Below are 108120 nucleotides of genomic sequence, written 5' to 3' on the forward strand. Positions count from 1 at the left end.
CGACCCCGAACCCCGGAAAATCAGGGCAGAACGACCAACGACCGCCGAATCAGCGCTCAAGTGGCACGAGTCAGGTCTGAGGGTGAAGCCTCAGGGCCTTGAATGAAGAGATCTACTGCACGATCAATATCGATGCTTGGGACTGTGATCCAGCTTAGAAGTGCACGTTGCTCGGTCCCTGTCAGTGGAGGTTGCTTGTCCAGTCGGTGCTTCCAATAGCTGTAGAGCACCTCTGGGAATGAATCGACGCGGGAAACCCTGTGTGCCACATTTCGTATCCAGCGCGCTCTCGTCGCGGCAGGAGCGTTTAAGGTGAAGGGGTCTGCCCAGGTGGATTCCTCGGGTTCGGTGTAGTAGGCGAACTGTGCCGAGTGCAGATCGATATACGCTTCGATCGAGCCGGGCAGCTCTGTTGATACTTGAAGCCATCCAGTACGTAACGCGCTTCTCGTGCTCACCATGAGTGCATCTGTCACGTTGTTGGCGGTAAAGATCCCGGCCCAAAAGCTCCTCGATTGTGGCGTATCAGCGATCTCGTTCAACTTGACGGCGATCTTGCGGTCAAACCATTCGTTATCCCAGTGCTGAATGTGTGCCGCATATCGCGCGAGCATCATCGGACTCGGATCTCTCACATCCTTGTCTTGGGCCTCTAAGAACTCGCTGAATGCCAGCAAATATGCCGGGTCGATGGATTCTTTCTTCTGCTCATGCATTGTTCGGAAGACGGTTTCCAAGAATGCGTTGGCGACGACTCCGCGAGCGGTTGAGTTTGCTTCGTTCGGGTCTCGAGGTTCGATGTCGCTATCGCCTTCAAGCAACGTGAGACGCCATAGACCGAACAGGAGCTTGCAACGTTCGTCTGGCTGTTCGAGGTCCTCCTCTTGTGTCGCAGTTGGGCGCATCAAGGTGTATGCGACGTTCTGGGCGATCGCTGAGGTTTGTTGTCTAGGAAGTTTCCTCAGCTGGGTCAGCAGTGGTTCAGCTTCCCAGTCTGCGCCTGGGCGTGTGAGGATGAGTAGCACGACGGCCCATGCACTGTACGAATAGAGGCCTTGCCTGAAAAACTCAGCGAGAAGCTCACCAGCGCTAAAGGGTTCATTCTCGAAGAAATCGTTCAGCTCGAGACTGAGTGTGTCTTGCTCAAATATGTCGTCAAGATCCGGGTCGCTCTTCAGGCTATTGGCAACCTCTGCTGGCGTCATGCCGCGGAAACGCCCTTCAGCTTCACTGGGGGTCTCGACTCGGGCAAAGGTCACTGGTGTTGCGTCGAGATTGGGTTCCTCGCGTGGCGAGAACTCGGGATGCTCCTGCTTCATCTCCCGAAGAAGCTGATGTGCCGGGTCGTCCTCTTTTACCTGCCGAGTCAGCCAGTCAACCGCATTGAATCGTTCAGAGTCGCTGACCTCGATCCCGCCTGGAGCTGCACTTGTTTCCTGAATGTGGTTCAGAAGTTCCGCACGGATCTCGGCGGATGCGTGAGGGTACATTTCCTTGAGTAGCCGGAACACTTCTGGTTTGTGAGAACGACTCAGGATCAAACCTTGGCTGATCATTCGGCCGATGAGGGAGTCTGCTTCGGATGGTCGTGATTCTGTGAGCGCATCGATCCCGAGCCGCTGTGCTAATTCAGAAGAACTATCCAGCAGATTGTTTGCGCGTTCTGGTCGGCCATGACGCACGTATTCCCTGAGAAGGTCGCGTGCGACGTCGACCAGAAGCACGCCGTGTTCATCACGACTTATAAGGAACCGTTCATTGCCATCAACTGTATATCGGCGGGTGGAGAATCGATTTCTGAAGTTGGTACCGTCGAAGAATGCGGTCGTGGTCTCCACGTGTGCGATAAGGCTGAGCACTAAGGAAAGGAGCTGGTCTGGATCTCTGAGGCTCTGCAGAAGCTGAGGCCATACCTTTCGGATCGATGAAGGATGCCAGGGAAACACGAACTCGGTCGTCAGGAAGTCAGGTCGACCGAGTATGCCGCGATGAGAGGTGAATTCGAGCCGGGCAGTTAGGAGCTGGTGCAGGAGCACCTCTGCGGCCTCCGGATCGACCTCGGCAAGTTTCTGAATCAGCAGCGAAAGCTGAGAGTCGTCGCTGTCTGAACGGGCGGCAGTAAGCAGAATCAAGAGCTTCCTCAGGTGATCATGCGGCTGGTAGCCCTCATACAGTTGACGAAATACGTCGAACCATAGCTGTTGAGACATCTGCCCGCGGTGCTTCGCAAGGATCTCCAGCATGCTTTCTCCGCGGTCCACAGAGATCGACCTTGTCACCCAGGCACTCCACATGGCTTGAGTTCGAGCAGTTTGCTCATTTGCAGGTTCGAAGATTACATCCAAAATGCCGATTGCCTCAGCATGTCGCATCCACTCAGTCGGGTCAGCCCGACCCACAAAGTGACGAGAATACTCCTCATCGCTTAGCAGCCACGAAAGCTCCGGGTCTGGAGTAGTTCGGTCGGACGGTCCCTTATCGATCAGTGCCACAATTGCGTCATAGCGGTCTTCGCTTGTAGAGGTAACCCGCTCGCGCCAGTTCGTGAAGAAAGTTTGGAGTCGAGCGTGCCCATTTGACCCTTCCGCTTTCGGATACAGAACGGGCGAGACGTCGAGGCGCTGCCACTTCGCAGTCATTTCGTCTTTGTAGTCCTCGCGCATGAATGCGAATCGGGTTCCCCCGTCAGTGGGCAACGCGCGTGCAAGGTACCGCATAACGACGTCATCTGCGCTGTATCCAACAAATACGGTGACGTACTCTTCGAGCATTCGAGTAAGGAACTGCGTAGCCCAACCTTCGGTGATGTAGGCCTGGCCAAAATCTTGATCAGTCAACACCATACGCTGAAAGTGCGTTGGATCGATCGGCCCATGCAAGTGCACCAAGCCGCTGAAGTCGTTGCCTAGCGGCAATGCCGGCGCATGGTGGACAGACAATTCCACTTCTGCTCGACGCGCGGCCTCCTCGAAGAGTAAGTCAAAGTTGGTTGTGACGATTCGAGGTTTGTTGCCGTTAACCGTTGCGAGGGCGATTAGATCCTCGTGATAGGTGTTCGGCTCAGTTATGGGCCTGAGTCTTGCACTCACTCGAGCATGCGCGTCTCCATGAAGATCATTCAAGCGCCCCATGATTTCATCGAAGTGGATGGAAGGATCTGGTTTCTCGGGCACCCAATCCGAGTGACCCATGTCATTTGCGATGTCGGCCGCAAGGCCCAGAAAACCTGGCAGGTTTGAAGGCGACGCGGAAGAGACCCCAGCTCCAACAAAGAACACAAGTTTGTCGGAACTTAACGCGCGATCAAGCTCCTGCGGTAGCGAGATTCCGCCTGCCTGCCACGCTCTAGTCAAGATTCTCCTTCTGCTTCTGCTCATTCGCCTGTTGAGAGTTCTACTGCCTCTGGTCTGGAGGTGTCTCCAGCCAAAATGTATGCCGCAAGGCTCAGCGTATCGCTGGCACAGTTGCGATGTGAGCTTTGTCGCCGCAGCCTGCTATCCGGGAGTCGCCGCGTGCGGGTTGAATGCGGTGAACTTGGCGGGCTTACCACCAGCCTGGAGCCACCAGCAATCGAAGCCGATGCTCCGGCCTTCATCGGCGGCAAAGATAAGCGTGTTCAGGTTGATGCCGCTCTTCTACTCACGAGTGGTGTTTGATTTCCTGCCCCATTCGCTCATCTAACGGTTGATAGCGGCACACGACCTCTGGTATCAAGCCGGTTCCCGCCCGAACGTATCCTCTGCATCGGAGGCGTAGGCTCTGCCGCCTAACCCGTAACTCGCGAACAAAAAGCGCTGTTCTCAGCTCACCAGTGCAGGGCTTCGGTCGGAAGGTCACACTTCGCTTGCATGAGATGCAGTAACCGAACCCTGCCCATATCCTTCGAACTCCTGACGCGGGCGGTATTCGGATGAGGCGACACAGTGCGAAGCCGGCGCATCGGCCCGATGTGGAAGCTCCAGTTCGTCTACCGCTCGTGCAGATGACCGTGCAGTCAGACGGGGCGATGATCGTACTCGTTGACGGTGAGACGTACGCGCCGCCGCCGTATGCTCCAGCCTGGCGCAGGGAGGCGTTCTCGGCAGTGCTCGAAGCTATCACCACGAGCCTGGGCACAGCGGTCAAGGTCACCGTCACCGAGTACGACGGCGCAAGATTCACTGATATCGTGATGCCGTCGCGCGCCCCAACCGCACATCCAGTCGCTCCCGTGTCTGATCCGGTGCCGGTCATGCAAGCGCCTCCGGTGCCGGTGCAGGGGCACGGGTTTATCGCTGGCGAGGATGTCGCGATCGCGCCGATCATCGGCTACGGCAGCGCCGCCCCAGACGGGCAGGTCAACGCGGTCGTGGCGCAGGATCAGATACCGGCAAATGTGCAGGAGATGTTGCTGATTGGGCGCGTCTCGGGCACCATGCAACTCGTTCGGGCGACGCCATGAACCGGCAAGTCGGCGGGTACGGGCACGAACTCACCAACTTCGCGATGGCCGGCCTCGCCGCCCTGTTCGCGCTCGCACTCGTGCTGCGTGCCGCTGGCACCATCACCGCATGGGCGACCGGGCTCCCCGCACCGGAGGCTGGGATCGCGGCAGGTGGCGGAGTGCTCTTCACTCCCGGCGACCCTGGTACGCCGCTCGGCGCGCCAGGGCTGAACCCTGTCGTATACTGGCTCGTCGCGGCCGTAATCCTCGGGATGCTCGCAGGCGTCGGAATATGGGCGTGGACGATGGTGCGTCGCGGCCAGAAGAAGCGAGAGGCCGATCCTCGCCGGATCGTCGGTATCGCGACCCGTGCAGACATCGAGGCGCAAGCGTCAGAGAAAGCACTCATGCGACGCGCATCAAATCTTCGCCCCTCGCTCGCATCCCCCGGCCCTCCCGATGTTGGCTACCGGCTCGGCAGCGCCCACGGCAAACCCGTGTGGGCATCGGTCGAAGACTCAATGCTCGTGCTCGGCCCGCCCCGTTCTGGAAAGGGTTTGCACCTCGCGATCAACATGATCCTTGATGCGCCGGGCGCGGTGGTGACCACATCGACTCGGCCCGATAACGTGACCGCGACGCTTGAGGCGCGCAGGAGAGGCGACCGTCCGGTGGCGGTGTTCGATCCGCAGCGCCTCGCCGATGGTATTCCTGCGGGAATGAGATGGTCGCCGGTGCGGGGCTGCACCGATCCTCTCACTGCGATGATCCGCGCCACCGGCCTCGCCTCGGCGACCGGGCTGGCTTCTGGCGATACCGAGAATGGTGGCTTCTGGGAGGCGAAGACTCGGGTGGCGTTGCAGTCGCTGCTGCACGCTGCCGCGCTCGATGAGAGGCCCACTTCTGAGTTGTTCAGGTGGACGCTCGATCCTGCCGCTGCTGCTGAGGCCGTCACGATCCTTGAGAGCACCCCGAGTGCGGCGTCGGGGTGGGCTGACGCACTCGGTGGCGTGATCGACGCTGACCCGAGAACACGCGACAGCATTTGGCAAGGTGTCGCGCTCAGTCTCGCAGCGCTAGCCGACCCCCGAGTGCTGGATACCGTCTCACCCAGCCCTGGGGAAGAGTTCAACCCAGCGCAGTTCCTCGCTGATCGGGGCACCCTGTATCTGCTTGCGACCGGCGCCGGGGCTGGCGCGTCAGCGTCGCTCGTCGCTGCGCTTGTGGAAGACATCGTGGAGACCGCCCGCCGTCAGGCGGCGGTCTCTGCTGGTGCCCGGCTCGACCCTCCGCTCGCGCTGGTGCTCGATGAGATCGCGAACATCGCCGCGTTGCCGTCGCTTCCGACGCTCATGGCTGAGGGCGGTGGCACCGGCATTACGACCGTGCCGATCCTGCAATCGCTCGCGCAGGCGCGCGAGAAATGGGGTGACAACTCCGCGAACGCGATCTGGGATGCGTCGATCGTGAAAGTGATCCTCGGCGGCGCGTCGAATACGCGCGATCTGCAAGACCTCTCCGCCCTGCTGGGTGAACGCGACGAGCACACCGATTCGATCACGATGGGCGCGTTCGGTGAGCGTTCCTCGCAGCGGTCGATCCGCAGGGTACCGATCATGCCGCCAGAGAAGCTGCGCATGATCCCGTTCGGCACGGGCGTGATGCTGCTGCGTGCCGCACCCCCGATCATCACCGATCTACGGCCTTGGACAGCCCGTAACGATGCGGCGCAGCTTCGCTCGGATCGGGCGCGGCTCGAATCCGCGTTGAGAGGCGGTGCTTCCGATGGCGAGGCGTAGACGGCAGCCGCCACCAGACCAGCTTGAGCTCGACCTCTGGGGCCTGGATGAAACAACCGCTGACGCACAGATTGCCGAAGCTGGCACAAGAGAAGCAGGTGAGAGCAATGACGCACTACACGCACCGGATCAGGGCACATTGGGAGAGATACGCCCCGAACCACATGAAGACTTTGGCGGCTTCGAGCGAGGAGCTGGAGACACTCTTTTCGGAGATTGGAACCGAAGTGCTGGGCGAAGTGAGTTCGCTGAGCGAGGACATGGCGCGCGTGATGCTGGCGGAAATGCCCGAAGCGAGGGAGGATTATCTTACCCAGGTCGCACTGCTGACCACGGCACGGAAGATAGCGGAGGAGATCGCCATGACTCATCAACTCGCATGGATGAGCGATCCCTCGCTGACGCTGACCGAGGCTCGGCAGGAGTGGGAGGACACCCGGCCGATGGACGAGGGGCTGATGATGATCGTCGATCGGATTCAGGACAGCCCGTACCCGATCTACGCGACCGAGGAACTGGAAGAGATAGCTCAGGAGTGGGCGATCCCGATGTGGTTCTTCGAGGGCCTGATCGGAGCGGAGAACCCCTATCGTTACCTGGAGGAGCATCAGGGGATCATGGAAGAAGGGGCGAACATTCGCTTCCTCCGCGAAGTCCAGTAGCCGAGACCACCGAGCCAGCACCGCCTCACCCGACTGCTCCCCGGTTTGTGCCGGGCACGGTCGAGGCTCGCCCGCCGAGCGGAGCAAAGAGCCGCTACCACGCAAACATCGCTGCGATCCGGCTATTGCGGCAGCTTGAAGCGGAGCAACGGCCGGCCACGGAGGCTGAGCAGTCGGTGCTCGCGCGCTGGTCGAGCTGGGGTGCGGTTGCAGACGTTTTCGATACGTCGAAACCGGAGTGGGAGAACGAGCGCGCCGAGCTGCGTGAACTGCTCAGTGAGGACGAGTGGCGGGCTGCGGCTCGCACGACGATGAACGCGCACTATACCGACCCCGATGTCGTGCGTGAGATATGGCGGGCGCTCGGAGACCTCGGTTTCTCGGGCGGTCGCGTGCTCGAACCCGGTAGCGGCTCCGGTACTTTCATCGGTCTCGCACCCGAAGGTGCCCATGCGACTGGCGTGGAGCTTGACCCGATGACGGCAGCGATCAGCCGCGCACTCTACCCCCACGCGGATATTCGCACCGAGTCGTTCGCGGACTCCCGGTTTCCCGAGGGCACATTCGACGTCGCGGTGGGCAACGTGCCCTACGGGAAGATCCAGCTGCATGACCGGGTGTACAACGCCTCTGAATACGCGATCCACAATCACTTCATTATCAAGTCGCTGAGGCTCTTGCGGCCCGGTGGGCTGATGGCGGTACTTACTTCCTTTTACACGCTCGACGCGAGAAACCCTGGCCCACGCCGGGAAATGAACGCGGTCGCTGACCTCATCGGCGCGGTCAGGATGCCGAGCGGCGCGCACCGCAGGATCGCGGGCACCGAGATCGTCACCGACCTGCTACTGTTCCGTCGCCGCGCAGACGGTGAACCACCGCGCGACCTCACATGGGAGACGGTGACGCAGCTCGACTTCGACGGGAAACCGTTAAACCTGAACCGCTACTTTGACGAGCGCCCGGAGATGGCGCTCGGTGACATCGGGATGCAGCACGGCCTCTATTCGGCACTCACCCTCGTCGTGAAAGGCGACCACGAGCACGCCGCCGAGCACCTGCGGAACGCACTCGACCAGCTGACATTCCAGGCACGTCGAGAGGGGTTGACACTGACCGAGGCCGCACCGGAGGTCGAGGCGCGGCGCGCGGCATTCGTGCCATCGGAGCCCGGCAGATGGGATGGGTCAATCGTGCCGCACGACAATGGCAGCTTCGGCGTGGTCGCCGCAGGCGCAATCGTACCGTTCGCCGTACCGAAGTCAGCGGCACGAGAGCTACGAGCGCTACTCAGTTTGCGGGATCAAGCGTCGACACTGCTCACGATGGAGGCGCACTCGCTCGATGACACCCCTGAACTCGATCAGGCACGCGAGCAACTACGCCGCTCCTACCAGAAGTATGTAGGCGTCTATGGGTCGCTGAATCGCTACAAGCTGCGCAGTACGGGGCGCTTCGATGAGGACGGCAACCCGAAGTATGCGCGCACGGTGCCGACCCCGATCAGGCTGCTGCGCAGCGACCCGTTCGGGCCGCTCGTGCTCGCGCTCGAGAACTTCGAGGAAACCACTCAAGAGGCAACTCCGGCGACGTTGCTGAGCGAGCGGGTCGTGGTGCCTCGACCTGAGATTCAAGGGGTGGAGACCCCTGCGGACGCGGTGGCGGTGAGTCTCGACCGTACCGGCGGGATCGACCTGATCTTGATCGCTGATCTGCTCGGCATGAGCGAGCACGAGGCTCGCGGCGCGCTCGACGGCCTGGTGTTCACCGATCCGGTGACCGATGAACTGATTCATGCCCCGGCGTACCTTTCGGGTGACATCTACGAAAAGCTCGACGCTGCCCGTCAGCGTGCAGAGCGTGATCCCGAGTTCGCGGTGAACATCACCGCGCTGGAACAAGTGAAACCCGAACCTCTCGGCGCTGAAGACATCACGCCGAGGATCGGAGCGGTGTGGATCAGCGCGCAGATTCACCAGCAGTTCCTCACCGAGCTTCTGCAGGCCCGTGATGTCGTGGTCGAGAACCCGGTGCCAGGTATGTGGCAGGTGAAGGGCGGCAGGCACGGTATCCGCTCAACCTCTGAATGGGGCACCGAGCGTCGCTCCGCGCCCGTTCTGCTTGAAGCGCTCGCTGAGCAACGGCCCATCCTCGTCTACGACACCGAAAAGGACGTAGAGGGCAAAGAACGGCAGGTACTCAACCCAACTGAGACAGCAGCTGCGCAGGAGAAGGCGAACCAGCTGCAGGAGCGGTTCGCTGAATGGGTGTGGGAAGACCCCGAGCGCGCCCGCACCCTGGTAGACGGCTACAACCGCAGGTTCGCGTGCATCGCGCTCCGCGATTACACGAGCGCAGCCGACTATCTCACATTCCCAGGGCTTGCTGCGAACACGATCACGCTGCGCCCGCACCAGCGCGCAGCGGTAGCCCGGATGGTCGCAGAACCGTCCGTCGGTCTCTTCCATGAGGTCGGTGCCGGGAAGACCGCTGAGATGGTGTGCGGCGCGATGGAGATGCGACGTATGGGCCTCATCAACAAGCCCGTGGTCTCGGTGCCGAATCATATGTTGGAGCAGTTCTCGCGTGAGTGGTTGCAGTTATATCCGAACGCGAAGATTCTCACAGCGTCGAGCCAGGATGTGACGCGGGATCGACGGCGCGCGTTCGTCGCGCGAGCGGCGGCGAACGAGTGGGATGCGATCATCATGACGCACTCTGCGTTCGAGCGCGTGCCGCTGCGGGTGGATACTGAGCGCGAGTATCGTGACCGGCAACTCGACGGTCTCCGCGCCGCGCTTGAGGGTGCCGACAAGGATGATCGAATCAGTGTGAAGCGGATGCAGCGCGCCCTCACGATGGCCGAGGAACGCCTCAAGAAGCTCGCTGACAAACCGCGCGATTCGGGCATCAACTTCGAGGACACCGGTATCGACTACGTCATTGTGGACGAGGCGCATCTGTTTAAGAACCTCGCCACTCCTTCGAACATTCGAGATGCCGCTATCACGGGCTCCGAGCGCGCTTCTGATCTGCATATGAAGCTTGAGTATCTCCGTTCGACGGGGAGGAAAAGGATTGTGACCGCTGCGACGGCGACACCGATCTCGAACTCCATCACCGAGGCGTATGTGATGCAGCGCTACCTGCGCCCAGATCTGTTCTATGCTGCCGGGATCGGTGAGAGCTTCGACGCATGGGCGGCGACTTTTGGCGAGACGGTCACGCAGATGGAGATGTCTCCTACGGGAGCATCGTTCAGGATGAAAACGCGCTTCGCGAAGTTTCAGAATGTGCCGGAGATGCTCAGGATGTGGAGCACATTCGCTGATGTGAAGGCCGCCGAGGATCTGAAGCTCCCCGTTCCCGATATTCGCATTCGCGACGATGGCAACCGTGCCCCGCTGACCAGAGGCGTAGCCCCATCGTCCGAACTGGTGGCGTTCGTGAAGACCCTCGGTGAACGTGCCGAGATGATCGCCTCGGGCAGTGTTGACCCGCGCGAGGACAACATGCTCTCGGTCACCAGCGACGGCAGGAAAGCTGCACTCGATATGCGGCTGATCGTATCTGACGATCCCTCCGGCCCTACCAAGGTCGACGTCGCGGCCGACATGATCTTCCGTACTTGGGAAAACACCCGAGATACCGAGTACCTCGATACGGTGACCGGCGAGCCATCGCCGATCAAAGGTGCGATGCAGTTGGTGTTCTCCGACCTCTCGACACCGAACAAGGAACGGTGGAATGTGTACGAGGAACTGCGCACCCAACTCATCTACCGTGGGATGCCTGCCGAGGGTATCCGGTTCATTCACGAGGCCCGCAACGACCTCGAGAAAGGTCGCCTGTTCGCGGCTGCCCGCGCCGGGCACATCTCTGTACTTCTCGGTTCCACCGAACGCATGGGCGTCGGCACCAACGTTCAAGCACGGGCCATCGCGCTGTATCACCTTGACTGCCCTTGGCGACCCTCTGACATTGCCCAGCGCGAGGGTCGGATTCTGCGGCAGGGCAACCAGAATGAGGAAGTCGCGATCGTTAGGCTCGTCACAGAGCGTTCTTTCGACTCGTATATGTGGCAGGGCGTTGAGCGTAAAGCGAAGTTCATTTCGCAGGTGATGCGCGGCAGGCTGGATGTGCGCGAGATCGAAGAAATCGACTCCGCCTCGCTCACCGCTGCCGAGGCGAAAGCCATCTCGTCCGGCAACCCGCTGTTGCTCGATCAGGCTAATCTTCAGAGTGAAGTTACCCGGCTGCGACGGCTCGAACGGGCGCACCAGAACAACGAGCGGATGCTTGAATACACCCGTTCCCAGGCAGTTCAAGACGCTGCCCGTGCTGCCGATGACATCGAGGGGATACGGGCAGCGATCCCGAACATGATCGACACCACGGCCGAGAAGTTCCGCATCACGATCCAAGGCCGCTTCTACGATTCGCGTAGCGATGCCGGCCACGCGCTCATGGGGTGGGCAAGGCAAGCGAACATGCAGTACGCGGGGCGTCACCAAGTACAGGACTACGGCGTGATCGGGCGGATCGGTGGCTTCGACATCAGCTGCGAGCTCGTGCCCGAAATGGCCGGAGACGTGCTCGTGCGTACCAGCTTGCACGGAGTTCCGAGGGGATCGTTTACAGTCACCCGAGACTCGTTCCTGCAAGGCGGTGTCGGCCTAATCCAGCGGATCGAGAATCGTATGGCCGCACTCCCGAAGCTGCTGACCGAAGCCGAACAGGATCTAGCGCGGGCCGAACAGACCCGGCAGGATGCCGAGCAACGACTCGGGCAGCCGTTCAAGCACGCCCTCGCACTCTCTGCGGCTGAGGCCGACCTCGAAAAGGTTGAGAAGAAGATCGCCGTTATGCAGCGGCAAACCCCGGAGGAACCCACCCCTGAGCCTGAGCGGGTCTCGGCTTCGCCGCCTCGCCCAGAACTCACGGTTGAGGCGGTGCGCGCGTATCAGCCTCGGGGCGGTGTGCGCTCTGAACCCGACCAGCAGCGACCCCATACTCCAGCTGCTGCTCCCAGTGCGTTCGACCCGATGCCGCTGAGACCGTCTGGGTTGCAGATCGGGCGGTAACCGCTTCTCGGGGTGGCGACCTCACCTGCTTGTTGCCGCGCGGAGGCGCGGCGCGACATCCAAGGAGCACCACCATGAACGACAGCAGCGAACCGGCCCCCACATCTGAGCCGATCGAAACCCTCGATGCGATCATCGGGTTCTTCGCAACCGAGCCTAAGCCCAGCAGAACCCGCGACGGCGTACCCAAAATCTATGCCCGCTACGGCACCGAGCGATTCGTTCACGACCTAGAGACCGGCGGCACGATCAAGGAAGAACCGACCTTTCACGCGCTCACCGCATACTGGGGTGCTGCCGAGACAATCCTCGCTCAGTACCGCAAGGGCGACTCGTTCATCGCGCAGGGCGTGGTGCGCGTCAGCAAGCAGACTGGCAAGGAACGCTTCGAGGTCAAGCAGATCGGCCACAACACCCGACGCACCCGCTACACGGTCGACCGCAGCCCCCGCGCCGAACAGCGTGCGACAGAGCACACCGCGATGAGGCAGGCACTCAGCGCCGCGCAGGAGCACTCGACGGCAGTCAGCGCACATCCTGAGCCGCACCGCACCACACACGTGAGCGCGGCATCAGTCGGCGTGAGTCGATGAGCGAGGGCATCATGGATACGAGTGAACTTCCTCCCGACGTGGAGGCGCCCGAGTCAGAATCATCGGCATCGACATCACGAGAGTTCCCGCGTCTCGGCACTCCGGTGAACGCGGGAGGCAGAGTGAGCGCACCGCCGCGACCGATCAACTGGAACCTACTCACCAGCGAACAAGCCGAGATCGAGTGGCTCGAACTCAACAGCTGGGTGTCCTGGCTGAAACTCTCCTACGGTCTCACACCGGCAGTGCTGCCCCCGCTGTGGCACCGGCACCCCGAGCTGGTATGGGAACTCTCGGCGCTGCATTGTCATTGGCTCGGCGCCTACGATCCTGAACAGCACGCCAGCGGCCCGATCACCTGGCACCGCGACTTCACCGAAGCGCGGATGCGCCTGCGCGAATGGGTGCAAGCCTCCGGCACCCGCATCGACCGCGACCGCCCCACACGGCAAACCACTTGGCCGGGCGACACCCCGTACCCTGCGGCGGCGGAGGCCCCCATCGTTGACCGAGACGCCGACTTCGTAGAGTTCGTCAAAGCCGATGTGGCTTCGCGCCGTGCCGACGAAGACGCTTACTTCCTTCTCGTGGCTGAGCATGAAGCACGCCGCAATGCCGCAAGCGGTGATTGAGATGGTGCGCAGCTACCAGCGAAAGACTCCAGCCCTTTCCGCAGGCCGGGAGGTCAAGGTGCGCTGCGAAGACCGCGAGACCGTGGATGTGCCGTTGCTTGCGGAGGTACTCATCAGGATCGCACTCCGTTCGACATCAGCGTCTGCTGATCAGAATGAATCCGCCAAGCAGCATATCGGAAATGCCGGTCTCTCCCGGTTCTTCCAAGACGCCCTCGCGGTGAAGCAGTAGCATCGTAGACAGATACTCAAGCAAGACGTGGCACCCCTTGCGACACGGCCCCGGCGATTGCCCGGAGTGCAGTGTTCTTTCTCTCTTGCGAATCTGACCGCCACGTCACGCAGCAGCGAGTCATGCTCGGTGCTGCCTGACGAAAGGCAATCGCAATGACTCTCCTAGGTCTCCCTGCCGGTCTCGACCTCGACTCGCTCCGCAAGCTCGCTACCCAAGCAGCCAAAGCCAAACCGCAGCCCGCCCCCGGTGATGGCACCCCGCTCGCGGTGTCATACCTGCGAGTCTCGACCAAGGATCAAGCCACCCGCAACGGCCTCGAAGAAGGTCTCTCGATCCCTGCACAACGCGAAGCCGCCGAGAAGAAAGCCGCCTCGCTCGGGGCAGTGATCGTCAAAGAGTTCATCGAGCCAGGCGAATCGGCGAAGACCGCAAACCGTAAAGCGCTGCAGGAGATGCTGGAATATGTGGCGGTGAACCCCGTGCAGTTCTGCATTATCAACAAGGTCGATCGCATGGCAAGGAACCGCCTTGATGATGCCGTGATCCATGCAACGCTACGCGGGCGCAGCATCCAGCTAGTGTCGGTCACTGAGAACATCGACGAGTCGCCGTCGGGGATGCTAATGCACGGCATCCTTGCCACGATCGCGGAGTTCTATTCGCTGAACCTCGCGCAGGAGGTGGTGAAGGGCCTCCGGCAGAAAGCAGTCATGGGTGGCACTCCCGGTCGTGCCCCGCTCGGCTACCTCAACGTGCGAACCACCGAGAACGGTGCCGAGATTCGCGAGGTCACCACTGATCCCGACAGATTCGACCTTGTGAAGTTTGCGTTCGAGAGCTACGCGAATGGCGACTGGACACTCTCGATGCTCACCGAGGAAGTGAATCGGCGCGGCCTGACCACGAGACCGACACCGAAGCATCCTGAGAAGCCCCTCACCACAACGATGCTGCACAAGGTACTCACGAACCCGTATTACAAGGGCCTCGTCACGTTTCAGGGCGCAGTCTACGAGGGCAGCCACGACGTGATGGTCACACCCGAGGTCTGGTCGAAAGTGCAGCAGATTCTCGACCGCAACAACCAGCGAGGTCAGCGACCGCAGAAGCACGACCACTACCTCAAAGGCGCGCTCTACTGCTCCTGTGGGGCAAAGCTCATGCTTGAACGTCCGCAGGGAAACACGGGCGAACGGTACGACTACTTCTCCTGCTCAGGTCGCCGTCGCAAAACCACGAGTTGCACGCGAAGTGCGATCCTGGTGGAGCGGATCGAACTGAAAGTCGAGCAGGCATACGCCACGAAGTCACTCACCGAAGACCAAGCTGCCGGGGTTGGGAAGATTCTGCACGAGGTGTTCGACAGGCTCGAAGGCGGGGCCAGCGACGAGCGCGCGGCACTCACCGAGCAGAAGGCTCGCCTCGAGTCCGAACGGTTGAAGCTCGTGCAGGCGCACTACGCCGATGCGATCCCGGTCGATCTGTTGAAGAGCGAGCAAGACCGAATCCAGAACGCACTCGGCGCGATCCAGACCAGGCTCGACAGCCTGCATTCCCGCTACGCGGACGCCCGTGAAGGCCTCGAAGACATGCTCGCCGTGCTCACCGATCTGCAAGGGTTGTACCTGCGTTGCGAACCCGCTGAACGCCGGTTCCTGAACCAAGCCTTGTTCACGCGCATCATCGTGGACGAGAACGAGAACGTCGAGCTGCAGCCCCAGGCCGGTGTCGACACCGTGACTTCGCAGAGAATCAACACCTACAGCGCAGGCCCGGTAGCAACAACGAAAATGCCCCGCATTCAAGCGGGGCAAGTTTCGACTTTCGAACTTTTGGTGGAGCCTGGGAGAATCGAACTCCCGACATCCTGCTTGCAAAGCAGGCGCTCTACCAACTGAGCTAAGGCCCCCCGAAAGCACCGGAGTGCCAGGGAGATTTCTTGTGGATCTCTCGTGGGGCTACGAGGACTTGAACCTCGGACCTCTTCGTTATCAGCGAAGCGCTCTAACCGCCTGAGCTATAGCCCCGTTTTTTTGACCAGAGTAGAGATTACCCTACGAAGCCCTGGTCGGACGAATCCACCTTACTTGTTGGTGAACCCGAGCATGATGCCGCCCGTGATGCGCACGGCGAGGTTGTACAGCGCCGCGCCGATCGCACCGAGGGCGGTGATGACGATGACGTTGAGAATGGCGACCACGATCGAGAAGCCCATCACCTGCGGCAGCGACGCGAAGTCGAAGAGATCGAAGTTCGACGCCCCGGCGATGTCTTTCAGCAGCGTGTTGATGGAGTCGAACACGCCCGTCTGGTTGAGCACCGACCAGACCAGGAACGACGCCACGATGATGATGATGCCGAGGATGATCGCGAGGAGGAAGGAGATCTTCAGCACCGACCAGAAGTCGATGTAGACCAGCTTCAGCCGAACCTGCTTCGTCGTGGCGACTCTTGCCGTTTTCTTCGCGAATTTGTCGCCAAGATTACTCATCCGTCGTTACATCCTCTCCAGGCGCCTCCGCGTCACCGGTACTCTCGTCGAGCTCGGCTTCCAGGTTGCGTTCCGTGTTCTTGGCCACTGCGATGATGCGGTCGTCGTCCGCGAAGCGGGCGAAGACAACGCCCATCGTGTCGCGTCCCTTGGCCGGGACTTCGGCCACGGCAGAGCGTACCACCTTGCCGCTGGCAAGAACCACAAGGACCTCGTCGTCCTCGCCCACGATGAGCGAGCCGATCAGGTCGCCGCGCGACTCGGCGAGCTTGGCGACCTTGATGCCGAGTCCACCACGCCCCTGCACCCGGTACTCGTCGACCGAGGTGCGCTTGGCGTAGCCGCCCTCGGTGACGATGAACACGAATCCTTCGTCGGAGACGACGGATGCGCCCTGCAGCCGGTCGTCGCCGCGGAACTTCATGCCGATCACACCGGAGGTCGCGCGGCCCATCGGGCGCAGCGCCTCGTCGGACGCCGTGAACCGGATGGACATGCCCTTCTTCGACACCAGCAGCACGTCGCTGTCCTCCTCCACGAGGAGGGCGGAGACGAGCTCGTCCTCGTCGCGCAGGTTGATCGCGATGATGCCGCCCGACCGGTTCGTGTCGTACTCGGTGAGCGCGGTCTTCTTCAGCAGACCGTTCTTCGTGGCCAGCACGAGGTACTTCGCCACCTGGTAGTCGCGGATGTCGAGGATCTGCGTGATCTGCTCGTCGGGTGCGAGCGCCAGCAGGTTCGCGACGTGCTGACCCTTCGCGTCCCGCCCCGCCTCCTGCAGTTCGTACGCCTTGGCACGGTAGACGCGCCCGGTGTTGGTGAAGAACAGCAGCCAGTGGTGCGTGGTGGTGACGAAGAAGTGCTCCACGACGTCATCCGCCCGCAGCTGCGCACCCTTCACACCCTTGCCGCCGCGATGCTGGGAGCGGTAGTTGTCGCTGCGGGTGCGCTTGACGTAGCCACCGCGCGTCACGGTGACCACCATCTCCTCCTCGGGGATGAGGTCTTCGACGTTCATGTCGCCGTCGAAACCGAACATGATCTCGGTGCGCCGGTCGTCGCCGAACTTGTCGACGATCTCGGTGAGCTCCTCGGTGATGATCTCGCGCTGACGTGCCGGCGAGCCGAGGATGACGTTGTACTCGTCGATCTTCAGCTGCAGCTCGTCGGCCTCGTCCTGGATCTTCTGGCGCTCGAGGGCGGCCAGACGACGCAGCTGCAGCTCGAGGATCGCGCGGGCCTGCAGCTCGTCGATCGTGAGCAGGTCCATCAGGCCGTCGCGCGCCTCCTCGACCGTGGGCGAGCGGCGGATGAGGGCGATCACCTCGTCGAGCGCCTCCAGCGCCTTGAGGTAGCCGCGCAGGATGTGCATGCGCGCCTCGGCCTCGCGCAGCCGGAACTGGGTGCGCCGCACGATGACGTCGATCTGGTGCGCGACCCACTCGGTGATGAAGCCGTCGAGCGGGAGGGTGCGCGGGATGCCGTCGACGATCGCCAGCATGTTCGCGCCGAAGTTCTCCTGCAGCGAGGTGTGCTTGTAGAGGTTGTTCAGCACCACCTTCGCCACGGCGTCGCGCTTCAGCACGATCACGAGGCGTTGACCGGTGCGGCCCGAGGTCTCGTCGCGGATGTCGGCGATGCCGGCGAGCTTGCCGTCCTTCACCAGGTCGGCGATCTTGATGGCCAGGTTGTCGGGGTTCACCTGGTAGGGCAGCTCGGTGACCACGAGGCAGGTGCGGCCCTGCAGCTCCTCGACGTTGACGACGGCGCGCATCGTGATCGACCCACGGCCGGTGCGGTAGGCGTCGTGGATGCCCTTCACGCCGAGGATCTGGGCGCCGGTCGGGAAGTCGGGCCCCTTGATGCGCTGCATGAGCGCCTCGAGCAGCTCCTCGCGCTCGGCCTCGGGGTGCTCGAGGTACCAGATGGCGCCCGCGGCCACCTCACGGAGGTTGTGCGGCGGGATGTTCGTGGCCATGCCGACCGCGATGCCCACCGACCCGTTCACGAGCAGGTTCGGGAACCGCGAGGGCAGCACCACGGGCTCGAGGGTGCGGCCGTCGTAGTTGTCCTGGAAGTCGACGGTCTCTTCCTGGATGTCGCGCACCATCTCGAGGGCGAGCGGAGCCATCTTCGTCTCGGTGTACCGCGGCGCGGCGGCGCCGTCGTTGCCCGGCGAGCCGAAGTTGCCCTGCCCGAGCGCGAGCGGGTAACGCAGCGACCACGGCTGGATGAGTCGCACCAGCGTGTCGTAGATCGACGAGTCGCCGTGCGGGTGGAACTGACCCATCACCTCGCCGACCACGCGGGCCGACTTCGAGAACGCGCGGTCGGGCCGGTAGCCGCCGTCGTACATCGCGTAGATCACGCGGCGGTGCACCGGCTTCAGGCCGTCGCGCACATCCGGCAGCGCCCGGCCCACGATCACGCTCATGGCGTAGTCGAGGTAGGAGCGCTGCATCTCCAGCTGGAGATCGACCTGTTCGATGCGGTCGCCTGCGGCAGGGGTCAGTTCATCAGTCATGTGTCAGTGTCAGTCTCTGTCGAGGGCCGAAGGCTCAGATGTCGAGGAAGCGGACGTCTTTGGCGTTCTTCTGGATGAAGTTGCGCCGGGACTCCACGTCCTCGCCCATCAGGGTGCTGAAGATCTCGTCGGCCGCCGCGGCGTCGTCGAGCGTGATCTGGCGGAGGGTGCGGGTGTCGGGGTCCATCGTGGTGTCCCACAGCTCCCGGTAGTCCATCTCACCGAGGCCCTTGTAGCGCTGGATGCCGTTCTCCTTCGGGATGCGCTTGCCGGCGGCCTGGCCGTCGGCGAGCAGCGCGTCGCGCTCCGCATCCGAGTAGACGTACTCGTGCGGGGAGTTCGACCACTTCAGGCGGTAGAGCGGGGGCATCGCGAGGTAGACGTAGCCGAGCTCGATCAGCGGCCGCATGTAGCGGAACACCAGGGTGAGCAGCAGCGTCGTGATGTGCTGGCCGTCGACATCCGCATCGGCCATCAGCACGATCTTGTGGTAGCGCGCCTTCTCGGCGTTGAAGTCCTCGCCGATGCCCGCGCCGAACGCGGTGATCATGGCCTGCACCTCGTTGTTGCCGAGCGCGCGGTCGAGCCGGGCCTTCTCGACGTTCAGGATCTTGCCGCGGAGCGGAAGGATGGCCTGCGTCTCGGGGTTGCGGCCCTGGATCGCGGAGCCGCCGGCCGAATCGCCCTCCACGATGAAGATCTCGCTCTTGGCGGGGTCGCGGCTCGAGCAGTCCTTGAGCTTGCCCGGCATGCCGCCGCCCTCGAGCAGACCCTTGCGCCGGGTCTGTTCCCGGGCCTTGCGCGCGGCCAGCCGGGCCTGGGATGCCTGGATCGCCTTGCGGATGATGTCACGCGCCTGAACGGGGTTGCGGTCGAACCAGTCGGTCAGCTCGGTGCCGACGACGCGCTGCACGAAGGCCTTCGCCTCGGTGTTGCCGAGCTTCGTCTTCGTCTGGCCCTCGAACTGCGGCTCGGCGAGCTTGATCGAGATGACGGCCGTGAGCCCCTCGCGCACGTCGTCGCCGGAGAGGTTGTCGTCCTTCTCCTTGATGATCCCCTTCTCCCGCGCGTAGCGGTTGACGAGCGTCGTGAGCGCGGCACGGAAGCCCTCTTCGTGGGTTCCGCCCTCGTGCGTGTTGATGGTGTTGGCGTAGGTGTGGACGCTCTCGGTGTACCCGGTGGTCCACTGCATCGCCACCTCGAGCGCGATCTTGCGCTCGGTGTCCTCCTGCTCGAAGGAGATGATCTCCTCGTTCACGAGCTCGGCCTTCTTCGAGCGGTTGAGGTACTCCACGTAGTCCTTCAGACCGTTCTCGTAGAGGTAGGTGACCTCGACGTCCTCGGCCGTGCCGTCCTCGCCCCCGCGCTCGTCTGTGAGCTTGATGGCGAGGCCCTTGTTGAGGAAGGCCATCTGCTGGAACCGCGCCCGCAGCGTCTCGTAGTCGAAGACCACGGTCTCGAAGATCTCCGGGTTCGGCCAGAAGGTGGTCTTCGTGCCGGTCTCGGTGGTCGCTTCGCCCTTCTCCAGCGGTGCCAGCGGCACGCCGATCTTGAAGCTCTGCCGGTAGACGTTGCCCTGCCGGCGCACCTCGACGTCGAGTTCGCTCGAGAGCGCGTTCACCACCGACGAGCCGACGCCGTGCAGGCCGCCGGAGACCGCGTAGCCGCCACCGCCGAACTTTCCGCCGGCGTGCAGCACCGTCAGCACGACCTCGACGGTCGACTTCTTCTCGGTGGGGTGCATGTCGACCGGGATGCCGCGACCGTTGTCCGTGACGGTGATCCCGCCGTCACGGCGCATGACGACCTCGATGTGCGTCGCGTACCCGGCGAGCGCTTCGTCGACGGAGTTGTCGACGATCTCGTACACAAGGTGGTGCAGACCTCGAGGGCCCGTCGACCCGATGTACATACCGGGGCGCTTGCGCACTGCTTCGAGGCCTTCAAGAACCTGGATCTGGTCCGCGCCGTACTCGTTGTCAGGGTGGACCTTGTCCGATTCAGACATATGGAAATGGGCTCCTCAGTGCCCTGCCCAACGGCCGGGCAGGCGACCCTTAATTCTATCAAACCAAGGGTCGGAAACCGCCGTCATATGCCGCTCTGAGCGATCATTTCTGGCCGGATGACCACATTTGCCCTGTCAGCCGTAGGTATCGCGAGGACCGCGCCCTGGAATCGATCTGGAGCCGCGTTTCCAGGATGGGGCGTGGGGCGCTTCGAAGCGGATCGACTCGATCCCCGCATCCGGGTATCGCTGAGCGATCGTCGTCATGATCAGCACACGCATGTGCCGAAGCTGCGTGGCCCAGGCGGTGGAGTCGCACTGAACCGTGAGAACCGCGTCGGTGATGCCGATCGGCCGGCTGTGCTCCGCTGTCTCCGGGCCCGCGATCTCCGTCCACGCCAGCAACAGGTCCGACTTCGCCAGCGACGAGGTCCAGCCGAGCTCAGAGGAGAGCGACGACATCACGTCGCCGAGTCCGTGCGGGTCGCGACCGACGCCGTAGGGAACGCTGTCACCGTCGCCGTCGCGGCCACGCACGCGCGTCTTCTTCGCCCGCCACGCCGCCGCGCGCGAGGTCGGATCCCCGAACGCCGCCTTGAGGCGCAGGTACACGTTCTGTGATTCAGTCATCGGATGCGTCAACGATAGTCCCGGCAGAGATGCGCACGGTGTGCGCGGTCAGCTCCCCCGGCACGTCTTCGTACACCGCCGCGGTGATGAGCACCTGCTCGTAGCCCTTGACCGCATCCGCCAGCCGGCCGCGGCGACGCTGGTCGAGTTCGGCGAAGACGTCGTCGAGGATGACGATCGGGTCGCCGGCGATCGAATCGGCGCGCAGCAGCTCGGCGCAGGCGAGCTTCAGGGCGAGGGCGAACGACCACGACTCGCCGTGGCTGGCGTACCCCTTCGCCGGCAGGCCGTTCAGGCGGAACAGCAGGTCGTCGCGGTGGGGGCCGCATAGCGTGATGCCTCGGTCGCGCTCGGCGCGCGCCACCTTCTCGAGCGCGGCGCGGAACGCGTCCGCGAGCGCCTCCCGCGTGAGATCGGTCGCGGCCGGCGCCGAGACCTCGGCGTCCTCCGCCTCGGGGTGATCGGCGAGGATGCTCAGCACCACCTCGAGGGTCGGCTCCTGATCCGAACCCGCCACCGCCTGGTACGCCTCGCGCACGAACGGACCGAGCGCGGCCACGATGGCGATGCGCTCCGCCATGATCTCGGACCCGAGCTCCACCAGGCGCTCGTTCCACAGCTCGAGGGTCGAGAGCTTCGCATCCTTCAATCCGGATGCGCGGGCCGACTTCAGCAGGGCGTTGCGTTGCTTGAGCACCCGGTCGTAGTCGGCGAAGACCCCGAGCAGCCGCGGCGCCTTCGCGCCGAGCAGCGCATCGACGAAGCGCCGGCGAGTCGACGGCTCGCCCCGCACGAGCGCGAGGTCCTCGGGCGCGAACAGCACGGTGGAGATGTACCGCGGGAGTTCCCGCGGCTTGATGGCGGCGCGGTTGACCTGCGCGCGGTTGGCGGCGGCGCGGTTCAGCTGCAGCTCGACCAGGAGTTCCCGCCCGTCGTGCTCCAGCCTGGCCCGCACGATCGCCGAGTCCTGGCCCGCCCGGATCAGCGCCTGGTCGGTGGAGACCCGGTGCGATCCGAGCGTGCTGAGGTAGCCGACGGCCTCGACGAGATTGGTCTTGCCCTGCCCGTTGCTGCCGACGAAGAGGTTCGCGCCCGGTGCGAGCGCGACCTCTGCCGTCTGGTAATTACGGAAGTCGGTGAGCGAGAGGTGCCGGAGAAACACGCCTGCCTAGACCCACGAACCCGACGAGCCCCGCAGGGTCAGTCGAGCTCTTTCACGGCGTGCCCGCCGAACTGGTTGCGGAGGGCCGCCACCGCCTTCATCGAGGGCGAGTCCTCCTGGCGCGAGACGAAGCGCGCGAAAATCGAGGCGCTGATTGCCGGCATCGGCACGGCGTTCTCGATCGCCTCCTCCAGTGTCCAGCGACCCTCGCCCGAGTCGTCGACGTAGCCGGCGATGTCGTGGAACTCAGGGTCGGCCTCGAGGGCGCGCACCAGGAGCTCGAGCAGCCAGGAACGCACGACGGTGCCGCGCTGCCAGGCCTTGAAGGTGCCCGTGACGTCTTTGATGATGTCTTTCTTGGTGTCGAGCAGCTCGTAGCCCTCGGCGTAGGCCTGCATGATGCCGTACTCGATGCCGTTGTGCACCATCTTGGCGTAGTGGCCGGCGCCGACCTCGCCGACGTGCACGAAGCCCTCGTCACGCGGGCCCTCGGGGCGGAGCGCGTCGAAGATCGGCATGGCGCGCTCGACGTTCTCGGCCGTGCCGCCCACCATCAGGCCGTAGCCGTTCTCGAGGCCCCAGACGCCACCGGAGACACCCGCATCCATGAACTGGATGCCCTTGGGGGCCAGGAACTCGGAGTGCTTGAAGTCTTCGGTCCACTTCGAGTTGCCGCCGTCGATGATGAGGTCGCCCTCATCGAGCACATCGGCCAAGTCGTGGATGACGCCGTCGGTGATCGCGCCGGCCGGCACCATCACCCAGACGATGCGCGGGGCGGGCAACGCGGCGGCGAGGGCAGCGAGGTCGGCGACATCGCTGACGGCGGGGTTCGTGTCGTACCCGACCACCTCGATGCCCGCGTTCTTCAGGCGGGCACGCATGTTGTTGCCCATCTTGCCGAGACCGATGAGACCGATGTTCATTCCAGCTCCTTGTCGACTAGCGCAGCAGCAGGTTGGGCTGCAGCAGGTACTTGTAGTCGTCGGATCCCGGCTGATCCTTCGACGACTGGCTCGTGATGAGAACCGGGCCGGGCTTGTTGGGGTTGTCGGTCTTCGTGAACGAGATCCGCACGAACTCCGAGTGCACGGCACCGAGGCCATCGAGCAGGAATTGCGGCTTCAACGACACCACGGTGTCTTGGCCGGTGAGCAGCGCGTCGATCGACTCCGATGCCTGCGCCTGCTCGGAGCCGATGGCCTCGAGGGTCACGCCGTCGATCGTGAACGTGAAGCGCAGCGCCGCTTCTCGCTCCAGCACCAGACTCACGCGCTTGGTCGCCTCGATGAGGTCGGCGGTGTTGATCACCGCGTAGTTGTCGACGCTCTCCGGGAACAGCCGCTTCACCGGCGGGAAGTTCCCCTTGATGAGCAGGGTCGTCACCGTCTTCTTGTCGGCCTTGAACGCTATGAGCTCACGGTCGTCGCTGTTCGTGATGGCGACGGAGATCGTGCCGGCGTTACCGAAGGTCTTGCCGACCTCCTGCAGGGTGCGGGCGGGTACGAGCGCCGAGGCCGACTCGGTGCCGGAGTCGTTGGAGTCCCAATCGATGTTGCGCACGGCGACGCGGTACCGGTCGGTGGCCACGAGGGAGATGCTGTTCTCGGTCACCTCCAGCTGAACCCCGGTGATCACAGGCGTCACGTCGTCGCGAGACGCCGCGACGGCCACCTGCGACACCGCAGCGGCGAATTGGTCGGCCGGGAGCAGGCCCGACTCGGCACCGACCTGCGGCAGCGTCGGGTACTCCTCCACCGGCATGCTGAGCAGCGTGAACCGCGCCGAGCCGCAACTGACGACGATGCGGGAGTCTTCGGTGGAGAAGGTGACCGGTGCGTTGGGCAGCCGGTTCGCGATGTCCGAGAGCAGCCGGCCGGAGACGAGCACCACACCGGGCTCTTCGACATCGGCGGCGATCTGGGTCTGCGCCGAGACCTCGTAGTCGAACGACGAGAGGGTGAGCCCCTCATCCGTCGCTTCGATCAGCACTCCGGAGAGGATCGGCAGGGTGGTGCGCTGCGGCAGCAGCTTCACCGCGAACGACACGGCTTCGCTGAAGACGTCTCGGTTTACTTGGAACTTCACGAAGTCACCTCTGTCGACTTGACTGACCTGGGGTCGCTCCATGTTATCGGGTGCAGGGGTCCGCACAGGTGGAGCAGTTTCCGCACAAGGTTGTCGGGTGTTCTGTGATTAAAGAAGATTTCTTAATGGTCTTAACGGCTGGGGATATGTGGATAACTCTGTCTAAACCGCCCAACCTCGCCGAACTACACGCGTGTGACTTGTTGATCCGGTGTGAAACGGGTGTTGAAGCAGGAGGATGCGCGATGAACGCTTCATGAACGAGTCCACATCCGCGGGTGACTGATCAACACCTCGGGGCGCGTTTTCCACAACTTCTTCACAATCTGTGGACAACCCTGCCAGGGGCCGCTCAGGCGCCCTTGTAGCGCTGATTGTGCTTGATGCGGTTCGAGATCTCGGTGACCTGGTTGTAGATCGACCGCTTCTCGGTCATGAGCTTGCCGATCTTGTTGTTGGCGTACATCACCGTGGTGTGGTCGCGCCCGCCGAAGAGCTGGCCGATCTTGGGCAGCGACAGGCTCGTCATCTCCCGGCAGAGGTACATGGCGATCTGGCGCGCGGTGGCGATCGCCTGTGATCGGCTCGAGCCGTAGAGGTCGTCGACCGAGAGCTTGAAGTACTCGGCGGTGTGATTGATGATGTCGACCGGCGCGATGACGTTGTCGTCGTCGAGCGTGATGAGGTCTTTCAGCACGGTCTGCACGAGGGTCATGTCGACCGGCGTGCGGTTGAGGCTGGCGAAGGCGGTGACGCGGATGAGCGTGCCCTCGAGTTCGCGCACGTTGCTCGACACTTTCGAAGCCATGAACTCGAGGATGTCGTCCGGCACCCGCAAGCGCTCGCTCTGCGCCTTCTTACGCAGGATCGCGATGCGCGTCTCGAGGTCAGGGGTCTGCACATCGGTGATGAGTCCCCACTCGAAGCGGGTGCGCATCCGATCTTCGAAGCCGGTGAGGTGCTTCGGCGGCAGATCGGAGGTGATGACGACCTGCTTGTTGTGGTCGTGCAGGGTGTTGAAGGTGTGGAAGAACGCCTCCTGGGTCTCCGCCTTGCCCTGGAGGAACTGGATGTCGTCGATCAGGAGGAGGTCGATGTCGCGGTAGCGGGAGTGGAAGGCGGCGCCGCGGTTGTTCGCGATCGAGTTGATGAAGTCATTGGTGAACTCCTCGGAGCTCACATAGCGCACGCGCACCCCGGGATAGAGGGAGATGGCGTAGTGGCCGATGGCGTGCAGGAGGTGGGTCTTGCCGAGACCCGAGTCGCCGTAGATGAAGAGCGGGTTGTACGCCTTGGCCGGTGCTTCGGCGACGGCCACGGCGGCCGCGTGGGCGAAGCGGTTCGAGCCGCCGATGACGAAGTTGTCGAAGCTGTACTTGGGGTTCAAGCGCGTGTCGTTGTTGCGGAGCGGGCCCACCGTCTCCTGCACGGGCGGCGCGACCGATTCGACGTACGCGGAATCGGCGACGGTGACCGGCATGACGGGGTCGGTCACCGTGCTGGTGGTGTAGCCGTCGATGTCAGGGTTGACGACCACCGAGAAGCTGTTGACGTCGAGCTCGGGGTCGAGCGTGCCGAGGGCGGTGAGCAGGGACGGGCGAACGCGCTGCTCGAGCATGTCGCGCGTGAAGTCGTTGGGCACTTCGAGATAGAAGGAGCCGCCCAGGATGCCCTTCGGTACCACCAGACCGAGGAAGCCTTTCAGCTGCGGGGTGATGCGCTCATCAGTGGCGAGCACCTGGAGGACCGACCGCCAGTTGTCCTCCGTCGAACCGGCACCCTCAGCCAATGGAACTCCTGTCGAACGTGAATTGCGTGCCGAACTCACTCGCTCGACCGTCTGCCGTGTCTGCGCCCCCGCCGGCCTGTTAGTAACTGTAGGCACCTAAGCTAGTGACTGCCATGGCGCAGGGCAAGTTCGCTGTATTGACTGTACGCGTGTCATTCACAGATGTTGTCCACAGTCTGTGGATACTTGATCTTTTGAGCGTATTCGGTTTGACCGGAGCCGATTAAGACCGTAGTTTTAATCAGTTGACTTGTGGATTCCCACACCCTTCACTTCACGGCGGTCGTTCCATGCGGGTGCCTGCCGAACCACGGAGAACATTATGAGCAAGCGAACCTTCCAGCCGAACAACCGCCGCCGGGCCAAGGTGCACGGCTTCCGACTGCGCATGCGCACCCGTGCGGGCCGCGCCATCCTGTCGGCGCGCCGCCGCAAGGGCCGCACCGAGCTCTCCGCCTGATCTCCGCCCGACGGAGATCTCCGCGGTGCTGGCCCGAGCGAATCGCATCACCCACGGTCGCGAGTACCGCGCCACCGTGCGCGGTGGTTCGAAGTTCGTCGGCGCCAACACGGTCACCTACATTCGCGCATCCGATTCGTCGGATGCGCGTTTCGGGTTCATCGTGGCGAAATCCGTCGGTGTCGCGGTCGTTCGGAATCGGGTGCGCCGCCGTCTGAAGGCGGCGAGCTACGCGTTGCTGCCCCAGCTGGCTCCGGGCTACGACGTGGTGGTGCGGGCGCTCCCCCAAGCTGGGTCCCAGCCTTACCGCGTACTCTTCGAAGAACTGTCACGCTCACTCACCAAAGGATCAGTACTCGCATGATGTCGGTCGTGACTGCGATCGTGCTGCTCCCCCGCAATCTCGCGGTGCTGGTGCTCCGGGGTTACCGTGCGGTGATCTCGCCGCTCTACGGCGACGTGTGCCGCTACTACCCGTCGTGTTCCGCCTACACCCTCCAGGCCATCCAGCAGCGTGGCGTCATCGTCGGATCGGCGCTCGGTCTCTACCGCATCGTGCGCTGCCACCCCTGGGCCAAAGGCGGCGTCGATGACGTGCCGCCGGTCCGCCGCCAGAGATATCGGCTGACGCCGTTCGGTTTCGTCGTAGCTAGCCACGGAAAGGGCTAACCCCACACCATGGAAATCCCGTTTCTCGATACCATCCTCTGGCCCATCAAATGGGTCGTGGAGCTCATCCTGGTCGCCTGGCACTGGCTCTGGACCGCTATCGGGCTCGACCCGGCGGCGGGTCTCACCTGGGTGCTGTCGATCGTGGGCCTCGTGCTGGTGGTGCGTGCCGCGCTGATCCCGATCTTCGTGCGGCAGATCAAGAGTCAACGCAAGATGCTCGAGGTCGCCCCGCAGCTGAAGAAGATCCAGGACAAGTACAAGGGGAAGAAGGACCAGTTCTCGCGCGAGGCCATGTCGCGCGAGACGATGGAGCTCTACCGTCGCACCGGCACGAATCCGCTCGCGTCGTGTCTGCCGTTGCTTCTGCAGATGCCGATCTTCTTCAGCTTGTTCTCGGTGCTCAACAACGCCCAGAAGGGGCTCGCCGGCGTCGGTCCGCTGAACTCGGAGCTCGGCAAGCAGTTCGGCGATGCGACGCTCTTCGGAGTCGCTCCGCTGCACGACACCTTCATCGGCGCCTGGAATGCCGGCGGGCCGTGGCAGGTCATGGTGATCGCCGGTCTGATGGTCGTGCTGATGACCGCTTCGCAGTTCTACACCCAGCTGCAGATCATGGCGAAGAACCAGTCCCCCGAAGCCAAGAACAGCCCGATGTTCAAGCAGCAGCGCATTCTGCTCTACATCCTGCCGCTGGTGTTCGTGTTCTCGGGTGTGGCGTTCCCGCTCGGTGTCATGTTCTACTGGCTCACCTCGAACCTGTGGACCATGGGTCAGCAGTTCCTGGTCATCCGCAACATGCCCACGCCGGGTAGTGAGGCGGCGAAGGCCCGTGAGGCGCGACTGGCGAAGAAGGGCAAGCTCGAGCCGACGAAGGGCGCTCCGGAGATCGAATCGATTCCCGAGCCGCCCAAGACGACGCAGCGACAGCAGCCGGTGAGCAAGAACCGCGCGAAGAAGCAAGGGGACAAGAAATGAGTGACGTGACCGAGACCACCGACAGCAGCACCGCCCCCGACATCGACGAGACGCTGGCGGCCCACGAGGACGTCAGCGTCGACGTGGCGGGTCCTGAGGCGGCGGATGCCGGCACCTCACGCCTGGACGACGAGGGTGATGTAGCCGCTGACTACATCGAGGAGTTGCTCGACATCTGCGACCTCGATGGCGACATCGACATCGAGGTCACCGACGGTCGGGCGTACATCTCGGTGAACGCATCGGGAGACAGCAACCTCCGTGTGCTCTCGCGCACCGAGACCGTCGCGGCGTTGCAGGAGCTCACCCGGCTTGCCGTGCAGACGAAGACCGGTGAGTTCTCGCGCCTGATCCTGGATGTCGGTGGCAGCCGGGAGCAGCGCCAGCGCGAGCTGGAGCGTTTGGTCGACGCCGCAGTCGCAAGGCTCGACGCCGGCTCTGACGCGGCCCACCTCGAGCCGATGTCGTCCTACGAGCGCAAGCTCGTGCACGACATCGTGGCCGCGCGCGGCTTCTCCTCGGAGTCCGAGGGTGAGGGCCGCGACCGTCACACCGTCGTTCGCCGCGCATAGTTTCACGTGAAACAGTGACACCCGAGCAGGATGCCCCCGTCGAGCCCGAACCGGCCGTGGCTGCGGCGGTGTTCGGCGATCGAGTCGAGCTGGCGCGCCGCTATACGGCGGACCTAGCACGTCGTGGTGAAGAGCTCGGCCTGATCGGACCTCTCGAGCTACCTCGGCTGTGGAGCCGGCACGTGATCAACTCCGGTATCGTCTCGCCTCTTCTGCGGCCCGGGCGGGTCGGTGACATCGGAAGCGGCGCAGGGTTGCCCGGCATCGTGCTGGCCATCGCGCGCCCCGACGTGGAGTTCGTTCTCATCGAGCCGATGGAACGCAGAGTGGCGTGGTTGGAGGAGCAGGTGGACCTGCTCGGATTGAGCAACGTCACCGTCCTTCGTGCTCGCGCGGAGGAAGCCCGTCTGCCCTCCCCCCTCGATCAAGTGACGGCACGTGCGGTCAGCGCATTCAGTAAATTGATCCCGATGTGCGTTCCACTTCTCCGCCCGGGCGGCGAGATGGTGTTGATGAAAGGCGCAGGAGCGATCGGCGAGATCGCGGCCGCCGAGAAGGCGGTTCGTAAGTACAAGCTCTCCGACGTCGAGGTGGTGGAGCTGGGCGAGTCGCTTGGGGTGGAGACCACTCGCGTCATCCGTGCGCGGGTGCCATGACGCCGCAGCTCATCGCGGGGCGGCGAGGCGTCTGGACAACGCCCCGGGCTGCGCGCGGGGGTCGCACGCTCGTGACCGACGGCGCCCCTCCCCTAGTGTCAGTCGACTTCGGTAACATCGAAGAGTACGTTCGGGCGCTCTGCCCACCGATGTTTCACGTGAAACATACCGTCAGGATTGTGTGAATGACCAGTGATGCAACCGCCTTCGATGCGTCGACGCCGCTGGCTCGTGAGCTCGCCGACCTCTCCCAACGAAAGCGGCAACTGGCGATGCGCGAGTTCCCCCTCCCCCAGTCCCCCCGTGTTCTGACGGTCGCGAACCAGAAGGGCGGCGTCGGGAAGACGACGACGACAGTCAACCTCGCCGCAGCGTTTGCTCGCGAGGGTGCTCGGGTGCTGGTGATCGACCTCGACCCTCAGGGAAATGCATCGACGGCACTCGGCGTCGAGCACCGGGGCGACAAGCCGAGCGTGTACGACGTGCTCATCCACGACGAGGCAATGGCTGATGTGATTCAGCAGAGCCCGGAGTCAGCAAACCTTTTCTGCCTCCCGGCCACGATTCATCTCGCGGGAGCAGAGATCGAGCTGGTGCCGATGGTGGCGCGCGAGCAGCGGCTGCGCGGGAGCTTGGATCGATACCTCGCCGCACAGACCGAATCCGGCACGCCGTTCCACTACGTCTTCATCGACTGCCCACCATCGCTCGGCTTGCTCACCATCAATGCCTTCGTCGCAGCGCGGGAGGTACTCATCCCGATCCAGTGCGAATACTACGCACTGGAGGGTCTGAGCCAGCTGCTCAACAACATCAGCTTGATCGAACGGCACCTCAACCCGACTCTCGCCGTCTCCACGATTGTCCTCACCATGTACGACGGGCGCACCCGCCTGGCGTTCCAGGTGGCGGAGGATGTTCGTGCCCACTTTCCAGCCGAGACCTTGAAGGCCGTGATCCCGCGCTCGGTGCGGATCTCCGAGGCGCCGAGTTACGGTCAGACCGTCATCAGTTTCGACCCCGGGTCACCCGGCTCCGTCTCCTACTTGGAGGCTGCCGCCGAAATCGCAGAGAGAGGAGCGCCGCATCGTGGCAACTAAGAAGAGGGCCGGCCTCGGCCGGGGCATCGGCGCCCTGATTCCGACCGACGAACCCCGCCCCGAAGGTGCGCGCCCGGTTGACGTGTTCTTCGACGCACCGCAGTCAGCGGGCCCCGAATTGGTGGCCGTGCCCGGAGCGCGTCTAGCGCAGCTCGACCCGAACAGCATTGTCCCCAACGCGAAGCAGCCGAGAAGCGTTTTCGACCCGCAGGATCTCGCTGAACTCGTGCATTCCATCCGCGAGATCGGGGTGCTCCAGCCCATCGTCGTCCGCGAGCTTCCGCGGGCTGAGGGTGCCGAGCAGCAGTACGAGCTCGTCATGGGTGAGCGCCGACTCCGCGCCACCAAGGAGGCTGGACTCGACACCATTCCGGCCGTGGTCAAGGACACGGCTGACGAAGACATGCTGCGCGACGCGCTGCTGGAGAACCTGCACCGATCACAGCTCAACCCGCTGGAAGAGGCATCCGCCTACCAGCAGTTGCTCGACGACTTCGGCATCACGCAGGAGCAGCTCGCCGAGCGGATCGGACGCTCGCGCCCGCAGATCACCAACACGCTCCGCCTCCTGCGTCTCCCCCCGGCGGTGCAGAACCGAGTCGCCTCCGGTGTTCTGAGTGCGGGACACGCCCGCGCGGTGCTCGCAGTGGGCGACGTCGAGGCGATGACCCGCCTGGCCGACAAGATCGTGAACGAAGACCTCTCGGTGCGCGCCGCTGAGGCACTCGCTTCAGAGGCGCCCAAGCAGTCCCGGGCGAAGACCACCGCAGGGACGAAGCGGGGGCATCTCGATGAGATCGGCGAGCGGCTGGGTGACCGGCTCAACACGCGAGTGCGCGTGAGCCTCGGCCGTACAAAGGGCCAGATTGTGATCGACTTCGCGACCATCGAAGACCTCAACCGGATTCTCGGAGAGCTCGGCGAAGAGGGCTACGGGCGCTAGACGGAGTTCTTCCGGAGGCTGTGTCCCACGACGATGAACGCAGACCAGTCAGCAGCGTCGCCGCACCGCGGCCGCCGTTTCACGTGAAACATTCACCCGACGCGTCAGGCGGACGCAGCGCCGCTGATCGCCACCTCGCTGAGCTTCTCGTAGACCGAACCGAGTGAGAACCCGGCGGCGAGAATGCCCTGCGGCACGGTGGAGGTCTCGGTGAGACCGGGGAGCACGTTGGCCTCCAGGAACCACGGCACACCCGATTCGTCGATGATGAGGTCGATGCGCGAGATGTGACGGAGGCCGAGTGTCTCGTGGATGGCCAGGGCGGCGGCACTGGCGGCCGCGATCGTGTCGTCGTCGAGACGAGCCGGTACGAAGAAGCTCGTCTCCCCCGCGTTGTAGCGCGCCTCGAAGCTGTACACGCCCGAGCGTGGTTCGATCTCCACTGGCGGGAGCGCGAACGCACCGTCGCCGAGGTCGATGATCCCGATCGACACCTCGACCCCCCGGGCGCGCTGCTCGATCAGTGCTACCTCGCCGTAGGTGTATGCGTCGACGACGGCGCGTGGCAGGTCATCGGCGGAGGCGATGACGCCGACCCCGAGCGCGGATCCGCCCATCGCCGGCTTCACGACCAGGTCTGAGCCGAGCGAGCGCGACACCAGGTCGAGCACCTGGGTGGCACCGAGCTCGCGGAACGTGTCACGGGGCAACGTGAGCCACCGCGGCGTCGCGAAGCCGGCGCGTTCGACCAACACCTTTGCCGTCGGCTTCTGCCAGGCAAGGCGGGCTGCCGTCGCCTGAGCGCCGACGTAGGGGATCCGCAGCACGTCGAGCAGCGCGCGGAGCGCGCCGTCTTCGCCACTGGCGCCGTGCAGCGCCGGCCAGACCACGTCGGGTCGCGTCTCGTCGAGATAGGACAGCAGCGTCGCATCCGGATCCCGGAGGATGACCGTGTGCCCGCGCTCGGCAAGACTGTCGGCAACGCGGCGGCCCGAGCGGAGCGAGACGTCGCGTTCGTGGGAGATGCCACCGGCGAGGACGACGACGGTGCGAGGAGTGACGGAATCGGTCATGATCTCAATCCAGGTTGGGCGGTGGCGCGGAGAAGTTGCGGTCACGAACGGTCTCGAGGGGGCCGGTGGCAGAGAATGTCTCGAGCAGGTCGAGCTCTCCGTTGATGACGTTCTGAAGCCGCCGGATCCCGACCCGGATCGACTCGGGCGTGGGGTAACAGAACGAGAGGCGGATGTTGTTGCGGCCACCGCCGTCGGCATAGAACGCCGTGCCGGGCGTGTACGCGACGAGCTCCTTGACGGCGCGAGGCAGCATCTGCTTGGAGTCGAGGTAAGGCGGCAAGGTCAGCCAGACGTAGAACCCGCCATCTGGGTCCGTCCACTCCAGGTTGGGGAGATAATCAGTTAAAGCGCTGATCATCGCCTCTTTTCGCTCCCGGTAGACACCGCGGAAGCGGTCGACCTGAGCACGCCAATCGATCGTGTCGAGATACTTGGAGATGACGAGCTGGCTGAACGACGACGGTGAGAGCACCGCCGCCTCGTTCGCGAGGATGAGCTTCTCTCGGATGGCGTGCGGGGCCAGTGCCCAACCCACCCGGAACCCGGGTGCGAGCGTCTTCGAGAACGTGCCGAGGTAGATCACGCCATCCTGCTCGACCGACCGCAGAGCCGGGGGCGGCGGCGCGTCGAAGTGCAGCAGACCATAGGGGTTGTCCTCGAGGACGAGGATCCCGTTGTCCTTGGCGATCTGGAGCACCTCGAGCCGCCGCTCCCACGACAGGGTGACACCGGCCGGGTTCTGGAACGAGGGAATGGTGTACAGGAACTTGATGGTCTTTCCGAGCCCCTTGAGCCGAGCGATGTTCTCGCGCAGCGACTCCGGGATCATGCCGTGCTCGTCCATCGCCACGTGATGCGTCTCGGCCTGGAACGACCGGAAGATCACCATGGCGGTCACGTAGCTCGGGCCCTCCGCGAGTACCACGTCGCCCGGGTCGATGAAGAGCTTCGTCACCAGTTCGAGCGCGTGCTGAGAGCCGGTGGTGACCACCACGTCATCAGCCGACCCGCGGATGCCCTCCATCGCCATCACATCGAGGATCTGTTCGCGCAGCGCAGGCACGCCCTGCCCCGAGCCGTACTGCAGGGCCACCGAGCCCTGGTCGCGCATCACCCGGTTCATCGAGTCGATGACGAGCTCCTGCGGCAGCGCCGAGACGGCGGGCATGCCGCCGGCGAGGGAGACCACCTCCGGTCGGGACGCCACGGCGAACAGGGCGCGCACCTCAGAGGCGGCGAGGCCGGCCGTGCGCTCGGCGTAGTTGGCGTACCACGGGTCGAGGTTGTTACCCGCGGTCGAAGGGGGTTTCTGATTGCTCACGCGTGCATCCCGACGTAGACCGAAATTCCATCGTATGACATGCAAAAGTGGCCCACTGCACGAATGCGGCGGGCCACTTGGGACGAACTGGCCGAAAGGCCGTTCGCAAGGCTTCAGATCAGATGAACGCCGCGAGGTCGGCCTCGAGCGCGGCCTTCGGCTTGGCGCCGATGATGGTCTTGACCACCTCACCGCCCTGGTACACCTTCATCGCCGGAATCGACGTGATCTGGTACTTCATGGCGGTCTGCGGGTTGTCGTCGACGTTGAGCTTCACGATCTCGATCTTGTCGGCGTGCTCCTCGGCGATCTGGTCGAGGATGGGCGACACGGCGCGACACGGGCCGCACCACTCGGCCCAGAAGTCGACGAGGATGGTCTTCTCGGACTTCAGGACGTCGGCGTCGAAGCTGGCGTCAGACACTGCCTTGGCGTTGGACATTGTTCCTTCTTTCGTGTGGATCGGATTCCGGATGCCCGGAAGTCGGTTGGGGCCGCGACTACTCGGCGGCCACGAGGTCGTCGACCTCGGCCGCCACCGCGGCGGCGAGTTCGATGTGCGAGGTGTGCTCGACCTGGTCGAGGGCCGCGAGGAACTGCTCCGCATCGAGTGCGGCAACGGTTCCGGAGGCAGCGGCGGTGACCGCCTGACGGTAGTGCGGGTCGATCACGTCGCCCGCGGCGAAGACGCCGGGGAGGTTGGTCTTCGACGAGCGGCCCTGCACCGCGATGGTGCCCTCTGCCGTGAGCTCGAGCTGCCCGTGCACGAGATGCACGCGCGGGTCGTTGCCGATGGCCACGAACAGGCCCTGCACCGGGAGGTCGCGCTCCGCCTTCGTGACGGTGTCGCGGAGTCTCAGCGACTCGACACCGTTCTCGCCCGCGATGGCGACGACCTCCGAGTTCCAGACGAACTCGATCTTCTCGTTCTGCAGCGCCCGCTCCTGCATGATCTTCGAGGCGCGCAGGGTGTCCTTGCGGTGCACGACGTACACCTTCTCGGCGAAGCGGGTGAGGAAGGTCGCTTCCTCCATGGCGGAGTCGCCGCCGCCCACCACCGCGATGGTCTTGGCCTTGAAGAAGAAGCCGTCACAGGTGGCACACCACGACACGCCACGGCCGGAGAGACGCTCCTCGTCGGGGAGACCGAGCTTGCGGTAGGCCGACCCGGTGGCGAAGATCACCGATCGGGCCTCGTGGGTTCCGCTGTAGCCGGTGACGACCGACTTGACCTCGCCGGTCAGGTCGACGCTCGTCACGTCGTCGAGGATGACCTCGGTGCCGAACTTCTCGGCCTGCTCCTGCAGTTTCATCATGAGCTCCGGGCCCTGGATGCCCTCGGGGAAGCCCGGGAAATTCTCGACCTCCGTGGTCTTCATGAGCTCACCGCCGGCCTCGACGCTGGACGCGAGCAGCAGGGGCTTCAGCCCGGCCCGCGCGGCGTAGATCGCCGCCGTGAAGCCCGCAGGCCCCGACCCGATGATGATGATCTCGCGCATGTCGTTCCACTCCTGAGGATGATGAGCGGGCACACTCCGAGTGCGTCCACTGACCGGTACAACACATCCTAACCGCCCGCTATTCCGGCGTTCCGGGCGGATGCAGCCGGTGTTCAGCTGGGCAGGAGTGGCTGCGTTAGCGCTTCAGGCGGGCACGCACCGGCGCCAGCGCATCCCGCAGCTCAGGGGAACGCAGCAGGTAGAGCGCGCCGAGGTAGACGACCAGCATCACTCCCCCGATGATCGCCATCGACACGATCGCCGGCACGAACGGCGAGACCGCGAAGCCGCCTTCCACCCGCCCGCCGAGGGCGAGCATCACGGCGATGCCGGCCGCCGACGCCGGCACCGCGGCGAGCCCGAAGCGCCCGAAGCTCCGCAGCACAGTCGCACCACCGGCGCCGCCGAGTCGCCGGCGGATGATGAGGGCCGCCACGAGGGTCTGGATGCCGGTGGCCACCGACAGGGCGAGCGCCAGGCCGGCCGCGATCCAGGCGTCGGGGAGGAAAGCGCATCCGATCGCCAATCCCGTGAAGATCACGGCCTGCAGCACCTGCAGGAAGAACGGCGTGCGCGTGTCGCTCAGCGAGTAGAACACCCGCTGCACCACGAAGAGCACCGTGAAGGGCAGCAGCCCCACCAGGAACGCGATGAGCACGTCGCCCATCGCCGCCGTGTTGGCGAAGCTGCGGTTGAACAGGCTCGCGAAGGGGTAGGCGACGATGATGAGCACGAACATCGCGAGCACCATGAACAGCGCGGTGCTGCGGATGGCAGCCGACACGTCCGAGCGCAGCTGCGTCAGCTCACCCCGGTTGGCGTGCCCCGACATCTTGGTGAAGTACGCCGTGACGATCGACACCGTCACGAGCGAATGCGGGAGCATGAAGATGAGCCAGGCGTTCTGGATGGTGGCGACGGATGCATCCGATCCGGACGCCAGGGCCGCCACGTTCGTCTCGACGAGGCCCGCTGCCTGGGTGACGAGGAGCATGCCGAAGGTCCAGCCCGCGAGCTTGCCCGCCGAGCCGAGGCCCACCCCGCGCCAGGCGAAATCGGGGCGGTAGCGGATGCCCACCCGCCGCCACGACACGAACAGCACGAGTGCCTGCGCCGCCACCGCGAGGGTGGTGAATCCGCCGAGCAGCGCGATCTTGTCGGGCCCCCAGTCGGTGACCGCCCGCTCGCCGTTCGGGTCGGCGCCGAAGATCACCATGAACACGACCAGGCCGATGATGGAGATGGCGTTGTTGAGCGCCGGCGCCCAGGTGAACGGCCCGAACACGTTCTTGGCGTTCAGCACCTCGCCGAGCACGGTGTAGAGACCGTAGAAGAAGATCTGGGGCAGGCACCAGTAGGCGAAGGCGATGGCCAGTGCCCGCTGCTCCCCGCTCCAGCTCGCGGCCGAGACGGTCACCAGCACGGGCGCGAGCAGCGTCGCTGCCAGCGTGGTGCCGCCGAGGATCACCATGGTGATGGTCAGCAGCTTGTTGATGTAACCCTTGCCGCCGTCGGGATGGAGCATGGCCCGTACGATCTGTGGCACCAGCACGGCGCTCAGGGTGCCGCCGGCGATGATCGCGTAGATGTTGTTCGGCAATTGGTTGGCCACGGCGAACGCATCGGCGCTGGCACTGCCCACCACGCCGATGGTCTGCGCCAGGATGATCGTGCGCACGAATCCCATGACACGCGACACGATCGTGCCCGACGCGAGCAGCGCGCTCGATCGGCCGATGCTGGGGGTCGCGCTACTCATCCGCCGCCGTTCGTCGTTGCTTGCGCCGGCGCAGGATGTTGCGCACGATGCCGATCCCGAACACCGCGACGACGAGCACTCCGATGAGTACCGTGCCGAGGGTCTCCCACTCCGCGCTCACGTTCACCACCACGGGTGAGGGCGTCGAGATGAGCACACCGGTGGGGCTGAGGAGCTGGATGCCCAGCGTCACGGCCCCGTTCGCCACCGCCGTGACCGGGATCTGCGCGCCCTTGCGCGACGACGCCTCGATCGTGACCTCGACGTCGTTCTGCTCCACGAGCAGACGCCCGTTCGACGGTGTGACGTGCACCAGCACGGTCACCGGATAGGGCAGCTCGTTGCTCAGCGTCACCGGGAGCGGGGCCTGGTTCGAGAGCAGGTTGATGTTCGACCCGTCGATCATCTGCACCGAGCCGAGGGTCTTGCCGATCGCGTCGAGACTGCCCTGCACGGCGACGTTCCAGCCGCCCTCGTTCGGCACCCAGCTGTTCGAGAGCAAGGCGAGGAGGTCGGCCCGCTGCTCCCCCGTGAGCATCGCCGGGTCGGCGAGGATGGAGGAGAACGAGGCGATGCTCTGCGACGCGCCGAGCAGGGTCTGGATCTGCGCGATCCGCTCGGCGGACTCCGGCGAATCGAGGATGGTGGCGGCCTGCACGGGGGTGCGCGCGAGCAGGGACTGCACCGGAGCGGTCTGGGCCCAGGGAAGGGACTCGAGCGCGGCGAGCACCTGATCGAGATCGGTGAGGTTCATGGCGGTGCGATCGAGCACGGCGAGAACGCTGCTGCCGGCCGCACCGGTGCCGCGCTCGGCCGCGACGGCGAGCGACCCGCTCAGCCGTGCGAGCGCCTGCCCGCGGCGCGCATCCGAGTTGGCCGCCAGCGCATCCTGCATCGCCGTGGACACGACGTGATCGGCGACCAGCGCGGTCTGGTCGCCCACCGCGACGACGCTGTCGAGCGACTCGCCGGCCGTGGCGGCGGTGAGCTGTGCCGAGTCGAGGATGGTGGTGGTGAGACCGGACTGGGCGAAGAAGGGCAGATCGCCCGACACCACGCTGCCCGCGCGGGGCCAGGCGATGCTGGTGCTGGTGTAGTCCCAGTCGAGCAGCTGCTCGAGCGTGGGGACCGCGGCGGCCGGGGGCGTCGGTTGCGGCGTGGGCGTCGCCGTCGCTGCCGTGGTGGCGTCTGCCGAGCCGGCGGAGGTCGACGTGGGCGGGGGCGAGGCGGTGGCGGGGGCGGTCGGCTCGATGAGCTCGTTCACATCGGTGAAGTTCGCGGCGTTCAGCGCGTAGCCGAAGGAGGTGGGCGCCAGTACCTCGGGTGCGCCGGCCTGATGCTCTCCGGCGAGGTCGGAGTCGCCGTAACTGAGCGGGATGATGGGATTCGAGGCGGCATCGAGCCGTTCGAGCCAGGTCACCGCCGACGCCGGCGCCGTGGAGCCGAGCGCGCGGATGGAGACGATGATGCGCGGGTCGACCGCGATGGTGACCGGGCGGTCGACCACGGCGTCCAGCTCCCGGGTGAGCACGCCGGTGTCGCTCGTGAAGGTCTCGAGCGACGTCGCCGGGATCAGCCCCGAGGTGCTCGCAATGCTCGTCAGCGGAGCGATCACCGTGACTCCGGTGGCGGGCGGTGCCGCCGAGGCGGGATCGTTCCAGACGATGCTGGTGTGCGTCTCGGCGACGACGTTGCCGCCGACGGTGAGGCGGGCGGAGAGACCGTAGCTTCCCCACTCGTCGAGCGCGAGCCCGGCGGCGGGCACGGTGAGCTGCACCGTATGGCTGGCGCCGAGGGCCACGGCGGGCGCGGATGCGGTGGCGATGCGGTCGAGGTCGAGTGCGGCATCGGTCGGCGGGTTCGCGATCCAGGTGTCGTAGGCGCTCGCCGAGCTGAGCGGGGCGCGATCGAGCAGAACGTCGACCGTGCCCTCGGCGACCGTGTCGGGCCCGGGGTTGGCGATCTCGATCGAGAGCGACAGGTCGGCGCCGGGGGTCAGGATGCCGTTGCCCGCCGGCGACAGGGCGAGGGCCACGGTGCCGGTGGACGCATCCGCCGCCGCCCCTGCTGCTGCCGGAGCGACCGTCGTGCCCGCGGTGCCGGCCGCCGCGGCCGGGGTCGCGAAGAGTGCACCGGCGATCAGTGCGCTGACGGCGATCGCGGGCGCAACTCGAGTCAATCGACGCGCTGAAGAAGTCATAGGCAGTCGTCGGAGCGCTGGTGGCGCCCGCATCCGTACTGCCGATTCTAGGAGACGCGGCCTGGGAGAACCGGCAACCGGCCGGGCCCGGCGGGCAGCGCGGCTAAAATGGGCCGGTGCAGCCGGTTCAGCAATCCCTCGAGTTCCTCGGGAAGCTCGCGGCGGAGGGCCCTGTCGCGCGGCTCGCCGAGGTCTTCACCGCCGCCGGCCACGAGCTGGCCCTGGTGGGGGGCCCGGTGCGCGACGCCTTCCTCGGCCGGCCGATCACCGACCTCGACTTCACCACCGACGCCACCCCGGAGCAGATCCTCGCCCTCGTCACGCCGATCTCGCAGGCGCAGTGGGACGTGGGGCGCGCCTTCGGCACGATCGCGGCGCGCATCGACGGTGAGACGGTCGAGATCACCACCTACCGCTCCGACCGGTACGACGGCACCTCGCGCAAGCCCGTCGTGGAGTTCGGCGACACGCTCGAGGGCGATCTCCGGCGGCGCGACTTCACGGTCAACGCCATGGCGCTGCGCGTGCCAGAACTCGTGCTCGTCGACCCCTCCTCCGGCATGGAGGACCTCATCGCCGGCGTGCTGCGCACCCCCGGTGCGCCCGAGGTGTCGTTCGGCGACGATCCGCTCCGGATGCTCCGTGCCATCCGCTTCAGCGCGCAGCTCGGCTTCACGGTCGCGCCCGACACCGCCATCGCCATCTCCGAGATGCGGGAGTCGATCGGCATCGTCTCGATCGAGCGCGTGAACGACGAACTGTCGAAGCTGCTGCGCACGGATGCGCCCCGGGCCGGCGTCGAGCTGCTGGTCGAGAGCGGCCTGGCCGAACTCATCATCCCCGAGATCCCGGCGCTGCAGCTCGAGATCGACGAGCACCACCACCACAAGGACGTCTACCAGCACAGCCTCACGGTGCTCGACCAGGCCATCGACCTCGAGAAGTCGCGCGCCGCGGCCGGCACCGGCATCGCGTCACCCGACCTCGTGCTGCGGCTGGCGGCACTGCTGCACGACATCGGCAAGCCCGCCACCAAGCGCAACGAGCCCGGCGGCCAGGTGAGCTTCCACCACCACGACGTGGTGGGGGCAAAGCTCGCCAAGAAGCGGCTGCGCGAGCTGCGTTTCGACAACGACACGGTGGCGGCGGTGGGTCGGCTGATCGAGTTGCACCTGCGGTTCTTCGGCTACACCGACGGAGCCTGGACCGACTCGGCGGTGCGGCGCTACGTGCGTGACGCCGGCGATCAGCTCGAGCGCCTGCACATCCTCACCCGGGCCGACGTCACGACGCGCAACCGGCGCAAGGCCGACCGCCTCTCCTTCGCCTACGACGACCTCGAGGAGCGCATCGCGACGCTCGCGGCCGAGGAGGAGCTCGCATCCGTTCGGCCCGATCTCGACGGGGAGCAGATCATGGCCATCCTGGGCCTCAAGCCCTCGCGCGCCGTCGGCGAGGCCTATGCGTTCCTGCTCGAGCTGCGGCTCGACGAGGGTCCGCTGTCGGAGGAGGAGGCGACGGCGCGGTTGAAGGATTGGTGGGCGGCGCGCACCGCGTGAGGGCCCGGATGTCGGCGGCATCGGGGAGACTGGTCGCATGACCCTCGATCTGCCGACCGCGCCCACGACCGCGGCGGTGCTCGAGCGGGCCGCCGTCTTCCCCCGCCTGCGCTACATGGGGTCGAAGTATCGGCTGGCGGCCGAACTGCAGCGCGTGTTCGGCGAGGTCGGCGGGTCGACGGCGCTGGATGCGTTCAGCGGTTCGGGCTTCGTCTCCTACCTGCTCAAGGCGCAGGGGTACGCGGTCACCTCGAACGACTTCCTCACCTTCTCGTCGACGATCGCGCGGGCGACGGTGCAGAACTCCGCGGTCACCCTCTCCACCGAGCTCGTCGAACTGCTGTGCTCGCCGAGCGCCGACGGGCGCGACTTCATCGCGGCGACCTTCGCGGGCGTCTACCTCTCGGCCGCCGACCTCGCCTTTCTCGACTCGGCGTGGAGTCACCTCGACGCTCTCGCGGGCGCCGAGCGCGACCTCGCCGTCTCGGCCCTCGTGCTCTCGGCCGCCCGCAAGCAGCCGCGCGGGGTCTTCACCTTCACGGGCACCCGGTACGACGACGGGCGACGCGACCTGCGGCTCAGCATGGAGGAGCAGTTCCGCCTGCGGGTGGCCGACTACAACCGCACCGTCTTCAGCAACGGCGCCACGAGCGTCGCGCTCAACGGCGACGTGAAAGACCTCCCGGCCGGCCCGTACGACGTGGTCTATCTCGACCCCCCCTACGCCCCGCCCACCGACGACGCCGACTACATGAAGCGCTACCACTTCCTCGAGGGGCTCTCGGTCTACTGGCGGGGCCAGCAGATCATGCCCGAGACGAAGACGAAGAAGATCGTGAAGAAGTACACGCCGTTCGCCTACAAACGCACGGTGGAGGACGCATTGGCGGCGACGTTCGAGAAGTTCCGCGAGTCGGGCGCGATCGTGCTCTCCTACTCCTCGAACGCGGTGCCAGGGCCCGAGCGCATCGTCGAGTTGCTGAAGGCCGTGAAGCCGCGAGTGGAGGTGCGCGCCATCGACCACTCCTACAGTTTCGGCACGCACGCCGCCGCGGCACGCAACAGCGTGCGCGAGTACCTCTTCATCGGGCGGGAGTGATGGCGGCGATCCCGTCGTTCGACGACTACCTCGGCTCGCTGGGGCGGATGTCGCGGCACGTCGACCCGACGATTCCCACCGTGGCGTCGCAGGAGCTCCACGACGCCACGGCGAGCCTCGCCCGACTGGCCGCCGGGGAGTTCGAAGCCGAGGGCGGGCTCCTGGCCGGCGCCGCCGCGACGGCGGGACTCGACCGCGCGGGCCTCGCCGAGTGGGCGCACGCGCATCCGGAGTGGGTGCCGGCGCTGGGGCTGGCCGTCGGTCTCTCCCAGGAGCGGCTCAAGAATTCGCTGCGGCACGAGTTCGACAGTTCGAGCTGGCTCACCCTCGCGCGCACCCGGCCGGCCGATCTGGTGGCGTACCTCGACCGGGAGTTCGACCTCGTGCGGCTGCTCTCCGAGCAGCTCACCCGAACGTATACCTTCGCCGACATATTGGTGGCGCGCGCCGGCAGCCGCGTCGCTGCCATCACGGCCGGGGCATCCGGCCGGCGTCTCGAAGACGAGATCGAGGCCATCGCCGCCGACCTCGGCGTGAGTTACGGCACCCGCACCCGGTTCACGGGGCGCAACAACCGCACGGCGCCGTGCGACCTGGTCGTGCCGGCGAGCGGCGCGGCCCAGATCGTGGTGGCCGCGAAGGGATTCGATTCCACCGGCTCGAAACTCACCGACGCGGTGCGGGAGATCGAGGAGATGGCGGATGTGCGGCTGCCGCAGCAATTCGTCATCGCAGTGATCGACGGCATCGGCTGGAAGAGCCGGCAGGCCGACCTGCGCCGCATCCACGCGCTCTGGGAGTCGCAGCAGATCGACGGCATGTACTCGCTCGCCACACTGCCGGCTTTCCGCGCCGACCTGGAGCGGGCCGCGCGGCTGCGCGACCTGCTCTGACCTGCGGCTACGCGGGCGTGTTCGCCGCGATGAACTCCTCGAGGCGCTCGCGAGCGACGTCGTCGGGGAGCTGCACGGCCGGGGACTTCATGAAGTAGGCACTGGCCGACTCCACCGGGCCCGCAAGGCCGGCGTCGAGTGCGAGCTTCGCAGCCCGCACCGCGTCGATGATGACACCCGCCGAGTTCGGCGAGTCCCACACCTCCAGCTTGTACTCGAGGCTCATCGGGGCACCACCGAAGCCGTGACCCTCGAGGCGCACGAAGGCGAACTTGCGGTCGTCGAGCCACGGCACGTGATCGCTCGGGCCGATGTGCACGTCGTCGGCGGGCAGATCGACGTCGATGTTGCTCGTCACCGCCCGGGTCTTCGAGACCTTCTTGGAGTTCAGCCGGCGGCGCTCCAGCATGTTCTTGAAGTCCATGTTGCCGCCCACGTTCAGCTGGTACGTGTGGTCGATGTGGATGCCCCGGCTCTCGAGCAGGCGGGCGAGCACCCGGTGCGTGATCGTGGCGCCGACCTGACTCTTGATGTCGTCGCCGACGATGGGCAGGCCCGCGGCCTCGAACTTCGCCGCCCATTCAGGGTCGCTGGCGATGAACACCGGAATGGCGTTGACGAAGGCGACGCCGGCGTCGAGGGCGGCCTGCGCGTAGTACTTGGCCGCCTGTTCCGACCCGACGGGCAGGTAGCAGACGAGCACCTCGGCTCCCGAAGCACGGAGCGCCGCAGCGACGTCGACCGGTTCGGCCGCCGACTCCTCGATCATCTCGACGTAGTACTCGCCCAGACCGTCGAGGGTGGGGCCGCGCTGCACGGTCACGCCGGTCGGCGCGACGTCGGCGAACTTCAGGGTGTTGTTCTCGCTCGCCCAGATGGCATCGGCGAGGTCGGCTCCCACCTTCGCGGCATCGACGTCGAATGCGGCCACGAACTCGATGTCGCCCACGTGGAACGGGCCGAAGCGCGTGTGCATGAGACCCGGAATGGTCTCGCTCTCGTCCGCGTCGGCGTAATACGTCACGCCTTGGATGAGGGAGTTCGCGCAGTTGCCGACCCCGGCGATCGCGACCTTGATGCTCATACGGCCCAGCCTCTGTGTTCTTGTGTTCGTCAGTACGGTCGTTGTCAAAACTCAACGAGTCTATCCGGGCGAGGTGGGAACTCGGCACCGGGGCGGTCAGAGCAGGCGCCGGAAGCTCTCGAGCATGCCCACCGGATGGCGCTGACCGCCGCTCAACACGAAGTCGGTGCCGTCGATGGTCAGCTGGCTGCGATGGGCCGCCATCGCCGCGACCTTCGCCGCGAGTGCGCCGACGGCCACGAGGTCGAGCACGACCTCCGGCGACGGGCCTTCGGCACCGGCCGAAGCCTGTTCGACCCGCGGTTCGACCACGGCGAAGAAGGGGATGCCAAGGCGGCCGGCGGCTGCCAGGGCGGCATCGTGCATGCGCACGTGGTCGGGGTGCCCGTACCCGCCGAGGGCGTCGTAACTCACCAGCGCGGTCGCGTCCGCGCTCGCCGCGAGAACGTCGGCCACCACCTCGTCGAGCGGCGCGAGGCTCAGTGCGTCGGGGCCGGCGTCGCCGGCGGCCGCCGCGAAGCCGTCGGCACCCCAGCGCATTCCCGAATCGGCATACTGTCGACGAGGCTGCCCGGATGCCCGGGCGGGAGTGGTGCCCAGAAAAGCGTGCGCTGGGCCACCGAGGGCGCGAAGCGCATCCGCGAGCTCCCCGACGCGGTGCGGACCCAGATCGTGGGTGCCCTCGAGCGGAGCGAGGTCGCCCGGCACGACTTCGCCGCGCTCTCCCCTGGTGCCGGTGAGCACCGTGACCCGCGCGCCTCCTGCGAGGAGCGCGGCGATGGTCCCGCCGGTCGAGATCGACTCGTCGTCGGGATGGGCGTGTGCGAATACGGGTGCGTCGCCGAACGGCGCGAGATCGGTCATCCGTCTTCTCCTTGTGCTCTGTCACTCCCGCGGTGCTGCGACAGGAGTCGTTCATAATGATCGGCGAGGTGTTCGGCCGTGTGGGCCCAGCTGTGCGTGCGACCGTGCCGGAGCGCGCTCTGCCCGAGCGTGACGAGCCGGCGCGGGTCGTGCAGCAGGTCGTCGATTGCGCGACCCCAGGCCTCCGGCGTGCGCTCGCCCACCAGCACGCCGGTCACGCCGTCGACGACCGACTCCACCAGCCCGCTCGTGCGGCCGGCCACCACGGGGGTGCCGCTCGCGGCCGCCTCGAGGGCGACCAGACCGTAGGTCTCGGAGTGCGAGGGCACGAGCAACAGGTCGGCATCCCGCATCAGTCCGGCGGCAGCCTCGCGCGACTGCGCGGGCAGGAACTCGACCCGGTCGTGCAGCCCGAGCGCGGTGACGAGGCCGTGCAGCCCGGACACGTAGGCGTCGTGACCGGGGCTGGTTCCGCCCGCGACCACCAATCTCGGTCGCTGCTCGGGCGCGATGGCGGCCAGCGCGCGGATGGCGAGGTCGACACCCTTCAGAGGCTGCAGCCGGGCGAGCACGAGCAGCATCGACTGGGCGGAGCGACGGTGGAACGGCCGCCCGCCGCCCGGACGGAAGAGGTGGGTGTCGACGCCGGGCGGCACCACGGCGACACGGGCGGGCGGAGCGTCGGTGGCGCGCAGGATGGCGGAGCGCTCGGCCGTCGTCGCCGCGATCGTGAGATCGGATGCCCGCACCAGTTCCGCCTCGGCGCGCACGCGTGCGGGCGGCTCGGGCCGGTCGCCGGGGGCGAGCTGCTCGTTCTTCAGTGCAGCGACGGTGTGCAGGCTCAGCACATGCGGAGCCGCCCACCGCCGCGCGACCGGCAGGGCCGCGAGCCCCGAGAGCCAGTAGTGCGAGTGCACCAGGTCGAACGGCGGAAGCTCGGCCATCGATCGCCCGAAGTCGTCGGCGAGTCCGGGCAGGTCGCTCTTGGCGACGGATGCGCGGGGCCCGGCACGCAGAAAGTGCACCGGCACGCCGTCGGCGGTGTGCGCATCCGTTCCGCCCGACGCACCGGGACCCGTGTCGCGCGTGAGCAGCTCGACCTCGAAACCCCTCCCCCGCAGTGCGGCGGCGAGGCCGACGAGGTACACGTTCATGCCACCCGCGTCGCCCGTGCCGGGGACGTCGAGCGGCGAGGTGTGCAGCGACACCAACGCGATCCGGCGACTCACATCTCCACCTTCACACATTCAGGCCTTCTGGTAAGCTACTCAGGTTGTCTTGCGCCCAGTGGAACTCTCCACGCGGGTGCGGACCGATGCAGAACCCTCCTGTCACAGACCGTCTGTGACCGTTCAAGTCCGAAGGAGGTGGGTTTGTGACGCATCAGTACGAACTCATGGTGATCCTCGATCCTGAGATCGACGAGCGCACCGTGGCTCCGAGCCTCGACAAGTTCCTCAACGTCATCCGCAACGATGGCGGCACTGTCGACAACGTCGACATCTGGGGTCGCCGTCGCCTGGCCTACGAGATCAACAAGAAGACCGAGGGCATCTACGCCGTGGTGAACCTCACCGCGTCGCCCGACGCCACGAAGGAGCTCGACCGTCAGCTGAAGCTGTCCGAGGCCGTCATGCGCACCAAGGTGCTGCGGGCCGAAGAGGGCATCGCCCAGGTCGCCGCCGCCAAGAAGCTCGCCGACGAGAAGGCCGCCCGCAAGGCTGCCAACCCGAAGGCCGCTGCCGCACCTGCCTCCGCTCCGTCGGCTGCCGGTCCGGCCGCCGCGGTCAAGGCCGCTTCCGCCAAGCCCGCAGCGGCTGCCGCCGCCCCGGCCACGGCCAGCGAGTAGTCGTCATGGCCGGTGAAACCGTCATCACCGTGGTGGGCAACCTCACCGCCGACCCCGAGCTGCGCTACACGCAGAACGGGCTGGCTGTCGCGAACTTCACCATCGCGTCGACCCCCCGCACCTTCGACCGCGCGTCGAACGACTGGAAGGACGGGGAGGCGCTGTTCCTGCGCGCATCCGTCTGGCGGGAGTTCGCCGAGCACGTCGCCGGTTCGCTCACGAAGGGCAGCCGCGTCATCGCGACCGGTCGCCTGCGTCAGCGCTCCTACGAGACGAAAGAGGGCGAGAAGCGCACCTCCATCGAGCTCGAGGTCGACGAGATCGGTCCGTCGCTGAGGTATGCGACCGCTCAGGTCACCCGCGCCACCTCCGGTGGCGGCGGTGGCGGTGGCGGCTCGTTCGGTGGCGGCAACCGCGGTGGCCAGTCGGCCGTCGAGGAGCCGTGGGCCGCATCCGCACCCTCCTCGAACGGCGGCGGTGGCGATGTCTGGAACACTCCGGGCAGCTACGCCGACGACACCCCCTTCTAAACTTCTCTTCTTTCAGAACAGGAATCGAAAACCATGGCTGGAAAGTCAAGCGGCGACCGCCGCAAGCCGCTCCGCGGCGCCAAGGGCGCGAAGAACGCCGCTCCCGCGAAGTCCATTCGCGTCGGAGTCATCGACTACAAGGACGTTGCGACCCTTCGCAAGTTCATCTCGGAGCGGGGAAAGATCCGCGCTCGCCGAATCACGGGAGTCTCCGTCCAGGAGCAGCGCCTCATCGCCCGTGCCGTCAAGAACGCCCGCGAAATGGCACTTCTGCCCTACGCCGGCTCGGGCCGCTAAGGAGCAGAACCCATGTCGAAAATCATCCTCACCCACGAGGTGACCGGTCTCGGTGCCCCCGGCGATGTCGTCGAGGTCAAGAACGGATTCGCCCGTAACTACCTCATTCCGAAGGGCTTCGCGGTGACGTGGAGCCGTGGCGGCGAGAAGCAGGTCGAGCAGATCAAGGCTGCCCGCACCGCTCGCGAGCTGGCCACCATCGAAGAGGCTCAGCACATCAAGCAGTCGCTCGAGAACGCGACCGTCAAGCTCACCGTCAAGGCGGGCCAGGGCGGCCGTCTGTTCGGCTCGGTGAAGACCTCCGACATCGCCGACGCGGTGGCGGCGGCCGGCATCGGCTCGCTCGACAAGCGCAAGATCGAGATCCCCACCGCCATCAAGGCGACCGGGACCCACGAGGCCACCGTGCGCCTGCGCGACGACCTCTCGGCCACGATCACCCTCCAGGTGGTCGCAGCAAAGTAGTCCACTCGAAGAAGGGGTGTCAAGGGGTTTTCGGCCCCGGACGCCCCTTTTTCGCGCCCAATTTTCCCCAGCGCTGTACACAGGCGAGGCGCGATTTTCCAAGCCTCAAGCGTTGGTCGAAGGATGTCTTTCCCAACAGACTGTGGAAATGCAAAACCCCTGATCAAAGTCATGTTCATGTCTCGATGTCGGTGGTTGTCCACAGAATGACTAACACATTGTGCACACGGCGCCCGGCGTTTCGCGCAGATGATCAACAGCGTTATCCACAGCCCCATTTGTGTGGACGGTCATCCGGCCGGTTTGCTGGGGCGACCAGACGACAAGACGAGGAGACCACGTGTCGATCGCCCATCTCGGACTCGCGGGAGAACAGCGCCCAGGAGACCAGCGGCCGGGTGACCGCACACCGCCGCACGACCTGCTGGCCGAGCAGAGCGCCCTGGGTGGCATGCTGCTGAGCAAGGACGCCGTCGCCGACGTCGTCGAGGTCATGCGCGCCGTCGACTTCTACATCCCGAAGCACGAGGTCATCTTCGAGGCCATCCTCAACCTCTACTCGCACGGTGAGCCCACGGACGTGATCGCCGTGACCGACGAGCTCACCAAGACGGGTGAGCTCAACCGGGCCGGCGGCGCCGAATACCTGCATACGCTCACCTCGCTCGTGCCCACGGCGGCGAACGCCGGCTACTACGCCTCGATCGTGAGCGAGAAGGCGGTGCTGCGGCGGCTGGTGGAGGCGGGCACGCGCATCGTGCAGATGGGCTACGCCAGCGAGGGCGAGGTCACCGACCTGGTCAACAACGCGCAGGCCGAGATCTACGCCGTCAACGGCGGCGTCGAGGTGGAGGACTACGTTCCGCTCACCGTCGCCGTCACCGCGGCGATCGACGAGATCGAGGCGGCTGCGGGTAAAGACGGCCAGATGACCGGTGTGCCGACCGGCTTCGCCGACCTCGACAACCTCACGAACGGGTTCCACCCCGGGCAGATGATCATCGTGGCCGCCCGTCCGGCGCTCGGTAAGTCGACGCTCGCGCTCGACTTCTGCCGCGCGGCGTCGATCAAGAACGACATGCCGTCGATCTTCTTCTCGCTCGAGATGGGGCGTTCGGAGATCGCGATGCGACTGCTCTCGGCCGAGGCGTCCGTTCCCCTGCAGAGCATGCGCAAGGGGCGCATCGAGGGGCGCGACTGGACGACCTTGGCCTCCACGCGCGGCCGCATCAACGATGCCCCGTTCTACATCGACGACAGCCCCAACATGACGCTGGTCGAGATCCGCGCCAAGTGCCGGCGGCTGAAGCAGAAGGTGGGCTTGAAGCTCGTGGTCATCGACTACCTGCAGCTCATGACGAGCGGCAAGAAGGTCGAGAGCCGCCAGCAGGAGGTGTCGGAGTTCTCGCGAGCGCTGAAGCTCATGGCCAAGGAGCTCCAGGTTCCCGTGATCGCGCTGTCGCAGCTCAACCGTGGTCCCGAGCAGCGCGCCGACAAGAAGCCCGCCATCAGCGACCTGCGAGAGTCGGGTTCGCTCGAGCAGGACGCCGACATGGTGATCCTGCTGCACCGTGAGGGCGCCTACGAGAAAGACAACCCGCGCGCGGGCGAGGCCGACTTCATCGTGGCCAAGCACCGCAATGGCCCCACCGCCACCATCACGGTCGGCTTCCACGGCCACTTCTCCCGCTTCGCGGACATGCCCCCGGCCTGACCCGCCACCACCACCGCGACGAGCCCACCGGCCGGTTGAGCGGAGGGTCAGTCGGCGTCGCGAGGGGCGTCGACGGCGGCGCGGTAGACGGCGGCGACGCGGGTGAGGAAGGCGGCGACGACCTCGCGGTCGGCGGGCGAGAGCTCCTCGGCGACGCGGGAGACGCCGAGGATGACCGGCAGCAGCTCGTCGATGGCACGGTTCACCGATTCGCGCGCCGGCACCACAACGATCTTTCGCCGGTCGTGGTCGTGCGGATGCCGCTCGACGTGGCCGAGGGCGACCAGCCGATCGACCACCAGGGTCGACGCCGCGGTCGTGACGCCGAGGCGCGCCGCGAGTTCGCTCGGGGTGAGCGGACCGCTGTCGATCAGATGCTCCATCGCCGCCAGGTCGGTCTGGTTGACCGAGAGCGCAGCACCGAGCCGCCGTTCGAACGCCCGCGACAGCGCGTCGATCTCGCGGAGGGTGCTGTTGATCTCGTTGCTCTGGGGCAGGGCGCCCGGCAATTCCTCGCGTGACCAGGGCTGGTCGCGTGGTGAGTTGCGGGCATCCGTCATGACTGACATGCTAATACCGTAGGTAGCTAAGTTACTTAGCGAAACGGAAGGAACAGCCGGATGCGCGCCATCGCCCGATTCGTCAGCGGCATGACCACCCGGGGCTCCGCCTGGATCGCTCTCGGGATCGCCGTGCTCGCCGTCGGCGCGCTGTTCGCGCTGCTGCCGAAAGGTTCCGCCGACAGCTATCCGCCGAGCGGGCTCCCGGACTCGAGCGAGGCCGCGCAGGTGACCGCGCTGCTCGCCGACTTCCCGAGCGCCGACACCACCGTGGGCATCCTGGTGTGGAGTCGCGACGGAGACGCCCTCACCGAGGCGGACAAGGCCGCCATCACCGCGAACGCCACCGCTCTCGCCGACGCGTCCATCGCACCGCAGGCGGTCGTGCCGCAGTTCAGCGACGACGGAGCAGCCGCGCTGGTCGCCGTCCCGCTCGACGCGAACGAGGCCGAGGGCGACATCGCCGCCACGGCCGAGCAGCTGCGCGCGGCCGCCGGCGCCGATCTGCCGGAGGGTCTGAGCGCCCAGCTGACCGGCCCGGTCGGCTTCCAGGCCGACATCTCCAATGCCTTCGCCGGCGCCGACTTCCGGCTGCTGCTCGTGACGGTGATCGTGGTGGCCGTGCTCCTCATCATCACCTACCGCAGCCCGGTGCTCTGGATCGTCCCGCTCGCCGTCGTGGGCCTCGCCGACGGCCTCGCCCGCATCGTGGTGACCGCGCTCGCCGAACCGTTCGGCATCACGATCGATGCCTCGATCGGCGGCATCCTCAGCGTGCTCGTCTTCGGTGCGGGCACGAACTACGCGCTGCTGCTCGTGGCCCGCTACCGCGAGGAGCTCACCCGGCAGGAAGACCGGCATCGCGCCATGCTCACCGCCGTCACGAGCGCCGGTCCCGCCATCGCGGCCAGCGGCGGCACCGTGGCGCTCAGCCTCCTCACGCTGCTGTTCGCCCAGCTCGCCGGCAACCGCGCACTCGGCTTCGCCTGCGCGATCGGTGTGGTGATCGCCATCCTGTTCGCCCTGCTCGTGCTGCCCGCAGCCCTCGTGGTGTGCGGCCGCGGGCTGTTCTGGCCGTTCGTTCCCCGCGTCGTGGCGACGGACGCGGCAGGCACCCACCACGCCGCTCAGAAACCGGGCGTGTGGATGCGCCTGGGCCGCGGCGTGGCTCGGCGCCCGGCCGTCGTCGCGATCGTCGCGACCCTCGGCATCGGCATTCTCGCTCTCGGCCTCTCCGGCTACCGCGTCGGTCTCTCCCAGACCGACCAGCTGCTCGGCGACCCCGAATCGGTGGCCGCGCAGGAGGTGATCGACGCCTCCTTCTCGGCCGGACTCACCGCGCAGACCATCGTGCTCACGCCCGATGACGCCGTCGGTGACGCGACGACGGTCGCCGAGGGGGTCGACGGTGTGCAGTCGGTGCGCCCCGGGGAGAGCGCGAACGGACTCACCCGGCTCGACGTGACGCTCGACGCCGAACCGGAGAGCGACGCCGCATTCGCCACCGTGCAGGACTTGCGCGATGCGTACGCGGCGGCACCCGGTGACGTCGCCGACACCCTGGTGGGCGGCAGCGACGCCACCGCGCTCGACACCACCAATGCCGCGGCCGCCGATCAGGCGCTCATCATCCCGCTCATCCTCGCCATCGTGTTCCTCATCCTCGCGCTGCTGCTGCGGAGCCTCGTGGCACCCGTGCTCCTCATCGCCAGCGTGCTCGCCACCTTCTTCGCGAGCCTCGGCGCGGCGAACGTGCTCTTCCAGAACCTGCTCGGCTTCCCCGCGTTCGACTCGAACGTCATCCTGTTCGCGTTCCTGTTCCTCGTGGCGCTCGGCGTCGACTACAACATCTTCCTCACCACCCGGGCCAGGGAGGAGACGGTGCGTCATGGCACGCGTGAGGGCATGATCCGCGCCCTCAGCTCCACCGGTGGGGTGATCACGAGTGCGGGCATCCTGCTCGCCGCCGTCTTCGCCGTGCTGGGCGTGCTCCCCGTGGTGGCGCTCACCCAGATCGGCGTCATCGTGTGCATCGGCGTGCTGCTCGACACCCTGGTGGTGCGCACCGTGCTGGTGCCTGCCCTCGTCTTCCTCACCGGCGACCGGTTCTGGTGGCCGTCGCATCCGGCCCGCTCGCACCCAGGCTCGCCGGCACTCGCGAGGCACTCAGCCGGAGCGCAATAAACTAGGGGGAGCGCGCTACCTGAATCGAGGCCCCCGGAGTGACCGACTCACCCCGCACATCCGTGCGGTCGCCCTACTGGGGTGTCCCCGTGGCCCGGGCGGTGCCGTTCGTCGTGACGGCGCTCGTCATCACCTTCACGCCCAACCACTCGGCTCAGGCGGGGTTGCTCGCCTACGGCGTGTTCGCGATCGTCTCGGGGCTGATCGTCGGCGCGCTCTCCTGGCGCACGGTGGCCGAGCGGTCGGTGCGGGTCGTGTTCCTCATCCAGGCCGTGTCGAACCTCGTCTTCGGTGCCCTCGCGCTCGGCTTCAACGCCGGCGGGCTCGGCTTCTTCCTGTTCTGCGCCACCATGAACTCGGCGATCTGCGGGTTCCTCGAGCTCTACGTGGGCCTGCGGCAGACGAAGAATCCCGCCGCCCGCGACTGGGCCATCGTGGGCGCGCTCACCGTGGTGTTAGCCCTGGTGCTCATCTTCTTCCCGACCGACCCGGTGTTCGCCGTGGGGATGTTCGGCGCCTACGCCGCCATCGTGGGGCTGTTCCTCGTGATCGCCGGGCTCACCCTGCGCTGGGGAACCCAGCATCCGGCCACCGAACCGGCACCGACCAGAAGGACATCGTGAACCAACCCTCGAGACGCGATCGGCTGAAGCCGGTCGAACTGCTCGTCCTGTCCGGCATCCTGGCGCTGTTCGTCGGGCTGGTCGTGCTGCTGTCGACGCGCGAGATCATCCTCGCCCTCATCTTCTTCGGGGTCGCGTTCATCGTCTCGCTCGTCGTGATGGCGATGTTCTCGCTGTCGATCAAGCCGAACGACATCGAGCAGCACGAGATCGACGACGACGAGGGGCCGCGGCCCTCCGGGCACTGAAACGACTGGCGCGAAACGACGGAGTCTCGCGTGTCATTCGGAACGACAGTCTGTCGTTGCCGTGAAACGGCGCCGATCTCCGTCGTTCGGGTCAGTCGGCGGCGGGGCGGATGTGGTCGACGAGCTGCGAGGCCAGGCCGGTGTACGTCGCCGGGGTGAGCGCCACGAGCCGCGCCTTGGCGTCGTCGCCGATGTCGAGGCCCTGCACGAACGCCACCAGCTCGGCCTGGCCGATGCGGTGGCCGCGCGTGAGGTCTTTGAGGAGCGCGTAGGGGTCGACGATCGACGAGCGACCGGCGGTGACCTCGGCGCGCACCACGGTCTGGATGGCCTCGGCGAGCACCTCCCAGTTCGCGTCGAGATCGGCCGCCAGGGCGTTGGTGTTGAGCGAGATCTGGCCGAGCCCGCCCTTGATGTTGTCGAGGGCGAGCAGCGAGTGCCCCAGCGCCACACCGATGTTGCGCTGCGTGGTGGAGTCGGTGAGGTCACGCTGCAGGCGTGACGTGACGAGCGTGGCCGCGAGGGAGTCGAGCAGGGCGCTCGAGAGCTCGAGGTTCGCCTCGGCGTTCTCGAACCGGATGGGGTTGATTTTGTGCGGCATCGTCGACGAGCCCGTGGCACCGGCCACCGGGATCTGGGTGAAGTACCCCATGGAGATGTAGGTCCAGACATCGGTGCACAGGTTGTGCAGGATGCGGTTGGCGTGGCTGATGCGGTTGTAGAGCTCCGCCTGCCAGTCGTGCGACTCGATCTGGGTGGTGAGCGGGTTCCAGGTGAGGCCGAGCGAGGTGACGAAGCCGCGCGAGACGGCCTGCCAGTCGGCGGACGGGTCGGCCACCAGGTCGGCGGCGAAGGTGCCGGTGGCTCCGGAGAACTTGCCGAGATACTCGGTGGCCTCGATCTGCGCGCGCACCCGCTGCAGCCGGTGCACGGTGACGGCGAACTCCTTGCCCATGGTGGTGGGCGTGGCGGGCTGGCCGTGGGTGTGCGCGAGCATGGCGTCGTCGCGGTGGGCGAGCGCGAGCATCCGCAGTTCGTCGATGACGGCGTCGAACGCGGGCAGCCACACGTCGGTGACGGCCTCACGGATGGTGAGCGCGTAGGAGAGGTTGTTGATGTCTTCGCTCGTGGCGCCGAAGTGGGTGAGCTCGGCGATCTCGTTCAGGCCGAGTTCGGTGAGCCGCCGCCGCACGTAGTACTCGACCGCCTTCACGTCGTGGCGGGTGGTGGCCTCGAGCTCGGCGATCTCGTCGATGTCGGCCTGCCCGAAGTCTTGCACCACGGCACGCAGGCGGCGCGCGAGCTCCGGGTCGAGCGGCGACGAGCCGAACATCGAGCGGTCGGTGAGGTAGAGCAGCCAGTCGATCTCCACGTGCACCCGGGCCCGGTTGAGCCCGGCCTCGGAGAGGAACTCGCCGAGCTCTGCGACGGCGGGGCGGTAGCGGCCGTCGAGCGGGCTGAGGGGCTGGGGAGGCAGAGAAGACATGGTGGCTTTCGTTCGGTGGGGCGGATGTCGCGGGACGGTTGGTCAGAGCGCCTGGCGGGAGTGCCGGAAGGCGGGCTCGAGCTGGCGGAACAGGGCGCGGCAGGAGTGCTCGATCATGCCGAGCACCGAGTCGAACATGGCCGCGTCGGAGTAGTAGGGGTCGGGGACATCCGATCGCCCGGCGTACTCGGGGTCGAAGGAGAGCAGCAGGCGCACCTTCGCCCGGTCGTCGTCGGTGCGCGCCCAGGAGCGCAGCACCCGCTCGTGGCTGCGGTCGAGCGCCACCACGAGGTCGAGGGAGTCGAACCAGTCGGCGTCGAACTGGCGCGCCCGATGGGTGCTGCCGTCGAAGCCGTGGGCCTCGAGGGCCGCGACGGTGCGCGGATCGGCGTGCTCGCCCACGTGCCACTCCCCCGTGCCGGCCGAGCTGACCTGCACGCGATCACCGAGACCGGCGCGCTCGACCAGGTCGCGCAGCACGATCTCGGCCATCGGCGAGCGGCAGATGTTGCCCGTGCACACCATCGAGATGCGGAACGCCTCGTTCTGCGACTCGTCGGTGGCTTGGGGCATGGTCTCTATTCTCGCATCGGCGGGGCCGGCTGCGCCGGGCCGGGTGTGCCGGGCGGCGGCGGGTCGTCGAGGTCAGTCGCGACGGCCCGCGAGCGGCCGCAGGATGGCGCCGATGATGGCGCTCAGGATGGCGAGCACGAGCGCACCGAGCACCGCCCACCAGAAGCCGTCGACGGTGAGGCCGAAGCCGAACAGCTGCGAGATCCAGCCGGCGAGGAGGAGGAGCAGGGCGTTCACGATGAGCGAGATGAGCCCGAGCGTCAGGATGTACAGCGGGAAGGCGACGACGCGGATGATCGTGCCGATGATGCCGTTCACCAGACCGAAGATGAGTGCCACGAAGAGGTAGGTGAGCACTGTCGAGAGCACGCCGTCGTCGGTGCCGAACGCGTCGACCTTCACTCCGGCGACGATCAGGGTGGTGAGCCACAGGGCGATGGCGTTCGCGACGAGGGAGACGAGGAATCTGCGCATGCCCCCACTATCCCAGACGCCCGGCTTTCGCGGGAGGGGCGTGTGGGTGCAGAGTCGGAGCATGGTCACCATCCCCTGGGCACCCGACTACCCCGTCGCCACCGAGCGACTCGACCTGCGCCCGCACCGCATGGGCGACCTCGACGACCTGCAGCGGTACCACTCCGACCCCGAGGTTGTGCGGTACATCCCCTGGCCCGTACGCACGCTCGAGCAGACCCGGGCGGCACTCGAGTCGCGCACCCGGCAGGGCGTGGTGTTCGAGCCCGGCCAGTGGCTCGTGCTCGCGATCGTGCTCCGCGAGAGCGGCCGGGTGATCGGCGAGGTGCTCCTGAAGTACGACAGCGAGACGGATGCGCGGGGCGAGCTCGGCTACGCGATGGCCGCCGACGTGGCCGGGCACGGCTACGCGACCGAGGCCGCGCGGGCGATGCTCGGCCTCGCCTTCGACACGTTCGGCCTGCACCGCGTGATCGCCCGCCTCGATGCGCGCAACGAGGCATCTGCTCGGCTGCTCCGCCGGCTCGGGATGCGCCAGGAGGCCCACTTCGTGCAGGACGAGTTCTTCAAGGGCGAGTGGACCGACACCCTGGTCTTCGCCCTCCTCGCCGAGGAGTGGGCCGGGCCTGACGCGCGCTGAACATATTCCAGGGGCGCTTTGGAAGCGCGAACTAAGATGAACGGATGAGTTCCGCCCCCGGTTCAACGCCGCACTTCCCCGTGAAGATGCGCCCCGAGATCCTCGCGCTGCCTGCCTACAAGCAGGGCCTCGCCGCGCCCACCGGGTTCAAGCTGTCGTCCAACGAGAACCCGTTCGACCCGCTGCCCGGCGTGCTCGACGCGGTCGACGCGGCCACCCGCCAGCTGCACCGCTACCCCAACGCGGCCGCCCCCGAGATCACGGCCCGACTCGCCGCCGAATGGGGCGTCGAGCCCGACGAGGTGATCGTGGCGGCCGGGTCGGTCGCGCTGCTCGTGCAGTTCGCGCTCGCCGCCGCGGGGCACGGCGACGAGGTCGTCTACTCCTGGCGCTCGTTCGAGGTGTACCCGTGGATGACGGTGCTGCCGGGCGCCACGGCCGTTCCGGTGCCCAACACGCCCGACCATCGGCACGACCTCGTGGCCATGGCGGCGGCGGTCACCGACCGCACCCGCCTCGCCATCGTGAACTCGCCGAACAACCCCACCTCCACCGTGGTCACGAAGGCCGAGTTCGAGACCTTCATGTCGTCGGTGCCGAGCGACCTGCTCGTCATCCTCGACGAGGCCTACGCCGAGTTCATCACCGACGAGACCGCGGTCAACGGCCGTGAGCTGGTGGGCCGGTACCCGAACCTCGTCATCCTGCGCACCTTCTCGAAGGCCTACGGGCTCGCGGGCCTGCGCATCGGCTACGGCATCGGGCCCGCGGCCATCCTGGGCGCCGCGCGCACCACGATCATGCCGCTCAGCCTCACCGACCACGCCCAGGTCGCCGCCATCGCCTCGCTCGACCGCAGCGCCGAACTGCAGGAGCGGGTCGCCAACATCGCTGCCCGGCGCGAGGTCGTGTGGCGGGCTCTGCTCGAGCAGGGCTGGGACATCCCGCGCCCGCACGGCAACTTCGTCTGGTTCCCGACCGGTGAGCACACGACCGAGGCGGTCGAGGTGTTCCGCCAGAACGGCGTCATCGCGCGGGCGTACCTGCCCGACGGGGTGCGGCTGACGATCGGCGAGGAGGAGTCGGTCGAGGCCGTCCTCACCGCCGCCGAAAAGATTGCGAGACTCATCCGATGACCGAGACGACCGAGACGGCCGTACAGTTCCTCACCGCGGAGGGCGAGTTCGCGCCGAGTGCCGGGGCCGAGGAGTACGGCTCCTACCTCGACCGCCTGAGCGAGGCCGACCTGCAGCAGTTCTACCGTCACATGGTGGTGGTGCGCCGCTTCGACCTCGAGGGCACCAACCTGCAGCGTCAGGGGCAGATGGCCCTCTGGGTGCCGAGCCACGGCCAGGAGGGCGCCCAGGTGGGCTCCGCCTTCGCCGCGCGGGCGCAGGACCACATCTTCCCCTCCTACCGCGAGCACGCCGTCGGCATGGTGCGCGGCATCGACATGCTCGCGATCGTCGAGCTGCTGCGCGGCAACACGCACGGCGGATGGGACCCGACCGACCCCACGAACGGCAATTTCCACGGCTACTGCCTCGTGATCGGCTCGCACAGTCTGCACGCCACCGGCTACGCCATGGGCCTCCAGCGCGACGGCCTGGTCGGCACGGGCGACGACGAGACGGATGCCGCGGTGCTCTGTTACTTCGGCGACGGCGCCACCTCGCAGGGGGATGTGAGCGAGGCGTTCGTGTTCTCCGCCTCCAGCCAGACGCCGAACGTGTTCTTCCTGCAGAACAACCAGTGGGCCATCTCCGTGCCGGTGCGCGTGCAGTCGCGCACCCCGCTCTACCTCCGGTCGCGCGGCTTCGGCATCCCGAGCGTGCAGGTCGATGGCAACGACGCGCTCGCCAGCTTCGCGGTGACGGCGAAGCACCTCGACGACGCGCGCCGTGGCGGCGGCCCGCAGTTCATCGAGGCGCTCACCTACCGCATGGGCGCGCACACCTCCTCCGACGACCCCACGAAGTACCGGCTGTCGAGCGAGGACGAGTACTGGATCGCGCGCGACCCGATCGTGCGGTTCGAGAAGTACCTGCGCTCGCTCGGCCAGTCCGATGCGTTCTTCGCCGAGGTGAAGGCCGAGGCGGAGGACTTCGCCGCCGACATCCGGCACCGTACCCTCGCCCTGACGCCGCCGCCGGCGTCGACCATCTTCGATCACGTCTACAGCGAGCCGCACCCCGTGATGGCCGAGCAGAAGCTCTGGCTCGAACGCTACGAGGCCTCGTTCGAGGAGGAGCAGGCATGAGCACCGAGACCGCTGCGAGCATCCAGCCGCCCGCCACCCGGGTGGAGGAGCTGCCGATGGCCAGGGCCCTGAACGCCGGACTGCGTCAGGCGCTCGCCGACGACCCGAAGGTGCTCCTCATGGGCGAGGACATCGGCACCCTCGGCGGCGTCTTCCGCATCACGGAAGGCCTGCAGGCCGAGTTCGGCGCCGACCGGGTGATCGACACGCCGCTCGCGGAGTCGGGCATCGTCGGCACCGCCATCGGGTTGGCGCTCCGCGGCTACCGGCCGGTCTGCGAGATCCAGTTCGACGGTTTCATCTACCCCGGCTTCGACCAGATCACCTCGCAGCTGGCCAAGCTCACGAACCGCGGCGGCGGCGCCTATTCGCTGCCCGTCGTCATCCGGGTGCCCTACGGCGGTCACATCGGCGCGGTCGAGCACCACCAGGAGAGCCCCGAGGCGTACTTCGCCCACACGCCGGGTCTGCGGCTCGTGAGTCCGTCGACCCCGAACGACGCGTACTGGATGATCCAGGAGGCGATCGCCTCGAACGATCCGGTGATGTTCTTCGAGCCGAAGAGCCGCTACTGGCCGAAAGGACCGGTCGACTTCGCCGGCACTGCCGCGCCGCTGCACGCCAGCCGCGTGGTGCGCACCGGCACCGACGTCACCCTCCTCGCGCACGGCGCCATGGTGAGCGTGCTGATGCAGGCCGCCGAGATCGCCGCCGAGGAGGGGGTGAGCGCTGAGGTGATCGACCTGCGCTCGCTGAGCCCGGTCGACTACGCGCCCATCCTCGACTCGGTCGCGAAGACCGGCCGGCTGGTGGTGGCGCAGGAGGCCTCCGGATTCGTCAGCCTCGGCTCGGAGATCGCCGCCACGGTGGCCGAACGAGCCTTCTACTCGCTGCAGGCGCCCGTGCTCCGGGTGTCCGGCTTCGACACCCCGTTCCCGCCCGCGAAGCTCGAGACCCTCTTCCTGCCCGACGCCGACCGCGTCATGGAAGCGGTCGACCGGGCCATGGCCTACTGAGGAGCCCCTGATGACGACATCGCAGTTCCACCTGCCCGATGTGGGCGAGGGCCTCACCGAGGCCGAGATCGTGTCGTGGAAGGTCGCGCCCGGCGACTCCATCGAGATCAACCAGGTGATCGTGGAGATCGAGACGGCGAAGTCGCTGGTCGAGCTGCCGTCGCCGTTCGCGGGCGTGGTGGAGGGGCTGTTGGTGCCGGAGGGCACCACGGTCGACGTGGGCACCCCGCTCATCACGGTCGACGCGGTCGACGGGGAGGAGGCGCCGCTCGCGGTGGCGGCGACCGAGATCCTCGGCACGATCAGCCTGCCCGAGCCCGCCACCGAGCCGACGCGCGAGCCCGCGGCCGACGCCGAGCCGAAGCCCGGCGCGGTGCTCGTCGGCTACGGCATCAAGGGCCATGTGGCGAGCCGCCGCACGGCGCGCACGCGCGCGGCCGCCGCCATCCCGGCGATCGGCGAGGCCCCCGCGGCGAAGGCCCCGGCGCAGCGGCTCGCCCGGGTGCACCAGCCCATCCCGGGCGTGCCCGTCATCGCCAAGCCGCCCATCCGCAAGCTCGCGAAAGACCTCGGGGTCGACCTCAACGAGGTGACGCCCACGGGGCTCATCGGCGACGTCACCCGCGACGACGTGATCCGCCACGCCGACCAGGCGAAGGTGTTCCACAACATCGAGACGCCGCAGTGGGCGCCGGTGCGCGAGGAGCGCATCCCCGTGAAGGGCATGCGCAAGCAGATCGCGAAGGCGATGGTGACGAGCGCGTTCACCGCGCCGCACGTCTCGCTCTTCGTCGACGTGGATGCGAGCCGCACGATGGAGTACGTCAAGCGGCTGAAGGGCTCGGCCGACTTCGCCGGCGTCAAGATCTCGCCGCTGCTCATCATGGCCAAAGCGGTCATCTGGGCGGTGCAGCGCAACCCCATGGTCAACTCGGCGTTCACCGAAAAGGAGATCCTGGTTCGCAACTACGTGAACCTGGGCATCGCCGCGGCGACCCCGCGCGGGCTGATCGTGCCGAACATCAAGGATGCGCAGGACATGTCGATGCGCACCCTCGCCGAGTCGCTCGAGCAGCTCACGCTGACCGCGCGTGAGGGCCGCACCTCGCCCGCGGAGATGGCCGACGGCACCATCACCATCACGAACATCGGCGTGTTCGGCATGGACACCGGCACGCCGATCCTCAACCCCGGCGAGGTCGGCATCATCGCGCTCGGCACCATCAAGCAGAAGCCCTGGGTGGTCGACGGCGAGGTGCGGCCGCGCTTCGTCACCACCGTCGGGGCGAGCTTCGACCACCGCGTGGTCGACGGCGACGTGGCGAGCCGGTTCGTGGCCGACGTCGCCTCCATCCTCGAGGAGCCCGCCCTGCTCCTCGACTGAGCCGGGCCGGGCCAGCCGGGCCGGGCCTGCCCGGATCCGGTCAGGCGGCGGGCTGCTCGACCTGCGCCACCTGCGACCGCCACCAGGGGGTCTCGATGAAGCCGCGCTTGAGGAAGAGCAGCTCCATCGATGCCGACCAGCCTTCGACGCCGTCCAGCTGCGAGAGCGTCGACGTGATGAAGCTGTAGAGGTCGTTGGTGGAGGGCACGATCACCTCGCAGAACAGCGCGTTCTCGTCGAGGGTGGCGGCCAGGTAGCGGATCGCCGGATGCTTCGCCAGCTCGAGCGCCACCGCATCCATTCGCGAGGGCGTCACCTTCACCGTGAGCAGCGTCTCCGCCCCCATGCCGAGCGCGGGTGCCGGCACGAGGGTGAGGATGTCGATGCACTTCGCCGAGCGCAGCCGCTCGAACCGGCGTCGCACGCTCGACTCGTTCATGCCCACCCGGTCGGCGATGGCCTGGAAGGTCTCGCGCCCGTCGTCCCGCAACGCCTCGAGGATCTTCCAGTCGGCGCTGTCGAAGTGTGCCGGACTGCAGCTCTCCGGCTCGGCGAAGCGCGGGTTGGCCAGCTCCGCCTCGGGCAGGGCGAGGGTGTCGGCGAACAGCTGACGGCCCCAGTCGAACGAGACCTTGTAGGTGTGCATCACGAGGTCGCTGCGCCAGCGCTCGACGCCCTGGATCGACTGCAGCTCCTCGAGCAGCTGCGGGTAGTGCGTCGCCCCGCCCTTCACCACGAGTTCGGCGAGGATGTCGTACTGCCCGGTCACCACGGTGATGAACCGCACGTCGTCGTGCGCCACCAGCTGTTCGGCCACCATCAGCTGGGTGCCCGGAGCGCAGTTGATGCGGATGAAGAACGAGTCCACCTGTCCGGCTGCGCCGAGCGCCGGGTTCACCGCGACCTTGATGACCCCGGAGGCGAGTAGCGACTGCCCGCGCCGGGCCACCGTGGCGGTGGAGGAGCCCACCATCTCGGCGATCGCCCGCCAGCTGGCGCGCCCGTCGTGCTGCATGGCCACCACGATCCGGCGATCGAGATCGTCCAGGGTGTCGAGTGCCCGCACGGTCACTCGCTCGTCGCGGTCCCCGTGCCCGTGGGCGCCACGCGATGCAAGAAGTCCCGAACTGTCGCTGTCCATAGCTCGACCTCTTCGATCTGCGGAGAATGGCCTGATTTCTCGAACACCACGAGCTCCGAGTCGGGAATGAGGCTCGCGATGGTTTCGCTACACGATACCGGCGTGATCCAGTCCGTGCGCCCCACCGTGATGAGCGTCGGCGCGGTCACGCCGGGCAGCAACGGTTTGAGGTCGTAGTTCGGCAGGTTCTTCGAGAATGCGTAGTTGTGCGCCTCGTAGCGGTACGGGGTCGCCTGCACCTTGCGCTCGGTGGCCTCCGGGTCGTAGTGGAAGTCGTAGAGGGGCAGGATCTCGCGCCAGCAATCCTTGAGGTCCTCGTTGTCGGCGACCCGCCCCTGGTCGATGCGGTCGAACTTCGCCATGTCGATCGTGACGCGGTCCGACGCCAGCGCGTTCTCGCGCGCCAGGTGCGCGTTGCCGTTGTCCGGCGAGGTGTCGCGCAGCACCATGGCAGTGACCCGGGAAGGGTAACGGATGGCGTACTCCATCGCCATGAAGCCCCCGTAGCTGCCGCCGGCCATGACGACGGTCTCGGCCCCGATCCACTCGCGCAGCCCGTCGATGTCGGCCGCCCACTGCTCGTGGCTGAACTCGCCCGACCCCTCACTCTCGCCGGAGCCGCGCGCGTCGAACACCAGCACCCGGTACTCATCGGCCAGCCGACCGAAGCTCGCCCGCGGTTCGGCGCGGGACCCCAGGCCCGGCGCACCGTGATGGGTGATGATGACCGGCGCTCCCTCGGGGCCGAGCACCTCCACGGCGAGCTCGTTGCCGTTGATGGTGACGCGCTGGGCCGTCGTGGTGGCCGCCGCGAATTCCGGTGAAACCGTGTTCTCGGTCATGGATGTCTCTGCCTTTCGATGGTTCTGGTGGTGCTACAGCGCGATGGTGCAGTCGTCGAGCCCGCGGGGGAACGCCGTGAGGGGCTCGGACCCGGTCTCGGTCACCAGCATGCTGTCGCTGATGCGGTAGCCGGCGTGGCCGGGGATGTAGATTCCCGGCTCGTTCGACACGACCATGCCGGGCTCCAGCAGGGTGGCGTCGCCGGCCTCGAGCCACGGCGGCTCGTGCATCCCGAGCCCGATGCCGTGCCCCTGCCGGTGCCGGATGTACTGGCCGAGCCCGGCGTCCTCGATCACGGCGAGACAGGTCGCATTGGCCTCGCGGCACTCCGCTCCGGGCCTGATGGCGGCCCCGCCGATCTCCTGCGCCCGGCGCACGGTGTCGTGGTACCGCCGCTGCTCCGCCGTCGGCGTGCCGAGCACGAAGGTGCGCTCGCCCTCCACGAAGCGGCCGCCCACGGCGCAGCCGAGGGAGAGCATGAAGGTGTCGCCGTCCTGCAGCCGGTAGCCCGAGGGCAGTCCGTGCGGGAAGGCGGAGTTCGCCCCGGCGTACACCAGCCCGCCGGCCAGGGGCGACACCACGATCACGTCGTCATGCTCGGCGTACATCGTGCGCACCCCCGTGCCCGTGACGTGGGAGGCCAGCTCCGACTCGCTCGGCAGCGCACCGCCCGCGGCGATCGCCTCCTGCACGAGCGCCACCCCCGCCGACAGCATCACGTCGGTGATGCGCGCCGCCTCGCGGTGCAACGCGATCTCCTCGGGCGACTTGCGGTAGCGGGCGCGGGTGACGAGCGTGGTCGCGGCGAAGGTCGCGTCGGGCAGCTGGCTCATGGCCGCGGTCTGCCGCTCGTTGGTCATCTGCGTGGTGAAGCCCACGCGCATCCGGGAGCCGCTTCCGACGACGGCGGCCAGCGACGCGAACGGCGCCTCGACCCCCGGGAACTCGGCGTAGGAGACGATCTCGGCCCGCGCATCCTGCCGCAGTGCGTTCTCGCGTTCGAGCTCCGGCGTCATCAGCACGCACCGGCCGTCGGCGTCGAGCCAGACGGCGACGGGCCGCTCGGAGGGGTGGTGGAAGAAGCCGGTGAGGTACGCGACGTCCTCGGTCTGGTCGGTGAGGAGAGCGTCGAAACCCTCCGACGCCAGCTGCGCGCGCACGCGCTGCTGCACCCCCTCGAAGAACGCGGGCTCGAGGGGCTGCCGGAAACGGGGGGCGAGGTCGGTCACGGGCATGCTCCTAGCGGGCTCGGTTGCGCGGGTTGCGCGCGTCGTTGTAGGCGATCGACAGCAGGGTCGCCGAGAGGACGAGGAGGAGGATGGCGATCGAGGGGAAGAGCGTGAGCCACCACGCGCTCGACATGGCACCCGACTGCTGCGCCTCGTACAGGATGCGCCCCCACGACCAGGTGGTCGGGTCGCCGAGCCCGAGGAAGGCCAGCCCTGCCGCCGAGAGCACCGCGCGGGAGGCGGTGACCACGACCGAGACCACGATGACCGGGGTGACGGCGGGCACGACGTGCCGCGAGAGGATCCACAAGGGCGACGTCGTCATCAGCCGGGCCGCGTCGACGTAGGGCAGGTTCACCACGGTGAGCGCCTGGGAGCGCACCAGCCGGGTGACCTCGGGCCAGGAGAACGCGGCCACCACGCCGATGATGGTGCCGGTGCTCGGCCCGATCAGGGCGGCGATCAGGATCATCAGGGGCAGCACGGGGAGCGACAGCGTCAGGTCGACGATGATGCTGATGAAGCCGTCGAGCTTCTTGAAGTAGGCGCCGAGCACGGCGACGAGCGTGCCGAAGGCGATGGCGATGACGGATGCGGAGACCGCCACGAGCAGGCTCTGCTGCGTTCCCCAGATCACCTCGCCGAGCACGTCGCGCCCGAGCGAGTCGGTGCCGAAGACGTACTGGAGACTCGGCGGCTTGAGCACGTCGCTGCCGTAGCTGGCCGGATAGGGCGCGAGCAACGGCGCTGCGACCGCGACCACCACGAGCAGGGCCAGGATGACCAGCGAGATGATGCCGAGCGGCTCCTTGCGGAACACCCGCCAGGTGGCCAGGCCCGCCCGCCCGTTCTCGGTGGCGACCGGTTCGGCGGCGCTGGAGAGCCCGACGGTTGCGGCCGGGTCGAATTCGAGAGAGGTCATGATGTCTTCACCCGGGGGTCGAGGAATCCGTAGACGATGTCGGTGAGCATGTTGGCGAGCACCACGGTGATCGCCAGGAGCAGGAACGCCCCCTGCAGCACCGGGAAGTCGAGCTGGGTCACGGCCTCGTAGATGCCTCGGCCGATGCCTGGGTACGCGAAGACGGTCTCGGTGAGCACGGCACCGCCCACCAGGAAGCCGAGTTGGAGGCCGATGAGGGTCGTGGTGGGCAGCAGCGCGTTGCGGAGCGCGTGCTTCCAGAGGATGCGCCGGTAGGGCAGCCCGTTGGCCTTCGCGAGCGTCACGTAGTCCTCGCCCAGCGCGTCGATCAGGGTCGAGCGCATGGTGAGCACGTAGGAGCCCAGCTGGATCAGCATCAGCGAGACCGCGGGCAGCACCAGGTGGGAGGCGACGCTGCCGTACCAGGCCGCGCCGTAGGCATCCGTGTCGTAGGCCCCGCCGATCGGCAGCCAGCGGAGGGTGAGACCGAACACGAACAGCAGCAGCACGCCGATCGAGGGCACGAAGATCGACTGCCCGGTGACTCCGATGACCTGCACGATCTTGTCGAGCACGCCGCCGCGCTTGGAGGCGGCGAGCACGCCGAGCGGGATGCCGATGGCGGTGGTGAGCACGAGCGCCGTCACGGTGAGCAGCAGCGTCCAGGGCAGGCGCTGCAGCAGCACGTCCATCACCGGGACGGACTGCGTGAAGGAGACCCCGAAGTTGCCCTGCACGAGCTGCACGAGGTACAGGCCGTACTGCACGATCAGGGGCTTGTCGAGCCCGTACTGGGTGAGCAGGGCAGCCCGCGCGTCGTCCGTCATGTTCGGACTGGCGACCGCCAGTGCCGGGTCTCCGGGGAGCAGCCGCAGCAGGAGGAAGGTCACGGTCACGGCGAACCAGATCGTGAACACGGCCCTGCCGAGGCGCCGGAGGATGAATGACGAACGAGGCACGCGAGCTGCCCTCCTGCTAGTTCACCTTGTGGGCGCTGGCGAGTGACTCGGGGTTCACGATCGACAGCAGCTCACTCGGCTGGGTGATGAATCCGTCCCACTTGTCGCTGTGCGCGAAGTACAGATTCTGTGTGTACATGATGTTGTCGTAGACGTTGTCGTGCACGATCTTCGCCGCCTGGCGCATGATGTCGATCTTCTCGTCCTGGTCGCTCGTGACCGCGGCCTTGGCGATGAGATCGTTCAGCTGCGGGTCGTCGACGTAGGTGTAGTTGATCGCGCCGCCCGGCAGGTACGCGAGGGTGAAGTTCGTCACCGGGTCGTCCATGATGGCGAAGTTGCCGGCGTAGATGTCGAAGTCGCCCTTGTTGGTCTGCGCCAGGTACGTGTTGCGTTCGGTGCCCTGCAGCTCGATGGTGATGCCGGCCTGGGCGGCCGAGTCCTTCACGAGTTGCGCCCATTGGCTGGTCACGCTGTCCTGCAACGAGTAGATCAGCCGGAAGGAGACCGGGAAGTTGCCGTTGGAGTCGGCCGTGTAACCGGCTTTCTCCATCAGGTCCCGCGCCTTGTCGGTGTCGAACTCGTACTCGGTGAGCGAGTCGTCGTAGTAGTCGCTCAGCACGGGCATCAACGGGCTCGATCCGGTGGAGACGGCCTGACCCTGCAGCACGACCGTGCGGATCGCGTCGTAGTCGACGGCGTGGGCGAGAGCTTGGCGCACCTCGACCTTCGCCAGATCCGGGTTGTTCATGTTGTAGGTCATGTGCGCGTAGCCGAGGCCGGTGACCTCTTCGACCGTGATGCCGGGCGAGCTCTTCAGCTGCTCGACCTGTGCCGGGGGCAGCGCGTTCGCGATGGCGTCGACCTCGCCGCTCTGCAGCGCCAGGATCTCGGTGTTGACGTCGGGGAACACGCGGTAGACGACCTTGGCGGGGATGGGCGTGCCACCCTCGACCAGTGGGTAGTCCTCCACCCGGTCGAGCTCGTAGCTCTGACCGACCTGCACCTTCTGCAGCGTGAAGGGGCCGGCGCCCACCCAGCCGCCGTCCGATCCGTCGTTCGGGAACTCGGCCACCGAGGCCGCCTTCTCGAACACGTGCTTCGGCACGACGTTGCCCCAGAACCCGATCTCCTCGATGATCGACGAGTCGGGCTGGGTGAGCTTCACCTCGACGCGGGTGTCGGAGACCGCGGTGGCCGACTCGAAGTTCGCGAGCTGGCCGTAGAAGGTGCCGGACGGCGCATCCTTCTTCACCGCGTTCATGGTCCAGGCCACGTCTTCGGCGGTGACGGGCTCGCCGTCGCTCCAGGTCATGTCGTCGCGGATCTCGTAGTACCCCGTGGTGTCGTCGACGTAGCCCCATTCCTTGGCGAGCTCCGGCGTCTTCTTGCCGGTGTCGTCGATCGACATCAGGTGCGGGTACATCAGGTTGGTGATCCAGTAGTCGCTGCGGCTGTTGCCGATCAGCGGGTTGTAGTTCACCACATCCGTCGTCGTCGCGATGGTGAGCGTGTCGGTGCCTGCGGCCGCCGTGCTCGTGGACTCGGGGGGAGCCGAGGGCGCGCAGGCGCTCAGGGCGAGGGCGACGCTTGCTGCGAGCGTCGCGATGGCCAGACTTCGTGTGTGTTTCACACCCATACCTCCTTCAGGACCCGCATGGTGTTGCCTCCGACGACGGCGCGGATTTCGTCGTCCGAGTAGTTGTGCTTCACGAGCCAGCCGATGATGTTGTAGAACTCCTCGGCCGGGTTCTCGATGCCGTCGACGTATTCCACTTCCTCGTACTCGACGTGTCCGTGCGCCTGGCTGATCGAGAGGTTCGACGAGAAGGCGTGGTGCAACCCCACGTGGTCTCCGAACAGCGTGTCAGGTCCGAAGCTCACGTGCTCGAGACCCACCAGGTCGACGCAGTACTGGAAGTGGTCCATCACCGACTCGAGCGAGTGCGACGGATGCGCCGGCGAGAGCGTGGTGTGCGGGGCGGCTTCGATGCCGATCACGCCGCCGCGGCGGGCGCACTCGATGATCGTCTCGTCGGTCTTCATCCGGTTGGTCGGCCAGAGCCCGCGGGCGCCGGCGTGCGTGATGAACACGGGCATCGTGGACGCCTTGATCACGTCGAGGCAGGTCTGGTCGCCGGAGTGCGAGATGTCGATCGCGATGCCGAGCTTGTTCATCCGCTCCACGGCGCGCTCGCCGAAGTAGGTGAGCCCGCCGTCGCCGCGCTCCTTGAGGCCCGAGCCCAGCGTGTTCTGCTCGGAGTAGGCGATGCCCATCTGGCGCACGCCGAAGCCGTACAGCACGTCGAGCCGGTCGACCTCGTTCTCGATCATCGTCGCGGCCTCGAGGGCGAACACGTGGGCGACCTTGCCCTCGGCCTTCGCGCGCTCGATGTCCTTCACCGACTCGGCCTTGATCACGAAGTCCTGGTGGGCGAGGTCGGCCATCCGCACGCCCAGGTCGAACAGCACGTCCTGGTACTTCCAGCCGGCGTCGCTGGAGATGCAGCAGGTGCCGTCCATCCCGTTGTCGAAGACGGCGGTGATGCCCGAGCGCGAGAGGCCCTCGTAGCCCGTTGGTTCGCGGCCCTGGCGGATGTGCTCGCGCAGCTGCGTCATGTCCTCGGGGAACACCTGCACGTGGTCGTGCAGCGAGATGACCGTCTCCTCGGCCAGCAGGGTGCGGGTGCGCTCCTCCTGGGCGGCGCTCAGCCCCAGGCCCTGGTATGCCGGCACGCGGCCGATCTGCTTGGCGTAGGTGAACTCCTTGTAGTCCTTGCCTGCTTCCAGGTAGTCGTAGGCGGTGTAGCCCTGATAGGCCGGGGCGGGATCAAGCACGTGATCTCCTTTTCTTGGGAATGTTCGGCGTTGCTGTAGACAACATCCTTGATTTCCGGCAAGTTTGTCAACACGAATGAGTCAAATCGGCACCGATTTAGCATGTTTGAAACAATTCGGTAACGAAGACAGGAGATGATGGAGGGGTGGCAGACGAGATGAACCCGGCCGGCACCGACGCTCTGCGGGTGCGCGACCTCACCGTGACCTTCACCGGCGGCGGGCGCGAGGTGCACGCCGTGCGCAACGTCGACCTCGACGTCGCGCGGGGCGAGTTCGTGGCGCTGCTCGGGGAGTCCGGCTCCGGCAAGTCGGTGACCGCCCGTGCCGTCATGGGGCTCACCGACGAGTACACCCGGGTCTCGGCCGCCGAGCTCGTGGTGGCCGGCACCGATCTCCTGACCCTCTCCGAAGAGGAGCGCCGATTGATGCGCGGCGAGCGCATGAGCCTGGTGCTGCAGGATGCACTCTCCGCCCTCAACCCGGTGATGACCATCGGCAACCAGATCGGTGAGCTGTTCCGGGTGCATCGCGGGGCGACCCGCAAACAGGCGCGGGCGGCCGCGATCGAGCTGCTCGGCCTCGTCGGCATCCCCGCGCCCGCGAACCGGGTCGACGACTACCCGCACCAGTTCTCCGGCGGGATGCGCCAACGCATCCTGATCGCCATGGCCATCGCGCTCGAACCCGAGATGCTCATCGCCGACGAACCCACCACCGCGCTCGACGTCACGGTGCAGGCGCAGATCCTCGACCTGCTCGGGCGGTTGCGCGACCAGCTCGGCATGGGCATCCTGCTCATCACCCATGACCTCGGCGTGGTGATGGAGGTCGCCGACCGGCTCGCCGTGATGTACGCGGGCCGCATCGTGGAGCGGGGCGACGCCGACACCGTGCTCGACCTGCCCGCGCATCCGTACACCCAGGCCCTGCTGCGCTCGGTTCCGGATGCGGCGGCGCGCGGACACGATCTCCTCACAATCCCGGGCTCCCCGCCGAGCCCCGCCCAGACCCCGCCCGGCTGCTCGTTCAATCCGCGCTGCCAGATGGCCATCGAGATCTGCCGCACCGAGCGGCCGCCGCTCGTGCTCGTGGCGGCGGGTCGCGCATCCGCCTGCCACCGATCGGAGGAGCTGCTGCATGAACTCGTCAGCTGATGTCGCGGACGCGCCGGGGGCATCGGCCGCCGACGCCCCCGCTCCCCGCGTCGTGCTCGAGGCCACCGACCTCCGCCGCACCTTCACCGGCGGCTCGCGCCTCCGGCCCACCCACGTGTCCGCCGTCGACGGCGTGAGCCTCACCCTGCACGCCGGCGAGACCCTGGGCATCGTGGGCGAGTCGGGCTGCGGCAAATCGACGCTCGCCCGCATGCTCGTCGGCCTCGAGAAGCCCGACGGCGGAACGCTCCGCTACCACGGCACGGATGTGACGCGCGGCCGGGCCGCCGACCGCCGCCTGTTGCGCACGGGCGTGCAGATGATCTTCCAGGACCCGTACACCTCGCTCGATCCGAGGATGAACGTGGGCGACATCATCGCGGAGCCGATGGCCGCAACGCGGTCGGCGCCCGCCGCGGCACGGCGCGCACGGGTGGCGGAACTCCTCGGGCTCGTGGGGCTCGCGCCCGACATGATGTCGCGCTACCCGCACCAGTTCTCCGGCGGGCAGCGCCAGCGCATCGGCATCGCCCGGGCGCTCGCGCTCGACCCCGACGTGCTGGTCTGCGACGAAGCCGTCTCCGCGCTCGACGTCTCGGTGCAGGCGCAGGTGATCAACCTGCTCGCCGACTTGCAGAAGCGACTGGGTGTGGCGATCCTGTTCATCGCACACGACTTGTCCGTCGTGCGCCACATCGCCGACCGGGTGGGCGTGATGTACCTCGGGCGGATCGCGGAGGAGGGCGACACGGAGGTCGTGTACGACCGGCCCGCACATCCGTACACCCAGGCCCTGCTCTCGGCCACGCCGTCGCACAGCCGCGCGGATCGCGGCAAGCTCTCCTGCCGCCGCGTGCTGGGCGGCGAGCCGCCCTCGCCCGTGAACCCGCCCGCCGGCTGCCGGTTCAACCCGCGGTGCTGGCTCGCCACCGACGAGTGCCGCACCGAGCAGCCGCCCCTGCGCGCGCTCGCCCTCCGCGAGGTGGCCTGCCACCATGCCGAGCAGGCGCTCGCCGAGGCCGTGGTCTGAGGCTGTCGCTGATTTTGAAAATCATTATCAATTAGCTAACGTGGAGCCGTCCCCGACTTAGACAGGCATCACGTGAAACGACACGTCCTCCCCACCCTCCTCGCGGCTTCGGTCGTGCTCTCGCTCGGCCTCGCCGGCTGCTCGGCCGGATCCTCCGCCGACACCGCGGATGCGAGCGAGGGCGTCAGCATCGTCGCCTCCACCAACGTCTACGGCTCACTCGCGGAGGCGGTGGGCGGCGAGTTCGCCGACGTCACCGCCATCATCGACAGCCCCGACAAAGACCCGCACGAGTACCAGGCCGACGGCCAGAACCAGCTCTCGCTCTCGAAGGCGCAGATCGTCATCGAGAACGGCGGCGGCTACGACGACTTCGTCGGCACCATGCTCTCGGCGGCCAAGAACTCCGACGCGACCGTGCTGAACGTGGCCGATCTCTCCGGCTACGACCAGAACCCGGCCGACGGCGAGTTCAACGAACACCTCTGGTACGACTTCCCCACCATGACGAAGCTGGTCGACGCGCTCGTGGCCGAGCTCTCCGCGCTCGACGCCGGCGACGCATCCGTGTTCCAGGCCAACGGCGAGAGCGTCAAGGCGCAGCTGGCGACGCTCGAGGCCGCGGAGACCGACCTCGAGGCGAAGTACGCCGGCACCGGGGTGGCCGTCACCGAGCCGGTTCCGCTCTACCTGCTCGAGGCGGCGGGCCTCACGAACCGCACGCCGGATGCGTTCAGCGAGGCGATCGAAGAAGACACCGACGTGCCGCCGACCGTCCTGCAGGAGACCCTCGACCTCTTCGACACCCATGCGGTGAAGCTGCTGGTCTACAACGAGCAGACCGGGGGCCCGCAGACGGATGCGGTGATCGAGGCCGCGAAGAAGAACGGCATCCCCGTGGTGGGCGTCACCGAGACGCTGCCGGACGGGGTGGACTACTTCGGCTGGATGAAGGCGAACCTCGACGCCGTGTCCACCGCCCTGGCGCAGTAGTGCGACCGGCGGCGGGGCGCGTGCGGGCGAGCAGTAGGGTGTGACGGTGACCGATCCGGTGCTGACGCTTCGCGACGCGCGCTTGTCGTTCGGACCACGCACGCTGTGGTCGGGGCTCGACCTCGACGTCGCGCCCGGCGAGTTCATCGCCGTGCTCGGATCGAACGGCTCCGGCAAGTCGAGCCTGCTCAAGGTCATCCTCGGGCAGCAGAAGCTCTCGGGCGGCAGCGTCACCTTCCTCGGGGCACCCGGCCGGCGCGGCGATCGGCGCATCGGCTACGTGCCGCAGCAGAAGCTCGCCGACGACGGGGTGCCGTTGCGCGCCCGCGACCTGGTGGCGCTCGGCCTCTCCGGCCACCGCTGGGGCGTGCCGCTGCCCTCCGCCGCCCGCCGGCGGGAGGTCGACGCCCTGCTCGCCGCGGTCGGCGCCACCGACTACGCGAACGTCGGCGTCTCGACCCTCTCCGGCGGTGAGCAGCAGCGCGTGCGCATCGGGCAGGCGCTCGCGGGCGAGCCGCGGCTGCTGCTCTGCGACGAGCCGCTGCTCTCACTCGACCTCACCCACCAGCGGGCGGTGAGCGAGCTCATCGACCGGCAGCGGCGGGAGCGCGACTTCGGCGTGCTGTTCGTCACCCACGACATCAACCCCATCCTCGACATGGTCGACCGGGTGCTCTACCTCGCCGGCGGCGGGTTCCGCATCGGCACGCCTTCGGAGGTGCTGCGCTCCGAGGTGCTGAGCGAGCTGTACGGCTCGCACGTCGACGTCATCCGCACGCATGGCCGCGTGATCGTGGTGGGGGCGCCGGATGTCGCGGCCGAGCATCCGGAGCACGCCGAGCATCCGGTGCACCGACTGGAGGGTCTGCCGTGAGCGGCGACTTCTGGGGCGAGATCTTCAACTTCGCCAACTACGGCGAACTCGTGGTGCTGCTGCAGAACTCCATCATCGCCGGTGCGGTGCTCGGGGTGGTCGGCGGGCTGATCGGGGTGTTCGTCATGTCGCGCGACATGGCGTTCGCCGTGCACGGCATCAGCGAGCTCTCGTTCGCCGGCGCGGCCGCCGGCCTGCTCTTCGGCGTGGGTGTGGTGGAGGGGTCGATCGCGGGCTCGCTCGTCGCGGCACTGCTCATCGGGCTGCTCGGCACCCGGGCGCGCGACCGCAACTCCATCATCGCGGTGCTGATGCCGTTCGGGCTGGGCCTCGGCATCCTGTGCCTGTCGCTGTACCCGGGCCGCTCGGCCAACAAGTTCGGGCTGCTCACCGGGCAGATCGTGGCGGTCGACGACCCGCGGCTGAACTCGCTCATCGCGATCTCGATCGTGGTGGTGCTCGGGCTGCTGCTCGTCTGGCGGCCGCTCACCTTCGCCAGCGTGGACGCGGATGTCGCGGCGGCCCGCGGGGTGCCGGTGCGCGGGCTCTCGATCGTCTTCATGCTCCTGCTCGGGCTCGCGGTGGCGGTGTCGGTGCAGATCGTGGGGTCGCTGCTCGTGCTGTCGGTGCTCGTCACGCCGGCCGCCGCAGCGCTGCGCCTGTCGAAGTCGCCCGTGCTGGTGCCGCTGCTCAGCACCCTGTTCGCGGTGCTGTCGCTCGTCGGCGGAATCCTGCTGGCGCTCGGCGCATCCGTTCCGATCAGCCCCTACGTCACCACCATCTCGTTCGCGATCTACGTGGTGTGCCGTGTGATCGCGTGGCGGCGCGGCGCCGGCTCGGGGAGGACTCAGTCGACGGGACTACCCTTGACGGTGAGAGAGGCGGAGCGGTCGTGAAGCGGAACACCTGGCAGCGTGAAGCCGTGCGCAGCGCGCTCGGCACCCAGATGGGCTTCGTCAGCGCGCAGAGCCTGCACTCGTCGCTCAAGGGCACCGGTTCGCAGATCGGGCTGGCGACGGTGTACCGCGCGCTCGCCGACCTGGCGCAGGAGGGCGAAGCCGACTCGTTGCAGTCGCCCGAGGGCGAGGCGCTCTACCGCGCCTGCTCGATGGTGCACCATCACCACTTGATCTGCCGCAGCTGCGGGCTCACGGTCGAGATCGAGGCCGACGAGGTGGAGTCGTGGGCGCAGAAGACCGCGGCGCTGCACGGGTTCTCGCGACCGGAGCACGTGGTCGACATCTTCGGCTTCTGCTCGGCCTGCGTGCCACCGGCCGCGCACTGACGCGGCCGGCCGCCGCGGCTCAGTTGTAGGGCTTCCAGACCGTCGCGATGACGATGTTCGCGACCGTGAGCACGCCGAGCACGGGCAGCACCCAGGAGGCGAGCGTGCTCCGCTTGCGGTAGACGAGCGCGATGACGAGGATCGCGATCAGGATGACGAGCTTCACGGCGATCTTCGCGTTGTCGACCGAGTGGCCGAGCGGATACTGGAGGCCCACGAGAAGGAGCCCGGTCGCGAGCATCACCCACGCGCCGTGCAGGATGGCCGGGATGACGCGGGCCTTGCCGGTGCGCATCGCCGGGATCTGCACCAGGACACCGCCCAACAGGCTGGCGACGCCGATGATGTGCAGAGCGAGGACGATGTTCTTCAGGATTTCCATGTGTTCGATGCCTCCAGGCGGATGGGGTGGGGGTCGGGTCAGGCTGCGGGCGAGAGTCGGCCGTCGACCATCTCGAGCACCCGGTCGCAGTGCTCCAGCACGTCGTGGTCGTGGGTGACCATGACGACGGCGACGTTCGACTCGTGCGCCTGCTCGGCGAGAACCCGCACCACCTCGTGGCTGCGGGCGCGATCCAGCGCCGCCGTCGGCTCGTCGACCAGCAGGAGGGTGGGGGCGTTCACCAGTGCGCGGGCGATGCCGACCCGCTGGCGTTCGCCGCCGGAGAGCTGTCCCGGTCGATGGTCGGCGCGGGCGGACATCCCGACCGCTTTCAGGAGCGGAGCCGGGTCGACGGCACGGTTGCCGGCCAGCCGGCCCACCAGGCGGAGCTGGTCGGCCGCGGTGAGTGCGGGAATGAGGTTTCCCGACTGGAACACGAAGCCGATCGTGTCGCGCCGGAACCGCGCCGCGGCGTTCCCGCTGAGCGCTCCGAGTTCCGTGCCGTGCACCCGCACCGTGCCGGAGTCGGCGTGCGTGAGTGCACCGGCCACGGCGAGCAGCGACGACTTGCCGGAGCCCGAGGGGCCGACGATGGCGACGAACTCACCCGGCTCCACCTGGAGCCAGACGGAGTCGAGGGCCCGCACGCGGGCGTCTCCGTCGCCGAGTTCGAGGCTGGCGTCGCGGATGTCGAGGGCGAGTGCGGGGCTCGTGGTGGCGGTGTTCATCGTTGGCCTCCGAGGGCGGCGAGGGGATCGATTCGGGAGATCCGCACGACGGCCAGCACGGCACCGATGAGCCCGAGCACGACCGTGAGGATGCTCGCGACGGCGATCGGGCCGGCCTCCAGGTCGAACGGCATGGCGTCGGGCATGATCGCACCGAAGCCCACCCCGGCGGCGACTCCGACCGCCGTGAAGCCGACGAGCAGGATGGCGGCCTGGGCGATGCTGTCGCGCAGGAGGTAGCCGCGCGACGCGCCGACCGCGCGGAGGATGGCGATCTCGCCGGTGCGCTGAATGGTCCAGACCGTGAAGAAGGCGCCGACCACCAGGGCGCAGATGGCGTAGAGGAACACCTGGATCATGGTGAGGGTCAGCGTCTCCGCCTCGTAACCGGGTGAGGCGTTGAACGACTCGGTGCGCGTCATCGTCATCGTGCCGGCCGCGTCGTCGATGGCGCCCAGGTCGGTGCTCGCCGGCGTGCGGAGTGCCACGACACTGGAGTAGTCGTAGTCGAGGGCCGCGATCTCCGCCGCGGTCGGCGCACCCGGCTGGGCGGTGTTGGAGGCGATGAGGCGCCAGGTGTCGATCGGGAGGTACGCGACATCCACGTGTCCGAAGGTGGACTGGCCCTCGGTGAACCCGACGACGGTCAGCTCGAGCCCGATCCGGTCGAGGGTGATCACGGTGCCGATATCGAGGCCCTCGGACTTCGCCGTCTCTGAGACGACGATGCCACCGAGGTTGGCGCCCACAGGGCTGCCGCTCGAGAGCTCGGGTTCGAGGAACCCGCCCGGTTCGATGCCGAATAAGGTCAGGTCGACCTGCTGGTCGCCGTCGGTCGTGCCGTTCACGATCGACACGCCCATCGGTTCGGCCTGCTCGACGCCCTCCGCCTCCTGCCAGGTGGCGAGCTGCTCGCCGTCGACGAGCGACCGGCTGAAGGCGTTGTCGGTGATGGTGCCCTCGTCGAAGGCGAACGCGGTGGCGGTCATCGATTTGAGCCCGGAGACGCCGTCGTTGACGAGGCCCGACGACAAGCCCGACAGCAGCACGACGAGGACGGCGATGAGAGCGATCACCACACCCATCAGGGTGAACCGCCCGCGGGCGAACCGTAGTTCGCGCAACGCAAGGAACATCATGACTCCGATCTCGAGGCGCACCGACGCGGGCGCACTCAAGCTTTGAACGCCCGTCATCGCAGCGATAGGGCAGGAGGTCACCGACACCGCGTCGGCAAGATACCGACAGTGTGTCACGAAAAGTTCGGAGGGACCAAATCCGGGCGGCTAGCGGGCGATCCCCTGGTCGAGGAGGCGCGTGACGAGGGCCGTCACGCTCGACGTGCTCTGACCGTGCCCGACGAGACGCATGGCCGCATTGACGATGCCCTGCACGAGCGCGGCCTGGGCCGCCGCATCCGGCACCTGCAGCTCCTCGAGGAGCGTGCGGAGCGGGGTGGTGAGCGCGTCATGCATGGCCATGATGGCGTCGAGACTCTTCGGCGAGAGGTCGGTCTGCTGCAACCCGGTGGCCAGGGTGTGCTTGCCGTCGGCGGTCATCCGGATGGTCGCCTCGACGTAGGCGTGCAGTCGCTCGCGGCCCGGGGCGACGGCTGCCATCGCGGCCTCGAGCTCACCGGCCCAGGCCTCGAACGCCTGCATCGCGATCGCGGCGAGCAGGTCGTCCTTCGAGGGGAAGTACTCGTAGAAGGTGGAGCGCGCGAGGCCCGCGCGCTCGCAGACCGACCGCGGGGTGATGGCCGAGACGCCACTCTCGGCGATGAGACCCTCGGCGGCGGCGATCAGCGCCTGCCGCTGGGCGACGCGGTGCTCCGCGACGGTGGGAGCGCTGATCTTCGGCATCGGGCCATTATGCCTCCGCAGCCACCCGCCCTGCGATTTGGCGGGAACGCACCGGTCGTCTACTATGGGCAGGTTGGGTGGAATCCTCCGCCCATTGTGAGGTGCCCACATGGCGCACCTTGCCGACAAGTCATCTTGGGTGAGGCGCTCGTCTCACGGTAACCAAATGGAGGAACCAATGGCAGCAGTCTGCCAGGTGACAGGGGCCGTACCCGGCTTCGGTCACAACATCTCGCACTCGCACCGGCGCACGAACCGCCGCTTCGACCCGAACGTGCAGAAGAAGAAGTACTACGTGCCCTCGCTTCGCCGCACCGTGACGCTGACCCTGTCGGCGAAGGGCATCAAGGTCATCGATGCCCGTGGAATCGAGTCGGTCGTCAAGGACCTGCTCGCTAAGGGAGTGAAGCTCTAATGGCAAAGCAGCAGGACGTCCGTCCCATCATCAAGCTCCGTTCGACGGCGGGCACCGGTTACACCTACGTGACCAAGAAGAACCGCCGCAACGACCCCGACCGCCTCGTGCTGAAGAAGTACGACCCGGTCATCCGCAAGCACGTCGATTTCCGTGAGGAGCGGTAAACATGGCTAAGAAGAGCAAGATCGCGCGCAACGAGCAGCGCAAGGTGATCGTCGACCGGTACGCGGCCAAGCGCCTCGAGCTGAAGAAGGCACTGGTCAGCCCGACCTCAACCGACGAGGAGCGCGAGGCGGCCCGCCTGGGTCTGCAGAAGCTCCCCCGCAACGCCTCGCCCATCCGGGTGCGCAGCCGCGACGCCGTCGACGGCCGCCCCCGCGGTGTGCTCACGAAGTTCGGCATCTCGCGTGTCCGCTTCCGTGACATGGCACACCGGGGCGAATTGCCGGGCATTACGAAGTCCAGCTGGTAAGTTACCCACGGTCATACCGACCAACCGAACTGGCCCCCGCGGCCGGGACCGTTCCACGAAAAGTGCTACTCCGGTAGCGAAGAGGTCCGAGGAGGACACCTTAAATGGCTGACAAGTCACTCAACAAGACCGAGCTCGTCGCAGCCGTCGCCGCCGCTTCCGGCCAGACGCAGGCTTCCGTCAACGAGGTTCTTGACGCTCTCTTCTCCACGCTGGCCGACTCGGTCGCTTCGGGCACCAAGGTCACCATCCCGGGCTGGCTCGCCGTCGAGCGCACCTCGCGCGCCGCTCGCACCGGCCGCAACCCGCAGACCGGCGCCACCATCGAGATCCCCGCGGGCCACTCCGTGAAGATCTCGGCCGGCTCCAAGCTGAAGGCTGCCGCCAAGTAACTCCGCACCATCCTCGAAGGGCGTCGACTCCGGTCGGCGCCCTTCGTCGTTCCCGGACGCCGCCGCGCCGCGCCATCCCATCGCGGTTCGGGAACGACGGGGATTGGCCTCGATCATCGCCAACGACGGAGGGTACGTCCGTCGTTCGCGTAAGAGTCCGTCGTTGTTGAGGGGCGGGTGGGGCGGATGCGCGGGGCGGGCGCTCAGGGTGGCGCGCGTAAAGTAGACGGGTGCTGAGAGTCGTCCGGATCGCTGGGCCCGCCACGCTCGTGGTGGTCGCGTTCGTGGCACTGCTCATCGCGCTCGGGATCGGCGGCGGCGCCGCACCGCAGCTGCTCCAGGACCCGGGTGCGGTCGTGCGCTTCGGTCTGCCCAGCGCGACGATGCTGGTGAACCTCGCGGCCTCGGGGATGATCGGGGCGATCGGCCTCGTGCTCTTCGCCATCCCGCCCGCCAGTCCCGCCTACGGTCGGGCCCTCGACGTCGCCGCCGGCTCGGCCGCCGTGTTCACGATCGCCGCCGCCTTCACCGGCTTCTTCAGCTACCTCAGCGTCACCGCCCGTGCCCTCAGCTTCGACGACACCTTCAGTCAGGGGCTCGGCCAGTTCCTCACCCAGATCGCCCTCGGCCAGGCGTGGCTGCAGACCACCCTGATCGGCGCCGTGGTCACCGTGCTCTGCTTCGCCGTGCGCAACCAGACGGCGCTGTTCTTCGTGGGGCTGCTCGCGGTGGCCTCCCTCATCCCGATGGCGCAGCAGGGCCACGCGGCCGGTACCACCGGCCACGACGCCGCCATCACCGCACTCGGGCTCCACCTCATCTTCGCGGCCGCGTGGCTCGGCGGCCTGGTCGTGATCGCGCTGCTCAGCCGGCAGATCGACACCCCGGCGCTCATCGACATCGTCACCCGCTACTCCACGGTCGCCATCGTCTGTTTCATCGTCGTCGCGACGTCGGGCTACGTCAGCGCCGAACTCCGCATCGGCTCGCTCGACCGCCTGCTGACGCCCTACGGGCTGCTGGTGCTGGTGAAAGTCGGAGCGCTGATCGCGCTCGGTGTGTTCGGTGCCCTGCACCGCCGCTTCGTCATCCGCAAGCTCGGCGACACGGGCCGGCGCCGGCACTTCTGGTGGCTCGTCGTGGCCGAACTCGGCTTCATGGGCATCGCATCCGGATTCGCCGCGGCCCTGGCCCGCACGGCCACTCCGGTGCCCGAGACCGTCCCCACCGTGCAGACGCCCGCCGAGATCCTCACCGGCTCCCCCCTGCCGCCCGAGCTCACACCGACGACGTTCCTCACCCAGTGGAACTTCGACCTCATCTGGATTCTCGTCTGCGGCTTCGGCATCTTCTTCTACCTCGCGGGCGTCATCCGCCTGCACCGCCGAGGCGACCGGTGGCCGTGGTACCGCACCGTGCTCTGGATCGCCGGGCTCCTGCTGCTCTTCTACGTCACCAACGGCGGACTGAACGTCTACGAGAAGTACCTGTTCAGCATGCACATGTTCGGGCACATGACGTTGAGCATGGCGGTGCCGCTACTGCTGGTGCCCGCGGGGCCCGTGACGCTGGCGCTGAGAGCCATCCGCAAGCGCGACGACGGAACGCGGGGCATGCGGGAGTGGATCCTGCTCGCCGTGCACTCGCGCGTCGCATCCGTCATCGCGAACCCGATCGTCGCGGGCGTGCTGTTCGCCACCAGCCTCGTGGCCTTCTACTACACCCCTCTGTTCCGCTGGGCGACCGAAGACCACATCGGGCACGAGTGGATGATCATCCACTTCCTCATCGTGGGCTACCTGTTCGTGCAGGCGCTCATCGGCATCGACCCGGTGCCGTACAAGCTGCCGTACCCGTTCCGGTTGTTGCTGCTGCTCGCGACCATGGCCTTCCACGCCTTCTTCGGATTGGCGCTGATGGAGGGCACCGGTCTGCTGCTCGCCGACTGGTTCGGCGCCACCGGCCGCGACTGGGGGCCGAGCGCGATCGAGGATCAGCAGTCGGGCGGCGGCATCGCGTGGTCGATCGGTGAGATCCCCACCTTCATCCTGGCCCTCGTCGTGGCCGTGCAGTGGAGCCGCAGCGACAAGAAGGAGACCAAGCGGCGCGACCGGAACGCCGACCGCACCGGCGAGGCCGAGCTCGGTGAGTACAACGCCATGCTCGAGAAGCTCGCGGCCCGCGACGCGCGCTGACGGGCGGGGCGGGGCGGGGCGCGAGAGCGCGGGGGTGCGCCCGGCGGCTAGGCGCGCGGGGCGAAGGTGACGGAGCCGTCGGGCTCGATCGTGAGCGAGAAGGTCACCTCGAACGGCACCGACGCGTCGAGGGTGGAGATCGTGCCGTCGAAGAGCGAGCGGATGTCGACCGTGATGTGAGCGGTGCCCGGCGCGTTCGGCACGATCCACGCATCCTGCCCCGCGAGGATCGTGAGCGTGGGATAGGCCTCGATCGACCACGTCGGCTCCGACGCGATGCGGTCGTTGACGTCCTGCCCGAACGGGCAGCCGGGCGGGTAGAGGGCGGTCTGCGCGGCGCACTCGTCGAGGAAGCCGTCGACCGTGGTCTGCACCTCGTCGAGGAAGGCGGTGGTGGGCTGCACGTCGACGATCGCGCTCACCGAGCTCTTCGGCGCGGTCGCCGCGAGGGGCACGGGATTCGCTCCGAGGTACGCCGAGCGGTGGCCGAGCACATACAGGCTCGGCACCAGCACCTCGTACTTCTGGTTCGCGTGGAAGGCGTCGGGGTCGGCGGTCTCGACGACCGCCCGCCCGGCTGTGAAGGTCGAGGCGTGCGACACCGTCACCGAAGCCGTCGCGACCGGCGTGCGCACGAAGCGCCATTCCGGGAAGAACAGCCATCCGGTGCCCGTCTGCACCACGTCGAACTCCGATTGCGCGTGGGTGCGCTGGTCGCCCGCCGACCCGCCCGTCAGCGTGTAGCTGTAGACGATGCGGTGCCGGCCGGGAACGATCTCGGTGTCGCTCTCCTCGACCACGTCGGTGAGACCGCCGAGCGCGTCGGGGCTGAGCAGTGCCGCGGTACCGGTTCCGGGAGCGTCGTCGGTGGCGAGAACGACCCCCGGGGTGGCGAGCGCGGCGTCGACGTCGTGGTGCGCGATGGCGTCGAGGTAGATGCGCACGAAGGCCGACGCGCTGTACAGCTCGCGGTTCAGGATGCCGATGGCCGAGAACAACGCGGCCATCGTGAGCAGCAGGAGACCCGCCCAGATGGCGATCGACCGACGCAGCGCGACGCGCTCATCCCCAACCGCCGAAGTCATGTCCACAGTTTAGGCGGGCTCAGTTTCTGCGCCCTCCCGGGCGGGTAGATTGGAGCGATGACCCGGCCCACCCTCTCTGCCGAACAGCAGCGGGTGTACGACCTGATCGAGGGCACCCGAAAGCACGTCTTCGTCACGGGCCGCGCGGGCACGGGCAAGTCGACCCTGCTCAATCATCTGTCGTGGAACACCGAGAAGCAGATCGTCATCTCGGCACCCACCGGCGTCGCCGCCCTGAACGTGGGCGGGCAGACCATCCATTCGCTGTTCCGCCTGCCCATCGGCGTCATCGCCGACCACGACATCGAGCAGAACGGCGAGGTGCGCAAGCTCCTCAACACCATCGACACCCTGGTCATCGACGAGGTGTCGATGGTGAACGCCGACCTGATGGATGCGATGGACCGATCGCTCCGCCAGGCGAGGCAGCGCCCGCTGGAGGCGTTCGGCGGCGTGCAGGTGGTGCTGTTCGGCGACCCCTACCAGCTGGCTCCCGTGCCGGGCGACGGCGACGAGCGCGCCTACTTCGCCGACCACTACCGGTCGATGTGGTTCTTCGACGCGAAGGTGTGGGAGGAGACCGAGCTCGAGATCGTGGAGCTCACCGAGATCCACCGCCAGCACGACGACGACTTCAAGTTCATGCTGAACGCCGTGCGCTTCGGCATGGTCACGAAAGAGATAGCGGATGCGCTGAACGGCGCAGGCGCCCGGGCGCCGCACCCCGACACCGCCATCACCCTGGCCACCCGCAACGACGCCGTGAACCGCATCAACCAGACCGCGCTCGGGCGCCTGCCCGGCCGTGTGCTGTCGGCGAAGGCCGAGATCTCGGGCGACTTCGCCGGCCGCGCCTACCCGGCCGACGTGAACCTCGAGCTCAAGGTGGGCGCGCAGGTGATGTTCCTGCGCAACGACGCCGACCAGCGCTGGGTGAACGGCACAGTCGGCACGGTGACGAAGATCGACTCGACCGTGTGGGTCGACGTCGACGGCGAAGTGCACGAGGTCGACCCCGTGGCCTGGGAGAAGTTCCGGTACTCCTACGCGCCAGAGTCCAAGCAGCTCACGAAAGAGGTGATCGGCGAGTTCACTCAGTTCCCGCTGCGGCTGGCCTGGGCGGTCACCATCCACAAGTCGCAGGGCCAGACCTACGAGGAGGCCGTGGTCGACCTCGGCTCGCGCGTGTTCAGCCCCGGGCAGACCTACGTCGCCCTCAGCCGCCTCACCTCGCTCGAGGGCCTGTACCTCACCCGCCCCCTCCGCCCGAGCGACATCATCGTCGACCAGAACGTGCTCAACTTCATGCGCCGCCGGGCCTCTGCACCCCCAACGGGGGCCGCCCCCAGACCCTAAGCGACAGATGTCAGCCGCTACTCTACTCAGAGGGGTGGAGAGGGTTACTCATGGCAACGTTGCTCTATCGCATCGGACGGTTCGCGGCCAGGCGCGGCATCGCCGTCATCGTCGGGTGGGTCGTCATCCTCGGCCTCTTCGTGGGCGGTGCGCAACTGCTCGGCGGCACGCTGGCGAGCTCGTTCGAGATTCCGGGAACCGAGTCGCAGCAGGCGATCGACATGCTCGACCAGCGTTTCCCGCAGGCATCCGGCGGTAGCGCGAAGGTGATCTACGTGGCGCCGAGCGGCGGGCAGATCGCGGATCACCAGGCACAGATCGACGACAACGCCACGAAGCTCGCGGCGCTCGACCACGTCAGCGGTGTCACCGACCCGTGGAGCCAGAACGCCAGCGGCCAGATCAACGGCGACGGCACGATGGCGTTCACCACCATCCAGTACGACGTGCCCACCACGGCGCTGACCCCGCAGGACGACCAGGACGTGGTGGACATCGGCAATCAGGCTGCCGTTGACGGAGTGACGGTTGCGTACTCGAACGTCGCCGATCCGCCCGCCGAGGGAATCGACTACACCGAGGCGATCGGCCTGGTGGTGGCCTTCATCGTGCTGCTGATCACCTTCGGGTCGCTCTTGGCGGCTGGGATGCCGCTCGTCACCGCGGTGATCGGCGTCGCCGTCACCACCACCACCATCACGATCGCCTCCGGCTTCGTCGACATCTCCTCCACCGCTCCCCTGCTCGCGACGATGCTGGGGCTCGCGGTCGGCATCGACTACGCACTGTTCATCGTGTCTCGGCACCGCGCCCAGCTCATCCGCGGGCTCGACCCGAAGGAGTCGGCGGCCATCGCCGTCTCCACCGCGGGCAGCGCCGTCGTGTTCGCGGCGCTCACCGTCATCATCGCGCTGCTCGGGCTATCGGTGGTGCAGATCCCGTTCCTCACCGTGATGGGGCTCGGCGCCGCCATCTCCGTGGTGGTGGCCGTGATCGTCGCGCTCACGCTCCTGCCCGCCATCCTGGGTCTCCTCGGCAAGAGGCTGATCCCGAAGCCGACCTCGCGGGCCGCCCGACGCGAACTCGCCGCCGACGGCACCCACCGCACGATGGGTGCACGGTGGGTGCGACTCATCACCGCCAAGCCCGTCATCACGGTCGGCGTGGTGGTGATCGGGCTGGGGATCGTCGCCATCCCCGCCGGTTCGATGAGCCTCACCCTGCCCGACGCCGGTTACGACCCGCCCGGTTCGCAGTCGCGCGAGGGCTACGACCTGCTCACCGAAGGCTTCGGCCCGGGCTTCAACGGGCCGCTGCTCATCACCGCCGACATCTCCAAGACGCTCGACATCACCGGCGCTCTCGACGCGCTGCACGATCAGTTCGTGGGGCTCGCCGACGTGGATTCGGTGAGCCAGGCCATCCCGAACAGCACGGTCGACATGGCGATCGTCTCGATCATCCCCGACAGTGGCCCCGACGACACGGCGACCAAGGACCTCGTGCAGACCATCCGCGAGATGGCGCCCGCATTCGAGGAGAAGAACGGGTTCAGCTACCAGGTCACGGGCACCACCGCCCTCGGCATCGATGTCTCGGCGCGGCTCGCGGCGGCGCTGGTGCCGTTCGGGATCGTCGTGGTGGGGCTCTGCATCATCCTCCTCACCATCGTGTTCCGCTCGCTCGCGGTGCCGCTCTCGGCGACGGTGGGGTACCTGTTGTCGGTCGGCGCATCCTTCGGCATCGTCACGGCCGTGTTCGAGTGGGGCTGGCTGGCCGACCTGCTCGGGGTGGCGAAGGTGGGGCCGGTGATCAGCTTCTTCCCGATCCTGTTGATGGCCGTGCTGTTCGGCCTCGCCATGGATTACCAGGTCTTCTTGGTGTCACGGATGCGCGAGGAGCACGTGAAGGGTGCCGACCCGCACACCGCGGTGCGGCACGGCTTCATCGGTGCCGCGCGCGTGGTGACGGCGGCCGCGTGCATCATGTTCGCCGTGTTCGCGTCGTTCGTGCCCGGCGGGAGCGCGGTGCTGCAGCCGATCGCGCTGGGACTCGCGGCCGGCGTCTTCATCGACGCGTTCATCGTGCGCATGACCTTCATCCCGGCCCTCATGATGCTGCTCGGCAAATGGGCGTGGGCGTTGCCCCGAGCACTCGGGCGCGTGCTGCCCAACGTCGACCTCGAGGGCGAGGGGGTGCGGGAGATGCTCGACGCGACGGCGTGGCGCCCGCTCGACGAGGGCGAGCATCCGTTCGCCGTGGCTGCTGAGCACGCCGTGGTAGACGGTTCGGCGGCTGCCTCCTTCGCCTTGCGGGCCGAGCCGGGCGACCTGGTGATCGTGACGGGGGCCGCGTCGACGCATCCGGATGCGGTGGTCGCCGCCATCGCCGGCCGCCAGCGCGTGCTGTCGGGCCACCTGCGGGTGCTCGACCAGGCGTTGCCCTTCCAGGCGGCGGCGTTGCGGCGGCATTCGGTGCTCGTCGAGCGGCCGGTCGAGGCGGAGGAGCCGACGCTGCGGCTCGCGTTGCCGCCCGGCGCGCTCAGCGTGCTCGAGCGCCTGCGCCGCGACCTGGGCGAGGAGCTGGGCGATCTGTGGGGGCCGGCCGTTGCAGCCGAGTGGACGTACCAGCTGGCGCTCGCCGCGGTGTCGAAGGCGCGCCTCGTGGCGGTGGACGGCAGCGGCGTGCCGACCGCGCACCTGCAGCACGCGCTCGGCATCGTGCAGACCGCTCTCCCGCTCGCGACCACGGTGGTCGTCGCCCACCACGGTGCGCGGCTGGAGATGGGCGTGCGGCGCACCGTGGTGGTGGAGCTGCGGCCCGCACCGCTCGTGCCCGAACCGGTCGAGGAGTTGGCGCCGCTGGTTCCGGCCCCGGACGCGCTCGAGCCGGCAGCGGATGCGGTCACGCCGGCTGCGGATGCGCAGAATCAGTACGACGATTCGCCAGGCGGCCTGCCGGTGGCCCCTGAAGACCCGAACCCCAGCACGCCGACCCCCAGCACAGAGAAGAGGTGACTGCGATGACGAGTCTGTCCTCCCTGGTGCGCCGCGGTGACACCGGCAGCCTGTCCCCCGTTGCGCGGCGCGTGGCCATCGTGCTCGCGGTGCTGACGCCGCTGCTCATCGCGGGCGTCGCTGTGACCGCGCTCGCGTCGCCCACTCAGTCGACGGCCTCCCCCACCGGCCCGGCGCTGCCGGCCGCCGTCGTGAACCAGGACGTCGCGGTCGACGTCACCCAGAGCGACGGCAGCACCACTCCCGTGCTCGCGGGCAAGCTCCTCGTCAGCGAGCTCACCTCCGGCACCTCCGGAGACGGTTTCACGTGGAACGTGACGGATGCGGACACCGCCTCGAGCGGGCTCAGTGCGGGGAACTACGCGGCGGTCGTGACCATCCCGTCGAACTTCTCGGCCTCCTACGTGTCGATCTCGGGTTCGGCTCCCGTGCAGGCGCAGCTGCAGGTGCAGACCAATGGCGCCAACAGCTACGTCACCGAGATGCTCGCCAGTGCTCTGTCGACGAACCTGCAGGCCGCCCTCTCGACCCAGGCCACGAAGCAGTTCGTCACGACGACTCTCGGCGCCTTCACGTCGCTGAACAGCTCCCTCGGGCAGGCCGCCGGCGCGGCCGACGAGCTCGCGAACGGAGCCGACCAGCTCGCGGCGGGATCGTCGCAGCTGGCCACGGGTCTCGCCGCCGCCGCGACGGGCGGGGCGCAGCTCAACACGGGGGCGCAGGAGCTCTCGAGCGGCTTGAACCTCATCACCGCAGCGACCACGGACCTGCCGACGTACGCGCAGGAGTTGGCCGACGGCACCGGTCTGGTGGAAGGCGGGATCGGCCTGCTGCGGGACAACGTGGGTGTTCAAGCCGCCAAGACGGTGGGGGTCATCGGCCAGCAGGAGACGACCGTGATCGGCCCGTTGGACCGGCTGATCGCGGATCTGCCCAGCGACCCCGAGGTCATCCGCGACGAACTGCGAAAGATCGCTCAGGATGCTCGAGGCGTGCGCGATGCCACCGGCGAGGTCACGGTGGGCCTCGCGTTCGACACCCTCGGCGGCTCGGCGCTGGAGTACGGCGCGGGCGTGGTGCGAACGGGGCAGCAGGCGTTCGCCGACGACCTCCCGCAGCTCACCGACGGACTCAGCGCGGCGGCCTCCGGCGCCGGGCAGCTCGCGACCGGCACGGCCGGGCTCTCCGACGGGCTGAACCAGCTCTCGTCCGGTGCCGCGCAGCTGGCCCCCGGTGCCGCGCAACTCGCATCCGGAACCCACCAGCTGGCGAGCGGCCTGCACCAGGCGACCGACGCCATCCCCACCTACACCACGGCTCAGCAGGACACGATCTCGACCGTCGTCGCGAACCCCGTGGTCACCGAGCAGTCCGACCTCGCTGCCCTGCCGAGTCCGGCCGCCGCCATCGCGGCGGTGGCCGTTCCGATGGCGCTGTGGATCGGCGCCTTCGCCATCTACCTCATGCTCACCCCGTTCACCCGGCGCGCACTCGCCTCGACGGCGTCGACCTTCCGCGTCGTGGTCGGCTCGCTCTGGCCGGCGGTGGTGCTCGGGCTCGTGCAGGCGGCGATCGTGGCGGTGGTGCTGTTCGTGGTGGGGGCGCATCCGAGCCAAGTGGCGGCGAGCATCCTGTTCTCGCTCTTCATGTCGTTCGCCTTCGTCACCCTGCATCAGGGGCTCGTCGCCCTGTTCGGGCAGGCAGGGCGCTTGCTGTCGCTCGGGCTCGTGGTAGTGCAGATCGCGGCAGCCGCCGTGATCATTCCCAACGGGTTGAGTTCACCGCTCTACACCGGCCTGTCGAGCGTGCTGCCCCTGTCGCATGCCATCACGGGAATGCAAGCGCTGATCGGCGGGGGCTCGCTCGCCGTGGTCGCTCAGGAGGCCGCCGTGCTCCTGGTGTTCGCGGGGATCGGGCTGGCGCTCAGCCTCATCGCCGTCACCCGGCGCCGGTCGCGCAACCTCGTCGCCCCCACTCCCCCGGGCCTCGCGGCCGCTCCCCTGACGCCGGCGCCGACTGCGGGCTGACTGCCCGCGGGCGCAGCCGGATACGCGGCGGCAGCGGGCTACGCGGCGGCAGCGGCCTTCGCGTCGGCGAGGTCGAGGAACAGTTCGGTGTTGAACCGGTACGCCACCATCACCTCGTCGATCACGCGGTCGCGCTCCGCGTCGTCCCAGTCGACGGCGTCGAGCTGCGCCCGGTAGACCTCCTTGAACTCCTTCGGCTTCGCGATGTCACCGAAGAGGTAGAAGCCCACCCCGTTGGTCTCGAAGCCGAACTGTCGCTGCATGAGGGTGCGGATGATCTGCCCACCCGACAGGTCGCCGAGGTAGCGCGTGTAGTGGTGGGCGATGAAGCCGCCGTTCCAAGTGGCTGCCACCTCGTTGATGCGGTCGACGTAGCGCGCCGTCGTGGGCAGGGGCGTGATCTGCTCCCGCCAGTCGTCCCCGATCAGGAATCGCAGGTCTTCTTCGATCGCGGGCAGCCGGGTCAGCTTCGGCGAGATGAACGCCGCCGCCACCGGGTCGTTCTTCATGCGATCGGCGGCGGCTTCGAGCGCCTCGTAGATGAAGAAGTGCTGCGCCACGAGGGCAATGTAGTCGTCGCGGGTGCCCTTCCCGCTCATCAGGTCGGTCATGAAACCGGCGCCCTCGCTGTCGCTGTGACCGGTCCAGGTGCGCTCACGAAGAGCTTGCGAGAAGGGGATTACGGCAGCCATTTGCTCATTCCACGACGAGGTAAGTGTTACCTAACTTTAGCGGAGGATGGTGCCCGCGTTTCCACGAATTTCGTGAGAGTCGGATGCGCGGCGCCCCGCGCATCCGTATCAGGCGTGCGGTCGGGGCTCGACGCCGAGCACGGCGCAGGCTTCGTCGTAGAGGGCCACGATCTCGCGGCGAACCTCGGCGCGCTCGGTGATGGGGCCGTTCGGCCACGCGACGGATGCGCGGGGGGTGCCGCCCGCCGTCGTCACCTCCCACACTCCCCCGTCGCCGTCGAAGTCGACCATCGTGCTGGCCGTGGCGTCGGGTGCGACGAAGGCGCGGGCGATGAGCAGGTTGTCGTCGGTGTGGTCGCCGTTCATGTGGCGGAGGACGGCGTCGACGATGTCGGAGGAGAAACGGGTCACGTCGAGCAACGCTAGTCGAGGAGCTGAGCCTGCAGGAAATAGGTCGACCGGGCGAAGGCGAGCGCCGCCGCGTTCTTATCGAGCAGTTCGAGCACGGTCGCGTTCGCGAAACCGTCCGCGGTGGCGGCGTAGCTGTACTGGGTGACCGGGGTGCCGTGCTCCTTCAGGCGGCTCACGAACACGTCGACGTCGAGGCCGTTCGTCCAGTCGTTCAGCTGTGGCCGGTGCAGCAGCACCGGGCACGGGATGATGCCGTTCGCCTCGTCGCCGAGCACCGCGTAGTAGGCGACCACCGCATCCGCATCGCCGCTCTGTGCGAGGCGCAGCGCGAGCCGCCCGCCGAGGCCCAGCCCGATGATGCCGACACGGGGCGCGCCCTGGGCGCGCCCGAGGGCCACGGCGTCGTCGAGCGTCGCCAGCGCGAACCCCTCGTCGATGCGCGCCACGAGCTCGTCGGCACCAGCCAGCTGCACGGTGGCCACGCCGTCGAACAGGTCGGGAACGACCACGAAGAATCCCTGATTGGCGAGGGATTTCGCGTACGCCTCGAGATAGGGCAGGCGCCCGTACGCATCGTGGACCAGCACGATCGCCGGCCGCCCGGGCTCACCGAACTCGAGAGGCCAGCCCGGAGACGGAATGTCGACGAATTCGGCCACGCAACCTCCGCTCGTTGCCCCAATTCTTGCATGGCGGGCCCGAACGGGCGGTGCGCCGACCCTGCGCTCAAGCTGCGCCGAGGTGCGCGACGTGCCGTTCGGTCTGCGCGAGGGCCGATGCGAGATAGAAGCCGCGCAGGTTGGCCCATCCCGCCGTCCAGTGGACGCGTTCGGCGATCTGCCAGACCGTGGCGTGCGGATGCTCGCGACGCACCGCCGCGACCTCGGCCGACCGCGCGAGGTGGTGCCGCCGGGTGACCGCCACCCGTTCGGCGAGCCCGGTGAAGCGGTAGCCGTGGCCCGGGAAGACCTTCGGCGGGGAGGCGGGGTCGTCGAGGGCGGCGACGCGGTCGAGCGAGGTGAGGTAGTCCGCGATCGGGTCGACCGCCGGGCCGCCGAGGCCGATGCCGGGGAAGATCGCGGGCAGCACGTGGTCGCCGGTGAACAGGATGTCGCGATCGAGGTCGTGCAGGCAGAGGTGTCCCGGCGTGTGCCCCGGCGTGTGCAGGGCCCGGATGCGGCGCCCCGGCACCGCGAGCACCTCCCCGTCGTCGAGCAGCAGGTCGGCGCGGAAGTCGGTCTCGGCGCCCCCGCTGGCGGCGCGATCGGCCGCGGCGGCCAGTTCGGGCATCCGTTCCGCCGGCACACCCCAGGCCTCCGCGTTCGCCAGCACCGTCTCGCGTTGCGAGGAGGCGGCCGCGAGCAGGCGGCGCAGCGACTCCTGCTCCGCGCGGTGCAGCGCCACCGGGACGCCCAGTTCGTGCCTCAGCCGCTCGGCGAGGCCGAGGTGGTCGCGGTGCAGGTGCGTGACGACGATCGAGGCGAGCGGAGAGGTCGTCGTCGCGATCTCGCCCAGCAGCCGGAGGAGCCGCGCGTGGTTGACCTCGGAGTCGAAGCCGGGATCGACGACGTGCACGCCCCCACCGCCGTCCCGGATGAGATAGCTCAGCGAATAGTGCGGCGAGTGCTCGCCCGGCATGGGTTGCGGCAGCACCCAGACGTCGTCGCCGGCCGGCCGGCCGTCGGGCGCGGGCCCGCCTGACGTCTCGGCGGCGTACTCCAGGTCGTCGAGCGCCCGCATCAGGGCAGCAGGGCGATCGTGTCGAGGAACAGCCGCGCGTAACGCTCGCGGTCGACATCGAGTGCCACGTCGACCTCCACCGGCTGCGGCAGGGCTCCCGCTCGCGGGTGTGCGGCCGCGTGGATCGCATCCTCCCCCGTGCGCCGGCGCCGGTCGACGATCGTCTGACCTCGCGCGAAACCGGCCAGTTCGACGCGCACCGGGTGAGGCTCGACGCGGAGCGCCCCCGGGTCGACGAGGGCGCAGAGCGCGCCGGCGTCGCCGATGTGGCCGGAGTAGGGGGCGATGTCCTGCGAGGCAGGGATCGCCGCCGGTGAGTCCTGGGCCGGCGACACCGCATCCGGGTCGTCCGCCATACGGAAGTGCAGCAGCCGGCCGGCGAGCCGAGCGGATGCGCGGGGCGACGCCGCGAGGTCGTCGGCGTCCGGCTCGGCGACGGTGACCTGGTTGAAGACGTCGAGGCCGTACATGAAGGCCGGCACGCCGGAATCCAGCACGATCGCGGCCGCTTCGGGGTCGTGCCAGACGTTGAACTCGGCCACCGGAGTGGCGTTGCCGACGCTCGCCGAGCCACCCATGAACAGGATGCGCTCGATGCGAGGTGCGAGCTCGGGGTGCTGGCGGAGCAGTAGGGCGAGGTTGGTCTGCGGCGCGAGAGCGACGACGGTGACGGGTTCGGGCGCGTCAAGCAGGAGATCGCGGAGCAGGTCGACGGCATGGCGCTCGTCCCGCGAGCGGCGGGAACGGCTCGCGAACTCGGCCTCCGAGGTGAGATCGCCCAGGCCGTCGGCGCCGTGCACGTGCGACGGTCGCGCCGGCTCGATCAAGGGGCGGAGCGCCCCGCCGGCAACGGGGAGATCGGGTGCCCCGGCGACGTCGAGCACCCGGAGGGTGTTCTCGACGACATTGTCGAGCGATGTATTCCCGGCGACGCATGTGATTCCCAGCAGCTCGATGCGGGGGTGGCCGACCGCGAACAGAATGGCCAGGGCGTCGTCGACACCCGTGTCGACGTCGAGCAGAACCGGGGTGCGCATGCCGCCAATCTAGCGCGAGCGGGACGTCAGGGAAGCGTCACTTCCGGCACTCTCGGCAGCCCCGGCTCCCTCGATCGGGGCCGCGACCTCCTGCACGAAGTCCTGCAGTCGCTGGTAGACCTCTTGCGACTCCGGGTAGCGGTAGTCCTGCTGCCAGGTGTGCAGGGTGTTGGCGTTGTCGCGGTCGTAGATGAGCGCATCCACCTGCACCCCGTGCTCGCGGAGACGGGCGATGAAGTTGAGGTTCGCGGCGTAGAAGTAGTCGCGCTCGGAGGTGGTGACGAACACCGGCGGGAAGGCCGAGTCGAGCCACTCGATCGGTGAGAGGAAGTCGGCGGCGCGGCGCAGCTCGCCTCGGCTGCGGGTGCTGCGCAGAGGGTGCGGCAGTAGCATCCGCACGAAGTTGAGGCTCAGGATGAAGCCGCGCTCGAACATCACCGAGAAGTCGACGACGCTGCAGTGCTGCACGAGGCCGCGCAGATGGGCGGGCGGGAGTGCCGGCTCGAGGCCGTAATGCTGCGCGAGCTCCGGGCGGAAGTGTGCTGCTGCGAGCAGGGCCGAGAGCTGCCCGCCGGCGGAGTCGCCGCCCAGCACGACGCGGGCCGGGTCGCCCCCGTATGCTTCGATGTTCGCTCTCACCCAGGCGAGGGCGGCGTTGGCGTCGTGCAGCATGTGCGTCATGGTGAAGCGGGTGGCGCGGCGGTAGTTCACGTTCACCACGACCATGCCGGCCACGGCCTGGCTGGCGCAGTATTTCGTGAGGGCCGCCTTGTCGCCCGACGTCCAGCCGCCGCCGTGGAAGTAGACGTAGACGGGCAGCGGGGTGCCGCCGCCGGTGGTGCCGGGCAGCGGACTGATGACGTCGAGCCGGTGGGCCCTGATGCCGTCGCCCACGAAATCGATGTCGAAACGGTAGTCGACCGCGGTGATCGGGTCGGTGTTGAAACGGCTGCGTTCGCTGCGGCTCACCGTGTGCATGAGCAGTCGCCACACCCACACCGGCAGTCGCCGCACGAAGCCCGCACTCTTCACGGCGGCCCAGCTCCACCGCCGGGGAGCGCTCACGATCGTGCTCATGCGGGCCACCCTACGACGCCCGCCCGCGCTCCCCCTGTGCAGCCCCCGAGCGTTTGCTGGCTTTCCGCGCGCTCGCGCTGCGGTTACGGTCACCCGCCGAGTGCTGTGACCAATCGGCTCCGAAGCGCTTCCAGCCGGGGTCGATCCCTGATCTCCCGGGGTTTGGGCGCCTCTTCGAGAACACACAGCGAAAATCGCGTCGGTGGCGACGCCGTCTCCACGTACAGCCTCATCCCACCAGCGAAACGATAGAGATCCGGCTCAACGGAAAGCTTGCTGACATCTCTTGCCGAGAGGGTGAACACGTCGCTCGGTGCTCCCGCTGCGCCCGCATTCCAGATGCGAAGCGCGCCTTCAGCGGCGGTGATCACCGCGTATCGTGCGGGGCGCTCGCCGGCTGGGGTGAGCTTCCGGATGGCTCGACGAACATCGGGTTCGATGTAGGCCACGAATGCGACCCGCATCGGAGATCTGTTCTGCAGGTCGACCCGGGTGCTCTGCGCGGCGCCGAATCCGCGTTCGCTGAACCAGATGATTCCCCAGACGAGCAGGGCGACGCCCACCAGTGTCGCGGCCAGCAGCACGAGAGCCAGCGACCCGATTGCGACGGCCTTCGTGATGAGCAGCCCCAGCATGCCCGCAACGAACACGACCAAGCAGCCCCAGGCGACGATTCGCTGTGACCTCACGAAAGCGGTCCTCGCTCGCCCGCTCGACTCAGGGCGGTGTTTGGAGCGGATGACGGGAATCGAACCCGCGCTATCAGCTTGGGAAGCTGAAGTTCTGCCATTGAACTACATCCGCGTGTGCATCCGAGGATAGCAGTCGAAGCGCCTCGGGCCCGACAGCCGGTCAGACGGTGGCGGTCACGGGCGCGTTCGACGGCACGGAGCCTGCCGACGACGACTTGGGGGCCGAGCCGGACGCGGCGGGCCGGCCGCGCACCGCATCCGTTCTGCGTGCCGAGCGCCTGAGCGCCGCCTCCGCCACGCTGCGCTTCCGCGCGTGCCGCCGCGACAGGCGCAGCGTTGCGACGAACCACACGGCCAACGCCACGACCCCGACGGAGGCCCAGGCGATGACGAAGACGAGATCGACCCCGGTGCGCATCTGACCTCCCCCAAACGATCACAGGTTGGGGGATCACGCAGTCGCGCAGACCGTTCCCCAACCCAGAAAGCGTAAGTCGCTCCGGCGGGGAAAGCAATCGTCAGCGCAGTTGACCGCCTCGGCGACCACGGATCCGCTGCGCCCGCGACCTCGTCAGCACGAGCCCGAACACCACGGGAACGGCGCCGACGAGCGCCCAGAGCACCAGGAACAAACTGACATCGTCTTGTGCGTGCATACCAACTCCGTTGTTGACCGGTCACGATTGGGATGAGCGTAGCGCGTTCGGGCATCCGCTCGCGGTATTTCGGCCCACCGGATGCGGGCGCGCCCGGCGCTACACTGACTGCGTGCTCCTCTCCGACCGCGACATCCGCACCCAGATCCGTGAGAACCGCGTCAGCCTCGAGCCCTACGAGCCGGCGATGCTCCAGCCGTCGTCGATCGACGTGCGGCTCGACCGCTACTTCCGGCTGTTCGACAACCACAAGTACCCGTTCATCGATCCGGCAGAGGACCAGCCCGAGCTCACCCGGCTGATCGAGACCCGTGCCGACGAGCCGTTCATCCTGCACCCCGGCGAATTCGTGCTCGGCTCGACGTTCGAACGCGTCGGGTTGCCCGACGACATCGCCGCGCGGCTGGAGGGCAAGAGCTCGCTCGGCCGCCTCGGCCTGCTCACGCACTCCACCGCCGGCTTCATCGACCCCGGATTCTCAGGCCACGTCACCCTCGAACTCAGCAACGTCGCGACGCTGCCGATCAAGCTGTGGCCGGGCATGAAGATCGGGCAGCTGTGCTTCTTCCAGCTCTCGAGCCCCACCGAGCGCCCCTACGGCTCAAGCCAGTATAGCTCGCGTTACCAGGGTCAGCGCGGGCCCACGGCGTCGCGCTCGCACCTCAACTTCCACCGCACCGACGTCTCCGCCACGACGGAGGGCGCGGCGGGCGAGTAGGCCGCGCCGCGCCGCCATGGGCGGCCGCCCGAAACGACGGAGGTTTCGCGCAGGTTCGGGCGGAGCATCCGTCGTTCCCGTGGAGAGGCGAGAACCTCCGTCGTTGCCAACAAGCGGCCGGGCGGGCGGGGCGGGGCGGGGCGGATGCGCGGCTCAGGCGTGCGGGAGGCCGGCCGCGCCGAGGCGGGTCGCGCCGCGCGAGCGGGCGCGCTGCTCCTCGAGGGCCTCGGCGAAGCCCGCCTCCCAGGCGTCGTCGACGTCGATGCCGAGCCGCCGCGCCTCCTCGACGCTCAGCTCCTTCGGGAAGCCGTGCGTATCCGACAACCGGAAGACATCGGCTCCCGTCAACGTCGACCCGCTGTACTCGGCGAGGGCGAGCAGGCCGCCCTCGAGGGTGCGCCGGAAGGCGTTCTCCTCCTTCACCAGCACCGCGATCACCTCGTCGCGCGAGGCCGCCACCTCCGGGTAGTCCGCGGCGTAGAGGTCGGCGATCACCGGCACCACCGTGGCGAAGAAGTTCTCGCTGAGCCCGAGCGACAGCGCCAAGCGGATGGCCCGCCGCAGCAGGCGCCGCATCACGTAGCCCTGCTCCTTGTTCGAGGGCCGCACCCCGTCGACCGCAAGGAAGGTCGCGCCACGCAGGTGGTCGGCGATGATTCGCATGGACGCCGTCTCGTCGTCGTAGCGCCGCCCGGTGAGCTCCTCGAGCGTCTGGATGATGGGCCAGAGCAGCGAGATGCGGAACACGTCGTCCGACCCGATCGACGCTGCGGCGATGCGCTCCAGCCCCCCGCCGAAGTCGACGTTGCGCCGCGCCAGCTCCTCGAACGAACCGTCCGGAAGCCGTCGGTACTGCATGAAGACCTGGTTGCCGATCTCCATGAACTGACCGCCGTCGCTGGCCGGATGCGCGAGCCCGTACGACGGGTCCTGGAACTCGGGCCCGAAGTCGTAGAACACCTCGCTGTCGGGCCCGCACGGGTCGCCGATCGGCGTGCCTGCGAGCGAACCGCCGCGCGACCACCAGTTCTCACCGCCGTCGTAGAAGAAGATGCGCTCGCCGGGTCGCACGCCCCGGGCATCCCCGTCGGCCTGGCTGCCGATCACCGCCACCTCGGCGGTGATGCCCCGCTCGGCGAACACCTGCCGCCAGATGCCGGCCGCCTCGGTGTCGCGCGGGATGCCGTACTCCTCGTCGCCGATGAAGCAGGTGACCGAGAGCCTGGACGGATCGAGACCGACGATGTCGACCAGGAAGGTGAAGAACCCGCGGATCTGCTCTTCTTTGAAGTAGTCGCCGAGCGACCAGTTGCCGAGCATCTCGAAGAAGGTGGTGTGGCGGTTGTCGCCGACGTCGTCGATGTCCTGGGCGCGCACGCAGGGCTGGCTGTCGGTCAGGCGCTCGCCGTCCGGATGCGTCTCCCCCAGCAGGTACGGCAGCAGCGACTGCATGCCGCTGCCGTTGAACAGCGTGCTCGTGTCACCGCGGGGCACGAGGGGTGCCCGCTCGATGACGGTGTGTCCGCGCTCTTCGAGGAACGCTAGGTAGGAGTTTCGTATCTCGCGGGCATCCATCTGCCCAGCATTACAGTTGCGGCAGCTGCAGCGCCAGCCAGGGACTGAAAGCCCACGGCGTGAGGTCGACCGCGGCGCGCAACGCGGCGGTGTCGGCCCAACGCCACTCCGCCACCTCGTCGGGGTTCACGGTCACCGGTCCGGCCGCGCGGGCGGTGAAGACGGGGCAGATCTCGTTCTCGACCACGCCCGACGCGTCGACGGCTAGGTAGCGGAAATCGGGGAGCTCGAGCGTCAGGCCCGCCAGTTCGAGGCCGAGCTCGTCGCGGGCGCGGCGCGTGACCGCATCCGCCAGCTCCTCCCCCGGTGCCGGGTGGCCGCAGAACGAATTGGTCCACACCCCCGGCCAGGTGCGCTTGGTGAGTGCGCGACGGGTGACGAGGATGCGCCCCTCCCCGTCGTAGACGTGGCAGGAGAACGCGAGGTGCAGCGGTGTGTCCTCGGTGTGCACGGCGTGCTTGTCGGCGACCCCGATGGGCACGCCGTCGTCGGAGAGCAGGACGACCTGCTCGACGTGCTGCTCCAGATCGGTGGTCATTTCACTATTCTCCTTTATTACCAGTTTGCCATGTAAGTTTGGAGACGTGGACACCCATGACCTGCTCGCCGTGTCGGAGCGCCGGCACGCCCAGGTCGAGCGTGTGCTCACCGCGTTCTTCAGCGATTCGCACCAGCGGGCCAAAGCCTTGGGGGCATCGTACGCCGCCCTGTGGGAGACGCTCGAGCGAAACGCCTCGGGCGGCAAACGCTTCCGGCCCCGGATGGTCATGGCAGCCTACGAGGCGCTGGGCGGCACCGACCTCGACGCCGCCGCGCACGTGGGCGCCGCCTTCGAGCTGCTGCACACCGCGCTCATCGTGCATGACGACGTCATCGACCGGGACTTCGTGCGTCGCGGCGGCCCGAACGTCTCCGGGCGCTACCGCGACGAGGCGACGACCGCCGGCATCCCGCTGCCCGACGCCGAGCACCGCGGCATGTCGGTGGCGATCATCGCGGGCGACCTCGCCCTGTTCAACGCCTACCGGCTGATCGACCGCTCCGGCGTCGACGGCATCCTCCGCACGCGCCTCCACGACCTGCTCGACGAGGCGATGTTCGTCTCGGCCGCCGGCGAGCTCTACGACGTCGACTTCGCGCTCGGTGTGGAGTCGCCGACGGTGGACGAGATCCTCGAGATGGAGCGGTTGAAGACCGCCGCGTACTCGTTCGAGACGCCGTTGCAGGCCGGTGCCGTGCTGGCCGGCGCCTCCCCCGCCGCGGTGGCGGCGCTCGGCACCTTCGGGCGCACCATCGGCATCGCCTACCAGATCGTCGACGACCTGCTGGGCGTCTTCGGCGACGAGCGTGACACCGGCAAGACCACGCTCGGCGACCTCCGCGAAGGGAAGCGCACGGTGCTGCTGGCCCACGCGGTCGGGCGGCCGGAGTGGGCCGAGGTGGCGGCCTTGTTCGGGTCACCGACGCTCACCGAGAGCGATGCGCAGCGCATCCGTGCCGTTCTCGAGGCCACCGGGTCGCGCAGCCACACCGAGGGGCTCGCCCGCGATTTCGCGAACCGGGCGTGGGAGGCGCTCGTCGATCCGGCGCTTCCGGACGCGGTCCGCGACGAATTCCGTCCCGTCGTGGCGGCAGTGCTGGGTAGAGTGCGGTGATGAACCGAAAAGCCTCGGGCCGCTGGAGCGGTGACCCGAGTCTCTACGATCGCGTGGCGATGGAGGCCTCCTCGGTGGTCATCCGCCGCTACTCCACGTCGTTCGGGCTGGCGTCGCGCCTGCTGGCGCAACCGGTGCGACAGCACGTCGAGAACATCTACGCCCTCGTGCGGCTCGCCGACGAGGTGGTCGACGGCGTTGCCGCCTCAGCAGCGCTCGACAAGGACGAGATCGCTCGCCGCATCGACGCACTCGAACACGAGACCGGTGTGGCGATGTCGTGCGGGTACAGCACCAATCTCGTGGTGCACGCCTTCGGCTGGACCGCCCGCCACGTGGGCATCGGGCAGAACCTCACCGCCCCGTTCTTCCGCTCGATGCGCGCCGACATCTCCGAGACCCGGCACACCCCCGAATCGTTCGACGACTACGTCTACGGTTCGGCCGAGGTGGTGGGGCTGATGTGTCTCGCGGCCTTCCTGCGCGACACGCCGGTGTCGGATGCGCAACGCGCCGTCCTGGTCGACGGCGCGCGGCACCTCGGCGCGGCCTTCCAGAAGATCAACTTCCTGCGCGACCTCGCGGCCGACTTCGGGACGCTCGGCCGCAGCTACTTCCCCGGCATCGACGTCGAGACCTTCACCGAGGCCGAGAAGGAGCGCATCCTGGCCGACATCGACGACGATCTGCGTATCGCCCGGGCCAGCCTGCCGGGGCTGCCGGACTCCAGCCGGCGAGCTGTGGTGCTCGCCCAGGGCCTCTTCGAAGAGCTGAGCGACCGATTGAGCGCGACGCCCGCCGCCGTACTCGCCCGCACGCGTGTGCGGGTTCCGAACCCGGTCAAGGCGAGAATAGCTGCGGGGGCTGCGTTGGGCCGCCTCCCGCATCCGAGACCGGCGCATTCCACGCCGGCCGGGCCGGCGCGATCGGCGACGGATGCGTCGCGGGCAGAGGGAGACACGACCGAGTGACGACGACGGGCACCACAGCGATCGTGATCGGCGGCGGGATCAGCGGGCTCGCGAGCGCGGCCCTGCTCGCGCGGGACGGCTACTCGGTGACCCTGCTCGAGAAGAACGAGCGGGTCGGCGGCCGCGCCGGAGTGTGGGAGCAGGACGGTTTCACCTTCGACACCGGGCCGTCGTGGTACCTCATGCCCGAGGTGTTCGACCACTTCTTCCGCCTTATGGGCACGAGCGCCGAGGAGCAGCTCGACCTGGTGAAGCTCGACCCCGGCTACCGCGTGTACTTCGAAGGGGAGAACACCTCGATCGACATCGCGGCGAGCCGTGACGCCAATCTGGAGCTCTTCGAGTCGCTCGAACCGGGCTCCGGCGTGCGGATGGCGGGCTATCTCGACTCGGCGGCGCAGACCTACGAGCTCGCCAAGCAGTACTTCCTGTACTCGACGTTCGAGAAGCTGTCCCCGCTGTTCGTCGGGCCGGTGCTGAAGCGGCTGCCACGGCTGACCCGTCTGCTCACCGAGCCCCTGGCCGGGTTCGCCGCGCGCACGGTGCGCGATCCGCGGCTGCAACAGATGCTCGGCTATCCGGCCGTCTTCCTCGGCACCTCACCATATGCCGCTCCGAGCATGTATCACCTGATGAGCCACCTCGATCTCGATGAGGGAGTGCTCTACCCGAAGGGCGGCATCGCCGCGGTGATCGACGCCATCCGGCGGCTGGCCGAGGCCGAGGGTGTGACCATCGTCACCGGAGCCGAGGTGTCGCGCATCGTGATGGCGGTGGAGGGGGAGCCCACCGTGACTCCGGGACCCGTCGACGTCTACGACTACGAGACCACCGAGTTCGACACGAATGTCATCGACCGGGACGAGCTGAAGCGCATGCTGGCGGGGGAGGAGGCGCCGCCGACGGCAGCGGCTTCCGAGTCCGACACGCCGAGCGCGGCGGGCGCGTCGCCGAAGCCCCAGGTCGGGGGCGTGCACTACACCGACTCCGCGGGGCGAGCCCACTCGCTGGAAGCGCCGGTGGTGGTCTCGACCGCCGACCTCTGGCACAGCGAGACCGCCCTGCTGTTGCCCGAGCTGCAGACCTACCCGGAGAGCTACTGGGAGAAGAAGACCGCCGGGCCGAGTGCACTGCTCGTTCTGCTCGGTGTGCGCGGCGAACTCCCCGAGCTCGAGCACCACACGCTGTTCTTCACGAAGGACTGGAAGACCGACTTCGGGCAGATCCTGGGCAAGGATGCGAGCGCCGCGACCATCCCCGACCCGGCGTCGTTGTACGTCTGCCGCCCCAGCGCCACCGACGACGGCGTCGCGCCGGCGGGCCACGAGAACCTCTTCGTGCTCGTGCCGATCCCCGCCGATCCGGGCATCGGTGCCGGCGGTGTCGACGGTGGCGGAGACGCGAGGGTCGAGGCGCTCGCCGATGCCGCCATCGCGCAGATCGCCGACTGGGCCGGCATTCCCGATCTCGCCGACCGCATCGTGGTGCGACGGACGGTCGGGCCCGCCGACTTCGCGAATGACCTGAACTCCTGGCAGGGTACGGCGCTCGGGCCGTCGCACACGCTCCGGCAGAGCGCCTTCTTCCGTGCTCGCAACGTGAGCAGCAAGGTCGACGGCCTCTACTACGCCGGAGGCTCGACCACGCCCGGGATCGGCCTGCCGATGTGCCTGATCAGCGCAGAGCTGGTGCTGAAGCGGATGCACGGCGACACCTCGACCGGGCCGCTGCCCGAACCGGTCTGACCGCGGGCGGCTCATGGGCATCCTCTACCTCCTTGCGCTCGCCGTCTCGCTCGCCGGGATGGTGGTGCTCGACCGCCGGTTCCGGCTGTTCTTCTTCGATCGGCCGGCGCGGGCCGCGGTCGTGCTCGCCGCCGGAGTGGCCTTCTTCCTCGTCTGGGACCTGTTCGGCATCGGCCTCGGCATCTTCTTCCGGGGCGAGACGCAGTTCATGACGGGCATCCTCATCGCACCCGAACTGCCGCTCGAGGAGGTCTTCTTCCTGACCCTGCTCTGCTACCTCACGATGAACGTATTCCGCGGAGTGCATATGTTGCTGATGCGCCGGGGCGCGGGGAGCGGCGCATGACCTACTGGGCGTTGAACGCCGTCTTCCTCGCGGTCGTCGCCGCCGTTGGGGTCACGGCGCTGATCGTGGTGCGGCTGCGCCGACGGCGGGGGAGTGGGCGCGCGAACCGGGGCCTGATCGGCGCTTTCGGTGTGACCCTGGCGCTCCTGCTGGTACTCACGGCGGTGTTCGACAACGTCATGATCGCCGTTGGATTGGTGGGCTACGACGCGGATCGCATCAGCGGCGCCTTCGTCGGCATCGCACCGCTCGAAGACTTCGCCTACGCCATCGCCGCCGTCGTGCTGCTACCGAGCCTGTGGCTGCTGCTCGATCGCCCGCATACGGCCCGCAGCGCGGGAGAGGAGGAGACCCGATGATCCGCCAGTTGCTGCTCTCCTCGCGCCCACTGAGCTGGGTGAACACGGCGTTTCCGTTCGCGGCCGGCTACCTCCTCACCACGCGCGAGATCGATCTCGTCTTCGTGCTGGGCACGCTCTACTTCCTCGTGCCGTACAACCTCGCGATGTATGGCATCAACGACGTGTTCGACTACGAATCCGACCTCCGCAACCCGCGCAAGGGCGGCGTTGAGGGGGCGGTGCTCGACCGCTCGCTGCACCGCGTCACGCTCTGGGCGGTCGTGATCACGAATGTGCCGTTCCTGGTGTTCCTCGTCGTGGTGGGGTCGCCGCTGTCCTGGCTGGTGCTGGCGGTGAGCGTGTTCGCCTTGATCGCCTACAGCGCGCCGGGGCTGCGGTTCAAGGAGCGCCCCTTCCTCGACTCGCTCACCTCGAGCACCCACTTCGTCAGCCCCGCGGTCTACGGCCTCGTGCTCGCCGGTGCGGTCTTCACCCCGTCGCTCTGGGCGGTACTCGGGGCGTACTTCCTCTGGGGCGTCGCGAGCCACGCGTTCGGGGCGGTGCAAGACATCGTGGCCGACCGGGAGGGCGGCATCGGCTCCATCGCCACGGTGATCGGCGCGGCAGCGACGGTGCGCATCGCCTTCGTGGCCTACCTCGTCGCCGGCGCGCTCCTCCTGCTCTCCGACTGGCCGGGCCCCCTGGCGGCGATCCTCGCCCTGCCCTACGCCGTCAGCGTGCTGCCCTTCTGGTCCCTCGCCGACACGGATGCGGAGCGCGCGAACGCCGGTTGGCGCCGCTTCCTGCTCCTCAACTTCCTGACCGGCTTCCTCGTCACCCTCCTCCTCATCTGGACCTGGGTCCTCCACCCCACCGTGGGCACCATCGGCGGGGTGGGCTGAAGGCGCGCCGGCGGGCATCCGCGTCTGCTTAGAATCGGGGGATGAATCGGCCCCGCCGCCTGCCGCGTGAGAGTCGTGCGCGTCTGCTGCTGGCCGCGGCCGCCGCGTGCGCTGCGATCACGGTGGTGGCGGCGAGCGTGTCGGTATGGGCGCTGTCGACCGAGAGCGGGCAGGCGGCATCCGTCAGCGAGGGCGTGCCCGGCGGCGGTCAGCCGGAAGGGCAGGCCGGTGGTGGCCCGGCCGCGGCGCGCCTGCTCGCCCGCCAGCTCGGCGAACCGACCACCTCGGCCGCGCTCAGCTTCGGCCACACCCTCGACCACGCCGCACCCAGCCCGGATGCGCCGATGGACGCGAGCATGCGGCTGCCGTTCGAACTCGGGGTTGCGGCCACCGAGTTCCGGGTGCACATCCGCAACTGGCAGTTCAACTCGGAAGAGACCTTCCCGACGCCCGTGACCATCACGGGCGTCTACCTCGGCGAACAGGAGGCCGGCGGCGAGACCGGCCAGACCGGGGTGTTCGCCGGCACGCCCGTAGGGGTCGCCGGCACGGCCAACCTCTCCACCGACGGCTTCGTGAGCGACTGGATCGAGCCGGGGCAGGTGGAGCTCGAGGCACATACGAGTTACCTCCTGTCGCTCGGCTGGACGGCCCCGGCCGGGGCGGTGCTGGCCACGAACCCGGGGCTGTCGTGGCTCGCCAGCGACACGGCATCCTCGCGTGCCAATGCCGACGGGGTGCAGGGCACGCTCGGCTACCTCTCCTACTTCGACGTCTGGATCGAGTACCGCTACACCGGCGACGCCCCTCTGCTGGTCTCGATCGGGCACTCGCTCAATGCGCCCGGCAGCAACAACACCGCCACCTTCCCCACCCGCGGCGAGCAGACCGCCTGGTCGCAGCAGTGGGCACTCAGCAACGACGCCGCCGCGGTCTCGTTCGCCTCACCCGGCGCCGAGACGACCGTGTTCGGGCCGAACGCGGCGAAGTGGGACGAGTTCGGCGAACTCGACCCCGACATCGTGACGGTGTGGACCGCCTCGAACGACATCGCCCACGGTCGGCCGCTCGCCGACATCCAGCGCGACTGGGGTGCGGTGGTGACGAAGGTGCACGCCCTGTGGCCGGATGCGGTCGTCTACGCGTTCACCGAACCGCCGCGCGGTCTCAGCGGCGCCGCAGAGCAGACCCGGCTCGAGTGGAACTCGTGGCTCTCGCTCTCCCCGTACGGCGTCGACCGCGTGCTCGACGCCGACTACACGCTGCGCGATCCGGTCGACCCGTCGGTGCTGCGGCCCGACGTGAACGCCGACGGCATCCACTTCACGGCGCGCGGGCACTCGCTGATCGCCGGGCTCATTCCGGCGCCGACGTGGTGAACTCGCCGCGGGCGACAGCATCCTGCAACGCCTCGTAGTCGGCGAGCGACTGGTCGGCGTAGGCGAACGACCACTCCATCACGGCGTGATCGAACTCCGACGAGGTGCCCAGGTACCCCGCGATGAGCGGCGCCTCACGGCTCTGCGCGTGTGCCCGGGCGAGCACGGTGCCGCAGCCCGCCACATAGGTGCGGAACTCCTTCGGCGCCAGCGTCGAGGCGTCGATCGACCCCTTCATGTCGCGGAACTGCCGCACGTAGTAGTCGCGACCGGCAGGGCCCTGCAGATGCCCGAGGAACGAGTCGGAGACGGCCTGCAGGATGCGCTGGTTGTCGACCACCCGCTGCCCGTCGGAGCGGTCGTCGGAGGCCGTCGTCACCCCGCCGAAGGTGCGCAGCACCGACGGTTGCGCCTCCTTCACCTGCAGGATGAGCGGTTCGCCGGCGGGCCCGGACAGGATGAGGATGTAACAGCGCGTGCCAACACTGCCCACCCCCACCACCCGCATGGCGAGGTCGTCGAGGGTGAAGTGCGAGAGCAGCAGCGCGATGTCTGCCGGAACGGTGCCGCGGTACTGCTCGAACAGCTCCTCGATCAGCTCCTCGGTGATCTCAGGCACGTGCGTGAGCACGGGCGGGTCTTCGACGATGAGCAGGGTGCCGTCGTCGTCGCGCACGGTGATCTTCTCGAGGTAGGCGCGCGAGGTGCGCCGGCGCGCCTGACGGGTCGCCTTGTCGAGCACCTTCTGCGCGGCGGAGTCGAGCTCAGGGTGCAGCTCGTCGGTGTCGATGCGGGTGTAGTAGCGCTCCAGGGCATCGATGCGCATCATCTCGCGGAGCCCGTAGCGGTAAGCGGATGCGCTGGCCAGCGCGGCGCGGCGCACCTGCTTCCGGCTGTGGCCGGCATCGCGGCCGCCCACGACCACGCTCGTGACGAGGCGCTTGACATCCCACTCCCACGGCGAGACGCCTGCCTCGTCGAAGTCGTTGAGATCGAACACGAGCGAGCGCTGCGGTGACGCGAAGAGCCCGAAGTTGCTGATGTGGGCGTCGCCGCAGCTGACGACCTCGACGCCGGTGCTCGGGCCGGCCGCGAGGTCGGCGGCCATGATGCCGGCCGTGCCGCGGAAGAAGGTGAACGGGCTCTCGAGCATCCGCTCCATGCGTAGCGGAACGAGCTGCGGGAGCCGGGTGGCGTTCTGGGCGGCGAGGATGCCCAGCGGGTCGCGAGTGGGGAGAGCGGGGTGCGCAGCGTTCTCGCGGGGGCCGTCGGCATTGAGCTCGCGGTGTGCTGAGCGCGGCACGCTTTCCCGCAAGGCACGACCGGCCGCCAGGGCTTCATCGAGGGAGAGGTGCCGATCCCGGGCGTGCTGCCGGCGACTGACCAGGGTGCTCATGCCGCAACGCTAGTGCTTCGGCACCGGCAGTTCACCCGAGAGCGGTACAGTGCGGGCGTGTCCGGTCGTGCATCCGCTGTTCCTCCTGCCGCTGCGCCGCTCGCGCGCCGGCTCGGTCTCGGCGATGCCGTGTTCATCGGGCTCGGCGCCATGATCGGGGCCGGCATCTTCTCGGCCTTCAGTCCGGCCGCTGCGGCGGCGGGCGCAGGACTGCTGATCGGCCTGCTCATCGCCGCCGTCGTCGCGTTCTGCAACGCCACCTCGTCGGCGCAACTCGCCGCCGTCTACCCGGCGGCGGGCGGCACCTACGTCTACGGACGCGAGCGGCTCGGCCCCTGGTGGGGTTTCGCCGCCGGCTGGAGCTTCGTGATCGGCAAGACCGCCAGTTGCGCGGCCATGGCTCTGACCTTCGCCGCCTACGCGGTTCCGGCTGCGTGGGCACGGCCGGTCGCGGCGCTCGCCGTGGTGGCGCTGGTCACCGTGAACTCGTTCGGCGTCACGCGCACGGCACGGCTCGCGCGGGCGATCGTGGTGGTGGTGCTGGCGATTCTCGCGGTGGTCGTGGCCTCCGGGGTTGCGGCGGGGGTCGGGGGAGCAGGCGCGAGCGGGGCCGGCGGCGGCGGGCTCGCCGGATTCGGGATGCTCGGCGGGGGCACCGGGGCGGAGCTCGGCGCCTACGGGGTGCTCCAAGCGGCGGGCCTGTTGTTCTTCGCCTTCGCCGGGTACGCGCGCATCGCGACGATGGGGGAGGAGGTGCGCGATCCCGCGCGCACCATCCCGCGGGCGATCACGATCGCGTTCGTCGTGGCGGTCGTGGTCTACGCTGCGATCGCGGTGGTCACGCTCGGTGCGCTCGGCCCGGCGGGCGTCGCCGCGACACCCGATCCGCTCACCGCGGCTGTGCGCGCCAACGGCTGGGCCTGGGCGGCGCCGGTCGTCACGGTCGGGGCGGCCCTGGCGTCGCTCGGCGCGCTCCTCGCCCTCATCGCGGGGATCGGGCGCACCACCCTCGCCATGGCCCGCGAGGGCGACCTGCCCCGGTGGCTCGCTGCCGTGCATCCGCGGTACGCCGTTCCGAGACGGGCAGAGCTTGTGCTCGGTGCGGTCGTGGTGCTGCTGGTGCTCACGGTCGACCTGCGGGGTGCCATCGGCTTCTCGTCGTTCGGTGTGCTCCTCTACTACTTCGTGGCCAACGCCTCGGCGTTCACCCAGCCGCGCGAGCAGCGGCGGTATTGGCGGTGGCTGACGGTGCTCGGCGCCGTCGGATGCCTCGTGCTGGTGGTCACGCTGCCTCCGCTCGCGATCGTCGTCGGCGTGCTCGTGCTGGCCGCGGGCTTCGCGCTGCGCCTCGCCATGCGTGCCCGCGGCAGCCGCCCGGCGTGACCGGTAACTACGCATATGAGAGCGACCGACCCCATATACGGCGTCGGTGCTCTTCATTTGCGTAGTTACGCGCCGTCAGGCGCATCCGCGCAGGGTCGAGCGGGGCGCCGTCGCACGGCGACGCCCCGCTCATGGTGCTCAATGCGCGGTGATCAGCGGTTGACCTCCCCGCCACGCGTCGAGCGGCGCGTGAACGCGAGCAGTCCGAGACCCGCGAGGAGCAGCAGGGCGATCCCGCCCATGAGCGGCAGCGGGTTGCCACCCGTCAGCGCCAGGCCACCGGATGCGCTTCCCGACCCGGCAGCGACCGGTCCGCTCGAGTAGCCGGCGGGCACCGAGGTGCCGGCGCCGGGGTCGCTCGGGGCGCCCGGGTCGACCGGGGTGGTCGGCGTGCCGGGGTCGGTGGGATCGGTCGGGTCGGTCGGCCCGGTGGGGTCCGTCGGATCGGTCGGGTCCGTCGGGCCCGTGGGATCGGTCGGATCGGTGGGGTCGGTGGGGTCGGTGGGGTCGGTCGGGTCGGTCGGATCGCCCGGCACGGTGACCGTCGATCCGCCCGTCGTGCAGTCACCGACGACGCAGGCCGCGTTGCCGCCGATCGTCACGGGCAGTTCGATGCCCGGCACGATCTGGTTGCCGCCGAGCAGTCCCCCGTCACCGCTGGTGACGGGGTCGCCGGAGCCACTGCCGCTGCCCCCCACGACCTCCGAGCCGGACGACGAGGCGTCGCCGACGCCCGCGATGGCGTTGCCGCCGACGGTCACCGGGATGCCCACGACCGGCAGCACCTGGTTGCCGCCGGCGATGCCGTCCTCGCCGGTGGTGGTGGCGCCGTCGCCCGAGCCGGCGGTGTTGCTGCCGGTGGTGGTGACGTCGGAGTCGGTGCTGCTGGCGTCGCCGATGATGGCGATGCCGTTCCCGCCGGCGGTGATGGGTGCGGTGATGTCGGGTGCGACCTGGTTGCCGCCCACGATGCCGTCCTCGCCGGTGGTGGTGGCGCCGTCGCCCGAGCCGGCGGTGTTGCTGCCGGTGGTGGTGACGTCGGAG

The 108120-nt window shown here is 67.7% G+C and carries 100 protein-coding genes, 3 tRNA genes and 3 pseudogenes; 55 read left to right on the forward strand and 51 right to left on the reverse strand.

Annotation, left to right across the window (positions count from 1 at the left end):
- Positions 1-56: 56 nt before the first annotated feature.
- Positions 57-3353, reverse strand: coding sequence for an SIR2 family protein (locus AC3WLB_RS19295; protein ID WP_492508795.1), 3297 nt, complete (start codon positions 3351-3353; stop codon positions 57-59).
- Positions 3354-3976: 623 nt separating this feature from the next.
- Here AC3WLB_RS19295 and AC3WLB_RS19300 point away from each other — a divergent pair.
- From AC3WLB_RS19300 to AC3WLB_RS19335, 8 genes and pseudogenes are all read left to right on the forward strand, one after another.
- Complete coding sequence (locus AC3WLB_RS19300) at positions 3977-4441, forward strand: hypothetical protein (protein WP_139770612.1); 465 nt, start codon at positions 3977-3979, stop codon at positions 4439-4441.
- On the forward strand, positions 4438-6222 hold the full coding sequence (locus AC3WLB_RS19305; protein WP_079941066.1) for a type IV secretory system conjugative DNA transfer family protein: 1785 nt from the start codon (positions 4438-4440) through the stop codon (positions 6220-6222). Before AC3WLB_RS19300 ends, AC3WLB_RS19305 begins: the two co-directional genes overlap by 4 nt.
- A gap of 107 nt (positions 6223-6329) precedes the next feature.
- Positions 6330-6884: a hypothetical protein gene (locus AC3WLB_RS19310; protein ID WP_071046098.1), complete on the forward strand. Its 555-nt coding sequence runs from the start codon at positions 6330-6332 to the stop codon at positions 6882-6884.
- Positions 6885-6931: 47 nt separating this feature from the next.
- Positions 6932-11968 carry a helicase-like domain-containing protein gene (locus AC3WLB_RS19315; protein ID WP_409617153.1) on the forward strand — a complete coding sequence of 1679 codons (5037 nt, stop codon included), beginning with the start codon at positions 6932-6934 and terminating at the stop codon, positions 11966-11968.
- A 74-nt stretch (positions 11969-12042) separates the two neighbouring features.
- Entirely contained in the window at positions 12043-12561 is a 519-nt protein-coding gene (locus AC3WLB_RS19320; protein ID WP_071043335.1) for a single-stranded DNA-binding protein, read from the forward strand.
- Positions 12558-13193 (forward strand): hypothetical protein, encoded by a 636-nt coding sequence (locus AC3WLB_RS19325; protein WP_143003621.1) that lies wholly within the window; start codon positions 12558-12560, stop codon positions 13191-13193. The genes AC3WLB_RS19320 and AC3WLB_RS19325 overlap by 4 nt, the downstream gene beginning before the upstream one ends.
- Positions 13159-13425, forward strand: coding sequence for a hypothetical protein (locus tag AC3WLB_RS19330; protein ID WP_143003620.1), 267 nt, complete (start codon positions 13159-13161; stop codon positions 13423-13425). The genes AC3WLB_RS19325 and AC3WLB_RS19330 overlap by 35 nt, the downstream gene beginning before the upstream one ends.
- 155 nt (positions 13426-13580) lie before the next feature.
- Positions 13581-14711, forward strand: a pseudogene (locus AC3WLB_RS19335) (recombinase family protein); the annotation flags it as partial.
- A 24-nt stretch (positions 14712-14735) separates the two neighbouring features.
- Here the strand turns inward: AC3WLB_RS19335 and AC3WLB_RS19340 are convergent.
- The 11 genes from AC3WLB_RS19340 to dnaA form a co-directional block, all read right to left on the reverse strand.
- The gene (locus AC3WLB_RS19340; protein ID WP_139770613.1) at positions 14736-15242 is read right to left on the reverse strand and encodes a hypothetical protein; all 507 of its coding nucleotides are present in this window, start codon (positions 15240-15242) and stop codon (positions 14736-14738) included.
- Between the two features lie 19 nt (positions 15243-15261).
- Positions 15262-15337, reverse strand: a tRNA-Ala gene (locus tag AC3WLB_RS19345).
- Between the two features lie 44 nt (positions 15338-15381).
- A tRNA-Ile gene (locus tag AC3WLB_RS19350) sits at positions 15382-15455 on the reverse strand.
- Positions 15456-15511: 56 nt separating this feature from the next.
- Entirely contained in the window at positions 15512-15919 is a 408-nt protein-coding gene (locus AC3WLB_RS19355) for a DUF3566 domain-containing protein (protein WP_022898429.1), read from the reverse strand.
- Positions 15912-18443: a DNA gyrase subunit A gene (gene gyrA, locus AC3WLB_RS19360; RefSeq protein WP_492508800.1), complete on the reverse strand. Its 2532-nt coding sequence runs from the start codon at positions 18441-18443 to the stop codon at positions 15912-15914. The genes AC3WLB_RS19355 and gyrA overlap by 8 nt, the downstream gene beginning before the upstream one ends.
- A gap of 34 nt (positions 18444-18477) precedes the next feature.
- Positions 18478-20451, reverse strand: coding sequence for a DNA topoisomerase (ATP-hydrolyzing) subunit B (gyrB, locus tag AC3WLB_RS19365; RefSeq protein WP_492508802.1), 1974 nt, complete (start codon positions 20449-20451; stop codon positions 18478-18480).
- A 135-nt stretch (positions 20452-20586) separates the two neighbouring features.
- The gene (locus AC3WLB_RS19370) at positions 20587-21081 is read right to left on the reverse strand and encodes a DciA family protein (RefSeq protein WP_492508804.1); all 495 of its coding nucleotides are present in this window, start codon (positions 21079-21081) and stop codon (positions 20587-20589) included.
- The gene (gene recF / locus AC3WLB_RS19375) at positions 21074-22243 is read right to left on the reverse strand and encodes a DNA replication/repair protein RecF (protein WP_492508806.1); all 1170 of its coding nucleotides are present in this window, start codon (positions 22241-22243) and stop codon (positions 21074-21076) included. The genes AC3WLB_RS19370 and recF overlap by 8 nt, the downstream gene beginning before the upstream one ends.
- Positions 22244-22281: 38 nt before the next feature.
- Entirely contained in the window at positions 22282-23244 is a 963-nt protein-coding gene (gene gnd, locus AC3WLB_RS19380) for a phosphogluconate dehydrogenase (NAD(+)-dependent, decarboxylating) (RefSeq protein ID WP_492509031.1), read from the reverse strand.
- Complete coding sequence (gene dnaN / locus AC3WLB_RS19385) at positions 23186-24331, reverse strand: DNA polymerase III subunit beta (RefSeq protein WP_492508808.1); 1146 nt, start codon at positions 24329-24331, stop codon at positions 23186-23188. The genes gnd and dnaN overlap by 59 nt, the downstream gene beginning before the upstream one ends.
- A gap of 352 nt (positions 24332-24683) precedes the next feature.
- Positions 24684-26120, reverse strand: a complete 1437-nt coding sequence (dnaA, locus tag AC3WLB_RS19390; RefSeq protein ID WP_022895129.1) for a chromosomal replication initiator protein DnaA — start codon at positions 26118-26120, stop codon at positions 24684-24686.
- A 322-nt stretch (positions 26121-26442) separates the two neighbouring features.
- Here dnaA and rpmH point away from each other — a divergent pair, with 322 nt between their 5' ends.
- The 8 genes from rpmH (at position 26443) to AC3WLB_RS19430 (ending at position 31498) form a co-directional block, all read left to right on the forward strand.
- A complete protein-coding gene (gene rpmH, locus AC3WLB_RS19395; RefSeq protein WP_022895130.1) occupies positions 26443-26580 on the forward strand; it encodes a 50S ribosomal protein L34 in 138 nt (45 codons plus the stop codon).
- Positions 26581-26605: 25 nt separating this feature from the next.
- On the forward strand, positions 26606-26944 hold the full coding sequence (rnpA, locus tag AC3WLB_RS19400; RefSeq protein ID WP_022895131.1) for a ribonuclease P protein component: 339 nt from the start codon (positions 26606-26608) through the stop codon (positions 26942-26944).
- Positions 26941-27249 (forward strand): membrane protein insertion efficiency factor YidD, encoded by a 309-nt coding sequence (yidD, locus tag AC3WLB_RS19405; protein WP_031281021.1) that lies wholly within the window; start codon positions 26941-26943, stop codon positions 27247-27249. Before rnpA ends, yidD begins: the two co-directional genes overlap by 4 nt.
- A 9-nt stretch (positions 27250-27258) precedes the next feature.
- Positions 27259-28227, forward strand: a complete 969-nt coding sequence (gene yidC / locus AC3WLB_RS19410; RefSeq protein ID WP_492508812.1) for a membrane protein insertase YidC — start codon at positions 27259-27261, stop codon at positions 28225-28227.
- The gene (locus AC3WLB_RS19415) at positions 28224-28799 is read left to right on the forward strand and encodes a Jag family protein (RefSeq protein ID WP_492508814.1); all 576 of its coding nucleotides are present in this window, start codon (positions 28224-28226) and stop codon (positions 28797-28799) included. Before yidC ends, AC3WLB_RS19415 begins: the two co-directional genes overlap by 4 nt.
- A 14-nt stretch (positions 28800-28813) precedes the next feature.
- The gene (gene rsmG, locus AC3WLB_RS19420; RefSeq protein ID WP_492508816.1) at positions 28814-29455 is read left to right on the forward strand and encodes a 16S rRNA (guanine(527)-N(7))-methyltransferase RsmG; all 642 of its coding nucleotides are present in this window, start codon (positions 28814-28816) and stop codon (positions 29453-29455) included.
- A 185-nt stretch (positions 29456-29640) separates the two neighbouring features.
- A complete protein-coding gene (locus AC3WLB_RS19425; RefSeq protein ID WP_492508818.1) occupies positions 29641-30555 on the forward strand; it encodes a ParA family protein in 915 nt (304 codons plus the stop codon).
- Positions 30545-31498, forward strand: coding sequence for a ParB/RepB/Spo0J family partition protein (locus tag AC3WLB_RS19430; RefSeq protein WP_492508820.1), 954 nt, complete (start codon positions 30545-30547; stop codon positions 31496-31498). Before AC3WLB_RS19425 ends, AC3WLB_RS19430 begins: the two co-directional genes overlap by 11 nt.
- 104 nt (positions 31499-31602) lie before the next feature.
- Here the strand turns inward: AC3WLB_RS19430 and AC3WLB_RS19435 are convergent, their stop codons facing one another.
- The 6 genes from AC3WLB_RS19435 to AC3WLB_RS19460 form a co-directional block, all read right to left on the reverse strand.
- Entirely contained in the window at positions 31603-32571 is a 969-nt protein-coding gene (locus AC3WLB_RS19435; protein WP_492508822.1) for a D-alanine--D-alanine ligase family protein, read from the reverse strand.
- A 4-nt stretch (positions 32572-32575) separates the two neighbouring features.
- Complete coding sequence (locus AC3WLB_RS19440; protein WP_492508824.1) at positions 32576-33895, reverse strand: aminotransferase-like domain-containing protein; 1320 nt, start codon at positions 33893-33895, stop codon at positions 32576-32578.
- Positions 33896-34013: 118 nt separating this feature from the next.
- On the reverse strand, positions 34014-34337 hold the full coding sequence (gene trxA / locus AC3WLB_RS19445) for a thioredoxin (protein ID WP_022895139.1): 324 nt from the start codon (positions 34335-34337) through the stop codon (positions 34014-34016).
- A gap of 58 nt (positions 34338-34395) precedes the next feature.
- The gene (trxB, locus tag AC3WLB_RS19450; RefSeq protein WP_492508826.1) at positions 34396-35394 is read right to left on the reverse strand and encodes a thioredoxin-disulfide reductase; all 999 of its coding nucleotides are present in this window, start codon (positions 35392-35394) and stop codon (positions 34396-34398) included.
- A 136-nt stretch (positions 35395-35530) separates the two neighbouring features.
- Positions 35531-37153, reverse strand: a complete 1623-nt coding sequence (murJ, locus tag AC3WLB_RS19455) for a murein biosynthesis integral membrane protein MurJ (protein WP_492508828.1) — start codon at positions 37151-37153, stop codon at positions 35531-35533.
- Positions 37146-39353 (reverse strand): DUF6049 family protein, encoded by a 2208-nt coding sequence (locus AC3WLB_RS19460; protein WP_492508830.1) that lies wholly within the window; start codon positions 39351-39353, stop codon positions 37146-37148. The genes murJ and AC3WLB_RS19460 overlap by 8 nt, the downstream gene beginning before the upstream one ends.
- A gap of 116 nt (positions 39354-39469) precedes the next feature.
- Here AC3WLB_RS19460 and AC3WLB_RS19465 point away from each other — a divergent pair, with 116 nt between their 5' ends.
- The 3 genes from AC3WLB_RS19465 to AC3WLB_RS19475 are packed head-to-tail and all read left to right on the forward strand — an operon-like array spanning position 39470 to position 42904.
- On the forward strand, positions 39470-40912 hold the full coding sequence (locus AC3WLB_RS19465) for a CCA tRNA nucleotidyltransferase (protein ID WP_492508832.1): 1443 nt from the start codon (positions 39470-39472) through the stop codon (positions 40910-40912).
- Positions 40913-40949: 37 nt separating this feature from the next.
- A complete protein-coding gene (locus AC3WLB_RS19470) occupies positions 40950-42011 on the forward strand; it encodes a DNA adenine methylase (RefSeq protein WP_492508834.1) in 1062 nt (353 codons plus the stop codon).
- Positions 42011-42904: a hypothetical protein gene (locus tag AC3WLB_RS19475; protein ID WP_492508836.1), complete on the forward strand. Its 894-nt coding sequence runs from the start codon at positions 42011-42013 to the stop codon at positions 42902-42904. The genes AC3WLB_RS19470 and AC3WLB_RS19475 overlap by 1 nt, the downstream gene beginning before the upstream one ends.
- Before the next feature lie 7 nt (positions 42905-42911).
- Here AC3WLB_RS19475 and AC3WLB_RS19480 read toward each other — a convergent pair whose 3' ends face one another.
- From AC3WLB_RS19480 to AC3WLB_RS19490, 3 genes are all read right to left on the reverse strand, one after another.
- A complete protein-coding gene (locus AC3WLB_RS19480; RefSeq protein ID WP_492508838.1) occupies positions 42912-43988 on the reverse strand; it encodes an inositol-3-phosphate synthase in 1077 nt (358 codons plus the stop codon).
- Between the two features lie 96 nt (positions 43989-44084).
- Entirely contained in the window at positions 44085-44852 is a 768-nt protein-coding gene (locus AC3WLB_RS19485; RefSeq protein ID WP_492508840.1) for a PIG-L family deacetylase, read from the reverse strand.
- Positions 44849-46081 carry a glycosyltransferase gene (locus tag AC3WLB_RS19490; protein WP_492508841.1) on the reverse strand — a complete coding sequence of 411 codons (1233 nt, stop codon included), beginning with the start codon at positions 46079-46081 and terminating at the stop codon, positions 44849-44851. The genes AC3WLB_RS19485 and AC3WLB_RS19490 overlap by 4 nt, the downstream gene beginning before the upstream one ends.
- Before the next feature lie 167 nt (positions 46082-46248).
- Between AC3WLB_RS19490 and rpsF the strand changes: the two are divergent.
- From rpsF to dnaB, 5 genes and pseudogenes are all read left to right on the forward strand, one after another.
- A pseudogene (rpsF, locus tag AC3WLB_RS19495) lies at positions 46249-46599 on the forward strand (30S ribosomal protein S6); the annotation flags it as partial.
- A 107-nt stretch (positions 46600-46706) separates the two neighbouring features.
- Positions 46707-47231, forward strand: a complete 525-nt coding sequence (locus tag AC3WLB_RS19500) for a single-stranded DNA-binding protein (protein WP_022895756.1) — start codon at positions 46707-46709, stop codon at positions 47229-47231.
- A gap of 33 nt (positions 47232-47264) precedes the next feature.
- Positions 47265-47528, forward strand: a complete 264-nt coding sequence (gene rpsR / locus AC3WLB_RS19505) for a 30S ribosomal protein S18 (RefSeq protein ID WP_022895757.1) — start codon at positions 47265-47267, stop codon at positions 47526-47528.
- A gap of 12 nt (positions 47529-47540) precedes the next feature.
- Complete coding sequence (rplI, locus tag AC3WLB_RS19510; protein ID WP_022895758.1) at positions 47541-47993, forward strand: 50S ribosomal protein L9; 453 nt, start codon at positions 47541-47543, stop codon at positions 47991-47993.
- 340 nt (positions 47994-48333) lie between these two features.
- Entirely contained in the window at positions 48334-49707 is a 1374-nt protein-coding gene (dnaB, locus tag AC3WLB_RS19515) for a replicative DNA helicase (protein WP_492508844.1), read from the forward strand.
- A 47-nt stretch (positions 49708-49754) separates the two neighbouring features.
- On the opposite strand, the gene AC3WLB_RS19520 is transcribed toward dnaB, so the two are convergent.
- The gene (locus tag AC3WLB_RS19520) at positions 49755-50276 is read right to left on the reverse strand and encodes a MarR family winged helix-turn-helix transcriptional regulator (RefSeq protein ID WP_492508846.1); all 522 of its coding nucleotides are present in this window, start codon (positions 50274-50276) and stop codon (positions 49755-49757) included.
- A gap of 51 nt (positions 50277-50327) precedes the next feature.
- Between AC3WLB_RS19520 and AC3WLB_RS19525 the strand changes: the two genes are divergently transcribed.
- Genes AC3WLB_RS19525 through AC3WLB_RS19535 form a run of 3 tightly spaced genes read left to right on the forward strand, consistent with a single transcriptional unit; the run spans position 50328 to position 53322 of the window.
- Entirely contained in the window at positions 50328-52451 is a 2124-nt protein-coding gene (locus AC3WLB_RS19525) for an MMPL family transporter (RefSeq protein ID WP_492508848.1), read from the forward strand.
- A 38-nt stretch (positions 52452-52489) separates the two neighbouring features.
- Entirely contained in the window at positions 52490-53074 is a 585-nt protein-coding gene (locus tag AC3WLB_RS19530; RefSeq protein WP_492508850.1) for a DUF308 domain-containing protein, read from the forward strand.
- On the forward strand, positions 53071-53322 hold the full coding sequence (locus AC3WLB_RS19535; protein WP_022895870.1) for a hypothetical protein: 252 nt from the start codon (positions 53071-53073) through the stop codon (positions 53320-53322). Before AC3WLB_RS19530 ends, AC3WLB_RS19535 begins: the two co-directional genes overlap by 4 nt.
- Positions 53323-53413: 91 nt before the next feature.
- Here the strand turns inward: AC3WLB_RS19535 and purB are convergent, their stop codons facing one another.
- From purB to AC3WLB_RS19550, 3 genes are all read right to left on the reverse strand, one after another.
- On the reverse strand, positions 53414-54808 hold the full coding sequence (gene purB, locus AC3WLB_RS19540) for an adenylosuccinate lyase (RefSeq protein WP_492508852.1): 1395 nt from the start codon (positions 54806-54808) through the stop codon (positions 53414-53416).
- A gap of 42 nt (positions 54809-54850) precedes the next feature.
- A complete protein-coding gene (locus AC3WLB_RS19545) occupies positions 54851-55381 on the reverse strand; it encodes a low molecular weight protein-tyrosine-phosphatase (protein WP_022895871.1) in 531 nt (176 codons plus the stop codon).
- 72 nt (positions 55382-55453) lie between these two features.
- Positions 55454-55855: a phage holin family protein gene (locus tag AC3WLB_RS19550; RefSeq protein ID WP_022895872.1), complete on the reverse strand. Its 402-nt coding sequence runs from the start codon at positions 55853-55855 to the stop codon at positions 55454-55456.
- A 61-nt stretch (positions 55856-55916) separates the two neighbouring features.
- On the opposite strand from AC3WLB_RS19550, the gene AC3WLB_RS19555 reads away from it, so the two are divergent.
- From AC3WLB_RS19555 to AC3WLB_RS19575, 5 genes are read left to right on the forward strand one after another with little or no spacing between them, the layout of a single operon-like run.
- Positions 55917-56495 (forward strand): GNAT family N-acetyltransferase, encoded by a 579-nt coding sequence (locus tag AC3WLB_RS19555; protein ID WP_492508855.1) that lies wholly within the window; start codon positions 55917-55919, stop codon positions 56493-56495.
- Positions 56496-56539: 44 nt separating this feature from the next.
- Positions 56540-57631, forward strand: coding sequence for a histidinol-phosphate transaminase (locus tag AC3WLB_RS19560; RefSeq protein WP_492508857.1), 1092 nt, complete (start codon positions 56540-56542; stop codon positions 57629-57631).
- Positions 57628-58755: a thiamine pyrophosphate-dependent dehydrogenase E1 component subunit alpha gene (locus AC3WLB_RS19565; protein WP_492508859.1), complete on the forward strand. Its 1128-nt coding sequence runs from the start codon at positions 57628-57630 to the stop codon at positions 58753-58755. The genes AC3WLB_RS19560 and AC3WLB_RS19565 overlap by 4 nt, the downstream gene beginning before the upstream one ends.
- The gene (locus tag AC3WLB_RS19570; RefSeq protein WP_492508861.1) at positions 58752-59771 is read left to right on the forward strand and encodes an alpha-ketoacid dehydrogenase subunit beta; all 1020 of its coding nucleotides are present in this window, start codon (positions 58752-58754) and stop codon (positions 59769-59771) included. Before AC3WLB_RS19565 ends, AC3WLB_RS19570 begins: the two co-directional genes overlap by 4 nt.
- Before the next feature lie 10 nt (positions 59772-59781).
- Positions 59782-61155, forward strand: a complete 1374-nt coding sequence (locus tag AC3WLB_RS19575; RefSeq protein WP_492508863.1) for a dihydrolipoamide acetyltransferase family protein — start codon at positions 59782-59784, stop codon at positions 61153-61155.
- A gap of 40 nt (positions 61156-61195) precedes the next feature.
- On the opposite strand, the gene AC3WLB_RS19580 is transcribed toward AC3WLB_RS19575, so the two are convergent.
- From AC3WLB_RS19580 to AC3WLB_RS19610, 7 genes are read right to left on the reverse strand one after another with little or no spacing between them, the layout of a single operon-like run.
- Positions 61196-62221 carry an Lrp/AsnC family transcriptional regulator gene (locus AC3WLB_RS19580; RefSeq protein WP_492508865.1) on the reverse strand — a complete coding sequence of 342 codons (1026 nt, stop codon included), beginning with the start codon at positions 62219-62221 and terminating at the stop codon, positions 61196-61198.
- A 2-nt stretch (positions 62222-62223) separates the two neighbouring features.
- Positions 62224-63138, reverse strand: a complete 915-nt coding sequence (locus AC3WLB_RS19585) for an alpha/beta fold hydrolase (RefSeq protein ID WP_492508867.1) — start codon at positions 63136-63138, stop codon at positions 62224-62226.
- A gap of 33 nt (positions 63139-63171) precedes the next feature.
- Positions 63172-64368: a M24 family metallopeptidase gene (locus AC3WLB_RS19590; RefSeq protein WP_492508869.1), complete on the reverse strand. Its 1197-nt coding sequence runs from the start codon at positions 64366-64368 to the stop codon at positions 63172-63174.
- A gap of 10 nt (positions 64369-64378) precedes the next feature.
- Positions 64379-65290, reverse strand: a complete 912-nt coding sequence (locus tag AC3WLB_RS19595) for an ABC transporter permease (protein ID WP_492508871.1) — start codon at positions 65288-65290, stop codon at positions 64379-64381.
- Positions 65287-66249, reverse strand: a complete 963-nt coding sequence (locus AC3WLB_RS19600; protein ID WP_492508873.1) for an ABC transporter permease — start codon at positions 66247-66249, stop codon at positions 65287-65289. The genes AC3WLB_RS19595 and AC3WLB_RS19600 overlap by 4 nt, the downstream gene beginning before the upstream one ends.
- Before the next feature lie 16 nt (positions 66250-66265).
- Positions 66266-67882, reverse strand: coding sequence for an ABC transporter substrate-binding protein (locus AC3WLB_RS19605; RefSeq protein WP_492508875.1), 1617 nt, complete (start codon positions 67880-67882; stop codon positions 66266-66268).
- Positions 67879-69087, reverse strand: coding sequence for a membrane dipeptidase (locus tag AC3WLB_RS19610; RefSeq protein WP_022898417.1), 1209 nt, complete (start codon positions 69085-69087; stop codon positions 67879-67881). Before AC3WLB_RS19610 ends, AC3WLB_RS19605 begins: the two co-directional genes overlap by 4 nt.
- Before the next feature lie 158 nt (positions 69088-69245).
- On the opposite strand from AC3WLB_RS19610, the gene AC3WLB_RS19615 reads away from it, so the two are divergent.
- The 6 genes from AC3WLB_RS19615 (at position 69246) to AC3WLB_RS19640 (ending at position 74426) form a co-directional block, all read left to right on the forward strand.
- Entirely contained in the window at positions 69246-70244 is a 999-nt protein-coding gene (locus AC3WLB_RS19615) for an ABC transporter ATP-binding protein (protein ID WP_492509033.1), read from the forward strand.
- On the forward strand, positions 70228-71274 hold the full coding sequence (locus tag AC3WLB_RS19620; protein WP_492508877.1) for an ABC transporter ATP-binding protein: 1047 nt from the start codon (positions 70228-70230) through the stop codon (positions 71272-71274). The genes AC3WLB_RS19615 and AC3WLB_RS19620 overlap by 17 nt, the downstream gene beginning before the upstream one ends.
- Positions 71275-71346: 72 nt before the next feature.
- Positions 71347-72267, forward strand: coding sequence for a metal ABC transporter solute-binding protein, Zn/Mn family (locus AC3WLB_RS19625; protein WP_492508879.1), 921 nt, complete (start codon positions 71347-71349; stop codon positions 72265-72267).
- A gap of 46 nt (positions 72268-72313) precedes the next feature.
- On the forward strand, positions 72314-73141 hold the full coding sequence (locus tag AC3WLB_RS19630; protein ID WP_492508881.1) for a metal ABC transporter ATP-binding protein: 828 nt from the start codon (positions 72314-72316) through the stop codon (positions 73139-73141).
- Positions 73138-74037, forward strand: a complete 900-nt coding sequence (locus tag AC3WLB_RS19635; RefSeq protein WP_022897493.1) for a metal ABC transporter permease — start codon at positions 73138-73140, stop codon at positions 74035-74037. The genes AC3WLB_RS19630 and AC3WLB_RS19635 overlap by 4 nt, the downstream gene beginning before the upstream one ends.
- Positions 74038-74087: 50 nt before the next feature.
- Positions 74088-74426, forward strand: a complete 339-nt coding sequence (locus AC3WLB_RS19640) for a Fur family transcriptional regulator (RefSeq protein ID WP_051047981.1) — start codon at positions 74088-74090, stop codon at positions 74424-74426.
- Between the two features lie 19 nt (positions 74427-74445).
- On the opposite strand, the gene AC3WLB_RS19645 is transcribed toward AC3WLB_RS19640, so the two are convergent.
- The 4 genes from AC3WLB_RS19645 to AC3WLB_RS19660 form a co-directional block, all read right to left on the reverse strand.
- Complete coding sequence (locus tag AC3WLB_RS19645) at positions 74446-74808, reverse strand: hypothetical protein (protein WP_492508884.1); 363 nt, start codon at positions 74806-74808, stop codon at positions 74446-74448.
- A gap of 38 nt (positions 74809-74846) precedes the next feature.
- Complete coding sequence (locus AC3WLB_RS19650) at positions 74847-75536, reverse strand: ABC transporter ATP-binding protein (protein WP_492508886.1); 690 nt, start codon at positions 75534-75536, stop codon at positions 74847-74849.
- Entirely contained in the window at positions 75533-76732 is a 1200-nt protein-coding gene (locus tag AC3WLB_RS19655; RefSeq protein ID WP_492508888.1) for an ABC transporter permease, read from the reverse strand. Before AC3WLB_RS19655 ends, AC3WLB_RS19650 begins: the two co-directional genes overlap by 4 nt.
- A 90-nt stretch (positions 76733-76822) precedes the next feature.
- Entirely contained in the window at positions 76823-77398 is a 576-nt protein-coding gene (locus tag AC3WLB_RS19660; RefSeq protein ID WP_492508890.1) for a TetR/AcrR family transcriptional regulator, read from the reverse strand.
- 178 nt (positions 77399-77576) lie between these two features.
- On the opposite strand from AC3WLB_RS19660, the gene rpmB reads away from it, so the two are divergent.
- The 5 genes from rpmB to AC3WLB_RS19685 all read left to right on the forward strand — a co-directional run bounded on the left by rpmB (position 77577) and on the right by AC3WLB_RS19685 (position 80875).
- Positions 77577-77813, forward strand: a complete 237-nt coding sequence (gene rpmB / locus AC3WLB_RS19665) for a 50S ribosomal protein L28 (RefSeq protein ID WP_022897488.1) — start codon at positions 77577-77579, stop codon at positions 77811-77813.
- Positions 77813-77980: a 50S ribosomal protein L33 gene (gene rpmG / locus AC3WLB_RS19670; protein WP_022897487.1), complete on the forward strand. Its 168-nt coding sequence runs from the start codon at positions 77813-77815 to the stop codon at positions 77978-77980. Before rpmB ends, rpmG begins: the two co-directional genes overlap by 1 nt.
- 2 nt (positions 77981-77982) lie before the next feature.
- Positions 77983-78288, forward strand: a complete 306-nt coding sequence (gene rpsN / locus AC3WLB_RS19675) for a 30S ribosomal protein S14 (RefSeq protein ID WP_022897486.1) — start codon at positions 77983-77985, stop codon at positions 78286-78288.
- A 104-nt stretch (positions 78289-78392) separates the two neighbouring features.
- A complete protein-coding gene (locus tag AC3WLB_RS19680) occupies positions 78393-78680 on the forward strand; it encodes an HU family DNA-binding protein (protein WP_022897485.1) in 288 nt (95 codons plus the stop codon).
- A 230-nt stretch (positions 78681-78910) separates the two neighbouring features.
- Positions 78911-80875 (forward strand): bifunctional copper resistance protein CopD/cytochrome c oxidase assembly protein, encoded by a 1965-nt coding sequence (locus AC3WLB_RS19685; protein ID WP_492508893.1) that lies wholly within the window; start codon positions 78911-78913, stop codon positions 80873-80875.
- Between the two features lie 47 nt (positions 80876-80922).
- On the opposite strand, the gene AC3WLB_RS19690 is transcribed toward AC3WLB_RS19685, so the two are convergent.
- Positions 80923-81960: a hypothetical protein gene (locus AC3WLB_RS19690; protein WP_492508895.1), complete on the reverse strand. Its 1038-nt coding sequence runs from the start codon at positions 81958-81960 to the stop codon at positions 80923-80925.
- Between the two features lie 57 nt (positions 81961-82017).
- Between AC3WLB_RS19690 and AC3WLB_RS19695 the strand changes: the two genes are divergently transcribed.
- From AC3WLB_RS19695 to AC3WLB_RS19705, 3 genes are read left to right on the forward strand one after another with little or no spacing between them, the layout of a single operon-like run.
- Complete coding sequence (locus AC3WLB_RS19695; protein WP_492508897.1) at positions 82018-83316, forward strand: ATP-dependent DNA helicase; 1299 nt, start codon at positions 82018-82020, stop codon at positions 83314-83316.
- 50 nt (positions 83317-83366) lie between these two features.
- Positions 83367-86333 (forward strand): MMPL family transporter, encoded by a 2967-nt coding sequence (locus AC3WLB_RS19700; RefSeq protein ID WP_492508899.1) that lies wholly within the window; start codon positions 83367-83369, stop codon positions 86331-86333.
- A gap of 5 nt (positions 86334-86338) precedes the next feature.
- Positions 86339-88360, forward strand: a complete 2022-nt coding sequence (locus AC3WLB_RS19705; RefSeq protein ID WP_492508901.1) for a YhgE/Pip domain-containing protein — start codon at positions 86339-86341, stop codon at positions 88358-88360.
- 38 nt (positions 88361-88398) lie between these two features.
- On the opposite strand, the gene AC3WLB_RS19710 is transcribed toward AC3WLB_RS19705, so the two are convergent.
- The 10 genes from AC3WLB_RS19710 to AC3WLB_RS19755 all read right to left on the reverse strand — a co-directional run bounded on the left by AC3WLB_RS19710 (position 88399) and on the right by AC3WLB_RS19755 (position 94665).
- Positions 88399-89052, reverse strand: coding sequence for a biliverdin-producing heme oxygenase (locus AC3WLB_RS19710; protein ID WP_022897475.1), 654 nt, complete (start codon positions 89050-89052; stop codon positions 88399-88401).
- Between the two features lie 108 nt (positions 89053-89160).
- Positions 89161-89463, reverse strand: a complete 303-nt coding sequence (locus AC3WLB_RS19715) for a DUF2470 domain-containing protein (RefSeq protein WP_031283539.1) — start codon at positions 89461-89463, stop codon at positions 89161-89163.
- 11 nt (positions 89464-89474) lie between these two features.
- Entirely contained in the window at positions 89475-90122 is a 648-nt protein-coding gene (locus AC3WLB_RS19720) for a dienelactone hydrolase family protein (RefSeq protein ID WP_492508903.1), read from the reverse strand.
- A 67-nt stretch (positions 90123-90189) separates the two neighbouring features.
- Positions 90190-91203 (reverse strand): MBL fold metallo-hydrolase, encoded by a 1014-nt coding sequence (locus tag AC3WLB_RS19725; protein ID WP_492508905.1) that lies wholly within the window; start codon positions 91201-91203, stop codon positions 90190-90192.
- Positions 91203-92240 carry a nucleoside hydrolase gene (locus tag AC3WLB_RS19730; protein WP_492508907.1) on the reverse strand — a complete coding sequence of 346 codons (1038 nt, stop codon included), beginning with the start codon at positions 92238-92240 and terminating at the stop codon, positions 91203-91205. The genes AC3WLB_RS19725 and AC3WLB_RS19730 overlap by 1 nt, the downstream gene beginning before the upstream one ends.
- Before the next feature lie 9 nt (positions 92241-92249).
- A complete protein-coding gene (locus AC3WLB_RS19735) occupies positions 92250-93317 on the reverse strand; it encodes an alpha/beta hydrolase (RefSeq protein ID WP_492508909.1) in 1068 nt (355 codons plus the stop codon).
- A gap of 89 nt (positions 93318-93406) precedes the next feature.
- Positions 93407-94006, reverse strand: a complete 600-nt coding sequence (locus AC3WLB_RS19740; protein ID WP_492508911.1) for a hypothetical protein — start codon at positions 94004-94006, stop codon at positions 93407-93409.
- A 41-nt stretch (positions 94007-94047) separates the two neighbouring features.
- A tRNA-Gly gene (locus AC3WLB_RS19745) sits at positions 94048-94121 on the reverse strand.
- Between the two features lie 48 nt (positions 94122-94169).
- Complete coding sequence (locus AC3WLB_RS19750; RefSeq protein WP_492508913.1) at positions 94170-94427, reverse strand: hypothetical protein; 258 nt, start codon at positions 94425-94427, stop codon at positions 94170-94172.
- 100 nt (positions 94428-94527) lie between these two features.
- Complete coding sequence (locus tag AC3WLB_RS19755; RefSeq protein ID WP_492508915.1) at positions 94528-94665, reverse strand: hypothetical protein; 138 nt, start codon at positions 94663-94665, stop codon at positions 94528-94530.
- A gap of 112 nt (positions 94666-94777) precedes the next feature.
- On the opposite strand from AC3WLB_RS19755, the gene dcd reads away from it, so the two are divergent.
- Complete coding sequence (dcd, locus tag AC3WLB_RS19760; RefSeq protein WP_022897464.1) at positions 94778-95383, forward strand: dCTP deaminase; 606 nt, start codon at positions 94778-94780, stop codon at positions 95381-95383.
- Positions 95384-95536: 153 nt separating this feature from the next.
- Here the strand turns inward: dcd and AC3WLB_RS19765 are convergent, their stop codons facing one another.
- Both AC3WLB_RS19765 and idi read right to left on the reverse strand, forming a co-directional pair.
- Positions 95537-96958, reverse strand: coding sequence for an alanine--tRNA ligase-related protein (locus AC3WLB_RS19765; protein ID WP_492508917.1), 1422 nt, complete (start codon positions 96956-96958; stop codon positions 95537-95539).
- Between the two features lie 10 nt (positions 96959-96968).
- A complete protein-coding gene (gene idi / locus AC3WLB_RS19770; RefSeq protein ID WP_492508919.1) occupies positions 96969-97496 on the reverse strand; it encodes an isopentenyl-diphosphate Delta-isomerase in 528 nt (175 codons plus the stop codon).
- 46 nt (positions 97497-97542) lie between these two features.
- Here idi and AC3WLB_RS19775 point away from each other — a divergent pair, with 46 nt between their 5' ends.
- Genes AC3WLB_RS19775 through AC3WLB_RS19805 form a run of 7 tightly spaced genes read left to right on the forward strand, consistent with a single transcriptional unit; the run spans position 97543 to position 104297 of the window.
- Positions 97543-98613 (forward strand): polyprenyl synthetase family protein, encoded by a 1071-nt coding sequence (locus tag AC3WLB_RS19775; protein ID WP_492508921.1) that lies wholly within the window; start codon positions 97543-97545, stop codon positions 98611-98613.
- The gene (locus AC3WLB_RS19780; protein WP_492508923.1) at positions 98613-99584 is read left to right on the forward strand and encodes a phytoene/squalene synthase family protein; all 972 of its coding nucleotides are present in this window, start codon (positions 98613-98615) and stop codon (positions 99582-99584) included. Before AC3WLB_RS19775 ends, AC3WLB_RS19780 begins: the two co-directional genes overlap by 1 nt.
- Entirely contained in the window at positions 99581-101329 is a 1749-nt protein-coding gene (crtI, locus tag AC3WLB_RS19785; RefSeq protein WP_492508925.1) for a phytoene desaturase family protein, read from the forward strand. The genes AC3WLB_RS19780 and crtI overlap by 4 nt, the downstream gene beginning before the upstream one ends.
- A 13-nt stretch (positions 101330-101342) precedes the next feature.
- Positions 101343-101675, forward strand: coding sequence for a lycopene cyclase domain-containing protein (locus AC3WLB_RS19790; RefSeq protein WP_492508927.1), 333 nt, complete (start codon positions 101343-101345; stop codon positions 101673-101675).
- A complete protein-coding gene (locus tag AC3WLB_RS19795; RefSeq protein WP_492508929.1) occupies positions 101672-102034 on the forward strand; it encodes a lycopene cyclase domain-containing protein in 363 nt (120 codons plus the stop codon). Before AC3WLB_RS19790 ends, AC3WLB_RS19795 begins: the two co-directional genes overlap by 4 nt.
- On the forward strand, positions 102031-102918 hold the full coding sequence (locus AC3WLB_RS19800) for a prenyltransferase (RefSeq protein WP_492508931.1): 888 nt from the start codon (positions 102031-102033) through the stop codon (positions 102916-102918). The genes AC3WLB_RS19795 and AC3WLB_RS19800 overlap by 4 nt, the downstream gene beginning before the upstream one ends.
- Before the next feature lie 41 nt (positions 102919-102959).
- On the forward strand, positions 102960-104297 hold the full coding sequence (locus AC3WLB_RS19805; RefSeq protein WP_492508933.1) for an SGNH/GDSL hydrolase family protein: 1338 nt from the start codon (positions 102960-102962) through the stop codon (positions 104295-104297).
- Here the strand turns inward: AC3WLB_RS19805 and AC3WLB_RS19810 are convergent.
- Positions 104275-105693, reverse strand: coding sequence for a DUF2252 domain-containing protein (locus tag AC3WLB_RS19810; protein WP_492508935.1), 1419 nt, complete (start codon positions 105691-105693; stop codon positions 104275-104277). The two genes, AC3WLB_RS19805 and AC3WLB_RS19810, sit on opposite strands and share 23 nt — an antisense overlap.
- Before the next feature lie 57 nt (positions 105694-105750).
- Here AC3WLB_RS19810 and AC3WLB_RS19815 point away from each other — a divergent pair, with 57 nt between their 5' ends.
- Positions 105751-107076, forward strand: coding sequence for an APC family permease (locus AC3WLB_RS19815; protein WP_492508937.1), 1326 nt, complete (start codon positions 105751-105753; stop codon positions 107074-107076).
- A gap of 152 nt (positions 107077-107228) precedes the next feature.
- On the opposite strand, the pseudogene AC3WLB_RS19820 reads toward AC3WLB_RS19815, so the two are convergent.
- A pseudogene (locus AC3WLB_RS19820) lies at positions 107229-108120 on the reverse strand (hypothetical protein); the annotation flags it as partial.

This window comes from Herbiconiux sp. FW305-C-125, assembly GCF_058783455.1.

Coding starts and splice junctions, on each gene's coding strand:
- AC3WLB_RS19305 (WP_079941066.1), top strand. CDS start 4,438: ATGAACCGGCAAGTCGGCGGGTACGGGCACGAACTCACCAACTTCGCG.
- AC3WLB_RS19310 (WP_071046098.1), top strand. CDS start 6,330: ATGACGCACTACACGCACCGGATCAGGGCACATTGGGAGAGATACGCC.
- AC3WLB_RS19320 (WP_071043335.1), top strand. CDS start 12,043: ATGAACGACAGCAGCGAACCGGCCCCCACATCTGAGCCGATCGAAACC.
- AC3WLB_RS19325 (WP_143003621.1), top strand. CDS start 12,558: ATGAGCGAGGGCATCATGGATACGAGTGAACTTCCTCCCGACGTGGAG.
- AC3WLB_RS19330 (WP_143003620.1), top strand. CDS start 13,159: ATGAAGCACGCCGCAATGCCGCAAGCGGTGATTGAGATGGTGCGCAGC.
- AC3WLB_RS19355 (WP_022898429.1), bottom strand. CDS start 15,919: ATGAGTAATCTTGGCGACAAATTCGCGAAGAAAACGGCAAGAGTCGCC.
- gyrA (WP_492508800.1), bottom strand. CDS start 18,443: ATGACTGATGAACTGACCCCTGCCGCAGGCGACCGCATCGAACAGGTC.
- gyrB (WP_492508802.1), bottom strand. CDS start 20,451: ATGTCTGAATCGGACAAGGTCCACCCTGACAACGAGTACGGCGCGGAC.
- AC3WLB_RS19370 (WP_492508804.1), bottom strand. CDS start 21,081: ATGACTGAATCACAGAACGTGTACCTGCGCCTCAAGGCGGCGTTCGGG.
- rpmH (WP_022895130.1), top strand. CDS start 26,443: ATGAGCAAGCGAACCTTCCAGCCGAACAACCGCCGCCGGGCCAAGGTG.
- yidD (WP_031281021.1), top strand. CDS start 26,941: ATGATGTCGGTCGTGACTGCGATCGTGCTGCTCCCCCGCAATCTCGCG.
- yidC (WP_492508812.1), top strand. CDS start 27,259: ATGGAAATCCCGTTTCTCGATACCATCCTCTGGCCCATCAAATGGGTC.
- AC3WLB_RS19415 (WP_492508814.1), top strand. CDS start 28,224: ATGAGTGACGTGACCGAGACCACCGACAGCAGCACCGCCCCCGACATC.
- AC3WLB_RS19425 (WP_492508818.1), top strand. CDS start 29,641: ATGACCAGTGATGCAACCGCCTTCGATGCGTCGACGCCGCTGGCTCGT.
- AC3WLB_RS19435 (WP_492508822.1), bottom strand. CDS start 32,571: ATGACCGATTCCGTCACTCCTCGCACCGTCGTCGTCCTCGCCGGTGGC.
- trxA (WP_022895139.1), bottom strand. CDS start 34,337: ATGTCCAACGCCAAGGCAGTGTCTGACGCCAGCTTCGACGCCGACGTC.
- trxB (WP_492508826.1), bottom strand. CDS start 35,394: ATGCGCGAGATCATCATCATCGGGTCGGGGCCTGCGGGCTTCACGGCG.
- murJ (WP_492508828.1), bottom strand. CDS start 37,153: ATGAGTAGCGCGACCCCCAGCATCGGCCGATCGAGCGCGCTGCTCGCG.
- AC3WLB_RS19460 (WP_492508830.1), bottom strand. CDS start 39,353: ATGACTTCTTCAGCGCGTCGATTGACTCGAGTTGCGCCCGCGATCGCC.
- AC3WLB_RS19470 (WP_492508834.1), top strand. CDS start 40,950: ATGACCCTCGATCTGCCGACCGCGCCCACGACCGCGGCGGTGCTCGAG.
- AC3WLB_RS19475 (WP_492508836.1), top strand. CDS start 42,011: ATGGCGGCGATCCCGTCGTTCGACGACTACCTCGGCTCGCTGGGGCGG.
- AC3WLB_RS19480 (WP_492508838.1), bottom strand. CDS start 43,988: ATGAGCATCAAGGTCGCGATCGCCGGGGTCGGCAACTGCGCGAACTCC.
- AC3WLB_RS19485 (WP_492508840.1), bottom strand. CDS start 44,852: ATGACCGATCTCGCGCCGTTCGGCGACGCACCCGTATTCGCACACGCC.
- AC3WLB_RS19500 (WP_022895756.1), top strand. CDS start 46,707: ATGGCCGGTGAAACCGTCATCACCGTGGTGGGCAACCTCACCGCCGAC.
- rpsR (WP_022895757.1), top strand. CDS start 47,265: ATGGCTGGAAAGTCAAGCGGCGACCGCCGCAAGCCGCTCCGCGGCGCC.
- rplI (WP_022895758.1), top strand. CDS start 47,541: ATGTCGAAAATCATCCTCACCCACGAGGTGACCGGTCTCGGTGCCCCC.
- AC3WLB_RS19520 (WP_492508846.1), bottom strand. CDS start 50,276: ATGTCAGTCATGACGGATGCCCGCAACTCACCACGCGACCAGCCCTGG.
- AC3WLB_RS19525 (WP_492508848.1), top strand. CDS start 50,328: ATGCGCGCCATCGCCCGATTCGTCAGCGGCATGACCACCCGGGGCTCC.
- purB (WP_492508852.1), bottom strand. CDS start 54,808: ATGTCTTCTCTGCCTCCCCAGCCCCTCAGCCCGCTCGACGGCCGCTAC.
- AC3WLB_RS19545 (WP_022895871.1), bottom strand. CDS start 55,381: ATGCCCCAAGCCACCGACGAGTCGCAGAACGAGGCGTTCCGCATCTCG.
- AC3WLB_RS19550 (WP_022895872.1), bottom strand. CDS start 55,855: ATGCGCAGATTCCTCGTCTCCCTCGTCGCGAACGCCATCGCCCTGTGG.
- AC3WLB_RS19555 (WP_492508855.1), top strand. CDS start 55,917: ATGGTCACCATCCCCTGGGCACCCGACTACCCCGTCGCCACCGAGCGA.
- AC3WLB_RS19560 (WP_492508857.1), top strand. CDS start 56,540: ATGAGTTCCGCCCCCGGTTCAACGCCGCACTTCCCCGTGAAGATGCGC.
- AC3WLB_RS19565 (WP_492508859.1), top strand. CDS start 57,628: ATGACCGAGACGACCGAGACGGCCGTACAGTTCCTCACCGCGGAGGGC.
- AC3WLB_RS19570 (WP_492508861.1), top strand. CDS start 58,752: ATGAGCACCGAGACCGCTGCGAGCATCCAGCCGCCCGCCACCCGGGTG.
- AC3WLB_RS19575 (WP_492508863.1), top strand. CDS start 59,782: ATGACGACATCGCAGTTCCACCTGCCCGATGTGGGCGAGGGCCTCACC.
- AC3WLB_RS19585 (WP_492508867.1), bottom strand. CDS start 63,138: ATGACCGAGAACACGGTTTCACCGGAATTCGCGGCGGCCACCACGACG.
- AC3WLB_RS19595 (WP_492508871.1), bottom strand. CDS start 65,290: ATGACCTCTCTCGAATTCGACCCGGCCGCAACCGTCGGGCTCTCCAGC.
- AC3WLB_RS19615 (WP_492509033.1), top strand. CDS start 69,246: ATGAACCCGGCCGGCACCGACGCTCTGCGGGTGCGCGACCTCACCGTG.
- AC3WLB_RS19620 (WP_492508877.1), top strand. CDS start 70,228: ATGAACTCGTCAGCTGATGTCGCGGACGCGCCGGGGGCATCGGCCGCC.
- AC3WLB_RS19640 (WP_051047981.1), top strand. CDS start 74,088: ATGGGCTTCGTCAGCGCGCAGAGCCTGCACTCGTCGCTCAAGGGCACC.
- AC3WLB_RS19645 (WP_492508884.1), bottom strand. CDS start 74,808: ATGGAAATCCTGAAGAACATCGTCCTCGCTCTGCACATCATCGGCGTC.
- AC3WLB_RS19650 (WP_492508886.1), bottom strand. CDS start 75,536: ATGAACACCGCCACCACGAGCCCCGCACTCGCCCTCGACATCCGCGAC.
- AC3WLB_RS19655 (WP_492508888.1), bottom strand. CDS start 76,732: ATGACGGGCGTTCAAAGCTTGAGTGCGCCCGCGTCGGTGCGCCTCGAG.
- AC3WLB_RS19660 (WP_492508890.1), bottom strand. CDS start 77,398: ATGCCGAAGATCAGCGCTCCCACCGTCGCGGAGCACCGCGTCGCCCAG.
- rpmB (WP_022897488.1), top strand. CDS start 77,577: ATGGCAGCAGTCTGCCAGGTGACAGGGGCCGTACCCGGCTTCGGTCAC.
- rpmG (WP_022897487.1), top strand. CDS start 77,813: ATGGCAAAGCAGCAGGACGTCCGTCCCATCATCAAGCTCCGTTCGACG.
- rpsN (WP_022897486.1), top strand. CDS start 77,983: ATGGCTAAGAAGAGCAAGATCGCGCGCAACGAGCAGCGCAAGGTGATC.
- AC3WLB_RS19680 (WP_022897485.1), top strand. CDS start 78,393: ATGGCTGACAAGTCACTCAACAAGACCGAGCTCGTCGCAGCCGTCGCC.
- AC3WLB_RS19690 (WP_492508895.1), bottom strand. CDS start 81,960: ATGACTTCGGCGGTTGGGGATGAGCGCGTCGCGCTGCGTCGGTCGATC.
- AC3WLB_RS19695 (WP_492508897.1), top strand. CDS start 82,018: ATGACCCGGCCCACCCTCTCTGCCGAACAGCAGCGGGTGTACGACCTG.
- AC3WLB_RS19700 (WP_492508899.1), top strand. CDS start 83,367: ATGGCAACGTTGCTCTATCGCATCGGACGGTTCGCGGCCAGGCGCGGC.
- AC3WLB_RS19705 (WP_492508901.1), top strand. CDS start 86,339: ATGACGAGTCTGTCCTCCCTGGTGCGCCGCGGTGACACCGGCAGCCTG.
- AC3WLB_RS19710 (WP_022897475.1), bottom strand. CDS start 89,052: ATGGCTGCCGTAATCCCCTTCTCGCAAGCTCTTCGTGAGCGCACCTGG.
- AC3WLB_RS19725 (WP_492508905.1), bottom strand. CDS start 91,203: ATGCGGGCGCTCGACGACCTGGAGTACGCCGCCGAGACGTCAGGCGGG.
- AC3WLB_RS19730 (WP_492508907.1), bottom strand. CDS start 92,240: ATGCGCACCCCGGTTCTGCTCGACGTCGACACGGGTGTCGACGACGCC.
- AC3WLB_RS19735 (WP_492508909.1), bottom strand. CDS start 93,317: ATGAGCACGATCGTGAGCGCTCCCCGGCGGTGGAGCTGGGCCGCCGTG.
- AC3WLB_RS19750 (WP_492508913.1), bottom strand. CDS start 94,427: ATGCGCACCGGGGTCGATCTCGTCTTCGTCATCGCCTGGGCCTCCGTC.
- AC3WLB_RS19755 (WP_492508915.1), bottom strand. CDS start 94,665: ATGCACGCACAAGACGATGTCAGTTTGTTCCTGGTGCTCTGGGCGCTC.
- AC3WLB_RS19765 (WP_492508917.1), bottom strand. CDS start 96,958: ATGGATGCCCGCGAGATACGAAACTCCTACCTAGCGTTCCTCGAAGAG.
- idi (WP_492508919.1), bottom strand. CDS start 97,496: ATGACCACCGATCTGGAGCAGCACGTCGAGCAGGTCGTCCTGCTCTCC.
- AC3WLB_RS19780 (WP_492508923.1), top strand. CDS start 98,613: ATGAACCGAAAAGCCTCGGGCCGCTGGAGCGGTGACCCGAGTCTCTAC.
- AC3WLB_RS19790 (WP_492508927.1), top strand. CDS start 101,343: ATGGGCATCCTCTACCTCCTTGCGCTCGCCGTCTCGCTCGCCGGGATG.
- AC3WLB_RS19795 (WP_492508929.1), top strand. CDS start 101,672: ATGACCTACTGGGCGTTGAACGCCGTCTTCCTCGCGGTCGTCGCCGCC.
- AC3WLB_RS19800 (WP_492508931.1), top strand. CDS start 102,031: ATGATCCGCCAGTTGCTGCTCTCCTCGCGCCCACTGAGCTGGGTGAAC.
- AC3WLB_RS19805 (WP_492508933.1), top strand. CDS start 102,960: ATGAATCGGCCCCGCCGCCTGCCGCGTGAGAGTCGTGCGCGTCTGCTG.
- AC3WLB_RS19810 (WP_492508935.1), bottom strand. CDS start 105,693: ATGAGCACCCTGGTCAGTCGCCGGCAGCACGCCCGGGATCGGCACCTC.